Source organism: Sphingomonas sp. NIC1 (assembly GCF_001638925.1).
GTDB classification, from domain to species: Bacteria; Pseudomonadota; Alphaproteobacteria; order Sphingomonadales; family Sphingomonadaceae; genus Sphingomonas; species Sphingomonas aquatilis.
Genome location: NZ_CP015521.1, coordinates 851,107 through 966,449, shown reverse-complemented (window position 1 = coordinate 966,449; position 115,343 = coordinate 851,107). Strand labels below are relative to the sequence as shown.

Annotated in this window: 89 protein-coding genes, 4 pseudogenes and 1 riboswitch (2 of these 94 only partly in view); of the genes and pseudogenes, 51 read left to right on the top strand and 42 right to left on the bottom strand. The window is 66.5% G+C overall.

Features of this window, described 5'->3' with window-relative positions; translation table 11 throughout:
- On the top strand, positions 1-278 hold the 3' portion of the coding sequence (locus A7E77_RS17275; protein ID WP_318842604.1) for a thermonuclease family protein. It extends 271 nt beyond the left edge of the window; only the last 278 of its 549 coding nucleotides appear in the window; its start codon lies off the left edge, out of view; its stop codon occupies positions 276-278.
- On the opposite strand, the gene A7E77_RS18450 is transcribed toward A7E77_RS17275, so the two are convergent.
- Both A7E77_RS18450 and A7E77_RS04645 read right to left on the bottom strand, forming a co-directional pair.
- Positions 275-403, bottom strand: a complete 129-nt coding sequence (locus tag A7E77_RS18450) for a hypothetical protein (RefSeq protein ID WP_264177014.1) — start codon at positions 401-403, stop codon at positions 275-277. The genes A7E77_RS17275 and A7E77_RS18450 overlap by 4 nt on opposite strands.
- 2 nt (positions 404-405) lie before the next feature.
- Positions 406-597 (bottom strand): hypothetical protein, encoded by a 192-nt coding sequence (locus A7E77_RS04645; RefSeq protein WP_063686197.1) that lies wholly within the window; start codon positions 595-597, stop codon positions 406-408.
- 125 nt (positions 598-722) lie between these two features.
- On the opposite strand from A7E77_RS04645, the gene A7E77_RS04640 reads away from it, so the two are divergent.
- Together A7E77_RS04640 and A7E77_RS17640 are read left to right on the top strand one after the other, a co-directional pair.
- Positions 723-926 (top strand): hypothetical protein, encoded by a 204-nt coding sequence (locus A7E77_RS04640; protein WP_063686195.1) that lies wholly within the window; start codon positions 723-725, stop codon positions 924-926.
- Positions 927-1,476: 550 nt separating this feature from the next.
- A complete protein-coding gene (locus A7E77_RS17640) occupies positions 1,477-2,664 on the top strand; it encodes a PKD domain-containing protein (protein ID WP_192930019.1) in 1,188 nt (395 codons plus the stop codon).
- 535 nt (positions 2,665-3,199) lie between these two features.
- Here the strand turns inward: A7E77_RS17640 and A7E77_RS17630 are convergent.
- From A7E77_RS17630 to A7E77_RS04635, 3 genes are all read right to left on the bottom strand, one after another.
- Positions 3,200-3,751 carry a hypothetical protein gene (locus A7E77_RS17630; protein WP_151895448.1) on the bottom strand — a complete coding sequence of 184 codons (552 nt, stop codon included), beginning with the start codon at positions 3,749-3,751 and terminating at the stop codon, positions 3,200-3,202.
- Between the two features lie 1,428 nt (positions 3,752-5,179).
- Positions 5,180-5,368 (bottom strand): AlpA family phage regulatory protein, encoded by a 189-nt coding sequence (locus tag A7E77_RS18560; protein ID WP_078462226.1) that lies wholly within the window; start codon positions 5,366-5,368, stop codon positions 5,180-5,182.
- Between the two features lie 132 nt (positions 5,369-5,500).
- Positions 5,501-6,694 (bottom strand): tyrosine-type recombinase/integrase, encoded by a 1,194-nt coding sequence (locus A7E77_RS04635; protein WP_063686193.1) that lies wholly within the window; start codon positions 6,692-6,694, stop codon positions 5,501-5,503.
- A 313-nt stretch (positions 6,695-7,007) separates the two neighbouring features.
- Between A7E77_RS04635 and A7E77_RS04630 the strand changes: the two genes are divergently transcribed.
- Positions 7,008-8,357 (top strand): tyrosine-type recombinase/integrase, encoded by a 1,350-nt coding sequence (locus A7E77_RS04630; RefSeq protein WP_063686191.1) that lies wholly within the window; start codon positions 7,008-7,010, stop codon positions 8,355-8,357.
- A gap of 14 nt (positions 8,358-8,371) precedes the next feature.
- Here A7E77_RS04630 and A7E77_RS04625 read toward each other — a convergent pair whose 3' ends face one another.
- The 3 genes from A7E77_RS04625 to A7E77_RS04615 all read right to left on the bottom strand — a co-directional run bounded on the left by A7E77_RS04625 (position 8,372) and on the right by A7E77_RS04615 (position 12,338).
- Positions 8,372-9,739 carry a helix-turn-helix domain-containing protein gene (locus A7E77_RS04625; RefSeq protein WP_063686189.1) on the bottom strand — a complete coding sequence of 456 codons (1,368 nt, stop codon included), beginning with the start codon at positions 9,737-9,739 and terminating at the stop codon, positions 8,372-8,374.
- Between the two features lie 458 nt (positions 9,740-10,197).
- Positions 10,198-10,884: a helix-turn-helix transcriptional regulator gene (locus tag A7E77_RS18205; RefSeq protein WP_078462225.1), complete on the bottom strand. Its 687-nt coding sequence runs from the start codon at positions 10,882-10,884 to the stop codon at positions 10,198-10,200.
- Between the two features lie 410 nt (positions 10,885-11,294).
- On the bottom strand, positions 11,295-12,338 hold the full coding sequence (locus tag A7E77_RS04615) for a hypothetical protein (protein ID WP_063686186.1): 1,044 nt from the start codon (positions 12,336-12,338) through the stop codon (positions 11,295-11,297).
- A gap of 215 nt (positions 12,339-12,553) precedes the next feature.
- Between A7E77_RS04615 and A7E77_RS18200 the strand changes: the two genes are divergently transcribed.
- Positions 12,554-13,087, top strand: a complete 534-nt coding sequence (locus A7E77_RS18200; protein WP_226341885.1) for a helix-turn-helix domain-containing protein — start codon at positions 12,554-12,556, stop codon at positions 13,085-13,087.
- An 83-nt stretch (positions 13,088-13,170) separates the two neighbouring features.
- Here A7E77_RS18200 and A7E77_RS04605 read toward each other — a convergent pair whose 3' ends face one another.
- Positions 13,171-13,713: a helix-turn-helix domain-containing protein gene (locus A7E77_RS04605; RefSeq protein ID WP_078462223.1), complete on the bottom strand. Its 543-nt coding sequence runs from the start codon at positions 13,711-13,713 to the stop codon at positions 13,171-13,173.
- 78 nt (positions 13,714-13,791) lie between these two features.
- On the opposite strand from A7E77_RS04605, the gene A7E77_RS04600 reads away from it, so the two are divergent.
- From A7E77_RS04600 to A7E77_RS04585, 4 genes and pseudogenes are all read left to right on the top strand, one after another.
- Positions 13,792-14,433 (top strand): hypothetical protein, encoded by a 642-nt coding sequence (locus A7E77_RS04600; RefSeq protein ID WP_192930018.1) that lies wholly within the window; start codon positions 13,792-13,794, stop codon positions 14,431-14,433.
- Between the two features lie 13 nt (positions 14,434-14,446).
- Positions 14,447-15,922, top strand: a pseudogene (locus A7E77_RS04595) (TM0106 family RecB-like putative nuclease); the annotation flags it as partial.
- A 122-nt stretch (positions 15,923-16,044) separates the two neighbouring features.
- On the top strand, positions 16,045-16,731 hold the full coding sequence (locus A7E77_RS04590; RefSeq protein WP_053111689.1) for a hypothetical protein: 687 nt from the start codon (positions 16,045-16,047) through the stop codon (positions 16,729-16,731).
- Positions 16,728-17,219 carry a hypothetical protein gene (locus A7E77_RS04585; RefSeq protein ID WP_053111690.1) on the top strand — a complete coding sequence of 164 codons (492 nt, stop codon included), beginning with the start codon at positions 16,728-16,730 and terminating at the stop codon, positions 17,217-17,219. The genes A7E77_RS04590 and A7E77_RS04585 overlap by 4 nt, the downstream gene beginning before the upstream one ends.
- On the opposite strand, the gene A7E77_RS04580 is transcribed toward A7E77_RS04585, so the two are convergent.
- Entirely contained in the window at positions 17,197-17,760 is a 564-nt protein-coding gene (locus tag A7E77_RS04580; RefSeq protein WP_053111691.1) for a hypothetical protein, read from the bottom strand. The genes A7E77_RS04585 and A7E77_RS04580 overlap by 23 nt on opposite strands.
- 129 nt (positions 17,761-17,889) lie before the next feature.
- Between A7E77_RS04580 and A7E77_RS04575 the strand changes: the two genes are divergently transcribed.
- Positions 17,890-18,549, top strand: coding sequence for a hypothetical protein (locus A7E77_RS04575; RefSeq protein ID WP_053111692.1), 660 nt, complete (start codon positions 17,890-17,892; stop codon positions 18,547-18,549).
- 189 nt (positions 18,550-18,738) lie between these two features.
- Positions 18,739-20,769, top strand: a complete 2,031-nt coding sequence (ndpC, locus tag A7E77_RS04570) for a 6-hydroxypseudooxynicotine oxidase (protein ID WP_053111711.1) — start codon at positions 18,739-18,741, stop codon at positions 20,767-20,769.
- Between the two features lie 15 nt (positions 20,770-20,784).
- On the opposite strand, the gene A7E77_RS04565 is transcribed toward ndpC, so the two are convergent.
- From A7E77_RS04565 to ndpH, 7 genes are all read right to left on the bottom strand, one after another.
- Positions 20,785-21,510, bottom strand: a complete 726-nt coding sequence (locus A7E77_RS04565) for a TetR/AcrR family transcriptional regulator (protein WP_226341847.1) — start codon at positions 21,508-21,510, stop codon at positions 20,785-20,787.
- 34 nt (positions 21,511-21,544) lie between these two features.
- Positions 21,545-22,342 (bottom strand): alpha/beta fold hydrolase, encoded by a 798-nt coding sequence (locus A7E77_RS04560; protein WP_226341883.1) that lies wholly within the window; start codon positions 22,340-22,342, stop codon positions 21,545-21,547.
- Positions 22,343-22,491: 149 nt separating this feature from the next.
- Positions 22,492-23,655: a 6-hydroxy-3-succinoylpyridine 3-monooxygenase NdpD gene (gene ndpD / locus A7E77_RS04555; RefSeq protein ID WP_053111713.1), complete on the bottom strand. Its 1,164-nt coding sequence runs from the start codon at positions 23,653-23,655 to the stop codon at positions 22,492-22,494.
- Positions 23,656-23,705: 50 nt separating this feature from the next.
- The gene (gene ndpG, locus A7E77_RS04550; protein WP_053111694.1) at positions 23,706-24,326 is read right to left on the bottom strand and encodes a maleamate amidohydrolase; all 621 of its coding nucleotides are present in this window, start codon (positions 24,324-24,326) and stop codon (positions 23,706-23,708) included.
- Positions 24,313-25,365 carry a 2,5-dihydroxypyridine 5,6-dioxygenase gene (gene ndpE / locus A7E77_RS04545; RefSeq protein ID WP_053111695.1) on the bottom strand — a complete coding sequence of 351 codons (1,053 nt, stop codon included), beginning with the start codon at positions 25,363-25,365 and terminating at the stop codon, positions 24,313-24,315. Before ndpE ends, ndpG begins: the two co-directional genes overlap by 14 nt.
- Positions 25,358-26,179, bottom strand: coding sequence for an N-formylmaleamate deformylase (gene ndpF, locus A7E77_RS04540; protein ID WP_053111696.1), 822 nt, complete (start codon positions 26,177-26,179; stop codon positions 25,358-25,360). The genes ndpE and ndpF overlap by 8 nt, the downstream gene beginning before the upstream one ends.
- Positions 26,179-26,883: a maleate isomerase gene (ndpH, locus tag A7E77_RS04535; RefSeq protein ID WP_053111714.1), complete on the bottom strand. Its 705-nt coding sequence runs from the start codon at positions 26,881-26,883 to the stop codon at positions 26,179-26,181. The genes ndpF and ndpH overlap by 1 nt, the downstream gene beginning before the upstream one ends.
- A gap of 541 nt (positions 26,884-27,424) precedes the next feature.
- Here ndpH and A7E77_RS17260 point away from each other — a divergent pair.
- Positions 27,425-27,922 (top strand): helix-turn-helix domain-containing protein, encoded by a 498-nt coding sequence (locus A7E77_RS17260; RefSeq protein WP_053111697.1) that lies wholly within the window; start codon positions 27,425-27,427, stop codon positions 27,920-27,922.
- A gap of 83 nt (positions 27,923-28,005) precedes the next feature.
- Positions 28,006-28,389 (top strand): YybH family protein, encoded by a 384-nt coding sequence (locus A7E77_RS04525; RefSeq protein WP_053111698.1) that lies wholly within the window; start codon positions 28,006-28,008, stop codon positions 28,387-28,389.
- A 203-nt stretch (positions 28,390-28,592) separates the two neighbouring features.
- On the opposite strand, the gene A7E77_RS04520 is transcribed toward A7E77_RS04525, so the two are convergent.
- Both A7E77_RS04520 and A7E77_RS04515 read right to left on the bottom strand, forming a co-directional pair.
- Complete coding sequence (locus A7E77_RS04520; RefSeq protein ID WP_053111699.1) at positions 28,593-30,791, bottom strand: nicotine dehydrogenase subunit L; 2,199 nt, start codon at positions 30,789-30,791, stop codon at positions 28,593-28,595.
- A gap of 40 nt (positions 30,792-30,831) precedes the next feature.
- Positions 30,832-31,284, bottom strand: a complete 453-nt coding sequence (locus A7E77_RS04515) for a nicotine dehydrogenase subunit S (RefSeq protein ID WP_053111715.1) — start codon at positions 31,282-31,284, stop codon at positions 30,832-30,834.
- Positions 31,285-31,758: 474 nt separating this feature from the next.
- On the opposite strand from A7E77_RS04515, the gene A7E77_RS04510 reads away from it, so the two are divergent.
- Positions 31,759-32,127, top strand: a complete 369-nt coding sequence (locus A7E77_RS04510) for a hypothetical protein (protein ID WP_053111700.1) — start codon at positions 31,759-31,761, stop codon at positions 32,125-32,127.
- 213 nt (positions 32,128-32,340) lie between these two features.
- Here the strand turns inward: A7E77_RS04510 and A7E77_RS04505 are convergent, their stop codons facing one another.
- Both A7E77_RS04505 and A7E77_RS04500 read right to left on the bottom strand, forming a co-directional pair.
- Entirely contained in the window at positions 32,341-33,960 is a 1,620-nt protein-coding gene (locus tag A7E77_RS04505; RefSeq protein ID WP_062126827.1) for a TonB-dependent receptor, read from the bottom strand.
- Positions 33,909-34,664 (bottom strand): TonB-dependent receptor, encoded by a 756-nt coding sequence (locus tag A7E77_RS04500; protein ID WP_063686175.1) that lies wholly within the window; start codon positions 34,662-34,664, stop codon positions 33,909-33,911. Before A7E77_RS04500 ends, A7E77_RS04505 begins: the two co-directional genes overlap by 52 nt.
- 125 nt (positions 34,665-34,789) lie before the next feature.
- Here A7E77_RS04500 and A7E77_RS04495 point away from each other — a divergent pair, with 125 nt between their 5' ends.
- Positions 34,790-36,145 carry an IS1380-like element IS1247 family transposase gene (locus A7E77_RS04495; RefSeq protein WP_006473457.1) on the top strand — a complete coding sequence of 452 codons (1,356 nt, stop codon included), beginning with the start codon at positions 34,790-34,792 and terminating at the stop codon, positions 36,143-36,145.
- A 191-nt stretch (positions 36,146-36,336) separates the two neighbouring features.
- Here the strand turns inward: A7E77_RS04495 and A7E77_RS04490 are convergent, their stop codons facing one another.
- The gene (locus A7E77_RS04490) at positions 36,337-36,861 is read right to left on the bottom strand and encodes a S26 family signal peptidase (protein ID WP_226341709.1); all 525 of its coding nucleotides are present in this window, start codon (positions 36,859-36,861) and stop codon (positions 36,337-36,339) included.
- A 23-nt stretch (positions 36,862-36,884) separates the two neighbouring features.
- Here A7E77_RS04490 and A7E77_RS17890 point away from each other — a divergent pair, with 23 nt between their 5' ends.
- From A7E77_RS17890 to A7E77_RS04435, 11 genes and pseudogenes are all read left to right on the top strand, one after another.
- A complete protein-coding gene (locus tag A7E77_RS17890) occupies positions 36,885-37,139 on the top strand; it encodes a hypothetical protein (protein ID WP_063686173.1) in 255 nt (84 codons plus the stop codon).
- Between the two features lie 40 nt (positions 37,140-37,179).
- Positions 37,180-37,761, top strand: a pseudogene (locus tag A7E77_RS04480) (glycosidase); the annotation flags it as partial.
- Between the two features lie 305 nt (positions 37,762-38,066).
- Positions 38,067-38,363 (top strand): hypothetical protein, encoded by a 297-nt coding sequence (locus tag A7E77_RS04475; RefSeq protein ID WP_192930017.1) that lies wholly within the window; start codon positions 38,067-38,069, stop codon positions 38,361-38,363.
- 2 nt (positions 38,364-38,365) lie between these two features.
- Positions 38,366-39,595 carry an MFS transporter gene (locus A7E77_RS04470; protein ID WP_053111702.1) on the top strand — a complete coding sequence of 410 codons (1,230 nt, stop codon included), beginning with the start codon at positions 38,366-38,368 and terminating at the stop codon, positions 39,593-39,595.
- The gene (locus A7E77_RS04465) at positions 39,592-40,041 is read left to right on the top strand and encodes a RidA family protein (RefSeq protein ID WP_053111703.1); all 450 of its coding nucleotides are present in this window, start codon (positions 39,592-39,594) and stop codon (positions 40,039-40,041) included. The genes A7E77_RS04470 and A7E77_RS04465 overlap by 4 nt, the downstream gene beginning before the upstream one ends.
- Positions 40,038-41,438, top strand: a complete 1,401-nt coding sequence (locus A7E77_RS04460) for an aldehyde dehydrogenase family protein (RefSeq protein WP_053111704.1) — start codon at positions 40,038-40,040, stop codon at positions 41,436-41,438. The genes A7E77_RS04465 and A7E77_RS04460 overlap by 4 nt, the downstream gene beginning before the upstream one ends.
- A gap of 32 nt (positions 41,439-41,470) precedes the next feature.
- Positions 41,471-42,955 carry a (S)-6-hydroxynicotine oxidase NdpB gene (gene ndpB / locus A7E77_RS04455; protein ID WP_053111705.1) on the top strand — a complete coding sequence of 495 codons (1,485 nt, stop codon included), beginning with the start codon at positions 41,471-41,473 and terminating at the stop codon, positions 42,953-42,955.
- Positions 42,948-43,424 carry a c-type cytochrome gene (locus A7E77_RS04450; protein WP_053111706.1) on the top strand — a complete coding sequence of 159 codons (477 nt, stop codon included), beginning with the start codon at positions 42,948-42,950 and terminating at the stop codon, positions 43,422-43,424. Before ndpB ends, A7E77_RS04450 begins: the two co-directional genes overlap by 8 nt.
- A 99-nt stretch (positions 43,425-43,523) precedes the next feature.
- Positions 43,524-44,144 (top strand): flavin reductase family protein, encoded by a 621-nt coding sequence (locus A7E77_RS04445; protein ID WP_053111707.1) that lies wholly within the window; start codon positions 43,524-43,526, stop codon positions 44,142-44,144.
- 135 nt (positions 44,145-44,279) lie between these two features.
- Positions 44,280-45,029, top strand: a complete 750-nt coding sequence (locus tag A7E77_RS04440; RefSeq protein ID WP_053111708.1) for an electron transfer flavoprotein subunit beta/FixA family protein — start codon at positions 44,280-44,282, stop codon at positions 45,027-45,029.
- Positions 45,030-45,046: 17 nt separating this feature from the next.
- Positions 45,047-45,976: an electron transfer flavoprotein subunit alpha/FixB family protein gene (locus A7E77_RS04435; RefSeq protein ID WP_053111709.1), complete on the top strand. Its 930-nt coding sequence runs from the start codon at positions 45,047-45,049 to the stop codon at positions 45,974-45,976.
- Positions 45,977-45,999: 23 nt separating this feature from the next.
- Here the strand turns inward: A7E77_RS04435 and A7E77_RS18195 are convergent.
- The 3 genes and pseudogenes from A7E77_RS18195 to A7E77_RS04430 form a co-directional block, all read right to left on the bottom strand.
- Positions 46,000-46,182, bottom strand: a pseudogene (locus A7E77_RS18195) (hypothetical protein); the annotation flags it as partial.
- Positions 46,183-46,471: 289 nt separating this feature from the next.
- Positions 46,472-46,633 carry a hypothetical protein gene (locus A7E77_RS17885; protein WP_192930016.1) on the bottom strand — a complete coding sequence of 54 codons (162 nt, stop codon included), beginning with the start codon at positions 46,631-46,633 and terminating at the stop codon, positions 46,472-46,474.
- Between the two features lie 43 nt (positions 46,634-46,676).
- Positions 46,677-47,842, bottom strand: a protein-coding gene (locus A7E77_RS04430) for an IS3 family transposase (RefSeq protein WP_413243588.1) whose coding sequence is annotated in 2 segments (ribosomal slippage) — positions 46,677-47,590 and positions 47,590-47,842 — 1,167 coding nt in all. Because the reading frame shifts where the segments join, the coding sequence is not laid out codon by codon here.
- A gap of 96 nt (positions 47,843-47,938) precedes the next feature.
- Here A7E77_RS04430 and A7E77_RS04415 point away from each other — a divergent pair.
- The 3 genes and pseudogenes from A7E77_RS04415 (at position 47,939) to A7E77_RS04405 (ending at position 51,699) form a co-directional block, all read left to right on the top strand.
- Positions 47,939-49,068, top strand: a protein-coding gene (locus A7E77_RS04415; protein WP_413243585.1) for an IS3 family transposase whose coding sequence is annotated in 2 segments (ribosomal slippage) — positions 47,939-48,194 and positions 48,194-49,068 — 1,131 coding nt in all. Because the reading frame shifts where the segments join, the coding sequence is not laid out codon by codon here.
- Between the two features lie 70 nt (positions 49,069-49,138).
- Positions 49,139-50,659, top strand: a pseudogene (locus A7E77_RS04410) (TonB-dependent receptor); the annotation flags it as partial.
- Positions 50,660-50,709: 50 nt separating this feature from the next.
- Positions 50,710-51,699: an alpha/beta hydrolase gene (locus tag A7E77_RS04405; RefSeq protein WP_063689711.1), complete on the top strand. Its 990-nt coding sequence runs from the start codon at positions 50,710-50,712 to the stop codon at positions 51,697-51,699.
- Between the two features lie 28 nt (positions 51,700-51,727).
- Here the strand turns inward: A7E77_RS04405 and A7E77_RS04400 are convergent, their stop codons facing one another.
- The 3 genes from A7E77_RS04400 to A7E77_RS04390 form a co-directional block, all read right to left on the bottom strand.
- The gene (locus A7E77_RS04400) at positions 51,728-52,756 is read right to left on the bottom strand and encodes a methionine synthase (RefSeq protein ID WP_192930015.1); all 1,029 of its coding nucleotides are present in this window, start codon (positions 52,754-52,756) and stop codon (positions 51,728-51,730) included.
- A 28-nt stretch (positions 52,757-52,784) separates the two neighbouring features.
- Positions 52,785-53,771 (bottom strand): putative oxygenase MesX, encoded by a 987-nt coding sequence (locus A7E77_RS04395; protein WP_063686165.1) that lies wholly within the window; start codon positions 53,769-53,771, stop codon positions 52,785-52,787.
- A 123-nt stretch (positions 53,772-53,894) separates the two neighbouring features.
- A riboswitch (cobalamin riboswitch) is annotated at positions 53,895-54,119 on the bottom strand.
- A gap of 148 nt (positions 54,120-54,267) precedes the next feature.
- Positions 54,268-56,832: a TonB-dependent receptor gene (locus tag A7E77_RS04390; RefSeq protein ID WP_063686163.1), complete on the bottom strand. Its 2,565-nt coding sequence runs from the start codon at positions 56,830-56,832 to the stop codon at positions 54,268-54,270.
- A gap of 272 nt (positions 56,833-57,104) precedes the next feature.
- Here A7E77_RS04390 and A7E77_RS04385 point away from each other — a divergent pair, with 272 nt between their 5' ends.
- The 3 genes from A7E77_RS04385 (at position 57,105) to A7E77_RS04375 (ending at position 62,189) form a co-directional block, all read left to right on the top strand.
- Positions 57,105-59,519 (top strand): TonB-dependent receptor domain-containing protein, encoded by a 2,415-nt coding sequence (locus A7E77_RS04385; RefSeq protein ID WP_151895447.1) that lies wholly within the window; start codon positions 57,105-57,107, stop codon positions 59,517-59,519.
- On the top strand, positions 59,519-60,835 hold the full coding sequence (locus A7E77_RS04380) for an alkaline phosphatase family protein (RefSeq protein WP_063686159.1): 1,317 nt from the start codon (positions 59,519-59,521) through the stop codon (positions 60,833-60,835). The genes A7E77_RS04385 and A7E77_RS04380 overlap by 1 nt, the downstream gene beginning before the upstream one ends.
- Before the next feature lie 148 nt (positions 60,836-60,983).
- Complete coding sequence (locus A7E77_RS04375) at positions 60,984-62,189, top strand: DUF1624 domain-containing protein (protein ID WP_226341846.1); 1,206 nt, start codon at positions 60,984-60,986, stop codon at positions 62,187-62,189.
- 6 nt (positions 62,190-62,195) lie between these two features.
- Here A7E77_RS04375 and A7E77_RS04370 read toward each other — a convergent pair whose 3' ends face one another.
- Positions 62,196-63,050, bottom strand: coding sequence for an alpha/beta hydrolase family protein (locus A7E77_RS04370; protein WP_063686155.1), 855 nt, complete (start codon positions 63,048-63,050; stop codon positions 62,196-62,198).
- 161 nt (positions 63,051-63,211) lie between these two features.
- Here A7E77_RS04370 and A7E77_RS04365 point away from each other — a divergent pair, with 161 nt between their 5' ends.
- From A7E77_RS04365 to A7E77_RS04345, 5 genes are all read left to right on the top strand, one after another.
- Complete coding sequence (locus A7E77_RS04365; RefSeq protein WP_226341845.1) at positions 63,212-63,805, top strand: RNA polymerase sigma factor; 594 nt, start codon at positions 63,212-63,214, stop codon at positions 63,803-63,805.
- Positions 63,802-64,752, top strand: coding sequence for a FecR family protein (locus A7E77_RS04360; RefSeq protein ID WP_063686153.1), 951 nt, complete (start codon positions 63,802-63,804; stop codon positions 64,750-64,752). Before A7E77_RS04365 ends, A7E77_RS04360 begins: the two co-directional genes overlap by 4 nt.
- Before the next feature lie 90 nt (positions 64,753-64,842).
- Positions 64,843-67,716 (top strand): TonB-dependent receptor domain-containing protein, encoded by a 2,874-nt coding sequence (locus A7E77_RS04355; RefSeq protein WP_063686151.1) that lies wholly within the window; start codon positions 64,843-64,845, stop codon positions 67,714-67,716.
- Positions 67,713-69,758: a hypothetical protein gene (locus tag A7E77_RS04350; protein WP_063686149.1), complete on the top strand. Its 2,046-nt coding sequence runs from the start codon at positions 67,713-67,715 to the stop codon at positions 69,756-69,758. Before A7E77_RS04355 ends, A7E77_RS04350 begins: the two co-directional genes overlap by 4 nt.
- A 42-nt stretch (positions 69,759-69,800) precedes the next feature.
- Positions 69,801-71,279 (top strand): tryptophan halogenase family protein, encoded by a 1,479-nt coding sequence (locus tag A7E77_RS04345; RefSeq protein WP_063686147.1) that lies wholly within the window; start codon positions 69,801-69,803, stop codon positions 71,277-71,279.
- A gap of 172 nt (positions 71,280-71,451) precedes the next feature.
- Here A7E77_RS04345 and A7E77_RS04340 read toward each other — a convergent pair whose 3' ends face one another.
- From A7E77_RS04340 to A7E77_RS04330, 3 genes are read right to left on the bottom strand one after another with little or no spacing between them, the layout of a single operon-like run.
- A complete protein-coding gene (locus tag A7E77_RS04340; RefSeq protein ID WP_078462330.1) occupies positions 71,452-72,909 on the bottom strand; it encodes an amidohydrolase in 1,458 nt (485 codons plus the stop codon).
- A gap of 23 nt (positions 72,910-72,932) precedes the next feature.
- Entirely contained in the window at positions 72,933-74,669 is a 1,737-nt protein-coding gene (ggt, locus tag A7E77_RS04335) for a gamma-glutamyltransferase (protein ID WP_063686143.1), read from the bottom strand.
- A complete protein-coding gene (locus tag A7E77_RS04330) occupies positions 74,669-78,067 on the bottom strand; it encodes a TonB-dependent receptor (RefSeq protein ID WP_063686141.1) in 3,399 nt (1,132 codons plus the stop codon). The genes ggt and A7E77_RS04330 overlap by 1 nt, the downstream gene beginning before the upstream one ends.
- 81 nt (positions 78,068-78,148) lie before the next feature.
- Here A7E77_RS04330 and A7E77_RS04325 point away from each other — a divergent pair, with 81 nt between their 5' ends.
- Together A7E77_RS04325 and A7E77_RS04320 are read left to right on the top strand one after the other, a co-directional pair.
- A complete protein-coding gene (locus tag A7E77_RS04325; protein ID WP_226341844.1) occupies positions 78,149-78,781 on the top strand; it encodes an RNA polymerase sigma factor in 633 nt (210 codons plus the stop codon).
- Entirely contained in the window at positions 78,778-79,713 is a 936-nt protein-coding gene (locus tag A7E77_RS04320; RefSeq protein WP_063686140.1) for a FecR family protein, read from the top strand. The genes A7E77_RS04325 and A7E77_RS04320 overlap by 4 nt, the downstream gene beginning before the upstream one ends.
- Positions 79,714-79,719: 6 nt before the next feature.
- Here A7E77_RS04320 and A7E77_RS04315 read toward each other — a convergent pair whose 3' ends face one another.
- The 5 genes from A7E77_RS04315 to A7E77_RS04295 form a co-directional block, all read right to left on the bottom strand.
- Positions 79,720-80,769 (bottom strand): LacI family DNA-binding transcriptional regulator, encoded by a 1,050-nt coding sequence (locus A7E77_RS04315; protein WP_192930014.1) that lies wholly within the window; start codon positions 80,767-80,769, stop codon positions 79,720-79,722.
- Entirely contained in the window at positions 80,769-82,262 is a 1,494-nt protein-coding gene (locus tag A7E77_RS04310) for a tryptophan halogenase family protein (protein ID WP_063686136.1), read from the bottom strand. Before A7E77_RS04310 ends, A7E77_RS04315 begins: the two co-directional genes overlap by 1 nt.
- Positions 82,259-83,290, bottom strand: a complete 1,032-nt coding sequence (locus tag A7E77_RS04305) for a cupin-like domain-containing protein (protein ID WP_063686134.1) — start codon at positions 83,288-83,290, stop codon at positions 82,259-82,261. The genes A7E77_RS04310 and A7E77_RS04305 overlap by 4 nt, the downstream gene beginning before the upstream one ends.
- Positions 83,283-84,005, bottom strand: a complete 723-nt coding sequence (locus A7E77_RS04300; protein WP_063686132.1) for a SapC family protein — start codon at positions 84,003-84,005, stop codon at positions 83,283-83,285. The genes A7E77_RS04305 and A7E77_RS04300 overlap by 8 nt, the downstream gene beginning before the upstream one ends.
- 108 nt (positions 84,006-84,113) lie before the next feature.
- A complete protein-coding gene (locus A7E77_RS04295; RefSeq protein WP_063686130.1) occupies positions 84,114-87,140 on the bottom strand; it encodes a TonB-dependent receptor in 3,027 nt (1,008 codons plus the stop codon).
- A 201-nt stretch (positions 87,141-87,341) separates the two neighbouring features.
- On the opposite strand from A7E77_RS04295, the gene A7E77_RS04290 reads away from it, so the two are divergent.
- Both A7E77_RS04290 and A7E77_RS04285 read left to right on the top strand, forming a co-directional pair.
- A complete protein-coding gene (locus A7E77_RS04290) occupies positions 87,342-89,618 on the top strand; it encodes a beta-glucosidase (RefSeq protein WP_063686128.1) in 2,277 nt (758 codons plus the stop codon).
- Between the two features lie 55 nt (positions 89,619-89,673).
- Positions 89,674-90,867, top strand: a complete 1,194-nt coding sequence (locus tag A7E77_RS04285; RefSeq protein ID WP_063686126.1) for an MFS transporter — start codon at positions 89,674-89,676, stop codon at positions 90,865-90,867.
- A gap of 66 nt (positions 90,868-90,933) precedes the next feature.
- On the opposite strand, the gene A7E77_RS04280 is transcribed toward A7E77_RS04285, so the two are convergent.
- The gene (locus A7E77_RS04280; RefSeq protein WP_063686124.1) at positions 90,934-93,429 is read right to left on the bottom strand and encodes a TonB-dependent receptor domain-containing protein; all 2,496 of its coding nucleotides are present in this window, start codon (positions 93,427-93,429) and stop codon (positions 90,934-90,936) included.
- A 219-nt stretch (positions 93,430-93,648) separates the two neighbouring features.
- Here A7E77_RS04280 and A7E77_RS04275 point away from each other — a divergent pair, with 219 nt between their 5' ends.
- Positions 93,649-94,740: an SGNH/GDSL hydrolase family protein gene (locus A7E77_RS04275; protein WP_063689709.1), complete on the top strand. Its 1,092-nt coding sequence runs from the start codon at positions 93,649-93,651 to the stop codon at positions 94,738-94,740.
- A 90-nt stretch (positions 94,741-94,830) separates the two neighbouring features.
- Here the strand turns inward: A7E77_RS04275 and A7E77_RS04270 are convergent, their stop codons facing one another.
- On the bottom strand, positions 94,831-97,200 hold the full coding sequence (locus A7E77_RS04270) for a hypothetical protein (RefSeq protein WP_151895446.1): 2,370 nt from the start codon (positions 97,198-97,200) through the stop codon (positions 94,831-94,833).
- A gap of 141 nt (positions 97,201-97,341) precedes the next feature.
- Here A7E77_RS04270 and A7E77_RS04265 point away from each other — a divergent pair, with 141 nt between their 5' ends.
- Together A7E77_RS04265 and A7E77_RS04260 are read left to right on the top strand one after the other, a co-directional pair.
- Positions 97,342-98,334, top strand: coding sequence for an alpha/beta hydrolase (locus A7E77_RS04265; RefSeq protein WP_063686122.1), 993 nt, complete (start codon positions 97,342-97,344; stop codon positions 98,332-98,334).
- A 42-nt stretch (positions 98,335-98,376) separates the two neighbouring features.
- Complete coding sequence (locus tag A7E77_RS04260) at positions 98,377-99,702, top strand: MFS transporter (protein WP_063686120.1); 1,326 nt, start codon at positions 98,377-98,379, stop codon at positions 99,700-99,702.
- A 157-nt stretch (positions 99,703-99,859) separates the two neighbouring features.
- Here A7E77_RS04260 and A7E77_RS04255 read toward each other — a convergent pair whose 3' ends face one another.
- Complete coding sequence (locus tag A7E77_RS04255) at positions 99,860-102,136, bottom strand: glycoside hydrolase family 3 N-terminal domain-containing protein (RefSeq protein WP_063686118.1); 2,277 nt, start codon at positions 102,134-102,136, stop codon at positions 99,860-99,862.
- A 180-nt stretch (positions 102,137-102,316) separates the two neighbouring features.
- Between A7E77_RS04255 and A7E77_RS04250 the strand changes: the two genes are divergently transcribed.
- From A7E77_RS04250 to A7E77_RS04225, 6 genes are all read left to right on the top strand, one after another.
- Positions 102,317-103,318 carry a LacI family DNA-binding transcriptional regulator gene (locus A7E77_RS04250; RefSeq protein ID WP_063686116.1) on the top strand — a complete coding sequence of 334 codons (1,002 nt, stop codon included), beginning with the start codon at positions 102,317-102,319 and terminating at the stop codon, positions 103,316-103,318.
- Positions 103,315-104,736 carry a glucoamylase family protein gene (locus tag A7E77_RS04245; protein WP_063686114.1) on the top strand — a complete coding sequence of 474 codons (1,422 nt, stop codon included), beginning with the start codon at positions 103,315-103,317 and terminating at the stop codon, positions 104,734-104,736. The genes A7E77_RS04250 and A7E77_RS04245 overlap by 4 nt, the downstream gene beginning before the upstream one ends.
- Positions 104,737-104,791: 55 nt before the next feature.
- Complete coding sequence (locus tag A7E77_RS04240; protein WP_063686112.1) at positions 104,792-106,339, top strand: tryptophan halogenase family protein; 1,548 nt, start codon at positions 104,792-104,794, stop codon at positions 106,337-106,339.
- 213 nt (positions 106,340-106,552) lie between these two features.
- Positions 106,553-109,597 carry a TonB-dependent receptor domain-containing protein gene (locus A7E77_RS04235; protein ID WP_063686111.1) on the top strand — a complete coding sequence of 1,015 codons (3,045 nt, stop codon included), beginning with the start codon at positions 106,553-106,555 and terminating at the stop codon, positions 109,595-109,597.
- A gap of 60 nt (positions 109,598-109,657) precedes the next feature.
- Positions 109,658-110,338, top strand: a complete 681-nt coding sequence (locus A7E77_RS04230; protein ID WP_063686109.1) for a DUF6445 family protein — start codon at positions 109,658-109,660, stop codon at positions 110,336-110,338.
- A complete protein-coding gene (locus tag A7E77_RS04225; RefSeq protein WP_063686107.1) occupies positions 110,335-112,125 on the top strand; it encodes a discoidin domain-containing protein in 1,791 nt (596 codons plus the stop codon). The genes A7E77_RS04230 and A7E77_RS04225 overlap by 4 nt, the downstream gene beginning before the upstream one ends.
- On the opposite strand, the gene A7E77_RS04220 is transcribed toward A7E77_RS04225, so the two are convergent.
- Entirely contained in the window at positions 112,103-112,384 is a 282-nt protein-coding gene (locus A7E77_RS04220; protein WP_063686105.1) for a hypothetical protein, read from the bottom strand. The two genes, A7E77_RS04225 and A7E77_RS04220, sit on opposite strands and share 23 nt — an antisense overlap.
- Positions 112,385-112,418: 34 nt before the next feature.
- Positions 112,419-112,829 carry a hypothetical protein gene (locus tag A7E77_RS04215; protein WP_063686103.1) on the bottom strand — a complete coding sequence of 137 codons (411 nt, stop codon included), beginning with the start codon at positions 112,827-112,829 and terminating at the stop codon, positions 112,419-112,421.
- Positions 112,830-113,025: 196 nt separating this feature from the next.
- On the opposite strand from A7E77_RS04215, the gene A7E77_RS04210 reads away from it, so the two are divergent.
- Positions 113,026-115,343: the 5' portion of an ATP-binding protein gene (locus tag A7E77_RS04210; RefSeq protein WP_226341842.1), read on the top strand. It continues 247 nt past the right edge of the window; the window shows 2,318 of its 2,565 coding nt (coding positions 1-2,318); it begins with the start codon at positions 113,026-113,028; its stop codon lies beyond the right edge, outside the window.

The following is a 115,343-nucleotide window of genomic DNA, read 5'->3' as shown; positions in this document are numbered from 1 at the left end:
CACCCGAGTTACCGGGGCACTGCCGAACTGGTCGCAATTGCGCGCCCGGTGACGGCTACGCTTCAAAACGCTCCCTTGCCGATGCCTTGGTTGGTACGATCCGCATCAGCCGGGTGGGCGAGGATCATTACGGGCGAACGCTTGCGATCCTGTCGAGTGATCGCGGCGACTTGTCGTGCTGGCAGCTTGAACACGGACAGGCGATTTATAAGCCGCAATCGGATGACGGGAGACGTGTGGCCCGTATTTGTCCGAAAGCTGTGTTGCTCTCTAATTAGCGGGTAGCTCTGCCCGTAAGCTTGCGGCGTAGCCATCGATACACCGTGCCGCATTCGTAAACGAACACCGCCACCATCGTTGCGATCGTCATCGCGTTCATGATGGTGGCGATGATCCGCAGCATTGTCAGGCCGGTTTCGCGCCAGCGGTACCGCACTTGGCGAACTTGCCCTTGGCGTCTTTGCAGCGCGTCGGCTTGGCAGGTGTCTTGTCGGGGCATTTGACGAACTTACCCTTTGCATCCCGACAGGGGGCCGCCAGCGCGGGCGTGGCGACCATGGTCAGGGCTGCCGCAGCGAACATCAGATTACGAACCATCGCATCCTCCGGGCCGAATGAGTCGGCTTAGGCAGCGTATCGCGTTTCCGTCCGGGATCAACGCAGCTTGCGAATCGTTCTTCCTTTGTTCCACGCGGCTGATGTGAGGAACAGGAGTCGGATCGATGCACCACGACACGCAGCTACGAGCCGCCGCGAAGGCAATTTATGATGAGGTTTACCCTTCTGACGATTGGTCGCCGCTGCCGTTTGAGGATGCCGAACGATATGGCACGATCCACTACAGACAGGTCGTAGGAGCCGCACAGAGGGCCAAAGCCGTGCTGTCCGGGGATGAAGTGCAGTTGCTGCTACCTGCCGTCCTGTGATCCTTAAAGCTTAGTATGCCATCTACCGTCGAGCTTATCCGTGAGGAGCCGTGGGTCTGAACCGACAGTCCGACAATGGATTCGTATGTTGATAAGGATAAGAATGAGCTACTTGCCATTTTCCAGGCTAGTTTCGATAATGCGGCATTTAGTACCGAAACGGAACTTTGTGGTTGGCACAATTGTACGGATACCGATCGCCCATCCCCACCGTAGGTAAGTTGGATTATTGCCGATAACGATTGGCAAACGGTCCAGCATGGCAATCATGTTGCTGTTGCAATAGGCGATTGATCGGCGCTACTCCCCAAAATTCCAAAGGGGAGTACTATAATTGAAATTCAACAGAATTGGTTCAATTGGAACCATCACTCTAGCGATTCTGCTGGCAGGTTGCGGGGGCGATGGGAGTAGTGGCGGCGGCAACTCGCCGGTAATCGTAACGCCAACCCCCACTCCAACTCCGACGCCTACGCCTACACCGGCGCCAACCAATACAGCGCCGGTTGCTAATCCCGGCCCAAACCAAAACGTCTTAACGAAGACGTCGGTGACGCTGGACGCTAGTGGCAGTGTCGATGCCAATGGCGATACCCTCACATATAAGTGGGCATTCAAGTCGCGACCTACAGGCAGCGCTGCGACACTTTCGTCTACAACGGACGCAAAACCAACGTTTATGGCAGACGTTGCTGGCGCATACGTCGTCACGCTGATCGTCAATGACGGTAAAGTTGATAGTGCTCCGGTCGATGTTACGATCACCGCGACAGTTGCGAATGCCGCTCCGGTTGCTAACGCGGGACCGGACCAGAATGTCAAAAATGGTACCACTGTAACACTCGACGGTAGTGCAAGCAGCGACGCCAACGGTGACGCCCTGACTTACCAGTGGAGCATGGATGCTCGCCCAACAGGAAGCTCTGCTGCATTGTCGTCTACCACGGTCGTAAAGCCCACATTCGTTCCCGACGTGGCAGGTAATTACGTTCTGTCTCTAGTTGTGAGTGACGGATCGCTGAAAAGTGTCGCTGATAGCGTGACGATCACATCAACCCGCACGAATGCGGCGCCAGTCGCTAATGCTGGCAAAGATCAGAACGTTCCGACGCGGTCGACGGTCACATTGGATGGTCGGGGTAGTAGCGATGCCGACGGTGATGCTTTGAAATTTGATTGGACGCTAACGTCGAAGCCCGCGGGCAGCACGGCGGCGCTGTCCTCAAATAGCCAATCGACTACGACCTTCACGGCGGATATCGCTGGAACTTACGTCGCCACGCTTGTGGTCAACGACGGTACGGTCAATAGCTCTCCGTCAACCGTGGCAGTCACAGCAGTCGCACCTTCTCTGATGCTATACCACGTCGACGAGTTCACGGGTCAGCGGGAGCTTCTAAAACTTCCTTACACCACGTCAGCAGCAGTTCAAAAATCTGTGTCATGCACAGGCACGGGATGCGCGACAGGTGTAACAATCGATAAATTCAGCTTCACCGCAACCGGCGGTAGTTTCACAATTCAGAATGCCACGGCTGTCAATCTAACCACAGGTTCTAGTGTTGCAGCGTCGTTTACCGGCCTTAGCAACGGCACGGTTATCCAAAGTGGACAGACCGTTAACTTTAGTCTCTTGTCAGATTTTACTAGAGGGCAAAGCGTAAATCTGCGCTACGAATTCACCATCAAGGAAACGGGCGATAAGTTCTCTTACACTGTTGAACTTAGGACCAATTAACGTAATAATTTTCGAACGGATAAGGCGGGATCATTCCCGCCTTATTTGTGTGGTGTACCATTTAATATGACTGCATCAATTGTATAAGCAGTTTCTCACGCCTCTCCGTAATGCCTTATTGACGCTTCGCCTCGCCCCATCTTTGCCTTTCCCAAGCGTCTGGCGACTAACGGGCGATGCCGCCGCCTACGCCTTTCTAACAACCGGCTATGATGGCGATCCCTCAACGCATTTGGTCGGTGCGATCTACCCGAAGGCGATGCCCGTCATCCTTCATGACGATGACTACGACAGGTGATTACAGGCCCCGGTCGAGGACGCCTTGACGTTGGCTACGGCTTATCCGTCACAGTTGATGGCGGTAGCCTGACAAGCTGCCGCATGGGGTTTCTACAAGGTGACGGGGATCAGCGGCTTTGCTCCCTACCGGATCACTGGGGGCAATGATCCGGGCGATCACCCGTCAGAGGATACATAGCGGATGCGGGCGAAGAAGGCACGTCGTTATGCAGAATTCAACATGCACGGAGGAGATTTAGTTTTGCACCATATCGTCAAATGCCAAGTCGGTGCACAATTCCACACCCGCCTCCAATATCTTGCTCGCGTTAGAGGCGTAAGGGGCCTGTGCTGCGAGCTTTTCGTATGCGCGTTGAAATAGCCGAGTGGAATATTGAAAAGAAGCCATCTGAATATCGGCGGGACATCTTCCTGAAATTTCACTTTGAGCCGCACTGGCTAGTCCATTGGCCCTTGTATAATAGCCGTCCCGAACGCTATTATTCCGATACATTTGCGCTACACAGGAATTGGCTGCCGCTTGCTGGGCTAGCTGACCGCAGCCGACAGCCCCCATACCTGCGATAGTTTTGCGATACTGCTCGTCTAGAAAAGCCTCTGGATCGACTGTCTTGGGCGGGCTTTGTGTAGCTTCCGGCCTTGGACTTTCGCTGTGTATGGCAGTTGGTTGCGCCATAGGCCGCTCGGTCGGCGCTATGTCCTTTTCCCCAGACGCCGCCTTCGGCATCAGCAAGAACGACGCTAACGCGGATGCGGTGAAGATCAGGACGGCACCGACTGCGACCATTGCAACTCGAATTACTTTGCCACTCACAAGCCATGCCCCTCAGCAGTCTTACAAGGGGATAGCTGAAAGAGTGTGACCGATCCGTTTACAGGAACATCGGGTCCGCGAGATTGGGACACGCGATAGCGACATCGGTAATGGCTGAAATGAGGGCCGAAGTCCTAGGTGGAAACAGGGTCGATGATACCATTCGATTCACAGTGCCGACCCCAAATTTCCATTCTGTGAGGATAGAACAAGGCGCAGAAAACCGAATGTCGGATCGTAAGGCTTTGGACGCAGGGGCATCCCGGCAATCTCGCCCGGTCGAGTAAGGTCGTTGGCAGGGCTGGTTGGCGTGGGCCGCTGCCGAATTTCAGAATGGTCACACATAATAGGTCAAAAGCCCCGTTGAGAGCGTTTCGCACTGACCATTGCGGGGATTCCCTGCCCCGGATAGAAGCGGGTAGTGCTACCCAGGCGCGCGTGCGTACTGGGAGGCATTTAGATATATTTATGACAGCTATTCTTTCCTAAATTTAGCAACGTTAAGGAAAGTTTAGCCGCAGAGCAAAGTTAACAAGGCCGTCAAAGGTCCGATTGCTTGCACGGCCTTGTTCTGCTATAATGTTTTCAACAGACGACGATTGCCATCGGCTAGAACGTCTTTAAACAATCTAAGCTTTAGCGCCTTTCATGTGGGCCGGATCACATGGGCAACGAACATCGATAGCAATCTCGCTTGCGAAGGCATCCGCCGATATGCAGCAGACCTAGGCTGTTCACTGCCTTACACCGTAAAATCTTGGGAGCGGTGCCAAGTTGATTTCTTTGGGGAACTTTTAGGCCGCAAGGCTGACCTCCGACCCTCCGGCTGGACAGAGATAGTCCGATGGAAAAACCTAACGTATAATGGGCTGATATTATGCTCCTAGTGGCGTCACTAGGTATCACGCGGTGTGGCTCCCGCCTCCTTCCTTTCAAGGGATCGAGCAAGTAGCAGTTAGGCTATATTAGAAATTGTAGAAAGTATCTTGGGTGTAAGACTCCGCGTAAGCTATTAGTTAGCAACAGTGTAATCAATAAACTGATTATCGCTAACTGGTATCACCCTAGCGGAGGCGGAGGTATGCCAAAATAGATTCCACCACCCCCCCCCGCAGGGAACTCACAATCTCGATTATATTGACCTATTCTTATCCCTCTTCATTTCTACGTTAACCAGTGTGGATTTGATGCTAAGCGTTGTTAGCGTCGCATCATGTGCCTTCCGCTCCTGCTCGTAAAGATTTGTCATTAGTGTGGCTGCGTCACTGGGCCGGATGCCGTCATGGCTAAGGAACTCCACCGGCCTTGCGCGGTGGAAACCAGCAGTCACCATCACGTCGCGGATGGCCGACCGGAGGGCACCTTTGCCGTTGCCGCTAACACTGACTTTGACGATTGTACTCATTTCTGTCCTTCCATCTTGGCTTGTAGCCATGCTTCGATGTCGGATTGCAGAAAGCGAACAGCGCGCCGCCCAATTCGGATCGGTTTAGGGAATGAATTATTAGCTATCATTCCATAAATAGACGATCGCGATAGGCTGACGATAGACTCTACCTGCTTGCGAGTGAGTAGTCGCTCCAATGTCATCGCTCCTGCCATCCAACGAGGGGCGATCTAGGGTAAATTGAGATTGACAAACAGTCTTGTGGGGAACTATTTAGCCGTCATCGTTATAGGGTGGCAACGGGCTATTAAATTGGATTGGTGCAATAATTAACGTCATAATATTTGTTTGACGTTGATGTACGTCCCCCAATCATCCATTAGCGTCCGACGCTTATCGAACAGGTCGGATCGAGCGTAAGCCGCTTCCGCCTTATCCTTGATGACGTGCGCTAGAGCAAATTCGATGACCTCGCGCGGATGCGCAGTTGTCTCGCCAGCCCAATCACGAAAAGATGACCGAAAGCCATGGGGAACGGCAGCGATGCCCAAGTCCTTCATCAGCTTGGACAGCGTCATATCTGATAGGGGCTTCGTGTCCTTGGTGCCGGGGAACACAAGGTCGTCCGTATCGCGCTTTAGTGTATTCGCCTTTTCGAGGATCGCGAGGCAGCGAGCGGACAGCGGCACCCGATGATCCTTCTTTGCCTTCATACGGGCTGCGGGGATCGTCCAGACGGCTTTAGATAGGTCGAATTCGCTCCACACCGCTTCGCGCGTCTCTGCCGACCGCGTTGCGGTTAGAACAAGGAACTCGAACGCCAGCTTCGTGACCGTGCCAGCGTCGCTATCCTGGACCTTCCTAATCGCGCCGCCGACCTGATCGTAAGGGAGTGCCTTGCGATGCACCGTCTTAGATCGGTCGTGTCTTGGAAGCGCGGTCGCGATGGCATCGGCTGGATTATCCGTTCGCCAACCGTTCGCTATCACCCACTTGAAGACCGAACCAACGCGCTGCTTGATCCTTCGGGCTGTTTCTGGCTTCGTGTTCCATACAGCGGACAAGGCGGACAGAACGTCTGCACTGCTAACAACATCTACACGCTTCGATCCGATGACCGGAAACACATAGGTCGTCATCGTGTTGATCCATTGGTCGCCATGCTTGTCGTTACGCCATGTCGGCTTCGAAAGTTCGTGGACCTTCTTTGCGGCGTCTTCGAACGTCAGGATGCCCGCAGAGCGTCGTTTGGCCGCGATAGGGTCATCACCCGCCCTCGCTAGCTTTCGATGCTGTAGGGCGGCTTCACGGGCTTCTGCGAGGCTAACCAGACTGGCAGAGCCTAACCCAATGTCTCGCCGCTTGCCGTGGATGACGATACGTTGGACCCAACGCTTAGCGCCGGATGCGTCTACCTTAAGGTACAGGCCATGGCCGTCACCGTAAAAGCCGGGGTCCTTTATCGTCCGTACGAACACGGCGCTAAGCCGCTTCTCTTGGTGCCTTCCGGCTGGCTTGATACCGCTCATTTGACCCACATAGCGACCAACATAAAAGTTGGGAATGCACTGGATCGTATCGGCCCCCGTTGGACAAGCGCCGGTTGTAAGATGTTGATAATAATGAACTTATAGGATCGCCTTGGACATTGTCGGAATGCGGACGGGCGGACTCCCGCTCCGCCAATCTTGCATTTCAGCGTGTTCCAGGGCGTAGCGCATCCCTTGTCTCACGAGAGGGATGCCGCCACTGCGCGCGTCATGCCGTCTCATCCCGCCTCATCCAATCTCAACCTTCGCGGGGGCACTGTGGGGGCATGGTTCGAACCGATTGGGGGCACGGATGTCGGCTGAGACGGAGAGGAAGCAGCGCAAGGTCCTGGACGCCAAGGCGGTGGAGAACGCGAAGCCCGGTGGCAAGGACTACAAGCTCGCCGATTCCGGTGGCCTCTACCTGTTCGTCGCGACGAGCGGTCATCGCACCTGGCGGCTGAAGTATCGCTTCGGCGGCAAGGAGCGCCGGCTGCTGCTGGGCGCGTTCCCGGACATCGGCCTGAAGCGCGCGCGCGAGATGCGCGACGATGCGAAGGTCGCGCTCAGGAACGGAAAGGACCCTGGGCTTGAGCGGACACGCGCCCGCCACGCGCGGAAGGCCGGTCACCAGAACACCTTCGAGCAGTTCGCGCGGGAGTGGCACGCCAGCCAGGTCGCCCGCTGGAAGCCGGTGCACGCCGAAGACGTGATGGAGTCGATGGAGAGCAACCTCTTCACCGAGATCGGCGGCTTTCCGATAAATCAGATCGACGAGGGGCTCCTCCTGCACGCTCTGCGCAAGGTCGAGGCGCGCGGCGCGATCGAGACGGCGCACAGGCTGCGGCAGCGGGCCGAACGCGTCTTCCGATTCGCTGCGGGAGCCGGGGTGCCGAACAGGAATCCGGCGGTGAACGTCCGCGACGCGCTCAAGCCGGTACCTCCCAAGAAGCGCCGGCCGGCGCTGACCGATCTGAAGGTGCTCCGGACCTTCGTGCGCTCGATCGACCGGGCCGCCGCGTCTCCGGTGACCAAGCTGAGCTCGCGCCTGCTCGCCCTTACCGCGCAGCGCCCCGGGATGGTGCGGGAGATGCTGTGGAGCGAGATCGAGGGTGTGGACTGGGCGGATGCCGGGGCGCCCTCGCCGGACGCGACTTGGCGCGTGCCCGCGGCCAAGATGAAGCAGGAGCTCGATCTGCGTGAGGACGAGGCCTTCGAGCACAAGGTGCCGCTGGCCGCGGCGGCGGTCGCGGTGCTCCGCGCCGTGCGCCCCTTCTCCACTGGACACGGTCTCGTCTTCCCTGGTGGCAGGGACTCCGGTAAACCGCTGTCCGAGAATGCCGTCGGCTACCTCTACAACCGCGAGGGATGGAAGGGTCGCCACGTGCCGCACGGCTGGCGTAGCTCCTTCAGCACGATCATGAACGCCAAGGTGGAGCGATCGCATCCGGGTGCGGAACGCCTGATGATCGATCGACTGGTGATCGACCTGATGCTGGCGCACACGCCCAGCGGCATGTCGCACACCGAGCTCATCTACAATCGCAACGCTTACATGGAGCGTCGGCGCGAACTCGCCGAGGATTGGGCGGCGATCCTGCTCGAGGAGGCCGATCCGCTATCGATGGTTCTCGAAGGTCGCAGGCGGCGGGTCGAGAGGTAGATCCCAAGAGGCTGTCAGCCTCCCAAGTCGAGCTGGTGCCGTACGTAGTCGGCATCGACGTCGAAGCCGTCGAACAGGCGTAGTATCGGGGCTAGCAACGCTGCCGCGACGCTCGCCAAGTCGCCTGAGAGCAGTTCGATGGGAATGGACGTGGGCGATCGTCTCGCCCCCCTGCCAGCTCCATAAAAGCGCGCCACCTGACGGTCTGGTCCGGGCTCCTCGAGCTTGCGGGACGCGAGGCCCGCATAATCCACGACCAGTTCGCAATCGGTCGCATCTCGGAATGCGTTCGCCAACTCCCGCACGAAGACGAGGCGTTGGGCGACCTGCTGCACCTGGAAGAAGGGGGAGAGCTTGCTGCCGATCGGCCAACGTCCCGGGCGGTCTCTCTGTGCGTAGGCTTGCAGGTGCTTCGAATCCTCGCTGAACACGTTCACGTCGCCACCCCTGCCGTCCGTCGTGATCTGCCATAGCGCGGGCGTGTCGTCGGGCTTCGTTCCGGCCTCGGCGCAGGTGAAGCCCTCGGAACCGTCGAACACCTCAACCGTCGGCCGTCGCTTCAGATGTGAGCCCGATGCGAACGGGGGTAGGCCCAAGTCGATCTCGCCAGCCACTTTAATCGAGGCCTCCCGTATGGCCTTCTGTAGTTGCGGCAGAGTGATCTCGCCCACCGCTAAGCCATCCCCGCGAGTGAAGCGGAAACCGAAGGCGACACGGTTCGCCGTGTGGTTCGCAGGCCAGTGCGATGCATCTATCCCAGCCCAGTCCGCGAGCAGGCGGTCGAGCATCGCGTAGAGATCACGGGTCGGCGCGGTCTGGGTCGGTTGCTCGAACAATCGGCCGATCGAACTTAGCAGCGTGTCCCGTTCGGCCACGACGCAGCGATGGATCACCTCGCGCCAGCGCTCTGGCGTGTCAATGGGCACGGATTGGGGGCCGGGCACCCGCAGGTAGTGGACACCGCCCCGGATGCCCGGCTTCTCGCCCTTGTCGTGCGGTCCATCGCGCTTGGAGCAGATCGGCTGGGCTCCGTGGCTTGGTACGCGCACGACCGGGTAGGTCCGTCCCGAACCTGCCGTCACCGCGTGGACGGCCACGTGGAACACCGGGTCCAGATAGCGCTCGACGATCGAGTTGAGGCTGTCGTGTGAGTACCCGGAGAGATCTTCTGGATGTGGTTCGCTGGGCGTTCCGTCGTCGTCGAAGCCGAAGACGAGGTGTCCGCCCCCGGAATTCGCGAGCGCGCAGAGATGGCGTGCGATTTTAGCCCTCGCCTTCTGGTCGGCAAGGGACACCCAGCTCTTGTATTCGGCCGTCGGCGTCTCGAGCCGATGGTCGACGAGGTCCTGCAATATGGGATCGGAGCCGGATAGATCGCGCATGCCTGGAACATAGGCAACGACCCACAGGGAACGAACACTTTTGTCGATTGGACGAAAACCAGGGCGGTGAATGAAGAAGGCGCATCGACGTTAATTTACTGTTTTGGCCGATCCGGCAGCCTCCCTCGAGCTTTCGCTGTGGGGCATCGTCGGATGCCGCGAGTCCAGCGGGATGGGAGCCATGGGATCGACGGCGACGCCGATGCTTGTTTCGCCTCAATGAGCGAAATGGCGATCGACATCGACAGCGGGCCCACAATAAAGTCCTATGCTCGCCGCACCTTCAGCGGCCGGTGCGGAATCCAGCGGCTCAGCTGCTTCTGGCTTGGGGTGAACACAGGGCGTCGGCTATCTGGATGAAATGCATGCTGCCGTACCTGCGCCTCGCGAGTGGCTGATCGCACCCGGCTCCCTGGGTCGAGGAGGTGAGCCATTTCCCGGCGACACCGACCCGTCCCTCAGCGCGCATCCGCCAACCAGGCCGCGACCTCGCTCTCTCGCCACACGCTTATGTTGCCGTCGAGCGGAAGGCTCTGCGGGAAGCGGTCCTCGCTGATCCGCCTGTATATCGTGCTTCGGGACATGCCCGTACGTCGGACCAGTTCGGGGAGGCGAACGTGTCGGTCATCGGCGCCGGATGGCGGCGCCGTCGAGGCGGGCGCCGCACCAGTATGCCGCGCCGGGCCCACGTCCGACACTTCGTCCTCGGGAGGAAGGAACTCCTCGCAACTCTGCTCAGCGAGGCGGTTGAAGTCCTCCAGCGATACGAAGATCCAGTGCGTCGGGTCCGCGTCGCCGTCGAACGGGCGTTTCGGATCGAGTGCGCTGAGGGCCATGCGGGAGCGGAAGTCGTCGAGCTCCCAGTGGGAGGCCGGCAGCGTCTCCGGGCTGCCGCCTCCGAACGGCCGCGCGTACGTCCTCAGCTCGCCGCAGCCGATTAGCTCGCCAAGCAGCCTGGAGGCGAGGCCCACGTCCTTGCGCACCTCCGGGTCGCAAGCGGCGGCCGGGTCGAGGGCAGCGGCGATCTCCTCGGGGGAGTGGCCGAAGTGCAGGCCGCACCAGTGCGACACGGCGCGCGCGAGCAGCGCGCGTCCGGTGGAGGTGGGTGGCTCGGCCAGCAGGTAGGGCGAGGTGTTGCACGTCATGTTCACGATTTCCTCCCGTCGTCGCGGCGGATGCCCGGCGGTGCACTAAGGAGCCGATAACGGCGTGGGTCCGATCACCCGGCGGGCGGTGGGGCGGCGGACGAGGGCGGTGTTCGCTACGATTTGAGTCACCCCGCGGGTGGGCTGCGCGCGGACTGCAGCATGCCGGCGATTAACGACTGGTGCCGGGCCTGTGCCGCGGGTTCCCGCATGCAGCCCCCGTCCTCCCAGTGCGTCAACCGCACCGGCAGGTCCTGTCGGAAGGCCTCACTCCTGCGAGGCGGGTTGAACCACCGTCGCCACCATCACCGCCATCGTCACCGTCACTGTCGCCGCCACCGTCGACTGCGACGGCGTTGGCTAGGATGTGTCATCCCGCACGATGCGCCGTCGGATCCGCATCCGACGCGCTAGGTCTCATGATCGGCGAGCGCTTCGACGACCTTGAAGGGCTGCGGATCGACGGTTGCGCGCGCGGCGGAGAACAGCCGGTCGACGCTGGCGATCGCGACCTTCAGGGTGCCGGTGGATGCGCCGTCGACCGCCTCGTTCCAGGCGCGGGCGACGGTCATCTCGTCCTCCAGCAGCGGGTGGCCGCACATGTCCGTCACCGGCCTGCCGACCATCGCCGTGAGTGCGGTCTCCGGAAGCGTCTTGCCGGGAAACGAAAGGACGCGGCCGGACCAGGAGAGTCCCTGGAACCCGTTGCCATCCGACTGCACGCGCCCTTCGCTCCAGCGCAGATGCAGGCTGGCCTCCGGCCAGATGTCGTCGTGCCGGCCGAGTGCCCGCAACGTACCGCAGGGATCGGGCAGGCTCCGGACCGCCGATGCGGCCAGCTGGTCGATCACACCCGTGGAGCGTCGTCCGACGAAGAGGCGCCGCAGCCGCGACAGCATCGCCTGGTTGGTGACTAACCCCTCGTATTCACTCTCAAGACCAGCGCAGGCGCTCCAGTGCATCGTACGCGTCTCGCGTCGGAGACCGTCGCCCAGGACATCGATCTCCGGCGCAAGGCACGGCAGATCGAGATCGGGCCAGGTGTCCTCGGCGGCGAGACCCACCCGTCGCATCCGAATGTCGGTCAGGTCGGCCCCCGCTTCGTCGAGGCACGTCTCGAACGCCACCAGTTCCTCTTCGGCCCTGCGGACGATCGCATCGAGGTGCGGCCACAGCTTTTGCACCTGGTGGACGACGGTTCCGACGTTCAGACCGTGGGCGTCGCCTTCGACGAATACGGGCAGGATCAGTCTCGACGTCAGATGCACGTGGAAGACCGCGGACGTGCGCCCGTCATCGACCGGCTCGGGCACGACGTGCGAGATGCGCGGCGTGGCTCCCGGATACAGGTCGTACAGCCGCTCGGCGAGCTCTGCCGTCAGCTCCTCGATCTCCCCGGGTGCGAAGCCATCGGCGACGAGCTGGTCGAATTCCCGGTCCGCGTCGGTGATCACGACTGGGTGTCCAGGACGTTCACCCTTTCGGTCCGGAACCGCGCGGGGCGCCATCGAGATTCGCGGCGCGCGCATGTCTCGATCCCGGCCCGGACGGATCGGTCGGGCTTCACCATGTGGGTCATCGCGAAGGGTCCTTTCTCTTCGTTGTCGGAGCGCACTCTGCAGGCGTGGACATGGTCATGGCCTGCTTATAGGGACGGGCCGTCCCGTTCCTGAAAGGAAGTCACACGGTTTCCTTCACGCCTTCTAGATTTCCGGCCTCGGCCGTTCCGCCCGATTTTGGTGAGCGGCTCGCGGCCGAGCGCGAAGCCCGGCGCTGGTCGCACGGCCGGCTGGCCGAGGAAGCCGGCTTGAGGCGCGAGACCGTGCTCCGCCTCGAGGCCGGTCGCCGACCGGTCGCCGACACCGTCTTCAGACTGGAGGCGGCGCTGGACCTGCTTCCGGGAACGCTCGTGCCCGACTGGCCTGAATGGGCGCCCATCGGCTCGTCGTCTCTGGGCGCGTGTGCGCGCCGACGTCGCCGCCAGTTGGGGAGGACGCTTGCCGAGATCGCCGCGCTGGTCGGCGTGAGTCCCGCGACGCTATCCCGCTTCGAAAGGGAGGAGTGCGCGACGCCCGTCTTGGTCGTGGTCAGCCGCACGGAGATGGGCACGGAGTTCTCCTCGCTCACGGATGGCAGGCTGGCGTCGGCGCTCGGCTTCGACGACGCCGCGGCGTTCGAGGATTGGTGCTCGGCACCGGGTTGACGCCCGGCCGATCGGATGTCCACGATCTGGATGGCTATGCCCGCGATGAGCCGGACGCCCACCGACCGGCGGGCGACCACAGGTCAGGCGCCGCTCTTCTCGCCCAGTTCGCGCAGGAGAGGTCCGAGGCGGTAGCCCGAGCGTCCCGACGTGCTCAGCAGCCCCCGTTCGGCGAGCGCCGTCGCGATCCGGTGGCAGGTGGGCTTCGGGATGTTCACGCGCGCGACGAGGTCGGGCAGCGAGATGGGCCCGTCCCCGACGGCGACGAGGATGTCGATCGCGCGCATGACGGCCTGCGTCCCTGACGCCCGCTGAGTCTTGCCTGCTTCCTCGTCTTCCATCTCGCGCACGGCAATTTCAGGATGATCGCGTTCGCGCAAGCCCCCGTCGTGAAGACGAGTCGTGACGCCGCCCCGCTGCGGGGGTGGCATTTCGACCAGTATGACGGAGGACCATGTGATGCCGTGATTGGTGGGCATGTGCCGAGGTACGCCGATGGGGTCGGTGGCGGGCGCCTTCCCGCCGCCTTGGCGATGGAAATGGATCTCGGTCGTCATCGCCATGCCCGCGAGCAGCGGTGTCGCGACCGCACCGGCTGCCCGCATCAACAGGGAGTGTGCCAACATTTTTCTCCGTTAACCATCTTTACCGCTTTAAGTCTCGAATAGTGAGACTTACAGGAGTCATCGGACAAGCAGAGAGGTTTGATCATGACCAATGGCGGAGGAACGGTGACGGCGAGGAAGCAGCTCAAGCTGCTGATCGCGCGGGGCGAACTGGCGGAGGCGCGCGCGGAAAGGATGATGCGCAGCTGCGCCGCCGAGGCGGCTGAAGTGCGGCTCGCCGGCGGCGATCAGCTGATGCTCGACCGCCACGCCTGGCGCACGAGCACGCTCCTGGACGCCGAGCGCATGCTGCAGAAGGTCCTGCCGCCCGAGGTGGACCTCGGCGAGGTTTTCGAGGGGTACGCGACGCGCTTCCTGATCGGCTCGGACGTGATGACCGAGCTGCGCACGTCGACCGCCTGCGTCCTCGTCAGCGGCGAGGTCTGCCGCTGGCTGATGCTGGTCGCGGCCGAGATCCTGCACGCCGTCGAGGCCGCGGCGGATCCGAACTTCGGCTGCCAGGCCAGCATCTCCATCGACCACCGGGAAGACGGTCTCGTGATGCGCATCGTGTCGGTCGGCGGATACGACAGGCCGGTTCCGCGCGAGTCCGGCGCGGCGGCGCTCGCGCGCACGGGCAGACTGATGAAGCTGTTCGGTCGCTTCGACAAGCGCGTCGACGGGGCCGACGTGACCTACGAGGCGACGTTCCTCGGCGGGCGCGTCTGCGCGGCATCGTGAGCGGGAGCAGGGAATGCCGGCTGGTAGCGACCGCATGGTGGCGGATGGTCCCCGCGAACTAGATGGGGAGGAGCGCCCGCGGCGTGCTGGCGGGCGCCCCGCCGGCCGCGTGACGGCGACGATGCTGGCCGACCTCGTGCGGTGCGAGCAGCGGGTCCACCTCGATCTGCACGGGGATCCCGAGCGCAAGGGGGAGGTCAACGGCTTCGTGGAGATGCTCTGGGCTCAGGGTTGCCGCCACGAGGCGGATGTCCTCGACGGCCTCGGCGGCCTCGTCTCCGACCTGCGGGACCTGCCGCTGCCCGAGAGGTACGAGGCGACCGTGCTGGCGATGTCCTCCAACGCCGAGTGGATCCTCGGCGCCCGACTGGTGATCGACGATCTCGAGGGCCGTCCCGATCTCCTCCGCCGCGTCGACGGCGTCTGGTTCGGCGGCGACGTGAAGTCCGGCGGCGCGCTGGCCCCGAACGGCCGCGACCCGCGATTGGAATACGCTGTGCAGACCGGCTTCTACGCCGATGTGCTCGGCCGGCTCGGGCTCGGCGGTGAGCACCGCGCCTTCGTCATCGGCTCGGACGGGACGTCCACGTGGTACGACCTCGATGCGCCCATGGGTCGGGACGGACGAACCGTCCGGGGAATGGTCGCGTCGCTGACCGCTCGGGCCCGGGCTATTCGCGACCGGACCTCGGACACGAGGCCGGCCCTGTCGTCGATCTGCGGGCTGTGCGTCTGGAAGGCGGTGTGCAAGGAGCGTCTTCTCGCCGAGGGGGACCTCACGTTGATCCCCGGTCTGGGCCGGTCGGTCCGCTCCTCGATCGAGCAGGTGGCGGCGTCGCTTTCGGATCTGGCCGAGCTGGACATCGGCGGCGTGTCGGTTGGGGGCGGCCGCACCGTTGTTCCGGGCGTGGGCGCGTCTCGCCTGGCCACGTTCCGCGAGCGGGCGCGCATGCTCGTCTCGTCCGCGGCGCCCTTCGCCACCAGGGATCTCGGCCTCGCCCGGCGCGACGTCGAGCACCACCTCGACCTGGAGACCGATCCCACGGCGCACGGCGGTGACTTCACCTACCTTCATGGCATCTGGCGTCGGCGCCGCGTGGACGGTGTGGACGAGGGCGACTACGTCCACTTCCTGGCGGACCGACCGTCCGCCGAGCGGGACGTCTTCGCCGCCGCCATCGACTTCCTGACTGCCGACCCGTCCGCGCTGCTGACGACGTTCAGCGCCTTCGAGAGGTCGACCTACCGTCGCCTGGCCGCCCGCTATCCGGAGGTGATCGACGCCGAAGGCGTGGAGGCGATGTTCTCGGCCGGCAGGTGCGTCGACCTGTACTTCGACGTCGTCCTGCCCCTTACGCACTGGCCGACGCACTCGCTCGGCCTCAAGGCCGTCGCGCGACATCTCGGCTTCGATTGGAATGATCCCGACGCCGGCGGAGCGAGCAGCATCCAGTGGTTCGTGGAGTGGATGCGAAGCCGCGATCCCGGTCTCCTCGACCGCATCCTCACCTACAACCGCAACGACTGCCTGGCGAGCGCGGTGGTCTTCGACGGAGCGTTGGCGTTGCCCGTCATGCCGTCACTGCCGTGGCCTCGGACGGAGACCGGGCGATGAGCGCTGCATCCTCTGATCGCGAGCTCACGAAAAAGCGGCTCGAGGTGGGCATCGCGATTGGCCGCTTCCGACGCCAGATGAACGCCGAAAGGCTGGGATTGTATCGCCGCCACCTTCAGGTCGGCGTCGTGATGGCGTCGCCCCTCGTGGAGGCTGCGTGCCGCTCGGCCGGCGTCGACGTCGCGGCGCAGATGTGGCGCCTGCGTCCGCCGTTTGGCTGGCCGGAGGACCATCGCGCCAAGTTTCTCGGCAGCATCCTGGACCGTCTCTCCGACGCCCCCGGCATGAACGGTCGCTGGACCCGGCGGGCCGGCGCCTCGGTCGTCATCCCCCCGCTCGACTCGAGCCATGATCCGGTGACGCTCCGGATCTGCGCTGGAGCGGTCGAGCTCTCCACGGCGATCGGTGATGTGTACGTGCGGACGGACGGAGGGGTGGCCCGTCTGCGGCTTCCTTTTCGGCTGCCGGATCAAGTCGCCAACGCCGTCGTCGGCCAGCCGGTCGGGTTGCTGGTGGGGCATCCATGGTTCACGGCCCGCGAGTGGCCGATCCGCGGCGTGGTCGAGCGCCGTACCGGCCATGAACTGGTCGTCGCCACGGGGCAGGTCGGCTTCGAGATGCCCTGGCGCGTATCGGTAAAGGCCGGTGGCATGAAGCAGCCTCGCGCGGCTTCCAGACCGTGACCGCCACCGTCTACAGGGTCGACTGGTGGCTGCCGCTCGAGGACGAGCCGGGCGAGTGGACCGGTCGCTGGAAACGCGAGCCTGACGCGTGCGCGGCACGGACGACCGGCTTGGCAGCTATCGCCGGCGGCGCCGCCTGCGGTCTGGTGCTCGTGACCCTCCACCGGCCGCATGCCCCGATCGAGAGGGCGGCGCCGGACATGGCCGAGCTCCGAGTCTGGGACGTCGACCGCGACGCGATGCCGGCGAGCGCGCGCGATCCGGGCGACCTGCCGCCCCGTGGCCGCGAGGACATCGAGGGGAGCACTCTGTCGCACTGCAGGGAGGCCCTGATCGTCGCGAGCGACGCCGACCTCCTGCACCGCGCGACGGTCACCGCCATCCTGGACATCGTGCAGCAGGCCTTTCGAGGCCTGGGGCCTGCGGTGGAGGCGGCGGCGGCCTCGGGCGCGGACGTCGAGGCGCTCAGTCGCGCCCGAGCGACATGAAGAACCTCTCGGTGAACGGCTCGTCCGTCGCGCGCGCCGCGCGCGCCGCGCGCTCGACCAGGCGCCGGACGTCGATCGCGAGCACCGTCTCCTGCTTCGTCGCCTCCTCCGCCCCGGCCGCGACGATGATGGACATGTCGCCGTGCACCGGCCGCTTCGCGTCGTCGAGCAGCCCCTTCGAGGCGACGAGCAGCAAGGTGCGGGCATCCGCCGGCTTGGGCTTGGCGAGCGCTCTCGCCGCCGCGCCGAAGGCGGCCTCGACCTCCGTGGCGAATGCTGAGACGCAGTGCGCCGCGGCCGTCTGCGGGACCCGGAACGCCACCAGTTCGAAGGCCACCAGCACCTGCGCGACGTGCGCCGGCCAGTACTCCGCCCTGCTGCCCGTCCCGACCGAACGCACGGCCGGGAAGCCCATCTTGAGAAAGTTGCGGAAGCGCCCCTTGAGGGCGGGCAGCCGGTCGGCCGGCAGCTCGTGGATCGCTGAGACCACCTTGATGAGGGTGCCCAGCTGCACCGCGTTCACGGGCTCGATCGGATTCATGCGCGATCGGTGCCCCGCGTACGGTTTCGGATCAAGTGCGGTGATCCCGACTTTGCATCGGGACGCCACTGCGGAGATCCGCACGTGACCCGCTGCCTAGTCCTGGATGTTGAAACCCGCATCGACCGAATGGCGCTCGCCGCGTCCGGGCGCACGAGGGCGCCGCGCGACATGCCGCCCCCGCTGCAGGCGGTGACCGCGGTAGCGATACTCCGCTTCGATCTGGACGCAGACGGCAGCTTTTCGGCGTTCGGCCTGAACGCCGAAGCGGGATGCGAGCGGGATGTCGTCGCACTCGTCCGGCGTGCCCTTTCGGATCTCGGCGAAGGGGAACTGGTCACGTACAACGGCGCACACGATCTCAACGTACTCCGTTTCGCCTTCCTGAGATGCCGCGTGTTCGCAAATGGCGGCGTGACGTCCCGGCTCGGGGGAAACGCGGGACGACACCGGGATTTGATGCCGGAGATCGCGAGGGATGGCCGCTGGCCCCGCCTGGCGGACGTGGCCGCCGGATTGGGCTTCGCGCCGACGTCTCGCCTGCAGGTCGGACCGCTTCCGGATCTGTCCGGTCGTGCGAAGGCCGAGGTCGATGTCGCGCTGACCCTGCTCCTCCTGATGCACCTCGAGGCCGAGCGGCGCGGTGATCCGGCCGTGCTGAACCGCGGTGCGCTCGCATTCGGCCGCTACTTGGCAGGACTGGCGATGCGCAATCCGCATCTCTCCGCAATCCTGGACTCACATCTGTTCTCGGCTGCCTCTCTGGAGCGTATGAGCTTCGGAGAGTAACGGATAGGCGTCTCGATGGCGGGTGATCGGCTTGCGCGGCGCGAAGCTCGCTGCGCGGTGCCGAATGGCATTTTGGCCGCTTTCCATACCGGCTCTCGCTAGCGCTCAACTATGGTCCGGAGGCGTCATCCGATTTCGGCGGGGATGGCAGCGGCGCTCCGAGGGGCGTACTTCCGAAGCGTTCCGTCGATGGAGTTGTCCATGCGCGATCCCCGTTACGACATCCTGTTCGAACCCGTGCAGATCGGCCCCGTCACGACGAAGAACCGGTTCTATGTGGTCCCGCACGCAACCGCCATGGGGATGACCGCGCTCGAGGAGATGATCGCGTTCCGCAAAGCTCGAGCCGAGGGCGGATGGGGGGTCGTGTGCCTCGAGGAGACGATGATACACGAGACGTCGGATCACGCGCCGCTGCCGGATCCGCGCATGTACTCTGACAAGTACATCGAACCCCTCGCGCGCGTTGTGGCGGCCGTTAAGGAGCACGGTGCCCTCGCCGGGGTCGAGCTCGCCCATGCGGGTGCGTCCGGACCGGCCATCTACCATCGCGAGCACCCGCTCTCGCCGACGACGAAGTATCCCCACTACTTTATCAACCCGATCGCCGCGCGGACGATCGACCGGCAGGACATAGCCGACTTCCGCCGCTGGTACCGCGACGCCGCGCTCCGGGCGAAACGGGCCGGGTTTGACATCGTGTACGTCTATTGCGCGCACAACCTGTCGCTGCTGCAGGACTTCCTCGACACTCGCGTGAACAAGCGCACCGACGATTACGGCGGGATCTTTGAGAACCGCGTCAGGCTGCTTCGCGAGACGCTGTCGGACGTCAAGGACGCGGTGGGCGATACCTGCGCGGTGGCGGTTCGCTTCGCGGTTGAGGACCGGCGCAGGCAGACGAACCTGACAGCCCTCGAGGATGGTCGTCGCGTGGTCGAGGCGCTCGCCGACGTCCCCGACCTTTGGGACGTGAACGTCAGCGACTGGGCTTGGGACAGTGGCAGCAGCCGCTTCTTTGAAGAGGGTCAGCAGGAGCCATTCATTGACTTCGTCAAGAAGGTCACAAGCAAACCGGTGGTCGGTGTCGGCCGCTTCACCTCGCCAGACGCTATGGTGAGCCAGATCCGACGCGGCGTACTCGACCTGATCGGCGCCGCGCGTCCCTCTATCGCCGACCCGTTCCTGCCTAACAAGATCGACGCCGGCCTCCAGGATGACATCCGCGAGTGCATCGGCTGCAACGCCTGCACGGCGGAGGTCATGACCTCGTCGCGGATCCGTTGCACCCAGAACCCGTCCGCAGGCGAGGAGCACGTCAGCGGCTGGCATCCCGAGAAGGTGCCCCCGGCGCACAATTCGGACGCGTCGATCCTCGTCATCGGCGGCGGACCGGCCGGTCTGGAGGCCGCGCACACGCTGGCCAAACGCGGCTATCAGGTCTCGATCGCCGATGCCGGCAGCGAGTGGGGTGGCCGTCTCGTCCGCGAGCGGAGGCTGCCGCGGCTCAGCGCCTGGGGCCGCGTGGTCGACTACCGTGTCGGGCAGCTCCAGACGATGCCGAACGTCAGCATGTATCTCGACAGCCCGCTTGGAGCGGACGACGTCGCCGGTTTCGAAGCGGACCACGTGATCGTCGCGACGGGCGCCAAGTGGCGCGGGGAGGGTGTCGGCCGCAACCATGACGAGCCGATCCCAGGCTGCGACCTGCCGCACGTGCTCACGCCCGAGGACATCCTCGACGGCCGGCTTCCGGAAGGAGGCAGCGTCATCGTCTACGACGAGGATTACTACTACATGGCCGCCGTTGTCGCCGATCGCCTCGCTCGAGCCGGCTGCAAGGTGACCTACGTCACGACCGCAAGCGATCCCTCGCCGTGGACGCACAACACGCTGGAGATGGTCCACGTAGTCAACTCGATGAACGAGGCTGGAATCGAGATCGTGGTTGGCACCGCCATCGCGTCGATCGGCCCGTCGTCGGTAAAGGTCAGTCGACTGCTGGATGGAAGAGAGAACGAGATGGCCGCCGACGCCGTCGTCCTCGTGACAGGTCAGCTCTCCGAGGACGAACTCTACCACCAGCTCATCGCCAAACGCGACGGCGGACTCCTTCGGTCGGTGGAGCGGATCGGCGACTGCCTCGGTGCCGGACAGATCGCCCAGGCGACCTACGACGGACGGAAGGCAGGTATGCGCTACGGGACGTCCGTCGAGTGACGGCGTCCAGGTTTCTCAGGGATTCGGCGCCTGGATACCGGCCGCCAGGAACTCGACCATGTGGTCGAGCATCTCGTCCTTAGACAGCTGCAATATCCTGCCTTCTGTCAAATCCTCTATGCGGCCGAGGTCGTTCAGCATGAAGAGGTAGGTGCCGACGAGGAAAGCCATGCGGAGGCCGATTGTCCTCCGGGAGACGTCCGGCAGCACGCTGGCGAGCGTGTCGACGTAGCGCTTGACCGATGCGTCGTAGACCTCCCGCCGCAGGCGGAGCGCGTGCTCCTCTGGCTCGGCGTGCAGGCGGGCCTGAAGCCTGACGAAGGCCGCACCCGCCTCGCCGCTGTACTTCAGGTCCCACTGGGGCTGCAGGTACGCACGGATGATAGACTTGACCGTCAGCGGCTCTCCGCCCTCCAGCAGGCGGTCGAGCAGGACGTGCCTGTGTCCGGAAAGCAGTCCACCGCGGCGGCGGTAGACCTCGTCGAACAGCTGCTGCTTGCTCTCGAAATAGTAGCGGATCAGCCCCTGGTTGACGCCGGCGCGTTCCGAAATGTCGCGGATGCTGATGCCAGCGTAGCCACCCTCGGCAAACGCGATCTCGGCCTTGTTGAGGATCGACTCGCGGTGATTACCATCCTTCCGCGGGCGACCCGGTCGGCGCGCCTTCACTTTCTCGGGCTTCTCCTGCACCTCCTCGCCGTCTATCACTTCGGCTTCCATTCCCACCGCTTTCAACATCATGGTCTCTTGTCGGCAGTAGCGGGGAACGGTCGGTCTAGGAAGCTGTCTGTCCCGTTCTGGTGGCGACGTTTGCGTCCAGCCAGGCGATAACAAGGTCGGCGATCTCGTCGCTGTTCGCCTCGCTCATCAGCATGTGGCCGTTGCCCGTGATACCCCGTTCTTCCAGCAGGATGTGTTCGAAGGTGTCCGAACGAACTCGCACGAACTCCGCCGCGAGAACGTTCGATCGGCGCATCCAGGTCGCCTCCCCCGTTACAATCGCGACCGGGCGCGCGAACGGATCGTGGCGTCCCTGATACGATGCGGCGGCGAGGCCGTTGTCGAACGTGCCGAGCGGATGCACCATGCCGGGATGCCCGAACGGCTCCGCGGCGACTACGGCGGCCACCCTGTCACCGCCGATGGATGCGAGCGCCCATGCGCACGGCGCTCCCATCGAGTGGCTCACCACGATCGTCGGACCGGTGAGATCGAGGAGCTGCTCGGCGATCGCCTCAGTGTGTCGCTGGCTCGCGGCGAGCGAAGTGGCCATCGGTCCTTGGCTGGCCATGAAGCGGTCGCCGGCCAGGGGTTCGGCCGGCCAGCGGCTATGCCGCGCTGCCTCGCGCCACAGGCCGTGCTTTGCCGGTTCCACGAAACGCGGATACAGGGCGCGGTAGTCGCCGACGGGTGTGGATGGACCGAGGACCCGTTCGTTCCAATGCGACCTGCCGTGACCCGGCCGGTCGAGCACGTAGGTTGCGTATCCCGCACGCACGAACCTGTGCACCCAGCCCGGCCGCCCGTCTGGAGTTCTGATGAAGTCGGCGCCCTGGCCACCGCCGCCGTGCATCAGCAGCACGGAGACGGGACGCGCTCCGTTCGGGACGAACCATTGCACGTAGGCATTGACGCCCGGCCAGACCGCGTCGCCGTCAAGGACGCTCGCGGACGTCAGGAATACTCCGCCGAAGTCCTCCAGGTCGTAGGACGGTTCACCGCTCAGAAGTGCGTCTCCATCTGCTTGGTGAAGCTGAGTTCACGCTCGAGGAGGCGCTCGTCGCCAGCGACGGTGCGCAGGAAACGGATGCGGTCCTCCTTCTCCTGACCTTCCTTGAGGTGGTACAGGCTACGGAGGTTCCCCGACGCGCGCGGCGAGGTGACTTCGGCGAAGACACGGCGGCGGTCGCGTTCGTAGAATTCCAGCATGTCCTCCCCGGCGCCGTCGTGGAGTACCCGGTTCAGGGTGCCGATGAGGGCAAACGCGTCGAACATGCCTCCTGTCAGGCCGAGGCCTCCGGTCGGATTGGTGACATGTCCTGCGTCGCCGACGAGCAGGATGCGGCCGACCCTCATGCGGTCCGCGATCCGCTGGTGCATGCGATAGGGCGAGTAGGCAACGACCTCGTAGGGCAGGTCAGGGAGATGGTCGGCGAACATGTCGTCGATGCGCTGCTCGATACCCTCAATGGGCAGGTCAGGATCCTCGACGAAGGTGACGCGCCAGAGGTCGGGCTCCTCGATCTTGCAGATGATGGCGCCGTGCTTCTGGTCCAACTGCATGACCGACTTCGGGTAGCCGCGGGAGGTGAGATCGATCCTCGTGTTGGTCGCGACGTAACGCTCCGGCCAGGTGGTTCCGAGGAACTGCAGGTCGAGCACGTTCTTGCGTACCGTGCTGTTGGCGCCGTCCGCGCCGACGAGGTAGTCGCCCTCGATCACCGCAGGGCCGTGCGGTCCCTCGATCTCCGCGATCACGCCCGCGTCCGTCTGGCGGCAGGCGGTGAGCCTTGTGCGCAGCAGGATCTCCACGTTCGGCAGCTCCGAGGCCCGTCTCGCCAGGATCTGCGAGAGCAGGCCCTGGTGCAGGTGGAGCGCCTGTCCGCCCGCGTCCTCCGGCGCCCACTTCCACTCGATCATCTCGCCGGTGCTGTGAATGTGCCATCCGAAGCTCTGGCGCAGGAACCCTTCGGCGATGCAGTCCTGCAGGAGGCCAAGGCGTTCGAGGTGGGGCAGCACGGGGTAGTGGTAGACGAGGGCCCGCGGCTTGTCGTTGAAGCGCTCCTCCGCCTCGAGAATCGTAACCTGCGCGCCCTCCATGGCGAGCCCGTAGGCGGTGAGCAGGCCGATGGGCCCCGCTCCGACGACGATCACATGCTTGGCCATCATTCCCTCTCCGTCCTGGTCGACGCGTTCGCGCGTCCCGGTTGTCGCGTCTAGATCCGTCCGAGCCACCCGGTGACGTCCGCCGCATCGGTGACGTCGCCGTACTTCTGATCGATGTCGTACAAGCTCGCCTCGTGCGGACCGGTCGCCCTGTCGCCGCAGCAGTCCCGCGGGACGAGCACCGAGAAGCCCGACTGCACGGCGTCTACCGCGGTCGCTCGTACGCATCCCGACGTCGTCGCGCCCGTCACAACGACCGTGTCGACCCCCGCACCCGTCAGCAGCGAGGCGAGGTTCGTGCGGTGGAACGCGGATGCGCCGTGTTTGACCAGTACCGGGTCGCCGGCCGCGATACCGGTGGAAGCGTCGATCTCAACCAGCCTCGTGCCGACAAGGAGTGCCTTCATGCCCGTAGCCTTGCGTAGCCAGGGCAGCGTCTCGGCTTCCCAACGCTGGTAGGCGATCGTCGTAAAGATGACGGGGAAGCCCCGGTCTCGTGCCAGGTCCGTGATAGTGCGCGTCTTCGCGATCTGGTCGCGCATGTCGGCGGCGGTGGGGTAGCGAGTGTCAGTGAACCCGTAGCTGAAGTCCACGACGACCACGGCAGGACGCGTGCCGCGCGGTACGGTGCGACCGAAGCCTGCCCGGTCGTATACCTCATCCTGCGACATCGAACACCTTCCTGCCGTCGTCGAGAAGCTCCTTGGCGGCGATGCGCCCGTCCAGGACCACGGGCTCGCCGTCGAGGAACAGGGAGCACCCCCTCAACGGTATGTCGAGGTGGCAGCTGGTGTCGTTCGCGCCGCCCAGCTCGTTGTTCGGCCCAGTCGAGAACAGCACGTTGCCAAGAAAGCTGCGAGGCTCCATTCCCATTCCGCCGGGGAACTCGCCCGGCGTCATGCGGTGCCATCTCGCATCCGGGTTCATTCCCCAGCCGATGTGGCTCATCGCGAAGCCGCGGGGATCGTCGAAGTCGGCCATGTACGACCTGACGAGTTCGGCCTCGAAGCCTCCGCGGATCGATGTGACGAGGCCCTTTTCGATCGTGTAGGTGATCGGCTCGCGCACGTAGATGTTCTGTGGCAGCAGGACGTCGCCGGGTGCCACGACGATCTGCCCGTCGACGCCGTCGTCTTCACCGCCCGTGAAGACGAACCCCGAAGGCCAGTGGTCCCAGCGGCCTGGTTGGTCGGTGCACGCGTATTCAGTCACCGTGGGGTATCTGCCGAGCTTGTACGTGACGTCTGTCCCGTGCGGCGAGGTGATGTGCATCGTTCTCGCCCGCGCCAGGAGTTCCCCCGCCGCCTCGACGCTCTCGCGCAGCTTCCTTGAGGGAAGCATCCGGGCGAGGAGTTCCGGCGGCTCCACGACCGTCAGAATGCGCGTGCCCGCGGCCTGGATCGCCATCTGCTCGGGCGAGAAGAGCAGGAAGATGCAGTCGATCACCATGTCGACGCTCTTCAGCGCCTCGACCGCCTCGGGCATCCGTGCGAGCGGCGTCTGGCCGACGGCCCAGCTGCCAAGCGGTGGCGCGGCGGGGAGGCGCATGTGGTAGATGTTGGCCTTGAGCGCGCGTCCTGCAGTGAGAAACGCATCCGCGTAGTCCAGCCGCTCGTCACCCTGGGTGAGCACGACGAGCCTCTCGTCGGCGCGAACGCCCGACATCCTCAGCTGATGGAGGCAGATCTCCGCGAAGCTGGCGCTATCCATGTGCTGCGACCTTCCCGGTGTAAGTCTCGAATCCGGCTACGGCGCGAAGGAAGCCCTCTAGGTTGTCCCAAGGAATCATGTGTCCGGCACCCTCGACGTTGACGATCTCGATCCTCGGCGCCAGCCGGCGGATCTCCTCGACGTCCGCGTCCTCGATCACCGGCGAGTCGCCGGCTACGACGAGCCTCATCGGCAGGTCCAGGTGCTGCAGGTCAGCATGCACGTCGTCCTCGTGGAAGCCCCGGTACGCCGCGTCGATGGCTGCCAGTTCGCACGTGTGCAGCCACTCGGCGCGCAGCGCGCGCTGCTCCTCGGTCCATGTCGGGCAGAACGCCTTCATGTCATCGGCCGAGCAGCCCCGACGCGCGAGCATGATCGAGTCCTCGTACCACGACCAGGCGGAGGGGTAGGGCCGGCGTCCCGGACCGCTCACCGGAGGGTCCGCCAGGATGAGACCACCGAACGTGCCGGGCGCCTTGCGCGCGGCACGGATCGCGGTCCGGGCGCCCATCGAGTGGCCGAGAACGACCGGAAGGTCCAGACCCAACTCGCTGGTCAGGGCGACCACATCGTCCGCCATGGCGTCGAGCGAGTAGTCGAGATCGCCGGCCTCGCTCAGTCCACGCCCCCGCACGTCAAGGACGTGGACCTCGTGGGTCTCCGCCAGCCTGTTCGCCACGAAATCCCACGTGACGGCCGGGGACGTGATGCCGGGAACGAGGAGCATTTGCGGCATTCCGCGCTCACCGTGCCGCACCAGGTGATGCCGGATGCCGTTGGCGTGGACGTTGTACCCGTATCCACCGCCCATCATCAGTACGCCCCCGAGAGCAGCGTACCGCCGCCGGGCACTCGCGTGTCCAGGTCGAGGGCGCGAAGCATGGCCCACGTCGTCGCGATCGCCGCGGTCAACACCGGCTTCCCGATTTGGGCCTCAACGATGGAGACGGCTGGCAGCGACGGCATCTGCACGCAGGCGGACAGGACCACCGCGTCGACGTCGGCCAGATGCTCCATGGAGGCCACGATGCCAGGAAGACGGGCGGGGTCGTGCGCCGCTACCGCCAGGTTGTCCGAGATCTCGAGAGCGCGCCATTCGACGACGTCCACGCCCTCGGCCCGGATGTAGTCCACGACGAGTTCCGTCAGCGGCTTCATGTAAGGCGCGACGATGGCGACGCGCTTGGCGCCGATGGCTTTGATCCCATCGACGAGCGCGCCGGCCGACGATACGACCGGGGCCGGATTGCCGTTATCGACGGTGGCTTGGTGAAGGCGCGCCTGCGACTCGCGGTGGTAGCCATTGCCCATCGACATGATCGCCACCAGGCAGGCGTATCCCATGACGTTGACGGCTGCGTCGGACAGCTCGATCGCGCAGATGTCGCTGGCGCCGTCCATCTTGGACAGCTCCTCTTTCGTGACGTGTTTCATCCGCATTCGTGCGGAATGGAACGTGAAGCGTTCCGGCGAGATGGACTCGCGAGACCGGAGAAGTGCCGGGATCTCGGTCTCCATCGTCACGTTCGAACTCGGCACGATCTGCCCTATGCGATAGGCTTTCAACGCCCTCTCCTCTGCTACGCCTAGCACGTTAATTCTGCATCTGAATAAATACAAGGTGGTTTCGCAGTGATCGTACGACCAATCTGCGCAGAGGACATCGAGCATGGTAGGGAGAAGCCGTTGGCGGCTTGGCAGTGCCAACGTTCACATCCCACGCGCTCCTCGTTGACTTAATTTATACAAGCGGATAATTGATTGGAGAGTCGTTGGCGACGGTCCCCTCGTCCACGGTTCGCCGCGCGGTCTCGCGGCTGCCGCTGGTCGATTGCGCCCGGGCCTTTCGGCGGAGCGTGGCGAACGAGTCCATTCGGCGGCTGGATCAGTGTGGATGGGAGCAGAAGAGAGGAGCCGTTAGATGGCGTTGACAGCAGCGAGCAGGCCGCATGCGCCCGGTCCACGCGCTAGGGTCCTCCCGCACGAACGCCAGCGTGAGGGCGAACGGCCTCTGGCTGGAACTTGGAGGATCGTCCCCGACGGCTCCACGTGCTGGCCCATGTGGTCGCTTGCGCGGGCCGAGGCGGCCCCGCCGGTCAAGTCGCGTCCAGAGGTTCTCGAGGCGGTGGGTGTACGCGGCATTGGTGCTGCATGCCCTGCAGATGCGGTCGTACCGTCCGACATGCCGGTTATTGGCGACGACGCGTGCGATCCGCCGCTCGTGCGGAGACTCAAGAGGATCGTTTTGACGGGACCGCGCTTCGATGCGGCCGAGAGCGACATCGCGCGCGAGCTGGGTCTGTCCGGGCGCACTCTCCGGCGCAGGCTTCATGAGCTCGGGACGACGTACGCGGACACGCTCGCGCAGGTGAGGTTCGCGTTCGCCAGACACTGCCTGGCGGATCGCTCCCTGACCATCTGCGATGTCGCAGACAGGCTCGGCTATACCGAGGTCAGCAACTTCCGGAACGCCTTCAAGAGGTGGGCCAACTGCTCGCCTCGCGCATTCCGCGCCGGACTCGGTCTCGGTGACGACGGTGGCGGATTGGCATCCTGACCATCGCGCACCCTACCGCCCCCAGGGCACGCCTCGCCCGCCGAGGCTCGTGGCCGTTCACCATCAACGACGAGGAACCTACGATGTCCGAGCTTTCGAACAACACCGCCGCCTTCATGGGCACTTTCAACGACGGCGACTACGACCGGATGCTGGGTCTTCTGTCACCCGACGCTGTCTACGTCGACCCGAACGGCTTCGAACACGAGGGCGTCGACGCGATCGGGGCGTCGTTGAAGTCGATTTTCGATGGGACGCTTGGGCGGGTGAGCTACGACGTTTCGTCGACGATCCTGGATGAGACGGAGCAGCGCGCGCTGGTGACGTGGACGATGTCGATGCAAGCGTCGGATGGGTCGAGCTCGTCGATCGACGGTTTGGACATACTGCGGTTCAGGCAGGGTCTGCTGATTTCGAAGAATGCCTTCTGCAAGGCGGACACGCTCGCGGTCCGCACCGGGGGATAGGCTGCGGACGTCTACGCGATCCCCATAGCCCACGGGGCATGGGGGGCGTCGACGGTTCCGAGAGCCGGCACCCGGTCGGCCCAACGGACAATCGTGTCGTTGCACATGATCACCAAAGGGGGCGCACGTCGTTCGAGATCGGCCGAACCCGCAACGTGACGCCGCGCGGGGTTGCGTCTGACGGGCGCTCGACATCTCCGGCTTCAGGTGAACGAGAGGTCGTGGTCGGACAGGGGTAGCGAACGGACCCGCGGCCCGCCGGCGCGACGGATTGCGTTCAGCATTGCCGTCATCACAATCGGCACCGCGTCCTCGCCGACCCCGGCGGGATGTTCGTCGCTCTCGACGAGCTCGACGTGGATGTCGCGGCAGGCCGTCGCCAACCGCGCCACGTCATGGTCTTGGAAGTTACGCTGCACCACGCGTCCGTTCTTAAGCGTTATCCCGCCGTAAAGCGCCGTCGTGATCGCCCAGAAGACACTGCCCTCGACCTGGCCACGGACGACCTCGGGATTGAGGATGCGGCCGCAATTCAGGACCACGACGACGCGGTCCACCTGCATCCCGCCCCGGCCGTCCAGCGTCACGTCGACGACCGCCGAAGCGGTACCTGTCCTGTACGTCACCCAGTAGCTGAAATCGCTGACGGACACCCCTCGGCCTCTACCCTTCGGCAGCGGTTCGCTCCACCGCGCGATCCGGGCGGCCCGGGTCAGCACGTCCCGCATGTTGCGAATGCGGCCTACGGCGATGTCGCGGTCCTTCAGATCGAAGGGTACGGTCGTCTCGTCGAGCAGCTCCATGTAGAGCTCGACCGGGTCGCGCCCGGCGGCTTCGGCCAATTCGTCTTGGAAGCCCTGGTTCATCCACACATGCTGGGTGAACGCCACGCCGCGCATCCAGCCGAACGGCTGCGGCGTCTTCGTCCGCGCGTACTCGATGCGGAGATCGGGAATGTAGTGGGGTAGGCGGGCGGGACCGTAGCTCTGGTCCGGAGCGGTGCCGCTCACGACGCGGTTGAACCAGGCTATCACCTTGCCGTTCTCGTCTAGGCCGGCCTTGAACCGCGAGACGGTGATTGGGGGCGGATAGCCACGCGCCATCATCTCCTCGCGTGTCCAGACGAGCTTGACCGGTCTCCCGGGAACGGCTTTCGCGATCTGCACGCCCTGTGACACGTACTCGTTCTGGCAGCGCCGGCCGAAACCTCCCCCGACGTAGGGTAGGTTGAACTGGACCTTCTCCGGCGGCAGGCCCGCCGTGACGGCGGCCAGCCGGTGGGCGTCCTGCGCGAACTGCGTCGAGGCCCACACCTGCAGACCGTCAGGCCGCAGCCACGCGGTGCAGTTCAGTGGCTCCAACGGCATCGCGTCCATAAACGGGTACGAGTAGTCGGCCTCGAGCACCTGCGCCGCACGCCCGATCGCCTGCGTGAATTCACCCGCCTCACGCACCACCGGCTGCGCCTGCCCGACGCGTCGCTTCAGGTCCGCCATGATGCCTTCGCTGCTGGCGGTCGCGAATTCGCCCTCGTCCCACTGCACCGGTAGGGCGAGCAGAGCCTTGCGCGCCCGCCAGAAGCTGTCGGCGACAACGGCCACGGCATCGTCCATGCCATAGTCCTCGCCGCCGTCGGCGAGGGGACCGTTGAGTCCGCAGGGGCCTCCGGCGATCCGAACAACCTTGATAACGCCGGGAATGCCCGCGATCGCTGCCTCGTCCCACGAGACGAGCTTTCCGCCGTAGACTGGCGACTGCCGCACGGCGGCGTAGAGCATCCCCGGGAGCTCCACGTCGATGCCGTAGCGAAGCGCTCCGGTCGTCTTCGGGGTGAGGTCGAGGCGCCTGATCGGCTTGCCGATCAGGCGGTAGTCGGACGACTGCTTCAGTTTGATCTTCGAAGGCGGCGGCGGCCGGATCCGGGAGGCCGCGAGCGCGACCTCCGCGTAGCTCTGGCGCCCGCCGCCGGCGGAGATGATGCTGCTGCTCTCGGTCCTGAGCTCGTCGACCGGGACGCCCGACCTCCGCGACGCCGCGGTAAGCAGCATCTGCCTGATCTGTGCCCCTGCCATCCGCATGGGGTCGAACAGCCTGTCGGCGGACCAGCTGCTCTCCGTGCAGGTGTAGACGTAGACGTTGCCGCGACGCAGGTTGGTCAGCGGGTCGAAGAATTCCGGTCGGACCAGTGACCAGTCCAAGTCCATCTCCTCGGCCAGCACCTGCGACAGGGTCGTGATCACGCCCTGTCCTATGTCGCTCTGCGGGATCCGTATGCGCACGGTGTTATTGGGCTCGATGACCACCCAGGAGATGAGCTCCACCGGTCCGGCCGGACCGAAGTCGTCCACCCGGCACCCCGACATCGCCACCGGGAACACCACGCCGGCCGACACAGCGGCCATCGACTTCAGAAGGGAACGACGATCGGTTCGCATCTGGGCGTCAGGCCCGACTGTTCGCGGCGGCGTGGATCGCCGCACGGATGCGGTCATAGGTGCCGCAGCGGCAGATGTTGGTGATCTCCCGATCGATCTCGTCGTCCGTCGGAAATGCCTTCTTGGACAGGAGGGATGTGACGGCCATGATCATGCCGGATTGGCAGTAGCCGCATTGCGGGACCCGCAGATCCTGCCACGCCTTTTGCACGTACTGGTCGCCGGTTTGCGACAGGCCCTCGATTGTGGTGATGTCGAGGCCCGCCGCCGCGGTCGCCGCCAGGGAGCAGGAACGCGTGGCCTGCCCGTCGGCAATGACCGTGCAGGCGCCGCACTGCCCGATGCCGCAGCCGAACTTCGTTCCCTTCATCCGGAGCTTGTCGCGCAGAACCCAGAGCAACGGCTCGTCGTCGTCGACGTCGACATTCACGGAGGCCCCGTTAATCTTCAGCAAGACCATCATCGCGGCGACGCCATTCCTCGCGTCGGTTCGGCGATTGCGGTGCCGACGCCGCGGCGGGGCGTTCGCGATGGTGCGTGAATTATCGTCATCCTACCCTCTCCCGTAGCAGTCCTTATCGCATGGCCGCTGCAACCGCCGCACCCTCGAGGTTGCTGGCCAAAAGCGGGGCGTACGTCGTCGCCGATCCAACCGGTCCGAACGGCGGTTTCGCTTCGATCGGAGTTTCCTTGGAGCACGCGCCTTCGGCAACGTCAACTTTATTATTCGAGTGAATAATTTAGCTAAGTGGTACATCGTAACGTTGCGATGCCGATCTCTGCCCGCGCTATGGCGGCTTCGGGCATTCGAACTCCGCCAGTCGGGAAGGGGCGCCGCGCTTGGGTGACGAAATAAATCCTTGGCGGCGGAATTTCCCATGACCCCCTGCGATCCCCCGTGCGTTGTCGTCTGAGGGGAAAGGAGCGCTTTCTTATGGTTCATCTTCTCGACTGGTCTGGGCGCCGGCCGGCGCTCGGAATCGCGCTCTGGGTCATGGCGGAGACGGTAGCGACCGCCAACGGTCCGGCGTCCCGGAAGCCCGTCGAACCGCACAGGCTGATTGCCAAGGTGGACGCCGACCGGGATGGTCGCGTCTCACGCACCGAGTGGCGGATGCAGGGCATGCCGGTCGCGAATTTCCGGAGGCTCGACCGCGATCGGAACGGGTTCCTGACGCTGCGGGAGCTGAAGGCCCGTCCGCCGGCGGCCCTCGATGCCACACGCGACGGGAGGCTGTCCCCACGGGAGATGACCTTCGGCAGGGCGGCTACGAGGATCGCGCCGGGATCGAAGATGGAATGACGTCGGCCGACGCGACCTGCGTCTCTTTCGGACTGGCGGCGTCAGACCGGCGGTGTGGCGGCGAGGTCCGATCTGACGGTGCCCTGCTCGTGATCTCGCGTGACGCGGCTGTCGAGAGGAGCGTTCGCGTCGTCGCCGGATGCGCTCGGGACGGTGTCGCGACCGCGGCGCTTGCGCCTCCGGCCGTGACACCGTCCCGAACGCCTTCGTCCATCAGAAGCGGAAGGTCACGTCGGCGCTGTACATGCGGGGAACGCCGCGCTGCAGGAAGTCGAAGCCGAGCGCGCGCAGCTGCAGGCCATAGGAGACGTACTTCTCGTTGAAGAGGTTCTTCACGCCCGCGCCGACGGAGAAGCGCTCCGCGTTGTAGGCGACGCGGGCGTTCGCCAGCCAGTAGCCTTCCTGCGAGAGGACTTCGCCGATGTCGTAGAAGACGCGTGATGTGTATACCCCGTCGGCGTTGAATTCGACCGTGGCGTCGTCGAGCTTCGCCAGCACGAGGTTGGTGTTCAGGTTTAGGCTGAACCTCGCCGAGTTCGCGATCTGGTTGCCCGCGACGTCTATGCCGCTCGTGCCCGTGACCACGGCTTCGGCGCCGTACTTCGGATCGAGGACGCCAACGCCGACACCCAGTGTCACGCGATCGGTCGGCTTGGCGGTCACTTCGCCCTCGAAGCCGCGGACCCGAGCCTCGCTGATCGAGCGCAGTGGCAGGAGCAGGCCCTCGGGTACGATCACCTGCTGGTTCTTGTAGTCGGTCTGGAACAGCGACCCGTTGATAGTGAGAGCTCGATCAAGAAGGGTCGACTTGAAGCCGGCCTCGAAGGTTCGCGCCGTCTCGGGAGGCGCGAAGTTCACCTCCGAGGGATCGCTGAACGCCTGGGCGTTCACCGCGCCAGTGCGGTATCCCTCGCGCATGGAGGCGTAGAGGAGCACCTCCTTCACGGGCTTCCAGTTGACCCCGGCCTCGAAGCTCGTGTTGTTGAAGGTTCGCCGATCCGAGACGTTGGATATCGTCGTGACCGCGAACTGGTCCGCTGTATCGCCCAGGAACGCGTTGTAGTTCCGAACCGCAACTTTGTCGCGACTGAAGCGAACGCCGCCGGTGACCGTCAGGTCCGTCGCGATCTCGAGCTCCCCGCGTAGGTAGGCCGAGTAGCTGTCGCGCTTCTGGAGAAAGTCGTTCGTTTGGGTCAGTCCGCGGCCGGTCGGCGTCAGACCCGTGCTGCAGGCGGCGCCGCAGCCTGGATCGGTGAATAGGCGGAAGTCGAACCCCGCGTCGGCGCTGTCGTTGGTGTACATGGCGCCGGCCTGGAGGTTGAATGGGCCGGCGAAGGAGGTGGCGAGGCGGAACTCCTGAACGAACTGCTTCAGGTTCTTGCCACGCGTCACGAACGGGCTCTCGACGGCGATCTCGAGCCCGTCGGAGTCCACGACGTCGATCCACCGTCCCCAATCGTAGGTAGTCACGGAGTTGAAGGTGAGCGTCTCGGAGGCGTTCCACTTCATGACCAGATTGACGCCGTCGATCCGAATATCGCGCTTCGGGGTTCTGGAGAGAGAGCTTTCGAAGAAGCCGAGGCCGTTCCTGTTCGAGCCGGGCAGGCTGGCGAGATTGTTGCCGGGGAAAAGGATGGCGGGATCGTTGAAGTCGATGTTGGCGGCGATCGGGGCGTAGTTGCGTCCGCCGCTGCTCACGTGATTGTAGCGCAGAGTCGCCTCGAAGTCTGGCGAGGGCTCGAACTGCAGAGCGCCGCGGATCGCGAACAGGTCTGTCTGGTTCAGGTCACCGGCCCCCGGCGCGAGATTCCGGAAGACTCCATCGTCGTGCACGTACAGTCCCGCCACCCGCATGGACAGGCGCCGTCTACCAGTGGCGCCTGGACCGCGCCCTGCAGCCTGACGCGGTTGAAGTTGCCGTAGCTCGCGGTGACATAGCCTTCCGGGGTGAAGCCCGGCTTGATCGACACGATGTTGACGGCGCCGCCGGTCGCGTTCTTGCCGTACAACGTCCCCTGCGGACCGCGCAGCACCTCGACGCGCTCGACGTCGAAGACGGGCATCGACTCGAATGCCTGCAGGTTGCGGATGCCTTCGTCGACGTAGATGGCGATCGGCTTGCTCTGGTTCGGCGAGTAGTCGGTCGACGAGATGCCGCGAATGACGAAGTTGGGAGGGCCACCCTCTCCATAGGGGTAGCTGACCTGCGAGTTCGGGGAGAGCTTGATGATGTCGGAGACCTGCGTGACCTGACGCTCCTGGATCGCCTCGGCTCCGATGGCTGAGATGGCGATCGGCACGTCCTGAATTCGCTGCTCGCGCCTTGTCGCCGTCACGACGATCTCGCCGGTGTCGACCGGATCGGCCTTGGCGGCTTCTTCCGGTGGCCGGGCTGGGGTCGGCACGACCTGCCCCGCCGCGGCGGACGGCGTTCCGGGGGAGGCGACCTCCTGGGCATACGCGGCGAGCGGCGAGGCCGTGCCGAGCGCGGTCGCGAGGACCGTCAGCGGAAGGCGCGAAGCGTATGGAACTTGCATGAAAAGCTCTCCCCTAAATTGATCTTCTAAGCCCACATTTCCCAAGTAAGGCGCTGATTTCGCTGTCCTGACCATTATATTTCCTATATAAAACATGGTGTTGAAGGCTGCGAGGGGCGCGTTTCATGGATCACCCAGAGGGTGCGGGCTTGCAACGGGCAGATCGGGTGGATTTCGACCCTCGCGTGCGGCTGGAATTTCGCGGCACGCAGCTCAGTTCCGACGGCGGCCTTCTGGTGATGCGCGAGCTTGATGACGCGCTCGGGTTGTCCGATTTGGCGTCAGCGGCGCTGCGCGATACTCGCTCTGGCAAGAACACGGTCCATCGGCTCGACGGCCTGTTCCGGCAATCAGTCTTTGGGCGGCTGGCCGGATACGAGGATGTCAACGACGCCAACCGTCTCGCCTGCGATCCGGTCATGCGCCAAGTTGTCGGCGGCAGAGCGGTCGATGCACAAGCGGCCTCGGCATCGCAGATGGGACGGTTCGAGACCGAGACGCTGGCTCTGGCCGGGAACCGTGCCGCGCTGGCCGACCTGAACGGGCAATGGATCGACCGGTTCCATGACCGTAACGGGCTGAAGTACATCGTTCTGGACATGGACAGCTCGGTCAGCCCGACCCATGGCGACCAGGAAGGGTCCGCCTGGAATGGCCATTTCGACTGTAGCTGCTATCACCCCAACTTTCTGTTCAACCAGTTCGGGATGCTGGAACGCTGCGCCCTGCGCCATGGCAACGTCCACAGCGCCGATGGCTGGCGTGATGTTCTCGACCCCGTCATTGCGCGCTACGCGGAGCGCGACCTTGGTGGCAGGTTCTTCCGGGCCGATGCTGCCTACGCGATCCCGGCGATCTATGAGCGATTGGAAGAAGCGCGGTTCTTCTACGCCATCCGGCTGCCCGCAAACGCGGTCCTCAAGGACAAGATCGCGCATCGGCTAACGCGCCCTGTCGGGCGGCCGTCACTGACCAAGGTCAAGCGGTTCTTCGAGGAATTCGAGTATCAGGCGGCGTCCTGGGACAAGGAACGCCGGGTGATCGCCAAGATCGAATGGCATCCGGGCGAACTGTTCCCGCGTGTCGGCTTCATCGTCACCAACCTGCCGATGGAGCCGGACTGGGTGGTGCGGTTCTACAACCAGCGCGGCACCGCCGAGCAGCACATCAAAGAGGGCAAATACGCCTTTCGCTGGACGCGGCTGTCGTGCCGGAAGTTCCGCGACAATGAGGTGCGGCTGCAACTGCACGCCCTGGCGTACAACCTGGCCACCTTCTTGCGCTGCATCGAGCTGCCCGAGGCCATGGCCGACTGGTCGTTGACCAGCCTGCAACTGAAGCTGATCAAGATCGGGGCACGTGTGGTCCGTCACGCCCGCACCATCACCTTCCAGCTGGCCGAGGTCGCTGTCACCGGCACGATGGTACGCGCCATCCTCGCCGCTATCCGCCGATTGCGAGCGCCACCGCTATGCGCATGATCGCGATCCACGCTCAAACTGAACGAAAGCGGCTGGACAGATCTGTCCGCTGCGCTGAAAAACGCCGCCCCTGGGCAAGGAAACAGCGGCTTCGCGGTCTGATCCGTCCAGATCCAGCAGTCTGCGCGACCGCAGGTGCCGCTTGCGGCAGAAAATCCTTGTCTAGCGCTCGGATACAGGCGATCTTCACCTCAAACGCCACGCCACTTGGGGAATGCAGGATAATAGCAGCCCTCGGGAACGCGCCCGACCGGTCCCGGCGTCAGCACCTCGCCGAAGCGCGAGCGCGGCTTCATGTGCGCGACGCGGACGCCGTCGACATAGACCCATTTCCCGCGATGCTCGACCAGCGCCCCGGCCTCGCCGATCACGCGCTTGCCGAACGGTCCCGAATCCGGTCCGAAGTGGCGGCGCACCAGCTCGCCCTCGGGCGGCGCGAAGAACACATAGTCGCCCTTGGCGGGCACGCGGCCGCGCTGGATGAAGAACGCCCAGTTGGGGAGACTCTCGCTCGCGTTTATCATGAAGGCGTGCGTCTCGCGCCACGCGGCGATCGAGTTGTAGCCGCCCCACACGATCCCGAGCAGCGCGACCGCGCTCCACTGGCGGACCCGCTTGACGATCAGCGCCTTGCGGGCCGCGCGGTCCCCGGCGACGTCAACCGCCGTGGGAGCCGCATGACCGACCCGCGCCAGCGCCTCAGTTGCCGCTGCCATCGACCCCTCCCGGCGCGGACTGGGTGACCGTCGCCTCGACCGGCGAGACCGGCGCAGGCCCGAACGGCGAAGCGGTCGGGACCGCCGCCCCTGGCGCGGCCGGCGCGACGTTCCCGGAGACTTGGGGAAGCATCGCACCGACCGCGGGACCGGCCGGGGTGTTCGGCGCGGCCGCGGGGAGCGGCACGCGCGCGAAGACCGCGCGGCGGATCTGGTTTCAAAGGCGACCCAAGGCGTGGCAGGGACATCGCGCGCCGTCGCCTGATACGATCGGGTGACGACGTCATAACGACCGGTCGACGAGGGTTCTGAAGCGCGATGGATCTGTTCAATCACGGGTTGCGGCTGCATGCCGATCCGTCCCGCGTCGTCGTCCGCCCGTTCCACATCGCGTGGGGCGGCAAGGGCGGCGCACCCAACCGGACCGAACGCCTGGTCGGCGAAGTGCTTGCCATGTCGACGGAAGAAGCACGCGACCAGCTCGAGGCCGTGCTGAAGGATTTTGAGGCGCGCCACTGGCAGACGCGGCGTGTTTTCATGACGCGCTACGACGAAATCGAGGAGCTGCTCGGCCTCGACGGCACCGAGATCAGCGATGAAAAGCGCCAGCTGATCGGCGCCTATTTCTGCCACGAATACAGCTATGCCGCCGCGGCGCTGATGAACCCCAGTGCGGTGCCGCATTTCGACCAGTCAGGCATGCCCGAAGGATCGATGCGCATCCTGATGAGCTTGCGCTCGGTCGGCGAGGGGCACATCTCCTCGGTCGCGTTCCGCGAAGGCATCATCTCGAACGGCCACGAACTGGAACTGGCCCCGGAGCCGCCCTTTGCCACCGCCACCGACGTGATCGGCGGCGAGGAAGAAATGCCGCTAAGGTCCTCCCGCCTCCCGGAAGGCACGCGCATGCACGTGCTTCTGCGACGGCTCCACGATCTTTCGTTCAGCACCGTCCGGGCCGGATGGGATCCGGGCGGATGGTCATTGCTATGGGCTGATCGGAGCTAGGTCAATAAATTATTGGACCGTATAATTATGAACGATGAACACGGCCGTCTTGATTGCGCCACCGGCTGACCGGTCTCTAGCGGGCTGACTCCCTCGACTCGAAAATGCCGCTGCATAACCACGGTCGCCGCCGTTCTGACGAAGGGCGCGGCGCTGGGCGTCCGGAGGCGCAGAACTCGATCTGCAATAATGTGCAGTTGAAGAAATACATTGCCGAGGTCGCTGGGTTGGGTATTGTCACGGCAGCAGTTCGCGACTCAATCGCGGCCTTCCCCTTCGGGGTCGGCCGCTCGCGCGCGGACGGCTCAAGCGACGGAAGAATTTCGCATCTTGGGACGGGGAACGGCATGATCGTGGAAGGATGCGCTTCGGGGTACCAGCCTGACCTGTCGGCGGCGACCGACCAGCGCCCGTTCGCCGGCTGCGACCCGTTCTCCGGCCGTCTGCCGCTCCTCTTCGTCTGGCGCCCTGCGCGCGTCGCACGCGACCGTTGAGCATGGTCGCCACCCTCTCGTCCTCGGCTGAAGGCGGCGTCGCACCGGCGAGGGTCGGTGGCCGCGCTCTCGCTTTGGCATGCGTCCTCTACGCCTTCTCGCTGATCCTGATCGACATAGCGCCCTTCTTCATCGGGCTCTACGTCGACCATCTCGGGCTGACCCTGAGCCAGGCGGGCTTGGTGCAGTCGGTCGATCAGGCCGGGGGCGTTCTGGGAGCGGTTGCCGGGTTCTTCCTCATGCCGCGCGCGGCTTGGAGGACGATCATCGTCGCGGCCTCGCTCGTTGCGACGCTCGGCAACGCCCTAACCGCCGTCGCGGACGGCTATGTCGTCCTTTGTGCCGTTCGCTTCGTATCCGGATTCGGCGTGGTGCTCATCACCACCGTCACGGCCTGCGTCCTGGCCCAGGCCGTCGTCCCGGTACGAGCCTATGGGGCCGGGCTCGCGCTCGGCATGTCGCTGTCCGCCGTCGCGATCTGGTTGCTGGAGGGCCTGCGTTCCCATTTCGGCGACGCGGCTGCGCTTGCTTCGGGGGCTCTGTGGCTGGGCCTCGGCGCCGTCATGGCCCTGCTTCTGCCACGCGATCTTGACGGTCCGTCGGAGCCGGTCCTGCCGGAGGACGTGCCGCCGATGCGCGGCGGCGCTCGAGACGCGGGTCGCATCGCGCTGCTGGGGCTTCTTCTCTTCGGCGTCAGCGTCAACGTGATCTACGCCTTCATCGAGCGGATCGGGCTCTCGAACGGGCTGGACCAGACCTCGGTCGCCAACGCGATGGCGTTTGGTTACATCTTCTCCGCCGTAGGAAGCCTGATCCCCATCGTCTTCGGCGAGAGCGGGCGCCATCTGCGCTGGATCGCCGTCACCACGGCGGTCTTCCTAGCCTCGCTGCTTGGAATCTACGGCGCGCACTCCACCATTCTCTTCACCGTTGCGTTCGCAGTCTACGCATCGGCGTGGTGCATGGGACTGGCATTCTACATGTCCATGACCGCGGAGAACGATCCGGGACACCGCTATACGCGGATGATCTACATCGTGAACGTGGCCGCGCAGTCCGTGGGCCCGGCGATCGGTACCCTGGTTCTGGCGCGCGCCTCGCTTTCCGCGGTGTTCCTCGTCACGCCCGTGCCGGCGCTGGTCGCGGCACTCCTCGTGTCCTCCACCCGTCAGGCGCGCGTGGCGGCCCGGGCGCCGGGGACTACGTCGTCAATCGGAGCCGGACGCATATGAGCCTCACGCCCTTCCACCTCGCTCCCGAAATGGAGCGCGCCTACTGCATGTCCATCGGCGTGCGGGCCGGCGATTTCATCTTCGTCGGCGGGTTGACCGCTGTCGACGACGACGGAAACGAGCTCCACCAGGGTGATGCCGCGGCGCAGTTCGAGGTCGTCTACCGACAGATGGGGCGGGTGCTCGCGGCGCACGGGGGTTCGGCGGCCGACGTCGTCAGCGAGACGATCTACTACGCTTGCACGGGGCAGGAGTACTCCGAGCGCCTCTTTCCGCACCGACGAGCCTTCTACCAGGGATGCGATGGCCCGTCGGTCGCCGGCGTGCAGGTCGCCGGCTTCATCAGCCCGGGCATCCAGGTGGAGGTCACGTGCGTGGCCCACATCCCGGCGGCGAGGGCCTCCGCCGCAACGAACCAGTACGCACTAGGACAGGATCAGTCATGACCGCTTACAGGATGCTCATCGACGGTGAGCTCGTCGAGGGTTGCCGCACGATCCCCGTGATCGACCCCGCCACTGGTGAGCCGTTCGCGAAGGCGCACGTCGCAGATGCGGCGCAGCTCGACCGCGCGGTAGCCGCCGCGGCCCTCGCCTTCCCGGGATGGGCGGCCACGTCGTGGGCGGTCCGGCGAGACCGGCTCCTGGAGTTCGCTCGTCGGCTGGACGAGGAGGCGGACGGCTTCGCCCGACTGCTCGTCCGCGAGCAGGGCAAGCCGTGGGGCGAGGCGCGCTACGAGGTCGATGCCACGATCAGAGGTATCAGGTTCTACGCCGATGTGGAGCTGAAGGCCGAGGTCCGGGATCATCCGACGGGCGCCTACGAGGTCGAGCGCCGCCCCTTGGGCGTCGTGGCGGGCATCACGCCCTGGAACTTCCCAATGATCCTTGCGAGCAACAAGTACGCACCCGCGCTGATCACCGGCAACACGGTCGTCCTGAAACCGGCGCCGACGACCCCGCTGACGACGCTCGAGCTTGGGCGACTGGCTGCGGACGTGTTCCCGCGGGGCGTCTTCAACATCGTCGCCGACGACAACGACCTCGGTGGGCGCCTGACGTCCCATCCGGACGTGGCGAAGGTGTCGTTCACCGGCTCGACCGAGACCGGCAAGTCCGTGATGCGGAGCGCCGCCGAGGACATGAAGCGGGTGACCCTTGAGCTCGGCGGCAACGATCCCGCCATCGTGCTGGCGGATGCCGATCTGGAAGCGGCGGCGCGGGGACTGGCCGGGACCGTCTTCCTGAACGCCGGTCAGGTGTGCGCGGCGCCCAAGCGGCTCTACGTCGCCGAAGCCGTCTACGAGGAGTTCCGGGATCGCTTCGTGGCGGCCACGCGGGAGATCAGGATCGGCGCTGGCGACGAGGAGGGTGTGACGCTCGGCCCGGTTCAGAATCGGGCGCAGTTCGAAAAGGTCCGCGGCATGATCGAGGAGGCCGCCGCCGCCGGCACCGTGCTCACCGGCGGCCACGTCGCCAACCGCCCCGGCTACTTCATCGAACCGACCGTCGTCGCCGACCTGGACGACGCCGCGCCACTGGTGACGGACGAGCAGTTCGGGCCCGTCGTCCCGCTGCTCCGCTTCGACGACGAGGCTGAAGCGGTCGCTCGCGCCAATCAGGGGGCATACGGGCTCGGCGCGTCGATCTGGACGCGCGATCTCGACCGCGCGCGACGGCTCGCCCGCGGCATCGCCGCGGGAAGCGTCTGGATAAATCAGCATACCGCCATCCATCCGGACATCCCCTTCGGCGGGGTCAAGCAGTCGGGTCTTGGGACCGAGGGCGGCTTGGAGGGTGTGCACGAGTACACTCGTGTTCAGGTGATCAACGCCGCCGCCTGAACCCCGCTGGAGGTTCGGAAGGGAGGCAGGAGATGGGCAGCATGACGATGAGTGAGGAAGAAGAACGGACTTCCGCGGGCGGAAGGCTCGACCGGCGATCGCTGCTGGGGTTCGGCGCCGCCGCCGTCGGCGCGGTGGCGCTGGCGAGCTGCGCCAAGGAGAACCCCGGCCGCGAGGCGCGGGACGGTAAGGACGCGGGACCGTACGACGTCGCGGTGGTCGGGGCAGGCTACGCCGGCGTCACCGCTGCTCGCGAGCTCGCCGCTAAGGGCTGGCGCGTGGTCGTGCTCGAGGCGAGGCCGCGCATCGGCGGTCGCACCTTCACCAGCAGGTTCCTAGGCCGCCAAATCGAGCTGGGCGGCTCCTCGGTGCACTGGATCCAGCCCCACGTCTTCGCCGAGATGCAGCGCTACGGCTTCGGATTCGAGGAGGTTCCGCTCCGCGACCTCGACAAGGCCTACGTCATGACGGCGGACGGCAAGGTGCACGACGTGCCGCCGGCGCGTTTCGACCAAGGCTACAACGACGCGTTCGCGAAGTTCTGCGCGGACGCGAGGACGCTCTTCCCGCGTCCCTTCACGCCGTTCGTCAACCCCGAGGTGGCGAAGCTCGACGCCGTCTCCGCGGCGGACCGCCTGGCCAAGCTCGATCTGGACCCGATCCAGCGCGCGTCGCTGAACGCCGAACTGGTGCTCTACGCGGGCTCGCCCACGAATACGTTCAGTTACATGAGCTACGTGAAGATGTTCGCGCTCGCCGCCTGGGATCCCTACACCTTCACCGATTCCGAGAAGCACTGGCACATCGCGAACGGCGGCACCGCGGCGCTGGCCAAAGCGATTCTCGACGACAGCAAGGCCGACCTTCGGCTCGGGACTGTGGTGAAGCAGGTCGAGACGACGGCAGCCGGGGTCACACTCCGCACGGCGGACGGGCAGGTGGTGGAGGCGAAGGCCGCCCTCTTCACCCTTCCGACGCAGGTCTACCCCGACATCGAGTTCAAGCCGGGTCTCTCCGCCGAGAAGCAGGCGTTCATTAGGAACGGCGACCTATGCGACGGCGCGACGATGTACATGCGCATCAAGCAGAACATCGGCAACACCTTCACATTCTGCGACGATCCCAATCCGCTCAGCGCGATCCAGACCGAGGAGTCCGACGCCGAAGTGGGGACGATCCTCAAGGCGACCCTCGGTCGCCAATCGCTCATCGACATCAACGACCAGGACGCCGTCGGCGCCGAACTGCGCAAGATCCATCCCGGCGTCGAACTCACCGACATCGCGCCTTACAACTGGGTGAAGGATCCGTTCTCCAAGCAGGCGTGGCCGGCGTACCGCGCCGGCTGGTTCGCGAAGTACAAGGACATGGCGAAGCCCGAGGGAAGGCTCTTCTTCGCGGGCTCCGCCACGGCCGACGGCTGGCACGCGTATATCGACGGCGCGGTGGAAAGTGGCATCCGTGCCTGCCGCGAGATGACCGCCATGCTCGAGAAGGAGAAGAGCAGCAATGGATGACCGCTCGCCCAGCCCCCGCGCGCTGACGATCGCCGCCGCTATGGGCCTGATCGCCCTTGCCGCCTGCTCGGGTCGTTCCGAGACCGGCAACGACCAGGGCTCCACCGCGGCCGCCGGCAAGGCTTCCACTGATTATTCCGCGCTGGCGCGCAACCAGATGCAGGTGCAGGCCGGAAAGAAGGTGTTCAGCAATTGCGCGGTCTGCCACTCGGCCGAGCCGGGCGTTCCATCCCCGGCCGGACCCTCTCTCGCGGGCGTGGTCGGTCGCAAAATCGGCGGCGTGTCGGGCTATCCTTATTCCCAGGCGCTTTCGAAGGCGGATGGAGAGTGGACGCCGGAGAAGCTGGACGCTTTCCTAGAGAACCCGATGGCCGCCTATCCCGGCACCGCCATGGCGTTCGGCGGCCTCTCCAAGGAGTCCGAGCGCAAGGCGGTCATCGCCTATCTGGCGGGAACGACCTCCAAATAGGTGCGTGCCCGATCGGGCACGTACCTACCGGCATGCGACGGGCGCGGCCCCTTGCCGGACTTCGGCCGTCACCGGCCACGCGCAATGGCGGGACGCGGCATGCACGACCGGCACTTCTACGAACCGCGCAACGGCCATGGGCTCGCCCGCGACCCGCTGAGGGCGATCCTCGGTCCCCGTCCCATTGGATGGATATCGAGCGGCTCATCCGCAGGCATCGCCAACTTGGCGCCCTACAGTTTCTTCTCGATGCTGTGCGACGAGCCGCCGCTCGTCGGCTTCTCGAGCGTGGGCGAGAAGGACACGCTCTCAAACGTGCGCGAGACGGGCGTCTTCGTCTGCAACCTCGCGACGCGGCGCCATGCGGATGCCATGAACGAGACCTCGCGTCCATCGAACCCGATGGCGGACGAGTTCAGCGCCGCGGGATTGGACCGGGCGGAGTGCGTGGTCATCCAGTGTCCCCGGGTCGCGGACGCCCCGGTGTCGCTCGAATGCCGCTTGGCGGACGCTCGCCAGCTGACGGATTGTCGGGGTGAGCTTGCGGGCGCATGGCTGGTGGTCGGCGAGATCGTCGGCGTCCACATAGACCGCGCCCTGCTGGACGGCGGACTGTTCGCTACCGCCGAGGCCGGCATCGTGCTGCGGGCAGGCTACGCCGCCGACTACTTCGAGATCCGGCCGGAAGCTGCTTTCTCGATGAGGCGGCCTAGGGATTGAGAATGCCGCCGCATCGCCAGTGCAGTCTAACCGGTTCCGGGACAAGCCGCGTGCATTATTCTTCTTGTGTATAATTAACAGAAACCGTACCTCGCCGGTACACTCCGACGTGAGCTTACAAGGGGCTGGATGACGATGAAGGTCTTGGTGCCGGTCAAGCGCGTGCTTGACTATAACGTGAAGCCCCGCGTGAAGGCGGACGGGTCGGGCGTCGACCTCGCCAACGTCAAGATGAGCATGAACCCCTTCGACGAGATCGCGGTCGAGGAAGCGATCCGGCTCAAGGAGAAGGGCGCGGTCACGGAGATCGTCGTCGTCTCGATCGGCGAACCCAAGGCGCAGGACACGCTGCGCACCGCACTGGCGATGGGCGCCGACCGCGCGATCCTCGTGACGTCGGACACCAAGGTGGAGCCGCTGGGCGTCGCCAAGCTGCTCGCTAAGATCGTCGAGGAGGAGCAGCCGCAGCTGGTGATCCTGGGCAAGCAGGCGATCGACGACGACAACAACCAGACCGGGCAGATGCTGGCCGGGCTGCTCGGCTCTGGCCAGGGCACGTTCGCGTCGAAGGTCGAGCTTGCGGGCGACGCCGTCACCGTCACGCGCGAGGTCGACGGCGGGCTGGAGACGGACACGTTCAAGCTGCCCGCGATCGTCACCACCGATCTGCGCCTCAACGAGCCGCGCTACGCCTCGTTGCCCAACATCATGAAGGCCAAGTCCAAGCCCCTTGCGACCAAGACCGCCGCCGATCTGGGCGTCGACGTCACCCCACGGCTGACCACGGTCAGCGTCGCCGAGCCGGCCAAGCGCCAGGCAGGCGTCAAGGTGGCGGACGTGGACGCGCTGGTCGACAAGCTGAAGTCGATGGGCATCGCGAAGTAAGCGGCGGGAGAACGGACATGACGACTCTGGTTTGGGTCGAACACGATGGTTCGACCGTCAAGGACGCCACGCTCTCCGCGGTCACCGCTGCGGCGAAGCTGGGCGAGGTGCACCTGCTCGTCGCCGGGCAGGGGGTCGGCGCCATCGCCGACGCGGCGGCCAAGATCGCGGGCGTCGGCAAGGTCCATGTGGCGGACGACGCGGCCTATGCGCATGCGCTGGCCGAGAACGTCGCGCCGCTGGTCGTCGAGCTGATGAGCCGTCACGACGCGTTCGTCGTGCCCGCCACTACCACCGGCAAGGCGGTGGCCCCGCGCGTCGCCGCGCTGCTCGACGTCATGCAGATCAGCGACATCCTGTCCGTGGAGGGCAAGGACACGTTCACGCGCCCGATCTACGCCGGCAACGCGATCGCAACCGTCCGGACGTCGGATGCCAAGAAGGTCATCACGGTCCGCGGCACCGCCTTCGAGAAGGCGGCGCCCGAGGGTGGCGCCGGAACCGTCGAGCCGGTCGCCACGACCGGCGACACCGGCCTCGCCACCTTCGTCAGCCAGGAAATCGCCGCCTCGACGCGTCCGGAGCTGACCAGCGCGAAGATCATCGTATCCGGCGGACGCGCGCTCGGCTCGGGCGAGAAGTTCCACGAGCTGATCGAGCCGCTCGCCGACAAGCTGGGTGCCGGCGTCGGCGCCAGCCGCGCCGCGGTCGACGCGGGCTATGTCCCCAACGACTATCAGGTCGGTCAGACCGGCAAGATCGTCGCGCCGGAAGTCTACGTCGCGGTCGGCATCTCGGGCGCGATCCAGCATCTGGCGGGCATGAAGGATTCAAAGACGATCATCGCGATCAACAAGGACGAGGACGCGCCGATCTTCCAGGTCGCCGACCTCGGCCTCGTGGGCGACCTGTTCGAGATCGTGCCGGAGCTGACCGGAAGGCTGTGAACCAGGCCCCCACCACCACGGCCGGTAGCTTCACAGGTGACCGCCTCGGCACCGTTCTCGCAGAATTTGAGTGACGAGCTGTGCCTCGGATCCGGCCATGTGCAGCCCGGGCAGTCGAAGCCGTCGGATTGGTTTACGGACAGCAGCGCGCGAGCGTCCGCCATCTGCGTGCGGACCGCTCTGGCGACCGACCGCAGGGTGCCCAAGCCATCACCATGCGGGCGTTGTTCACGATCTTTGGGTGCGACAGGTCGCGGCCTTGGGGGGGAGCCGGTCGTCCCGCTGGTGAACTGGATGTTGATCGGCTCTAAATGGTCGAGGTCCGCCGACATGGGTGCGTGCGCGCCATGAGCGACATCCTCGAAGTTCGTCACGCCTGGTCCGGTCGCAGATGAGAACCTGCCATCAACTCCTCCCCCTCGTGGCTGCGAACGACCTTATCGGTCGCCCGACGGTTCTCGCGCCGCCGCCCCTCATCGGCGTCCGTCGTCGAACTCACGGCCTGCCGAACATCATCCGCCGGTATCGGGTGGTGGCGAACGGTGCCGCCTCGATCCGGCCGCCGTCGAGGAGGTCGAGACGGACCGCCTCGTACGCCTTCTCCACGTCCATCCCGGCCCGATCGAGGACGATCGTGCCGTGACCCGGCAGCAGCACGTCCCAGCGGACGGGCTCGCCCAGGTGACGTGACCCCCGGCTTTCATCCAGCCGGGACCAGAGACCGGCGTTTGTTGTGGTGCACGAGCGCACACGAAGCAACGGCCTGGACGCGTCCAGGCCGTTGCTTCTCGATCTCGGCGGCGAAGGCCGCCGGGGTGGCGTAGCCGAGCGAGGAGTGCGGCCGCTCGGTGTTGTAGTCGTCGACCCATTCCCGGACCACGGCGCGGGCGTGCGCGAGGCTGAGGAACAGCGTCTCGTTGAGCAGCTCGTCGCGCATACGGCCGTTGAAGCTCTCGACATAGCCGTTCTGCATGGGGCGGCCCGGCGCGATGTAGTGCCACTCGACCTTTGACTCGTCCGACCAGACCAGCACCGCATTTGAGGTCAGCTCGGTGCCGTTATCGCTGACAATCATGCCTGGCCGACCACGCTCGGCGACCAGGTCGACCAGCTCGCGTACGACCCGCTTGCCGGAGATCGAGGTGTCCACCACCGCACGCAGGCATTCGCGCGTGACGTCGTCGACGATGTTGAGCACGCGAAACCGCCGGCCGGTGGCAAGCTGGTCATGCACGAAGTCCAGGCTCCAGCGCTGGTTGGGGAGCGCCAGCACCGGCCCAGGTGCCCGCGCGCCCACGGCGCGCCTTCGTCCCTTCCTGCGCCTCACCGTCAGGCCCTCCTCTCGGTAGAGCCGCTGCGTCTTCTTGCGGTTGATGGTGACGCCGTCGCGCCGCAGCAGGATGTGCAGCCGTCGATAGCCGAAACGGCGACGCTGGCCTGCCAACTCGCGCAGCCGTGCCCGCAGATCCTCGTCGCCCCCGCGACATGAGCGGTAGCGCATGCTCGTCCGGTCGGCCCCGATCACGGCGCAGGCGCGCCGCTCGCTCATCCCGAATCCAGCCTGCAACCGCGCGACCGCCTCCCGTTTGGCGGCCGCGCTCACCACTTTTTTGCCAGCAGGTCTTTCAACCCCGCATTGTCCAGCATGGCGTCGGCCAGCAGCCGCTTGAGCCTGCCATTCTCGTCTTCCAGCGCCCGCAGTCGCTTCGCCTCGGACACCTCCAGGCCGCCATACTTGGCCTTCCAGGCGTAGTAGGTCGCGCTCGACATGCCGTGCTTGCGGCAAAGCTCCGTCACCACCGCGCCGGCCTCGGCCTCCTTCAGAATGCCGATGATCTGCTCTTCCGAAAACTGCTTCCGCTTCATTCCGTCCGTCCCTTCCATGACGTCCTCCCTATTTTTTCATCCAAGCTGAGTGAGAGTTTTCCGGCCCTTTGAAGCCTGCGGGCAAGGAGCTGGGACATGAAGAAGTCGAGATACACGGAAGAGCAGATTGCGTTTGCGCTGAAGCAGGCGGAGACGGGCACGCCGGTGGCGGAGGTCATCCGCCGTATGGGCGTATCGGAGCAGACCTTTTATCGCTGGAAGAAGGTGTATGGCGGGCTGGGCGTCGGCGAGCTGCGGCGGGTCAAGCAACTCGAGGACGAGAACCGCAAGCTGAAGCAGCTCGTCGCGGATCTGAGCCTGGACAAGCATATCCTGCAGGATGTCCTAGCAAAAAAGCTCTGACGCCTGGGCGACGGCGCGAGATCGTCGCGTACGTCCAGGCGTCCCACGGCGTCAGCGAGCGGCGCAGTTGCCTCGCGCTCGGCGTCGACCGCTCATCGGTGCGCTACGTGTCGCACAAGCCGGACCAGGCGCCGCTGCGGCTGCGCATCCACGATCTGGCGGCAGCACGGGTGCGCTATGGCTATTTTCGGATCTACATCCTGCTGCGCAGGGAGGGCTGGCTGGTGAATCACAAGCGGGTTTACCGGCTATATCGGGAGGATGGATTGAGCCTTCGGCTCAAGCGTCCCCGTCGCAACGTCAGCGCGGCGAACCGCGAACGCCAGCCTGCGGCCTCGGCGCCCAACGAGATGTGGTCGATGGACTTTGTCTCGGATGCCTTGTTCGATGGCCGGCGGCTGCGGGCACTGACGGTGGTCGATGCGTTCACCCGCGAGGCGCTGGCGATCGACGTCGATCAGGGCATCAAGGGCGAGCAGGTTGTCGCGGCGGTGACGCGGATCGCGTCAGTACGTGGTGCACCGAAGACCATTCGGGTGGACAATGGCCCGGAGTTCATCTCGAAGGCGCTCGACCGATGGGCGTATGAGAACGGCGTCACGCTCGATTTCTCGCGGCCGGGCAAACCGACCGACAACGCCTTCGTCGAGAGCTTCAACGGCCGGCTTCGCGACGAGTGCCTGAACAGCCACTGGTTCCTGTCGCTGGCGGACGCTCGTGCCAAGATCGAGGCCTGGCGGCGGGACTATAACGAGAGCCGTCCTCACACGGCGCTTGGCTGGCTCACGCCAGCCGAATATGCTGCATCCGTCGGGGTTAACCCCGACGGATGCAAACCGGAAACTCGCATCATGCCCGGATGAGAAACCGGGGGACCGTCATCCATGGGCCGGTCTCTAGTTCCAGGTGGATGAAGAAACGGGGGTCACGTCACTCGCCGAAATCCGCGATCGCCCGTCCACCGTCACCAATAAGTTCCGCACCGCGCAGCTCCGGACCGAATGGGACGTCGCTGAAGGCTATACGCTGAAGCTCGGCGGCATGTACCGTCGTTTCGATTTCGACAGCGTCTCGTTCCAGCGCGATACGGCGATCTGCGGCAATGGCGGAACGGACCTGGTGCTGGGCACCATCACCTGTTCGCCGACCAGCGCGTTCGGTCCTAACGCCGTCTACGGCTATCAGGTGACGCCCGCGCTCAGCGAGCTGTTCACGCTCGGCAATGCGGGCCAGCCGTCGGGCACGACGGCGCAATGGCTGGTTCCCAACCTCGATGCCGCCACCGCCTACACCAAGCTGTACAGCCGTACGCCGACGCTGGTCGTAGGCGACAACCGCAGCGTGACCGAAGAGGTAAGCGGGGGCTATTTTCAGGTCGATGCGAAGGGCGAACTCGCCGGCCTCCGCTACGCGCTCAACGCGGGCATGCGCTACGCGCACACCGCCCAGGGATCGACGGGCATCAACTCGGGTGCGGTCGTGACGGTGAAGCGCGACTATGACGACTGGCTGCCGGCGGTGAACCTCGCGCTGTTCCCGACCGAGAAGCTGATCCTGCGCGCCTCCGCCGCCAAGGTGATGACGCGCCCGACGCTCGGCAACCTGACGCCCGGCGGTTCGGCCGACGGCTTCAACTATCGCGTGTCGTTCGGCAATCCGCAGCTCAATCCGTTCCGTGCCGCCGCCTACGACCTCGCAGCGGAATGGTATTTCGCGCCGCAGTCGATCCTGTCGGTGGCGCTGTTCAAGAAGAACGTCGAAAGCTTCCCGGTCTCGCAGTCGATCACCAACGCGACCTTCACCTCGACCGGCCTGCCAACCTCGGTGCTCGCGGCGTCTTCGCCCGCGGCGCTCAACCCGGCGCAGCAGGCACAGCCGATCTGGACGATCACCACCACGGTGAACGGCACGGGCGCTTCGCTGAAGGGCGCGGAGATCGCGCTGCAGGCGACGTTCAAGTTCCTGCCGGGCTTCCTCAAGAATTTCGGCGTGCTCGCCAACGCGACCTTCGTCGATTCGAACGCGAACTATCTGGTACAGGGTCCGGCGGTGTCGGCTTGCGTGCCGGGAGCCACGCCAGCGGCGGCCTGCTCGTTCGGGCCGCTCGTCAGCTCGACGCGCAACGCGACCTTGTTCGGTCTGTCGAAGCGGCAGTATAACGGCACGCTCTACTATGAGGACGCCAAGTTCTCGGCGCGCGGGTCGATCAGCTATCGTGGGCCGTATATCGATGCCAACAGCGGCACCGGCAACATCTTCGAAGGTTATAATTCGACGATCAACGTCGATGCCTCCGTCCGCTACAAGCTGACGCCGAATGTCGAACTGTCGCTCGAGGGCACCAACCTGACCGACGAGTATCGCGATCGCTACACCGATCTCGATGCCAACCGGAACTACGAATACAATCACTTCGGTCGAACGGTGCTGATCGGCGCGCGCTTCAAGATGTGAGGGGGTGGGTGCGCCGGTCATCAACGCCGGCGCACGCGTTGATGGAGGATATGCGGGTGGCTGGCATCGATCGCCGTCAGGCATTGCTCGGAACGCTTGCGGCGGCTGGTATGGCGGCATCGGCGCGCGCGCGCAGCCCCGCGGCCGGGGCGGTCCCCGCCGATCCGTCCGAAACCATCCTGCTATGGCCGGGCGGCGCCCCCGGTATGCCCGCGACGCCGCCCAAAGAGGTGATCGACGAGCGCAGCACGGATCCGGCGGTCCGCGACCGTGCGGTCCATGGCATCACCCGGCCGCGGCTCGTCGTCTTCCGGCCCCGGGTGCCGAATGGCAGCGCGGTGCTGGTGATGCCCGGCGGCGGCTATCGCTGGGTCGTCGTCGACAAGGAAGGCTATGAGATCGGCCGCTGGCTGGCGGAGCGAGGCTATACGGTCTTCGTCCTGTTCTATCGCCTGCCGGGCGAGGGGTGGGCCGCAGGACCCGATGTCGCGCTGTCCGATGCGCAGCGCGCGATGCGCCTGATCCGCGCGCGGGCCGATTCCTATGGCATCCGCCCGGATCGCGTCGCGGCGATGGGCTTTTCGGCGGGCGGTCACGTGTGCGGCGACCTGGCGACGCGCTTCGCCCGATCGACCTACGCGCCGGTCGATGCGGCCGACCGGCTGTCCGCACGGCCCGACCTCGCCGCGCTCCTTTACGCTGTCCAGTCGATGACGCCGCCGCTCGCGCATGCGGGGTCGCGGGCGCGCCTGCTCGGGCCCGATCCCTCGCCCGCACTGGAGGCGGCGCACAGTCCGGCCGCGAACGTCCGTCGCGATACGCCGCCCTGTTTCCTGGTCCATGCCGAAGACGACGACGCGGTGGCCGTCGACAACACGCTGGCGATGCGCGCGGCGCTGAAGGCGGCGGGCGTCTCCGTGGAAACCCATTTGTTTGCGAAAGGCGGCCACGGCTTCGGCCTTCGCCGCGCGGCCGGCAAGCCGGCGGCGGCGTGGCCGGAGCTGTTCCGGCAATGGGCGATGTCGCAGGGACTGGGCTGACGGACGCCGTCAGCCCGGTGCCGGAGGATCAGGCCGACACTTCCGCGCGGACGATCGCGGCGCCTGCCGCCAGCGCGTGCAGCTTGCCCTGGGCGACGCTGCGCGAGAGGGGGGCCATGCCGCAATTGGTGGCGGGGTAGAGCTTGTCCGCATCGACGAAGCGCAGCGCGTTGCGCAGCGTGTCCGCGACCTCTTCGGGTGTTTCCACGCGATCCGTCGCGACATCGATCGCGCCGACCATCACCGTCTTGCCGCGGATGAGCTCGATCAGGTCCATGGGCACGCGCGAATTCTGGCATTCCAATGAGACGATATCGATCGTCGAGGCCTGCAGATTGGGGAAGGTCTGCTCATATTGCCGCCATTCGGACCCGAGCGTCTTCTTCCAATCGGTGTTCGCCTTGATGCCGTAGCCATAGCAGATGTGGACGGCGGTTTTCGCCTTCAGCCCCTGTGCGGCGCGTTCCAGCGTGGCGATGCCCCAGTCGTTCGCTTCGTCGAAGAAGACGTTGAACGCAGGCTCGTCGAACTGGATGATATCGACGCCGACCGCTTCCAGCTCGCGGGCTTCCTCATTGAGGATGCAGGCGAATTCCCACGCCAGCTTTTCGCGGCTGCGATAATGGGCGTCGTAGAGCGTGTCGATCATCGTCATCGGCCCGGGCAGCGTCCATTTGATCGGCTGGCAGGTCTGCGCGCGCAGGAAGCGCGCATCGTCGACGAAGACCGGCGCGGGGCGCGACACCGCACCGACGACGGTCGGTACGCTGGCGTCATAGCGGTTGCGGATGCGCACCGTCTCGCGCTGTTCGAAATCGACGCCGTCCAAGTGTTCGATGAACGTGGTGACGAAATGCTGGCGCGTCTGTTCGCCGTCGCCGACGATGTCGATCCCCGCCTGCCGCTGGTCGTCGACCGCGAGGCGCAGCGCGTCCTGCTTGCCCGTGATCAGGTCGTCGCCCTCCAGCCGCCACGGCGACCAGAGCGTTTCGGGTTGGGCGAGCCAGGCGGGTTTGGGCAGGCTGCCCGCGGTGGTCGTCGGCAAGAGTGTCGTCATGATCAGGATACCTTCGCGTTCGGGGCGATCACAGGCCGCAGGTCGCGGACCAGCGCTGCAGCGCGGGGCCATGCGGTTTGATGAGATGGGCTTCGGCAAATCGGCCCTGCTCGACGGCGAGGCGGCTGCGCTCTTCGCGATCGTAGACGATGCGGGTCAGCGAATAATCCTGTTCGTCCAGGCTGGGCTGATAGCGGGCCGCGGCCGCCGAATTGGCGTTGTAGATTTCGGGGCGATAGATTTTCTGGAAGGTCTCCATCACGCTGATCGTGCTGGCGAGTTCGAGGTTGGTATAGCCGTCGACCAGATCGCCGATATGGTAGAAGGCGAGCGGCGCGACGCTGTGTGGCGGCATGAAGTAGCGCGCCGTCATCCCCATCTTTGCAAAGTACAGATCGGTGGGCGAACGCCTGTCGGCCGCATATTCCACCCCCAGGATGGGGTGGACGTTGGTCGTCCGGTGATAGACCTGCTTGCTGGACACGCTGAGGCAGATGACGGGCGGCTTGTCGAATTGCTCGCGATAGGCGTCCGACGACAGGAAATGCTTGAACAGATTGCCGTGCAGGTCGCCGAACTGGGCGGGCGCACCCTTATTTCCCGACTGGCGCAGGTGATCGGGCAGCACGACGCTGAAGTCGTAATCGCGGATGTAGGACGAGAAATTGTTGCCGACCATGCCGGCGATGCACGCGCCGCTACGCGTGTCGGTGACGCGGGTGTGCAGGATTTCGATCAGCGGAAACGCCTCATCCTGCGCGTCGGGGCCGATGCGCAGCGCGGCCGACACGATGTCGAGCGCCACGGTGTAGCGGTCACCCGTCGGATTGTCCCAATGCATCAGCGAATTGAAGCGCCGGTCGATCATCACCAGCGTGTTGCGCAGATTGTCCCGGCGGCTTTCCCCGCGTGCCAGATTGGCGAAATTGGTGGTGATGCGCGTGGTGTCGGCGGGGCGATAGTCCTCGTCGAACGGGATGCTGCTTATGGTGAACGTAAAGCCGCTATTCGTCATGACTCACCTGCTGTTGACGAACAGGGGCATGGAAGAGCGCGCATGGCGTGAGCGAGGCCCGGATGGCGTGCGCCGTGGACCGTCCGCGTCAAGCGCGATCCACCGGAGGAACCCCCGTCCGAGGAACGTTATGGCGTCGGAGGCAGGTCTCCTGGCTCACGGGTCAATGCGGTGGTTCCGGCCTTCCCGGGCGCGGGTGCAGCGCCCAGTGACACGAAATGGAACCGCCGCTCGCCGCTTACAGTTGCGGGGGCAGCGCCGGATTTTGCCCGCAGGGGGCATCACCGGCTTCCCGTCTTAGCCCCACCGCCATGCCTGGGATGGGGAACCTCGACAGGCGTCTTAGGCAGGATCCCGCGGCATTTGTCAAGCACGATATAAAGATATCTTTATATCGTTATGTCGGGTTGATGAGGCATGCCACCCATACAAAAGCAGCGCCGATGGGGTGCATCGGCGCTGCTGAGGACGGCGTGTTTTTGGCTGGGGGGTCGCCTCAATAGGCGGCCGACAGCGTCAGGAACCACTGGCGCGGCGGGATCGGAAAGCCCGAGTAATTATTCGTCGCCGATCCGACGCCGAGGGTCGAAATGCCCTTCTTGTCGAACAGGTTGGTGACGTTGAGCGCCAGCTCCGCCTTGCGCAGCGGGATGACGCCCTCCGGCACCCGCGCCGCGACGCGCAGCGAGGTAAGGAAGTAGGAGGGCACCTTCGCATCGTTGCTGAACGTCGCGTAGCGCGCGCCGACATAATCGCCGATCACCTGTACCTCGACCGGATCGAGCGAGAGGGTGGCGACCGACTTGTTCATCCATTTGGGGATGCCGGGCAGCTGCTTGCCGCAGGTCGGCACGATGCCGCCGGCGACCAGATAGCCGCCGATGCAGGTGTCCGTTGCCGCGCCGATGCCGCTGGCGGTCGAAGTGTAGTCGCGCTTGTACTTCGACAGATTGTACGACGTGGCATTGTACAGCGACAGGACGCGGCCGAAGCGCAGCGTGAAGGCGGCGTCGACACCGTCGGTCTTCACGTTGCCGACGTTGACCAGGATCGAGGTGCCGCCGGTGATCGCACCGCCCGCGATGCCGCCGGGGTTGGTCGAGATCGCCAGCAGCCGGTCCTGGAAGTCGACGTGATAATAATTGACCTGCGCGCTGAAGCCGATGCCGCCGCCGAAGCTGCGGTTGCTGCGCAGGCCGGCTTCATAGGTCCAGCTGCTTTCGGGCCGGCCGCTCTGCGCGAAGGCGTTGAACGCCGCCTGGCTGCCCGTGAACCACGGGCCGCCGCCGCCCGCCAGATAGGCCTGATATTGCCGCAGGTTTTTCTGCGCGTTGGCATAGAGCTGTTCGTGGCCGTTGACGTCATAGGTCGCGCCGACCGCGGGCAGGAACCAGCGCAGCGTGTCGATCCGCCCCTGCGGCAGGTTGCCGGTCAGGCCGGACAGCGAGCCGACCACCGGCTGCACCGGGAAGCGGCCGGTCGCCCATTGCGCGCTGGTCTTGAAGCCTGCCTGGATCAGCAGCCGGTCGAATGCCTGCCAGCTGTCCTGCAGGTGCAGCTGGAGTTGTTCGATCTTCGCATCGCCCTGATATTGCGTGAACAACGGCTGCGCGACCGAGAGCGGGCGGATGTAAGGCGTGCTGTTGCCCGGCGTGTTGACGTCGACGCCATACCAGCGACGCCACTGCGTCGTGCTGTTGTGTTCGAACCAGCCGCCCAGTTCGATCTTGTGTGCGCCGAGATCGAGGTCGAGCGCGGAGATGACGCCCCAGCGATCGATGCGATATTCGGTGGTGCGGGTGATCAGGCCCGACCCGCCCGTCGCGGCGACCAGCGCGGCCCCGGCCGCCGCCGCCTGCGCATCGGTGCGCGCAGTGCAGGTCGTCGGGAGGATGCCGTTGGTATTGGCGGTAAAGCGGCAGTTGCTGGGCAAGGTCGCGTACGCCGGATCGAGATAGGCCTGCGCGGTGGTGATCGACTGGCCGAGCGGCCCCGCGACGACGCCGACGCCGTCATTGTGGTGGTAATAGGCCGTGTTGGTCAGCGTGATGCTTTTGGCGAGGCGGGCCTCGTACCGGCCATAGGCAAGATAATCGGTGCGCTGCGCATCCGAGTAATAATTGCGGTAATTGCCGCCTTCCGCCGCGGGCGAGTTGCCGAGCGCGCTGAGGTAATTGGTGCGATAGCCGTTGAAGTCCGGGTAGAAGAACGGCTTCGTGTACGGCGTGTAGAGCTGCGTCGCGCTGGCGGTTTTGCCGGCGGAGGGCTTGAAGAAGACCGTCGAATCCTCGTTCGGCTGCGTCATGTCGTTATAGTCGAAGTACAGCGTCAGCTTGCCGAGGCTGTCATCGTGGACGAACTTGGCGTTCGCCTGCCAGCCGCCCTGAATGCCGTTGAAGTCCCAGGCGCGGGCCCGCTGGCGGACGCCCGACACATAGGCGCTGTTGGTGCCGCCGCCGAAGGTGCCGGTGTCGATCCGCACGAAGGTGCGCGACGTGTCATAGCTGCCGACGGTCTGTGCGGCCTGAATGCCGAGCGTCGGCAGTGGGCTGGATGAATAGGTTTCGACCGTGCCGCCCAGATTGCTGTTCGACGCGGTGGCAAGATCGCCCGCGCCGGTCGCGACGACGACGCGGCCGACGTTTTCCGAAATCACCGCGCGCTGCGGCGACAGGCCGTTGTAATTGCCGTAGCTCTGGTCGCCGAGCGGGATGCCGTCCATCGTATAGCCGAGCTGGTTGCCGGCAAAGCCATGGATGAAGATCTGCGCGTTCTGTTCGTTGTTCCCCCACGGATCGGCGGTGACGTACAGCACGCCGGGCAGCGTCTGGATCGCTTTGAGCGGGCTGACGCCGGGCAGGATCTTCTGCATCTCGGTGCCGGGCAGCTCCACCGCGGTGCGCGTGCGGCCACCGGTGACGACGATGGCGGCGGGCTCCCCGGCGGCATCCGCCGTGTCGTCCGCAGGGGCGGGGGCCGTCTGCGCCTGCTGCGCACGGACGGCGACGGGACTGACGGATGCGACGGCTACGGCCAGTAGCGACACGGACGGACGGATCATATTCGGTTTTTCCCCCACGACCGCAAAGACGTATGCGGCTGAGCGGCGCGGTAGAGCGCTTTCGCGGCAGTTTTGCTGCACCGCGACAACAGATCGGTGACATGTCTGCGGCCGTTCGATGACGCCGTGGCACGGGGCCCGAACAGGGGCGGGGGGTGTCACGGAACTGTCTTTGATGCGTCATGACGGGCGTGCCAAATTGTAGCACGGCCGTAACGATCGCCGCCCAATGCCGCCCCGACAGGCCGAATGGGCCAAAGGGGACCTACATCATGATCGCTTGCAAATGGCTTCTGTGTGCCGCGCCGATGGCGCTCGTCGCGGGCAATGCCGCGGCGCAGACCGTGTCGGCGGATGCCGCCGCGACGGCGCAGGTCGAAACGCCCGCCGCCACGGATGCCGCCGACGCCCCGTCGGGCGACATCGTCGTGCTCGGCTTCGGCCGGACGCGTCAGGTGCAGACCGTGTCGGCGATCGAGATGGAGCGCCTGACCCCCGGCACGTCGCCGCTGAAGGCGATCGCCAAGCTGCCCGGCGTGAACTTCCAGTCGGCCGATGCCTTCGGGGCCTATGAATGGTCGACGCGCATATCGCTGCGCGGCTTCAACCAGAACCAGCTGGGCTTCACGCTCGACGGCGTGCCGCTGGGCGACATGAGCTACGGCAACGTCAACGGCCTGCACATCAGCCGCGCGGTGATTTCGGAAAACCTCGCCAGCACCACCGTGGCACAGGGCGCGGGTGCGCTCGGCACCGCCTCGACCAGCAACCTCGGCGGCACGATCGAATTCGTCAGCCGCAAGCCGTCGGACACGTTCGACCTAGTGGGTTCCGGCACCTATGGCAGCAACAACACGTGGCGCGGCTTTGCGCGGCTCGACACGGGTGATCTCGGCGGCGGGCTGAAGGGCTATATCAGCTACGGCTATCTCACCACCGACAAGTGGAAGGGCTTCGGCTCGCAGCGCCAGCATCAGGTCAATGCGAAGCTGATGGAGGATCTGGGATCGCGTGGCAGCATCACCGCCTTCGTCGATTATTCGGATCGTCGCGAAAACGACTATCAGGACCTTAGCCTCGACATCATCCGTCGCCGCGGGCTGAACAACGACAATATCTCGGACAACTACCCGCTCGCGCTGCAAATCGCGCGCGTCTACCAGAATCAGGCGACGCTGGCGGCCTATCAGGCGGCGAACAATGGATCGTCGGTGGGGTATGTCGCGCCCTGGACCGGCGCGGGCTTCACCCTGCCGAGCGGGTTCGGCACGGCCGACGATGCCTATTATGACGCGGCGGGCCTGCGGCGCGACTGGCTGGCGGGCGTCACGTTCGACGGCAAGCTGACCGACGCGCTGTCGATCGTGTCGACGACCTATTACCACCACAACAAGGGGCAGGGATCGTGGATCACGCCCTATTCGCCGACGCCGGCCGGCGCGCTCGGCGGCAATGGCCAGCCGCTGCCGCTCGCATCGACCGCGGCCTATAACCTTGCCTCGCCGCTCGGCTTCCGCACCACCGAATATGGCATCGATCGGGGCGGCAACATTACCCGCCTGACGCTGGAAACGGGCGCGAACCGGCTGGAGTTCGGCGGCTGGTACGAAAGCAACAGCTTCACCCAGGCGCGCCGCTTCTATGGGATGAGCAACACGACGCCCGATCGGAACGCCCGCGATTTCCAGTCGAACGCCTATCGCACGCAGTGGAACGGTAAGTACGACACCGAGACGCTGCAATATTTCGTGGCGGACACGCTGACGCTCGGCGACCTGACGCTGAACGGCGGCTGGAAGGGCATGCGCGTCAAGAACCAGGCGAACCTGCTGGTCGGCACGCTGGTCAACGGCAAGATCAAGGCGGAGGACTGGTTCCTGCCGCAGGTCGGCGCGGTCTATCGCCTGGGCGGCGGCGCGGAACTGTTCGCGAGCTATACCGAGAATATGCGCGCCTTCGTCTCGTCGGCGACGACCGGTCCGTTCGCGACGACGCAGGATGGCTTCAACGGCATCCGCAACACGCTGAAGCCCGAAACCTCGAAGACGGTCGAGGGCGGCGCGCGTGTGCGCAGCGGCGGCTTGCAGCTGTCGGCGGCGGGCTATTTCATCGACTTCTCGAACCGCCTGCTCACCTTCTCGAACGGCGCGGGTATCATCGGCAACCCGCCGACGCTGAACAATGCGGGCAGCGTCCACAGCTATGGCGCCGAAGTGTCGGCCTATTACCGCGTCGTCCAGCCGCTCTCGCTGTTCGCCAGCTATTCGTACAACCACGCGACCTATCAGAACGACGTGCGCAATGCCGCGGGCACCGTGCTGACCGCGACCGCGGGCAAGACGGTGGTGGATACGCCGGAGCATATGGTGAAGGGCGAGATCGTCTATGACGACGGCAGCGTTTTCGCCCGCGCCGGCGCGGACTATATGTCGAAGCGCTACTTCACCTATCTGAACGACCAGTCGGTGCCCGGCCGCGTGTTGGTGGATGCCAGCATCGGCTATCGCTTCGGCGAAGGCACGGGTATGTTCCATGGCTTCGCGATCGAGGGCAGCGTGACCAACCTGACCGACAAGAATTACATCTCGACGATCGGGACGAACGGCTTCACCGCGAGCGGGGACAATCAGACGCTGCTGGCGGGCGCGCCGCGTCAGTTCTTCGTCACGCTGCGTCGGGGCTTCTGATGCGGCGGCTTGCGACCCTCATCGCGCTGTTGCTGGCAAGCCCGGCAGCGGCATCGCCGGTGCTGCTGATCTCGCTCGACGGCCTGCGCCCCGGCGATATCAGCGACGCAAAGGCACGGGGCATGAACCTCCCCGTATTGAGCGGCCTGCGGGCGGAGGGCGCGAGCGCACAAGGGGTGGTGGGCGTGCTGCCGACGCTCACCTACCCCAGCCACACCACGCTGGTGACGGGCGTGTCGCCCGGCCGGCATGGCGTGGTGAACAACCTGACGTTCGATCCCGAACAGAAGAACCAGGGCGGCTGGTATTGGTATACGTCGGACGTGAAGGTGCCGACCCTGTGGCAGGCGGCGCATGCCGCGGGCCTGTCGACCGCCAACGTCCACTGGCCGGTGACGGTCGGCGCGACGGGGATCGACGAAAACCTGCCGCAGATCTGGCGGGCCGGCACCGAGGACGATCGCAAGCTGCTGACCGCGCTGGCGACGCCCGGCCTCGTCGCGCGGCTGGAACGCCGCGTTGGCGCCCGCTATCCGCAGGGGATCGACGAGACGGTGGAGGGCGATGCGCAGCGCGTCGCCTTTGCCGAGGCGCTGCTGGCCGACAAGCCGCAGTTCATGACGGTGTACCTGGCCGGCATCGACCACACCGAGCATCACGACGGCCCGGATTCGGCGGCGGCGAAGGCGGCGATTGAAGCGACCGATGCGCTGGTCGGGCGGCTGGTGCGCGCGGCCCGCGCGGCGATGCCGGACGTGACGGTGGTCGTCGTGTCCGACCATGGCTTCCTGCCGGTGAGCACGGACATCAACCTGTTCAAACCGTTCATCGATGCGGGGCTCATCACGCTCGATGCCAAGGGGCAGGTGACGGGCTGGCAGGCGATGCCGTGGATTGCGGGCGGCACGGCGGCGATCCGCCTCGCCCGGCCTGACGATGCCGCGCTGCTCGCCAAGGTGCGCGGCGTGCTCGCGGCGATGGCCGCGAATCCGGCGTATAAGATCGCCAGCGTCCTCGATCGCAGCGCGATCGCCAAGGCGGGCGGGGATGGCGAGGCGAGCTTCCTCGTCGCGATGCAGCCGGGCACGGAGACGGGGCGCGATCCGGCGGCGCCGATCGCGAAGCCGTCCGTCTATAAGGGCATGCACGGCTACGTCCCCTGGGACCCCGCGATGCGATCGACGCTGATCGTCGCCGGGCCGGGGGTCGCCAAAGGCAAGGACCTGGGCGTCGTCGACATGCGCGCGATCGCGCCGTCGATCGCGCGGCGGCTGGGCGCGAGCCTGCCGTCGGCGGAGATGCCGGCGGTCTTCTGACGATCCGGGGCACCGTTCGACCGTATTGGCGCTGATATAGTGTAACATTCGGCTTGTGCCGGATGCCGCGATCGACCAAAGGGCATCGGTCGTTGCGCCGCATCGTCGTGGTCGTGCGCACCGAGCGAACCCACGGAGACTGGCGACGATGACGGCTGCTTTGCCCGCCACGGCGACGATGGTGGCGGACACGGGGGAGCGGCGCGCCGCTCGTCCCGCGGCGCGCCTGCGATTGCAGGGGATCGACGCGCTGCGCGGCTTCGTCATGCTGGTGATGCTGCTCGATCACTTACGCGAAACATGGTTCCTGCACGTTCCCGTGCCCGATCCGGTCGATGCGCGGGTGATCTTGCCCGCTTTGTATCTGGGTCGGCTGGCGGCGAGTCTGTGTGCGCCGGTGTTCGTCGTGCTGACCGGCCTGTCGGCCTATCTGTTCGCCACCCGGCATACGTTGGCGGAGACGCGGGCGTTTCTGGTGAAGCGCGGGCTGGTGCTGATGGCGCTCGACGTCTTCTATCTATCCGAATTGTATTGGGGCGTCGCGAGTCCGACGATCTGGCTGCAGGTGATGTGGTGTATCGGCGTGTGCATGATCGTGCTCGCGGCGCTGATCGGTGTGCCGCGCCGGGTGTTGCTGGCGGTGGGGCTGGTAATTGTGTGCGGGCACAATCTGCTCGATTCCATCCATCTGCGTGCCGGCGATCCGCTGTTCCCGCTGTGGGCGATGCTGCACCAGCGTGACGTGATCGCGCTGCCGTTCGGACTGATCGCCAAGACGACCTATCCGGTGCTGCCGTGGATCGGCGTCATCCTGCTCGGCTGGTCGATCGGGTCGTGGTTCGGCGGCGACGTACCCGCGGCCGCCCGTCGCCGGCGGCTGGTCATGACCGGCGGCGCCATGCTGCTGCTGTTCGCGGCGCTGCGGCTGGCGAACGTCTATGGCGATGCGCCGTGGTTCGTCGTCGCGGGCGATGCGATGCGGACATGGATGAGCGTCTTCGCGCTCACCAAATATCCACCCTCGCTGCTGTTCCTGCTGCTGACGCTCGGCTGCGGCGCGCTGCTGCTCGCGGCGTTCGACCGGCTGGACGGCACCAGGCTGGTTGCGGCACTCGCGGTGTTCGGGGCGGCGCCGATGTTCTTCTACCTGCTGCACCTCACCGTCCTGCGCCTGCTCTATCACAGCGCGTTTGCGATCTGGGGGGCGACGCATGGCGCGACGTTCGGCGTCGATGACTACGGCTGGGTGCTGTTGTGGTATGTCGCGCTGATCGTGCCGCTCTACCTGCCGACGGCCTGGTTCGCGCGGTTCAAGGCGCGGCGGCGGGACATCGCCTGGCTGAAATATCTGTAGCGGCCGCTATCGCCCCGCCGGCATCACGCGCTTCAGGAACGCGGAGACCGGCCGTTCCCACACCGACGGATCGGCCTTGGCGAAGGTCTTGTGGCCGTCGTCGCCGAAGGACGGCAGGCCGACGAAGGTGACTGGCGGCGTCGAAGCTCCGGCATAGGCCGCATACATGCGATGGGCGAGATCGCGGCGGAAGAAATGGTCGTTGGCGGCGTAGAGCCACACTTGCGGCACGCGATTGCCCGCGCCGAAATGCCCCTCGGCGGCGATCAGCCGGTCTTCGCTGCCGCAGATATGCTCCTTGCCGTCGCCGCCACGCCCGCCGGCAAAGCTGATGACGCCGACGACGCCCGGCGGCGGCGCATCGGCGAGCGCGACCGCGCCGAAGCCGCCGGCGGACTGGCCGACCACGACGATCCGGCTGGGATCGGCACCCGGCAGCGTTGCGGCGGCGGAGACGATGGCACGCTCGACCGCGGCGGTCTTCTCTCCCGCCGCAACGTAATTCTCGTCCTGGCATCGCCCGGCGGCCTCGAGATACGAACCGCTCGACGTACCGAAGCCGGGGCGGAGCGCGGTGACGACCATATAGCCATGGTCGACGAACCAGGCGGCGGCGCGGACGAAGCCGAGTTCGACGCCGGGGAACTTGCTCTTGTCGGGCGGCGTGCCGTGGTTGATCACGACCAGCGGGAAGGGTCCCGACCCCGCCGGTCGGTACACGCGCGCGGCAAGCTGATAGCCGGTGCCGTCGATCGTGATGGGCAGCGTGCCGTCGGCCACCGTTGCGCGGGGCGCCGCCATCGCGGGCGAAGCGATGGCCACGCCGCATGTCGTCAGTACCGCGATCAGGACCTTGCGCATTCGAACTGCCCTCCAGCGTCGTATGCGGCGCAGGATGCGGCGCGGCGCGGGGCCGAGGCAAGTGAACTCGACGACAGGTTTCCGACATGTCCGGTGGCAATTGCGACAGGCCATCGACGGAAAGTGCGCGCTGCTGCATCTAGGGGTGTCGGGGAGAAGCCGTGCATTCAGATCAGCTAGTTGCCTGGGTCGGTCGTCACATCCTGCCGCATGAGCGGCGGTTGCGCGTCTGGCTGCGTGCGGCCTTCCCGACGGTGGACGTGGACGACGTGGTGCAGGAAACCTATTGCCGGATCAGCGGGCTGGACCGGTTCGATCATATCGACGATCCGCTGCGCTACGTCTTCCGCACCGCGCGCAACGTGGTGCTGGAACAGATCCGGCGCGAACGCGTCGTGAGCATCGAGGCGGCGAGCGGGCTGGCCGAGCTGGAACTGGTGCCCGAACCCGCCGGATCGCCCGAGGAGATCGTCGCCGGCCGTCATGCGCTGGCGCGGATCGAGCGGCTAATCGACGCGCTGCCCGATCGCGCGCGCACCATCTTTCGGCTGCGCAAGATCGAAGGCATCGGCCAGCGCGATATCGCCGCACGGCTGCGGATATCGGAAACGGTGGTTGAGAATGACGTGGCGCGGGGCTTGCGCCGCATCCTCGAACAGCTGACCGAGGAAGAGAAAGCGGAGCTGCCGATCCGTCGCCGCCGACCGGCGGCCGTGCCGCGGGCGCGCGGCCGCGACGGGGAGACGCGGCGATGATTGCGGAAGCCGCCAGCCGCTGGGCGGCCGCGCTCGATCGCGGGCTCGATGCGTCGGAGCAGGCCGAATTGTCCGCATGGTTGCAGGACGATCCGCGCCACCGCGGCGCGCTGCTTCGTGCGCAGGCTGCGCTGAGTCTGCTCGACCGTGGTCGCGCTCTGTCTGGCATCGAGCAGGGGGCGCAGGACGAGGCCCCACTGCCATCGCGCCGGCGATGGTGGCGTCTGGGCGGTGCGGCGGTCGCGGCAGCGCTGGTCGCCGGGGTCGGCATCGGCCTGTGGCCCGATCGGGCGGCGCGGATCGACACGGCGCTCGGCGAGATCCGGCGCATGCCGCTGGCCGACGGATCGGTCGCGGTGGTCAACAGCGGTACGGCGCTGCGCGTCGCTTTCACGCCCGCGCGCCGCAATGTCGAACTGGCGAGCGGCGAAGCGTGGTTCCAGGTCGCGCACAATCCGAAGCGGCCGTTCGTGGTGGCGAGCGGCCCGGTGCGCGTGCAGGCGGTGGGCACCGCCTTCGACGTCCGGCGGCAGGGGGATGCGGCGCGGGTCGTAGTGACCAAGGGCGTCGTGCGCATCTGGACGGAGGGAAGCGGCGTCGCGCCGATCGACGTCAGCGCCGGCCATGCCGCGACGATCGACGCCAGCGAGCGGATCGCGGTGCGCACGGTATCCGCCCAGACGTCGGACCAGCAGCTGGCGTGGCGCGACGGGCGCATCGTGCTCGACGACATGACGCTGCGCGACGCCGTCGCGGAGTTCAACCGCTACAATAGCGATCGGCTGGAGGTGGCGCCGGCGCTGGCCGGGCGGCGCTTGGTCGGCTGGTTCCGCACCTACGACATGGAAGGGTTCGCCAACGCCAGCGCGGCGATGGTCGGCGGCCGCGTCGAACGGCACACCCTGTCCGGCGGGGGCGAGGTGACGCGGATCGTCCCCGCAAAATAATTCGTCCACCACTGACGGAAATAGGGCCGCAATACATCCTTGAGGGCACGCGCCATGTGAAGCGCGGACACAGTTTCAGGGAGGGGTTCCATGCGCACCGGTCATATCTTCAGTCTGCCTCTGGTTTCGGTCGCGGCGATCGCCGCAGGGATCGCGACGCCCGCCGTCGCCGCCCAGCCCGCGGTCCGCACCTTCAACGTGCCGCGCCAGCCCGCCGCCACGGGCCTTGTCCGCTTCGCGCAGCAGGCCGGCATCCAGATCCTCGCGCCCAGTGACGTCACCCGCGGCCAGACGGTCGAGGCGGTGAAGGGCCAGCTGAGCATCCAGGAAGGCCTGCGTCGCCTGATCGCGACCAGCCGCCTGCGCCTCGTCTCGTTCGACGGCCGTACCGCGGTGATCGCTGCGGGCGCGCAGGGGGGCGCCCCGCGCACCGTCAGCTATGGCGCGCCGCAGGACACGACCGCCGCGCCGACCGGCACGGACCCCACGCAGGTCGCCGACACCGCCGCCGCGGACGACAACCCGCAGAACGACATCATCGTCACCGGCAACACCTCCGACAAGCGGACGCTGTTCAACTCGTCGTCGAACGTGACGCTGGTCAACGCCGCAGACCTGCTGCGCAAGGCGCCGCGCTCCACCGCCGACACGCTTGAATTGGTGCCGGGCGTGTTCGTCGAAGGCACGGCGGGCCCAATCTCGAACAATTATTCGGTGCGCGGCCTGCGTGGCGGCGGCCAGAGCTTCATCACGCTGGAAGAGGACGGCATGCCGATCCTGTACGGCGGTGGCGGTGCGGACTTCTATTTCCAGAACGACATCACGATCGCCCGCATGGAAGCGGTGCAGGGCGGCACGTCGGGCGTGCTGGCGCCGAACGGCGCGGGTGCGACGATCAACTTCATCTCGATGAAGCCCGATCACGACAAGGCGACCGCGATGGTCCGCTACACCGGCACCACCTATGGCGACCTGCGCGCCGACGGCTATTTCTCCGCGCCGATCGCGGATGGCTGGGCATTCAACGTCGGCGGCTATGTCACGTCGCAGCGCGGCGTGCGGCGCACGCCCTTCACCTTCAACGCCTATGACGTGAAGGCGATGCTGGAGAAGCAGTTCGCCGGTGGCGGCTTCGTGCGCTTCACCGTCAAGCATGGCGACAAGCATTTCCCCTATTACGCCGACATGCCGTTCCGCGTCGCGACCGACGGTACGATCAGCAGCGTGCCCAGCCTGGACCTGAAGCGCGACGACGTCGGCGGGCGCGGCTTCACCCAGTTCCTCGTGCCCAATGCGCCCGCGACGGGCCAGAGCCTGCGCCGCTTCAGCTCGGCGGATGGCGTCCACGTCAAGTCGACGACCTATCGCATGGATGTCGAGGTGCCGGTCACCCCCAGCCTGCGCCTGTTCGGCCGTGCGCGCTATCTGGATGGATCGTACGACTTCAACGGCATCTTCCCGGGCAGCGGATCGGGCACGGCGGGCCTGACTTCGGCGGTCAACTACCTCAATCCGGCCGTCTCGCCGCTCGCCGGGCTGACGCCGCTGAACGGATCGACGCTCACCTATTTCCAGGTGGCGGCGGCGCGCTTCCCCAACACTGCGCAATATGGCCTGCGTAACATCCGCACCGGCCAGGTGATCGCCGCGTCGGATACGGCGACGCTGAACGCGCTGAACGGCAACGGCCTGCTCCAGCAGACGGTGCTCAACCACCAGACGCTCGCGACCAAGGACTTCGGCAGCGACTTCGGCGTGAAGTGGGATGCGGGCGGCAGCAACATCGACAATTCGCTGACCGTTGGCGGCATGGTGTACAACGTACGCCGTCGCAATAACCAGTCGGCGGTCGCGACGGTGCTGAACGACGTGCGCAACGATTCCAACGTCTATGACATGGTGGCGCTGAACGCCGGGGGCGGCGTGATCGGGTCGCTGACCAACAACGGCATGGTCAATTACGGCAATTGGGGTCAGGGCCTGTTCAGCGACGAGGTCACGTCGCTGTCGGCCTATTTCAACGACGAACTGACGATTGGCGAGAAGCTGCACATCGACTTCGGTGCGCGCTATGAGCACCAGCACGTCCGCGTCGATATCGGCAATACCGCCGGGACTAACGCGCTCGTTCCGGCCGGCACGCCCGGGATTTACGACAACGTCGGCAGCACGTTCAACGGCCGCTACACGCGCCAGACGGCGAATTACTCCGACTGGGCCTACACCGCGGGCATCAACTACGAGCTGACCGACCACGTCGCGCTGTACGTGCGCGGTGCGCACGGCTTCCAGACCAATGGCGGCGACACCGGCGGCACGCGCAAGCCGACGGGCCTGACGCTGTATGAAGGCGGCGTGCGGTTCAACGCGCGCGGCTTCAACGCCTCGGTCATCGGCTTCCGCACCGAATTCCGCGACCAGAGCTATCAGTTCATCAACCCGGCCAACCCGGCGCAGGCGAGCAACGCGCTGGCGGACAATTTCACCAACGGCGTCCAGCTCAATGCAACGCTGCGCCCGGTGCAGTTCTTCAGCGTCGACGTGCAGGGCGTCTATCAGGACCCCAAGCTCAGCAACTTGCGCTTCGACGGCGTCGCGCAGCCGCAATATAACGGCAACACGCCGGAGCGGACGCCCAAGAAGCTGCTGACGGTGACGCCGTCGTTCATCCTGCCGGGCGGGCTGGGCGAAATCTATGGTCGCTGGAAGTATATCGGCAAGATCTTCGCCGACAGCGGCAACGGCATTGCGCTGCCCGACTATAGCGTCTTCTCGGTCGGTGCGAGCATCGACGCGACGCCGCGGCTCAACCTGTCGGTCAGCGTCGACAATCTGACCGATACGAAGGGCTTCACCGAAGGCAACCCGCGGCAGGGCCAGACGCAGACGATCGTCAACGGCTATTTCTACGGTCGTGCGATCGTCGGTCGCAACGCGCTGTTCAGCGCGACGCTGAAGCTGTGAGGGTGAAGGCGGGGTTGCGGCTGTCGCTCGGTCTGGCGATGGCTTTGGTGCTGACCGGGGCGGGCGCCGCGCCTGCCCAGGTCGAGCATTATGCGGTGCGCGAGGGGCTGAACGTCAACAGCTTCACGCGCGCCGGCCCGGTCGCGGCGCATGTCGTGCTGCGATCGGGCAAGCAACCCCGCCTGCTCGTCGCCTTTCCGGCGGGCAATAGCGGCACCGCTCTCTGGTTCGAGCCGCTGGCCAAGGACGCCGAATGGCGGCTGGAGGGCGAACCGCAACCGGTGACGGTGCGCGACGCCAAGGGGCGCCCGCTGCATGGCGTGCGCTTCGTGGCGACGATCGCGGCGGACCGGCTGGTGCCGCGCCAGGCCGTGCTCTCCAGCATCCGCGTGCTGCGCGACTATCAGGCGCTGGGCAAGGCGCCCGCCGAAGTGCTGACGCCGGCACGGATGACCGGCGACACCATCCGCTGGTCGCGCGATCGGCTCGACGGGGCGGCGGGGTACGACCTCGCGATGCGGGTGACCGGCGGTGCGATCAAGGATGGCGCTATCCTTGCCGGCAAGGACGGAACGATCCGTTTTGCCGTCACCGCGCTGACGGGCGAGACGCCGCTGACCCCGCGCGGCGGCGCGGACCTGCTCAATACCAAGGCCCAGCCCGATCCGGGGGCGCGCAACGCGCTGACTTTCCTCAGCTATGCCGAAAAATATCTGGCGGGGTCGTGGCGCTTCGACACCTATTTCGGGCGCGACACGCTGATGTCCGTCCGGCTGCTAATGCCCGCGCTGCAACCCGCGGCGGTGGAAACGGGGCTGGCCTCGGTTCTCGCCCGTCTGTCGCCGCAGGGCGAGGTGGCGCATGAGGAGGATATCGGCGAGTTCGCCATTCTCGATCATCAGAAGGCGGACGGCAGCCTGTCCGACGTGCCGGTCTATAATTACAACATGGTCGACAGCGACTATATGCTCGCCCCGGTCGCGCGGGCGTGGCTGCTCGACGATCCGCGTGGGCGGACGCGGGCGGCGGCGTTCCTGGCGCAGCGCGTCGGGGCTGAGACGATGGGCGCGCGGATGGTGCGCAACCTGCGCTTCGTGCTGCAGCAGGCGGCACCCTTCGCCAGCGACCCGGTCGCCGCCAAACTGATCGCGCTGAAGCCCGGCATGGATGCCGGCGAATGGCGTGACAGCAACGACGGGCTGGCGGGCGGGCGCATCCCCTATGACGTCAACGCGGTGCTGGTGCCCGCCGCGCTGGATTCCGCCGCGGCGTTGCAGGCGAGTGGGCTGCTCCGTCCCTATCTGGCTGCCAGCGACGCGCGGGCGTTCGCGGGCGCTCGCGCGGTCGCCGATGTGTGGCGTGCCAAGGCCCCGCCGCTGTTCGACGTGACGCTGCCCGCCGCCACGGCACGGCAGGCGGTGAGCCGCTACGCTGGCACGATCGGCGTGCCCGCCGCGCCCGCGCTCGCGGCAATCGGCACTGCGCCGGTCCGCTTCCCGGCGATCGCGCTCGACGCGCAGGGGCGTCCGATCCCGGTGCAGAACAGCGATCCGGGCTTTGCCCTGCTGTTCGAGACGCCGTCGGCCGACGCGCTTCGCGTGATGGCGAGCGGCTTCATTGATGCGTTCCCGGCGGGGCTGCGTACCGGAGCGGGCATGCTCGTCGCCAATCCCGCCTTTGCCGATGCGGCGATCCAGCGGAAATTCTCGCCCAACGCCTATCACGGCACAGTGGTGTGGAGCTGGCAGCAGGCGCTGGTCGCGGCCGGGCTGGCGCGGCAGCTCGAACGGCGCGACCTACCGGCCGACGTCCGCGCGCAACTGACCCGCGCACAATCCTGCCTGTGGGACGGGATCGATGCGACGAAGAGCGTCCAGAGTTCGGAGCTGTGGTCCTGGCGCTATGCCGATGGCCGCTACAGTGTCGTGCCGTTCGGCGCGGCGGGCGCGGATGTCGACGAATCCAACGCGGCGCAATTGTGGAGCACGGTCTATCTCGCGCTGCGCCGACCGACCGGGACAGCGGTGGCCTGCACGGGGTGATGACGCTCGCCGGCACAATCCCGATCGGATAGGCTCGGCGGTATGAGCGACACACGTATTCGCCGCATCGTGATCCTGGGCGGGGGAACGGCGGGCTGGATGACCGCCGCGGCTTTATCGCGCGCGCTGGCGGGGCAGGGGGTCGCCATCACTTTGGTCGAATCCGACGCGATCGGCACGATCGGGGTCGGCGAGGCGACGATCCCAACGATCCACTGGTTCAATCAGATCATCGGCCTGGACGAGCGCCAGTTCATGGCCGAGACTAAGGCGACGGTGAAGCTCGGCATCGAGTTCGTCGGCTGGAACGGCGAGGGCAGCCGCTACTTCCACCCCTTCGGCACGTTCGGGCCGCCGGGCGACGGCGCGATGTTCCTCCACCGCCTGATCCGCGCGCGCGCCGATGGCGATACCGCGTCCACCGAAGCCTATTCGTTGACCGCACAGGCCGCGCGCGCCGGCCGCTTTACGCGACCGGTGCCCGATCGGCGCTCGCTGCTGTCGACGCTGGGCTATGCCTATCACTTCGATGCCGGGCTCTATGCGCGCTACCTGCGCGGGCTCGCCGAACGCGCGGGCGTTACGCGGATCGAGGGTATGGTCGCGTCGGTCGAACGGCATGACGACAGCGGATACGTCCGATCGCTGACGCTGGCGGACGGGCAGGTCGTCGCCGGCGACCTCTTCATCGACTGTTCGGGGCTGCGCGGCCTGCTGATCGGCGAGACGTTGGGCGTGGGCTATGACGACTGGTCGCACTGGCTGCCCTGCGATCGCGCCTGGGCGGCGCCGAGCGCGGCGGAGGTCGGCCGCACGCCCTTCACCCGTGCGACCGCGGCGGAGGCGGGCTGGCGCTGGCGCATCCCACTCCAGCACCGGGTCGGCAACGGCTATGTCTTCGCGAGCCGCTTTCAGGACGAAGAGGCGGCGCGTGCGTCGCTGATTGCCGGGATGGATGGGCCGCCGCTCGCCGATCCGCGACTGATCCGCTTCACGCCCGGCATGCGACGCGAGGCGTGGCGCGCCAATGTCGTCGCGATCGGTCTGTCGAGCGGCTTTCTGGAACCGCTGGAATCGACCAGTATCCACCTGATCCAGAGCGGCATTGCCAAGCTGCTGTCGCTCTTCCCCGCGGCCGATTGCTCGCCGCTGCTGGCGCGACAGTTCAACCGCGTGTTTGGGCAGGAAATGCTCGACGTGCGCGACTTCCTGATCCTGCACTATCACGTGACGATGGGCCGTACCGAGCCGATGTGGCAGGAGCGGCAGGCCATGGCGATCCCGGATACGCTCGCTGAGAAGATCGCGCACTTCCGTGCCTCGGGCCGGATCGTGCTGTCGAGCGACGAACTGTTTCGCGACGCGAGCTGGTTCGCGGTGCTCGACGGGCAGGGGGTGCGGCCGCGCGATCATAACCCGCTGATCGAAGCGGTGGGGCGCGACGACAATCTGCGCCAGCTGGCGGCGTTGCGCGCCGACATTGCGAAGGTGACGGCCACGTTGCCACCTTTGCCGGCGTGATACGCCGCTGATGTTGCGCCTCGTCCTGCGTCGGAACCGTATCCGCGAGCGGCGAGGCCACCCCGTTCCGTGTTGACGGTGTGGCGAACGCGGCGGGCAACGCCGCGCTCGCCACGCGGCTTCTCGGGCGGCTGGCGGATGCGCTCCCCGACCTGCTGGCGCGCTAGGCCGGTCAGCTCGCCGGCGTCGCGGTCTTGCGATAGTCGAGCGGGGGTTTGCGGTCGCCGAGCATCGCCTTGTAGGTGAAGCCGGGGCCGCGGCGGCGGTTGAGCTCGGCCTTGGCCTCGGCGAGGGTCTGCGGGCTGCGCATCAAATCGGCGGCAGTGAGCGCGATCGTCTTCGCGGCGACCGTACCGCCCTTCGCGCCGATCGACATGCCCGATGCGGCGACCGCCTGCCAACTGTGGGCGGGCGTGCCCGGCACCCAGGTCGCCGCACCGAGGCCGATGGTCGGCACCACCCACGACACGTCGGCGACGTCGGTCGATCCGCCGCCATCGCCGTCGGAGATCGGAGCGACGGTGGAGACGCTGTCCAGCGCCCGCTGCGTCGGCAGCGTTGGCTGCAGGCGGCCGGCCCAGGCGGTTTCCTCCGCCGTCCAGCGGGGACCGCCGACGGCGTGCAGGTTCGCATCCATCACCTTGGCCAGTGTCTCGCTCGCCAGCATCGAATAGACGCCGCCGGTCGCCTCGAATTCGGATGTCGTGCCGGTCGCCAGCGCCGCGCCCTCGGCCGCCTTCTGGACGCGCGCCATGACGTCGCGGACGACCTGCGGGTCGGTGTGGCGGACATAATAATAGCTTTCGGCGAAATCGGGGACGACGTTGGGCGCCTCGCCACCATTGGTGATGACATAATGGATGCGCGTCTTCATCGGGATGTGTTCGCGCAGGTAATTGACCGCGACGTTCATCACCTCGACGCCGTCGAGCGCGGAGCGGCCCTTGTCGGGCGCGGCGGAGGCGTGTGCCGACACGCCGTGGAAGCGGAACTTGCCCGAGATATTGGCCTGGCTGGCGCCGGTGCTGACGCCGTTCGAATCGCTGGGATGCCAGTGAAGGACGGCGTCGACATCGTTGAACAGCCCGGCGCGAACCAGATAGACTTTGCCCGATCCGCCTTCTTCTGCCGGCGAACCATAGACGCGGACCTCGCCATCGATCGCGTTCGCAACCATCCAGTCCTTGACCGCGATCGCCGCGGTGACCGACGCCGCGCCGAAGATATTATGGCCGCAGCCGTGGCCGGCGGCCTGGCCGGGAATGGGATCGCGCTTGGTATCGGCGCGCTGGGCGAGGCCGGGGAGGGCGTCATATTCGGCGAGGATGCCGATCACCGGCCCCTTGCCGCCGCGTTTGAAGCTGGCGACGAAGGCAGTCGGCATGCCGGCGACGCCCGGCGTGACGGTGAAGCCGGCGCGCTTCAGTTCGGCCTGGAGCAGCGCGCTGCTCTTCGTTTCCTGATAGCCGACCTCCGCCGCATTCCAGATCGCGAGGGCGGTCTTGGCGAGATCGGGCGAGCGGGCGTCGACGTCGGCAAGGATCGCCTGTCGCTCCGGGGCGGCAATCTGCGCGGTGGCCGGGGTCGCGATGAAAAGGGCGATGATGGGGGCGATGGCGGGGCGGTGCATGGCGGGCATCCTGCTTCGGTGCGTCACTTGACGGGAATGGCGGCGGCGTCGGGGCGGCGGGTGTCGGCGGCGCCGAGGAAGCGGTCGCCCTCGACCATGATCGACTGGATCGAGCCCATCGTGTTCGAGCGACGGACCTTATGGCCCTTCGCCTCGAGCAGCGGCACGATGTCGGGCGAGAAGCCTTCCTCCAGCTCCAGCGCGGCATCGCCGCCGCCCTGATTGATGCGGGGCCGTTCGGCGGCCTCGCTGACGTTGAGGCCATGATCGATGACGTTGGAGAGCAATTGCACCATCGTCGCGATGATATAGCCGCCACCCGGCGTGCCGGTGACCAGCCAGGGGCGGTCGTTGTCGAAGACGATGATCGGTGTGATCGTCGATCCGACGCGCTTGCCCGGCACCGGCAGCGTGGCGCGGCGCTCGGCTGCGGCGCCGCGGCGACCCCAGGCGAGATTGCCGAGCGAGTTATTGAGCAGAATACCGGTGCCCGGTGCGACGACGTGCGCACCATAAGAGGCGGACAGCGTATAGGTGTTGCTGACCGCGTTGCCCGCCGCGTCGGCGACCGAAAAGTGCGTCGTGTCGCGGCTTTCGCACGGATAGGGGTTGCCGTCGGGCACGTCGTCCTTGCCGAGGGCGCGGTCGGGGCGGATCAGCTTGGCGCGCTGCGTCGCATAGCCCTTGCTGGCGAGGCCGATCGCCGGTGTCCGCCAGTCGGGACCGCCGCCCACCAGCCGGCGGTCGGCGGACACGATCTTCATCGTTTCGGACAGCAGGTGCAGATTGGCGACACTGCCCCATTTCTGCGCGCCGACGGGGAAGGTTTCGAGGATGTTCATCGCCTCCGCGACGCTGACGCCCGAAGCGGTCGGCGGCATGTAGGCGATGCGCTTGCCGCGATAGCTCGACCAGATCGGCGTCGAGACAATCGCGCGATAGCCGGCAAGGTCGGCAGCATCGATGACGCCGCCGCCGGCGCGAATGCCCGCCGCGATACGGGTCCCGAGCGGACCGGTGTAGAAGCCGTCGCGACCCTTGGCGGCGATCGTCTTCAGCGTCGCAGCAAGGTCAGGCTGGCGGAACGTCTCGCCAGCGGCATAGGCGGCCCCGTCGGGCTTGAAGAACATCGCCATCGCCGCCGGGTCGTCCGCCATCAGCTTGCGCTGTGCCGACTGGGCCTGCGCCTCGTCATCGGAGAGAATGACGCCCTGTTCGGCCATCGCGATCGCGGGTGCGATGAGCGTGCCCCAGGGTAGCGAGCCGAAGCGGCGGTGCGCCTCCCACAGTCCGGCGACGGTGCCGGGGATGGCGACGCCTTTCATCGACATGACCTTCGTGGCGTCGACCTTGCCGTCCGCGCCGAGCAACAGATCGTCGGTGATGTGGCGCGACGCCTGACTGTAATAGTCGATCGCGATGTCCTGCGCGGGTTTGCCGTCCTTCGCCGCCATGTGGACGAGCATATAGCCGCCGCCGCCGACATTGCCCGCGCGCGGCAGCGTCACCGCCAGTGCGAAGCCGACCGCCACCGCGGCGTCGACCGCATTGCCGCCCTTGCGCAGGATGTCGGCGCCCACGGCGGCGGCGAGCTTGTTCTGGCTGACGACCATGCCGCCGCGGCCGACGATCGGCTTGTGGATCTGGTCGTAGGCGACGATGTCGCCGCCCGATGGCGAGCGGGCCTGCGGCTCTTCCTCCTGGGCGATGGCGAGCGACGGGACGAGCAACAGGGCGAGGGCGAGGTGCCGCACGCGCATCAGAACGACGCCCGGATGTTGGCATACCAATAGCGGCCGTACGGATTGTACAGCGACCCGAGGAAGCCGTTCGACGACAGCGGCGGGGCCGCGTTGGTGAGGTTCCGGACACCGATTCGCATGCGATACTGGCCTTCGCGTCTGTTGCCGACACTGACTTGGCCGTAGAGATTGTACGTCATCTGGTCCTTGATCAACCAAGCTGCGCCGGTCGAATCGATGAGGCCCGTGTCGTCGACGTCACTGGTATATTGGGTGAAGCCGCCGAGCTGGAACCAGCGGTAATTCCACGTCGCGGTCCCCGTCACGCGCCAGCGCGGCTTGCCGTTCTGGCGGACGAGGTCGCCCGCATCGGCGATCGCGGTGCCGGCATTGATCGTGCCCGCCGCGCGCGCGTCGATCAGCTGCTGGATCGGCTGCGAGGGTTCGAGGAAGAAGCGGCCGAGGTAGGCGGCGTTGGCCGACAGCGTCAGGCGCCCCGCGCCAAAGTCCGGCAGTCGCCAGTTGAGACCGAGGTCGAGGCCCGACGCCTCCTGCGGCAGCAGGTTGACGTAGCGGTCGTTGACGAACAGCACGCGGCCCGCCGGTTGCAGGCCGGAGCCGGCAAACAGCGCGATATCGTCCGCGGTCGGCGCGGCGCGCACGACATTGGCGTTGGTTGTGCCCTGTACGCGCGCCAGATAGTCGGCGATCAGCGCATTGCCTTCGCCGAAGATTCCGACGATCCCCTTCTGCTTCACGTTCCAATAATCGGCGGTCAGCGTGATCCGGCCGATCGCGGAATCGAGGAAGTGCGGCTCGAGCACGACGCCCGCGCTCCAGGTCGTGGAGGTTTCGGGCTTCAGGTCCGGGTTGCCGGCGCGCTGCGCGCTGATCGCGAAGGATTGGGCGCAATTGGCGAAGGAGCTGATCGCCCCGGTGCGCAGCTGCGCCTCGCAGCGGACATAGTCGACGCGGGTGTTCGAGCGGGTGACGACGCGCGCGTTGATCTGTTCGAGGTTGGGCGCCTTGAATCCTTCCGCATAGCTGCCGCGTAAGCGGATGCCGCTGACCACGTCCCATGCGCCCGCGATCTTGGGCTTCGCGACCGAGCCGACGTCGCTGTAATGTTCGAACCGTCCCGCCAGCTGGAATTCGAGATTGCGCACCAGCGGCACGTTCATCGACGGGCTGATGACCGGGACGGCCAGTTCGGCGTAGGCGGCGAAGACGGTGCGGCGGCCGCTGGTGTCGGGCGACGGGCTGGTGCCGACGAGGTCCGAGCCATAGGTGATGCCGCTGACGCTGTCGGTGAAGGTCGTCGTGCCGTCGACGCGCGGATCGCGGTCGTCGAGCTGCGTTTCGCGGCGGATTTCGGCACCGAGCGCCAGGCCGAGATTGCCGCCGGGCAGCGACAGCAGACGGGCGTTGGATAGCTTGACGTCCGCCAGCGCCAGCGTTGCCTTGCTGAAGCGCGTCGTCTTGATGCGGATCGCCCGAAGCGCCGCGTCGTTGCTGGGCGTCGCATCGCGGCCCGAGGGCGTGGTGAGGTCGCTGCCGTTGAAGGGGTTGTAGGCATCCGGCGTCGACAGTGCCAATTGGCGCTGGAGCAGCGTCGCGCTGATCCCGTCCGACGTGTCGCGCACGCGCGCTTCCGAATAGAGCGCGGCGCTTTCCCACTGGAAGCCAAGCCAGTCCCAGCGCAGCCCGGCCAGCACGCGATACTGGTCGTTCTCGACGTGGACGAGGTTCGGGCCGGCGTCGGCGACATTGTAGCTCGACAGCGTGACGGCGAGGCCGCTGGCTGGTGCGTTGATGCCGGGCAGGCGGTTGGGGTTGGCCGCACCGTTCAGCGTCGTCGGACCGAAGGGATTATAGTAATTGGTCGCCGGCACGATGATCGGCAGCGAGCTGAGCGTGCCTGACGACGACTGAACGCTGTCGGTCGTCGCCTTGTAATAGCCGGCCTCGCCGAACAGCTCGAGGCCGGGCGTCAGCTCGTAATGGCCGTTGGCGAACAGGTTGATCCGCTCGACCGAGGGGATGATGTACGTGTCGTAGGCCGCGCGCGGATCGAAGCGCAGATTGCGGTCGGCGGCGGCGGTGTTGGTGCCGTCGTCGATGCACAGGCCGTTCTTGAGGCCCGTCGTCGCATTGGTCTGGCAGCCGGTGTTGGTGAGCGGCTGGATGTGGAACTGGCCCGAGGCGTTGGTCAGCACGGTCGTGCCCTGCCGCACCTGGACGTTGCCGACCGTCTGGAACGAGCCCCAGGGCGTGATCGAGGATCGACCGTCGAGCGCGGTCGCCCCGTCGAAGCGCGTGCCGGCAAACAGCGGGCGCTTGTCGTCGGAGGCGGTGTAATCCTGTTCCGAACTGCGCAGCGGCGTGCGGTTGGTGTAATTGGCGAACAGCGTGATGTTGCCGCGGCCCTTGCCGATGTCGGTGCCCACCAGCAGGTTGACGGTGCTTTCGGTCTGGCTGGTGCGCTCGGGGTAGCCGACCTGCCCTTCGATCTGGACGCCGGTGAAGTCGGTGCGCAGCACGGTGTTGACGACGCCCGCCACCGCGTCCGAGCCGTAGATGGCGGCGGCGCCGTCGCGCAGCACCTCCAGCCGTTCCAGCCCGAAGACGGGGATGGCATTGGTGTTGTACGTTAGCACGGGGACGAGATTGTCGTCGGCGCGGCTGGTCGGGTGGTTCACCACGCGGCGGCCGTTGAGCAGAACCAGCGTGTTGCCGACGCCGAGGTTGCGCAGATTGACCGAGCCGACGTCGCCGCGCGCCGCGTTCGAGCTGTTGGGCAAATACGAACTGTTGAACGTGACGTCGCCCAGCTGCGGGATCGAGCGGAACAGCTCGTCGCCGCTGACCGCGGCGGTGGCGGCGATCTGCTGTTCGTCGACGATCGTGACGGGCAGAGCGGCGGTGTTCTTCGCGCCCTTGATCTGCGATCCGACGACGACGATGTCCGATGCGGGTGCAGAGGCGCCGGGGTCGGCGTTGACCGCCGCTTCGACCGCGGCATTCGAGGGAGCGAGGCGTTCGTCGCCCACCTGTTGCGGGGCCGGCGCCGCCTGGACGAAGTTGACGGGCGCGAGCGACGCCGTGTCGACCGGCATCACACGCACGGTGCGCGGTCCGGTGTAGCGCCAGCCGAAGCCGCTGCGTGCGAGCAGCATGTTCAGCGCGGCGTCGGGCGTGTAGCGGCCGGCGATCCGCGGCGCCTGGCGATCGGCGACGGCGGGATCGGTGAAGACGAGCTGCAGCCCGGCCTGCCGCGCCACGCGCATCAATGCCTCGTCCAGACGGCCGGCGGGCACGTCGATCGCAACGATCCGCTGTTCTTTCGCCGCCGCCGCGCTCGGCAACATCATCGCCGTCGCGCATGCGGACAGCAGCAGTCGATAGGCCCTGGTCATGTCGTGTCCCCCCGGATCGGTATCGCAGCTTTCCGCTGCCCCCGATCCTATCGACGCAACGCGGCCACCAATGCGAACCCCATGCACGACATTTCTTTACATTTTCACGTCGCGGGGTTCGCGATCCGCCTGATCCCGCGTCATAGAGGACAGGGGGGACGCACAGACGTGCAGCAGGACGCGAACAACCGGATGGCGCCAGCCGGCGAGGGGGAGGGCGCGACGATCGTGGCCGACTCGCTTGGCGCCTATCGTGCTGCGCTGCGGGCGTTCGTCGCGCGGCGCATCGCCGATCCGCATGAGGCCGAGGATCTGGTGCAGGAAGCATGCGCGCGGCTGATCGCCACCGCACAGCAGCGGTCGCTCGAAGAGCCGCAGGCCTATCTGTTCCGCATCGCCGCCAATCTGATCGCCGATCGCGGCCGCCGCGGGCTCGTGGTGGTGCCGCTGACCGACGAGATGCATCCATCGATCGCACCGCGACAGGAAGAGCGCCGCCGCGTCGTCGACCTGCAACAGGCCTTGGAAGCGGCACTCGCCGAACTCAGTCCGCGGGCACGCACGATCTTCGTGATGCGCCGCTTCGACGAGATGGGGACGGGCGATATCGCCCGCGCGCTGGGGATCAGCCCGCGCATGGTGCAGAAGCATCTGACGCATGCGGTCAGCCACCTCTACGCCCGGCTGGGGCATCTGCGCGAGGTGACGCCGTGAGCGATCGTCACGATCTGGGCCGGCGCCGCGATGCGGTGTTCGATGCGCTGCTCGGCGAGCGGGCCGACGATCTCCACCCCGACGATCGCGCCGAGGCCGCCGCCTTCTGGGACTGGCTGGGCGAACAGCCTCGCCCCGCGCCGCTGCGCGACGTGCCGCGCCGGCCGGCGTGGATCGGGTGGGCGACGGCGGCGGCGCTGGTGCTGACGGTCGGCGCCAGCACGCAGCCGTGGCTGGCGGATGGCGACACGCATGCGCCGCTGACCCGCTATGTCGCCGGGCGGGCGGAGCGTAAGGTCATCCGTCTGGACGATGGCTCCACCGTGATCCTGGGCGCCCAAAGCGCGCTGACGGTCAGCTTCACGGCAGACCGGCGTCGCTTGGCGCTGGAGGGGGGCGAGGCCCTGTTCCAGGTGGCGCACGACACCAGCCGGCCGTTCGTCGTGCAGACGCCGTTCGGCGCGGTGACCGCGGTCGGCACCGCCTTCGACGTGACAATCGGTCGCCGGGCGGCCGATGTCGCGGTGACCGACGGCACGGTCCGCGTGACGGTCGCGGTCGATGCGCGTGATGAGGGCACGCCGGTCGCCAAACTGGCGCGCAAGGGCGAACGCGTGGCGTTCGGGACGATGGAACAGGGCGGCGCGCGCATGGGCTTCATCAGCCAGGCCGAACCGGTCGGCGTCGCCGATGCCGACGCCTGGACGCGCGGCCAGCTCGTCTTCCACGGCGAGCCGCTGGAGGAGGTGATCGACGCGGTCAATCGCTATGCCGTCCGTCCCGCCGACGAACTGTCGCTGACCGATCGCAGCGCCGCGCGCACGCCGGTCTTTGGCATCGTCGATCAGGGCGATCCCGCCGCGATCCGCGATCTGATCGATCGTCCGGAGGCCGTCGCACCGCGTCGCGACGGAGCGATGGCGCCGCGGTGATGCCCGCTAACGCGGTGCGCCGGTGGAGGCGCGGATCGCGAGCGTTGCGGGAACGATGAGCGGTTCGGTCGAGGGTTCGCGACCCGCCTTGTCGGCGATGACGCGCTCGACGGCGTTGGCTGTGACCTCGGCGATCGGCTGGACGATCGCGGTGAGCGGCGGGTGAACGAAGCGGACGATCGGCGTGTCGTCGAAGCTGACGATCGACAGGTCGGCGGGAACGTCGAGGCCGCGTTCGCGCGCCAGTTCCAGCGTGGCGAGCGCCATCTGGTCGCTGCTCGCGACGATCGCGGTCGGCGGGGTCGCACCGTCCAGCAAAAAGGTGGCGGCGGTGCGACCGGATGCGAAGCCGAAATCGCCTTGGGCGAGCAGGTTATCGGTCGAAAGCCGCGCATCGGCCATCGCCTGGCGCCAGCCATCGACGCGCCAGCCGCTCAACGCATAATCGTCGGGGCCGGCGATGAAGCCGATCCGTTCGTGGCCGAGGCCGATCAGATGCTCCGTCGCGAGCCGGGCGGCGCCATCCTCGTCCATCGCCACCGCAAAGCCGCTGCCGGGCTGGCGCGAGCCGATGCGCGCGAAGCTGATGCCCTGCGCCTCGAGTAACTGCGTGATCAGCGGGTTTTCCGAATGCGGCGGGGTCAGGATGACGCCGTCAGGTTGCAGCGCGGCGATGGCGCCGAGGAGCTCGCGCGCGATATGGTCGCTATGCGTGTCGATCAACTCGACCATCAGGCGATAGCCGTGTTCGGCACAGGTCAGCATGCCGCCGAGCAGCATCTGGTCGACCCAGTCGGTGCCTTCGCGATTGCGCCAGCCGGCGATGGTGCGTTCGCGATCGTTGAGCGCGACGATCAGATAGGATCGCGACCCCGCCATGCGCTGCGCCGCGATCGAGGGGACGTAGCCGAGCTTGGCGATCGACGCCTGTACGCGCTCCATCATCTCGGGCCGGACGTTCGGCTCCTTGTTGATGACGCGGCTGACGGTCTGGAGCGATACGCCCGCGTCGGCGGCGACGTGGCGGATCGTCACCGCCTGACGACGGCGGACCATCAGGCGGGTGCCGCGCCGCAATAGCGCGCGACATAATCGGCATGGGCGGGCAGGCCGCGCACCGTCGTCGCGACGCCTTGGCGCAATCCGCCGAGGAAGCGGGCGAGTTCGTCGTCGGGCAGCTTGGCGGCGATCGGGTGATGGGTCTGCGGCACGATGCCCTGGCCCAGCATCACCTGGATCCAGCTGTTTTCCGCGAACAGTTCGTCGTTGCGGCGGAAGACGCGGCCGGTCTCGCGGAACAGGCCGATCTTCTGGGCGAGGCTGTCGGGGATGTCCATCGCGGCGCACTGACGCCAGAACGGGGAATCGCGGCGTTCGGTGACCTTGTAATGCAGGATCAGGAAGTCGCGGATCTGATCCATGTCGGTCAGCTGCTGGTCGTTGAATTCGGCGATGTCGTGCGCCGAGATCGCCCCGGCCGGCGGCAGCAGGCGAATGAGCCGCAGGATCGCGCGCTGGATCAAGTGGATGCTGGTCGACTCCAGCGGCTCCATGAACCCGCCCGCCAGACCGATCGCAATGCAGTTGCGGTGCCATTGCTTTCGCCGCGCACCGGTGACGAAGCGCAGGCGATTGGGTTCGGTCAGCACCGCGCCCTCGACATTGCCGAGCAGGCGATCGAGCGCGGCGTCCTGCGACAGATAGCGGCTGCAATAGACGATGCCGTTGCCGACGCGATGCTGCAGCGGGATGCGCCACTGCCAGCCGGCGTCATGCGCCATCGCGCGGGTGAAGGGGACGGGGGGGCGCACGCTTTCGGTTTGCACGGCGATCGCCGCGTCGCACGGCAGCCAATGCGTCCAATCGTCATAGCCGACGTGCAGCGCCTGTTCGATCAGCAGCGCGCGAAAGCCGGTGCAGTCGAGGAACAGGTCACCCTCCACCCGCGTGCCGTCGTCCAGCACCAGCGCGGCGATGTCGCCGCTCTCGCCGTCCAGGTCGACACGGGCGATCTTGCCCTCGATCCGCGTCGCGCCGTCGCCTTCCGCCATGCGGCGCAGGAAGCGGCCGTACAGTGTCGAATCGAGCTGGTAGGCGTAGCTCATCCGGTCGTCGGGTAGATGCGCGAACTTGCCCTCGCGCGCCGCGACCAGTTCGAGGCAATGGTCGTCGTAGGACTCGGTATGGCCGCGTGCCTGGCCGTCGAGCCAGAAATGCTGGAAGCCGGCGGCCCAATGGTCCTTCCCCGTCAGGCCGAAGGCGTGGAAGTAGCTGTCGCCGGGGCCCTTCCAGCCGTCGAACTGGATGCCCAGTTTGAAGGTCGCCTGCGTCGCCGCCATGAACTCGGCCTCGTTGATGCCGAGCAGCCGGTTGAAGGTGATGAGCGGCGGGATCGTCGATTCCCCCACGCCGACGGTGCCGATCGCATCGGATTCGACGAGCGTGACGGTCGCGGTGCGGCCGAGCGTGCGGGTGAGGGCGGCGGCCGCCATCCAGCCGGCGGTGCCGCCGCCGGCGATGACGATACGGCGCGGAGTGACGGCGTTCATCGGCTGAGCGCCCGCAACAGATAGGCGCGCAGTCGCGCGGCGAGCTCGGGGGTCATCGGGTCGAGCACGCCGCGGCCCCCTTCGGGGATATGCGCCGTCACGGCGTCGTCATTGTCGAAGACGTAATAGTCGAACATGTCGCGCCAATGGGCCTTCTGGTCAGCGGGAAGGTCACGGATCGCCATCAGCGCGTGGTTGAGCGCCTCCTGCGGCTGGCCCATCCAGCGCGGCGTCTGGCGCCACCAATAGTTCACCAGCACGTTGAAATCGTCCAGCCCCTCGACATGGTGCCACCATAAAGCCGGGATGTAGAGCGCGTCGCCGGGCGCCATCTCCACCATTTGCCCATGCGCCATCGCCTCGGCGAAGCGCGGATGGCGGGCGAGATCGGGGTTGTGGAGATCGACCATGCTCACCGCGCGGCCGGCGGGGGTGTTGTCGACGGGGCCGAGATGGAGGTTGCGGAACTGGTCGCGCGGGAACAGCGTGAAGCGCCGATGCCCGACGGCGACGACCGCAAGATTGTCCGGCACGTCATTGTGTGCGGCGATGCGCGTGCGCGTGCCCATCCAGATGCTGGCGAGCGGTTCGCGCGTCCCCAGATCGATATGGTTGGCGGCATGCAGCCCGTCGAAAAACTGGTGCATGTCGATCGAGGCGAGATAGACGGCGGGCGCCTCCGCCTGTCCGGCGAAGGAGGCGATGCGCGCGAAAATCTCGGGCAGTTTCGCATCGAACGTGCGGAAGTTCATCGCCATCGCGGCGTCGTAGAACAGGCGCCCGCCGCTGCCCGGCTGGCCGACCGCGACGGTGAAGGGGCGGTCGCGATGATGGCGCAACAGATAGTCGCGCGCGGCCTCCGCCGATTGCAGGCCGGCGCGGACCAGCGGCCAGTCGCGCGCCAGCCCGCGCACGACGAAGGGCGTGTCGGCCGTGCGCAGCCGCGCGTCGAGATCGGCGGCGTCGGCAACCGTGACTTCGGGCACGGCGGCAAGGCCGGCCAGCGGCCCCGGATCCGCCTCAGCCATGGGAGAGGCGGCGGTTGCGGCGCTCCACCAGATCGCCGAGGTGCGCCAGCGAGGCGATCGCCATATACATGGGCTCCAGATGGCCGCCGGCGTGCAGGTCGGCGAGTGCCGCTGCGTCGAGCCCGGCGAGCCGATCCTCATCGATGATGTGGAAGCCGACCAGTCGGTTGCGGGCGCCGTCGTCCAGCGTCACGTCGAGCGTGAAGGGTTCGAGCAGGTCGTAGCGTTGGAGCGCGGCGAAGAAGGCGGGGGCGGCGCGATAGCCTTCGTCGAGCATACCCAGCTGACCGGCGATGCGATCCAGATAGGGGGTGGGCTGGCCCAGCTCGTCGAACAGCCGCGTGCCCTCTCCCGTGGCGCTGATCCGGGGGGAGGAGAGGTCGATGTGGACCTGCCCCGGTCCCTCATGCGTGGCACTGCCGCCGATCAGGAACGGCTGTATCTCCATCGCCAGCGGGCGATAGCGCGCATCCCAGCGATCGCCGTCGAGGAACAGGTTCTCGCCGTTTTCGAAGCCAAACATGGCGAGCGCGGTGAAACGGTCCCGCGTGTCGCTGAGCCGGAACAGGATGGGGTAGGTGCCCTGTACCGAACGAAATTCGGTGGGGACGGTGATGCAGCACATCTGCGCGTCGCCGAGGGCCGCATCCCGCTCGGTACGGATGGCGAGATCGCGGTGCGCCTCCGCGGTCAGGATCGCGTGCTGGCTGGTCATCGAACGCACCACTCTTGGTCAAAATCTGGTCGTAGGCAGGGGTGCCGTCCCTGCACGAAAAAAGCCAGCCTTCTCTGGAGGGAGAAGGCTGGCAGGCCCGTGGGGGACTTAGAAGGTGAAGCGGGCGCCCGCCGAGTAGCGCGCATCCTGCTTGGTCACGAAATTGATGTTGCGGTCCGAGCGAAGGTGGCCGCCGCGATTCTCGCCGAGGATGTTGATCCCTTCGGCAAAGATCGTGACGCGTGGCGTGATCGCATAGCTGATCGTGCCGTCGAGCTGACCATAGGTGTTGACGTAGACCGGGTTGGTGCCCGCCGCGGCCAAGAACCCCTTGCGCCAATTGTAGGCCGCACGCGCGTTGATGCCGTATTTGTCGAAGAACAGCACGGCATTGGCGCTGTCCGACAGACCCAGCACCGCAAATTGCGCAACGCTCGAGGGTTTGGTGTTGTCGTACTTCTGGTTGCTGTTGACGATCGTGTAGTTGAGGATCGTGCCGAAGCCGGTGTTCCAGAAATTGTGCTGGATCGCGAATTCGAAGCCATCGATCGCGGCGGTCTGGCTGCTGTTGAACGGCGTCGAGACGATGAAATTCACCAGCGGATCGTTCGCCTGCGCGATGATCGTGCCGTTGACCACCGAGCCCGGATAGTTGGTGCCGATGTAATCGCGGATGTTGGCGAAGGTCAGATCCTGGCCACGCGCGGTAAGAGCGGCGACCGCCGCCTGATAACGGGGGCCGTTGTAGGGCGTGGTGATGCCCGGGATCGTCGTGTTGACCTGCGTCGTGCTGATGTAGTTCGACACGTCCTTGTGGAAGTAGCCGACCGAGATGTAGCTGTCGCGGGTGTAATACCATTCCGCCGACAGATCGATGTTCTTCGACTTGTAGGGCACGAGGTTGGGGTTGCCGACCGCACCGGTGCCGCCACCGACGCGGAACAGCTGGTCGATCCGGCGACCGCCCTGCAGGCTGCCGTAATCCGCACGGGCGATCGTATGGCTATACGACGCACGCAGCTTGACGTTCTCCAGCGGCTGGAAGTCGAAATCGACCGAGGGCAGCCAGTTCTCGTAATTGCCCTTGAACGTCGTGAAGCCGCTACCCTGGAACAGCACGTTGAATTCGTTCTGCGAATTCTGCCGCGCGCCGACCGGCGTGGGCACGAGCGCAGACGCGGAAACGTCGGTATGTTCGTAGCGCAGCCCGGCGATCAGGTGCGCGGTGCGCGAGAACAGGTCGAACTTGCCGTTGAACTGAGCATAGGCCGACATCGTCTTTTCATGGACGCGCGAATCGGTGTTGTACGGGATCAGACACTGGCCGTTGCCACCGCAGATCTTGTACGCCTGGTCGAGCAGCTTGACGACGCTCGGCAGGTCGAAGCTGTAGAACGACTTGATGATGTTAGGGTCGTTCGCGCCGCTGATCCCGGAGAACTTATCGGGGATGCTGGTCAGCTTGAACAGATTGTCGGGCAGTAATGCCGCCGCCGCGGCGCGCTGCGCCGGGCTGTCGCCGCCGGTGCCGCCCCAGGTGTCGTTCTGCAGGACGCTGTAGGCCGAGCGCACCTTGTTGTCGGTATATTCGGTGCCCCAGTCCAGGCTGTCCATGAAGCCGTGGCCGTGGTCGTAATGGCCGCGCACCATGATCTGGTTGATCTCGTCGCGGAAATAGGAATTGCGGAACGCGTTGCCGGTGGGAACGATATTGGCCGCATTCAGCGGATCGATGCCCGAATACATGTTGTACGAGATCACGGGCAGTTCGTGATCGAAGTTCAGCGTCTGGTTCTGGACGCCGAAGACGGCGGTGCCGACCGAGTTGCTGTTGCCGTACGGGCTGTTCGGCTTCGATTCGGCAGTGGAGTGATGCGCATCGAGCGTCATCGTCACGCCACCCGGGGCGTTCCACGTCAAATTGCCGCCAAGCGACTTGTTTTCGTTGCGCACCGACGTCTGCGACGCCGAATAGGCCAGATCCTTGGTTTCGCCCGAGCCGAAGCGTTCGGTGTAAAAGATCGGGCCGGCGACCGGGCCGTTGGTCCACGCACTCAGCGTGTCGTTGTGGTTGTACCAGATGCCGACGCTATTGTCGCGAATGTCGATCGTGTTGCGTGCATAGGTGTAATCGATCGTCGCGGTCAGATCGTCGGTCGGGCGGAATTGCAGCACCGCCTGGCCGTTGATGCGCTCGCGCCGGCCATTGATGACGTCGTAGCCGCCGTTCTGCGGCACCTGATACACGTCGGTGGCCTTGGGCCGGTTGGTGATGTTCGCGTAGCGCGGGTCGCCCGGCATCGCCAGCGACGCCCAGTTGTTCTCGTTACCCAGATAGCCGTCGCGCCAGCCGATGTTGGCGCTGTTCGAACTGAAGTTACGGCGCTGGTAGGTGCCGTTGATCAGGATCCCGATCCGGTCGTCGGCGAACGTATCGGAAATGATGCCCGAGATTTCGGGGGTGACGTCCTTGCGGCCGTTCTGCGAGGTGTCGACGACGCCGCGCGCCGCGATCGACCCGCGCAGGCCGGGCTTGTCGAGCGGACGGGGGGTGCGGACGTTGACCGTCGCGCCGATGCCGCCGGTCGGAATGCTGGCGCGACCGGACTTGTAGACCTCCAGCGCGGCCACGCCTTCGGACGCGAGCGTGGCGAAGTCGAACGCGCGCGAACCCGGCGCGCTGTTGCCGTCGCCGATGAACGACGTCGGCATCTGACGGCCATTGAGGGTGACGAGGTTATAGTCGGCGCCGAAGCCGCGGACGGTGACGAACTGGCCTTCGCCGTTCGACCGGTCGATCGACACGCCGGTGATGCGCTGCAGCGATTCGGCGAGGTTCGTGTCGGGGAACTTGCCCATGTCTTCGGCGCTGATCGCGTCGACGATGCCCTGGGCGTTGCGCTTGATGTTGACCGAATCGCGCAGAGACGCGCGGATGCCGGTGACGACGATGTCGCCGTCCGCCTGGCCCGCGGTGCCGTCGGCGGTGGCGGGCTGCGGATCGGTCTGCGCCGGGCCGGTCTGGCCGACGGTGGCGGCAGCATCCTGCGCCGCGGCGGCAGCCGGCAGCATCAGGGCGGCGGTCGAGACGCCGATAGCGAAGTGCGAAAGCAGGCGAGCATGGACGCTGCGCATGGAAATCCTCCCCAATAACAAAAGGGCGCGGTTGTCGCCGCACTTCTTGGGAACGTTCACTCGTGCAAAGGCCCGAATGTGTCAAGACGTGTCCGGGGTGGGCGATCCGCAATTGTGAACGTTCTCTGGACAGGCTGGCAGAAATGCAACACAAGCGGCCAAAATCGGATATTCGGGAGGATGACGGTGACGAAGGCAAGGATGGCCGGCGGGCTGGCGACGATCGCGCTGGTCGCAGCGGGCATGACCGCACAGGCGCAGGCGCAAACGGCACAGGCGGCTTCGGCAAGACCGCAAACTGCGGGGAACGACGAAACACGCGGGCCGTCGTCGCCCCGTGCCCGCGCCGACCGGATCGTCGCGCGGATGACGCAGGCGGAGAAGCTCGCGCTGGTCCACGGCCTGTTCCCGCCGATGGCGGCGGGCAAGACGCCGAACGAACTCATCCCCTCCGCCGGCCATATCGACGGCATTCCGCGTCTTGGTGTGCCGCTGGTGCGCGAAAGCGATGCATCGCTCGGCGTCGCCAATCAGGTGGAACAGCGCAAGGGCGACGTCGCCACCGCGCTGCCCTCCAGCCTCGCCACGGCGGCGAGCTTCGATCCCGCGATCGCACAGGCGGGCGGCGCGATGATCGGGTCGGAGGCGCGCGATAAGCGGTTCAACGTGCTGCTGGCGGGCGGCGTCAATTTGACGCGCGATCCGTGGAACGGCCGCAACTTCGAATATCTGGGCGAGGATCCGCTGCTCGCAGGCACGCTGGGCGGCGCGCATATCGCGGGGGTCCAGTCGAACAACATCGTCTCGACGATCAAGCATTTCGCGCTCAACTCGCAGGAGACTGGCCGCATGGTGGTCGATGCGCGGATCGGCGAGGCGGCACTGCGCATGAGCGATCTGCTCGCCTTCCAGATCGCGATCGAGAAGGGGCATCCCGGATCGGTCATGTGCGCCTACAATAAGGTCAACGGCGACTGGGCGTGCGAGAACAAGCATCTGCTGACCGATGTGCTGAAGCGCGACTGGAACTATCCCGGTTGGGTGATGAGCGATTGGGGCGCGGTGCATTCGACCGTGAAGGCGGCCAATGCCGGGCTCGACCAGGAATCGGGCCAGGAACTCGACAAGGCGATCTATTTCGGCGCGCCGCTGGCCGAGGCGGTGGCAAAGGGCAGCGTGTCCGAGGCGCGGCTGGACGACATGGTCGCGCGCTATCTGACCGGCCTGATCGAGACGGGCGCGTTCGACCGGGCGGTGCCCGCACGCGCCGTGACCCCCGATTACGCCGCGCATGCGCTGGTCGCGCAGCGTACCGCCGAGGCGGGCATCGTGCTGCTGAAGAATCAGGGTGACCTGTTGCCGATCGCGCGCACCGCCAAGCGGATCGTCGTGATCGGGGGCAATGCCGATGTCGGCGTGCTGTCGGGCGGCGGGTCCAGCCAGGTCCGGTCGGTCGGCGGGGCGCCGGTGGAGATTCCGCTGTCGACCGGCGGATCGGCGTCGTTCGCGCGGATCACCTATCACGCCTCCTCGCCGCTCGACGCATTGCGCAAGGCGCTGCCGGGGGTGAAGGTCGATTGGGTCGACGGGCGCAATTTCAACGCGACCCTGGACGCCGCGCGCTCGGCGGACCTCGCCATCGTGTTTGCGACGCAATGGACGACCGAGGCGGACGACGTGCCCGACCTGCATCTGCCCAACCAGCAGGACGCGCTGATCGCGGCGATCGCGGACGCTCAGCCCAAGACGATCGCGGTGATGGAAACGGGCGGCCCGGTGCTGATGCCCTGGATCGCTAAGGTCCCCGCGGTGGTGCAGGCCTGGTATCCGGGGCAGCGTGGCGGCGAGGCGCTGGCTGCGATCCTGACGGGCAAGGTCGCGCCGTCCGGACGCCTGCCGATCACCTTCCCGGCCGACTCCTCGCAGCCGCCGCGCCCGCGGCCGGTGGGCCTCGACACAATGACCGACCTGCAGGCGGCGGCAGCGGCGAACCCGGCGGCGGCCTCCAATTATCAGCTGCAAAGCTTCCCGGTCGAGTATGTCGAGGGCGCCGATGTCGGCTATCGCTGGTATGAGAAGAAGGGGCTGAAACCCCTGTTCCCGTTCGGCCATGGCCTCACCTACACGCGCTTCGCCTATAGCAACCCGGTGGTGACCGGCGGCAAGACGCTGAGCGTGACGTTCACCGTGACCAACGTCGGACGGCGCGAGGGCGTGGACGTGCCGCAGATGTACGTCGCGCGCGACGATGGTGCGACGCCGATGCGGCTCGGTGCCTTCACCCGCCTCGCCCTGAAGCCGGGCGAGACGCGGCGCGTGACGCTGACCGCCGAACCGCGCATCGTCGCCGATTACGACACCGGACTGCCCGGCTGGCGGATCGCAGGCGGGCGCTATCGGGTCGCGCTGGCGCAGGATGCGGCGGATCGCACGATGGTGTCGACCGCGACGCTCGAAGCGCAGACGATGAAGCCATAGGGCACGGCCGCTGACGTGGATTGCCGGGCGGCGCAAAGGAGCGCAGGGGAGGGCGATGGCGTCCCGATTTCCCTTCCGCTCGCCCGGCTTCCTCGGGGCGGTGGCGCTGGCCAATGCCGGTGGCGTCATCGCCTATCTGCCGCTGCTGACGCTGCTGCTGCCGCTCAAGGTCGAGGGGCTGAGCGGTGAGGCGCGGATCGGCGTCTTTACCGCCACGGTGTTCGCCGGTGCCATCGCCGCCAGCCTATCGAACGTGCTGTTCGGCTGGCTCAGCGACCGATCGGTGGCGCGCGGCGGCGGGCGACGGGCGTGGATGGCGAGCGGCGTGGCGGCGACCGCGGCGAGCTATGGCGGGCTGATCGTCGCCGCGACGCCGCTCGCACTGGTGGCGGCGCTCGTCGCGTTTCAAATCGCGGTGAATGCGCTGCTCGCGCCGATGATGGCGATCATGGCGGAAGAGGTGCCGGACGGGCAGAAAGGCGTCGCGGGCGGCCTGTTCGCGCTGGGCGGACCGCTCGCGTCGATCGTTTCGACCGTGCTGGTCGGGCAGGCGACGCTGACGGAGGCGGCACGGTTCGCGATCCTGCCGGCGGCGGTTGCCGCCTGTATCGCGCCGCTCCTGCTGGCCCGCGCCCGCATCGCGGTGGCGGATCGCGATCCGCGTGGCGACGTGCGCGCGTCGCGTCGCGACCTGATCGTCGCGGGCGTGGCGCGCCTGTTCGTCCAGATCGCCGGGGTCGTGACGCAGACCTATCTGCTCTATTATTTCGAAAGCATCGTGCCGGCCGGGGAGCGGGCGGGCTTGCCCGGCCGGATCGGGCACCTGCTGACGATCGCGTTCATCGTCCCATTGCCCGCGGCACTGATCCTGGGCCGTCTGTCCGACCTGACGCGGCGTAGGAAGCCAGCGATCCTGCTGGCCGCGCTGATCGCGGCGGCGGGGCTCGCCGGCATGGCGCTGGCGCGGGGATGGCCGGCCGGGGCGGCGGCATTCGTCGTCTATACGCTGGGGTCGTCAGTGTTCGTCGCGCTCAACGCGGGTGTCGCGATGCAATTGCTGCCCAATCCACGCCATCGCGGGCGCGACCTGGGCCTGCTCAACCTCGCCAATACCTTGCCCTCCTTGCTGGGGCCGCCGCTCGCCTGGGTCTTTGCGACGCCGCATGATTTCGTCGGCGTGATGCTGGCGCTGGCCGTCCTGGCGGTGGGCGGCGGGCTGACGATGCTGTGCGTCCGAACGGAGCGATAGCGGATCGGCGGTGACGGCACAGGCGGAGACCGGGATGCCGGTCTCCGCCTGCCGCTTTCGCGCGCGTCAGAAGTCGAAGCGGATCGCGGCGCCGATCGTGCGGCCGTTGATCGAGCGCGCGCGGACCAGGCCGTTGGCCGGGATCGCGGCGTCTTCCGCTTCGGTGATGCCCTTTACGTTGAAGATGTTGTTGGCGTTGACGTTGATGCTGACATTGTCCGCCGGGCGGATCACGATGAAGCCGTTGACCTGCGTATAGGCGGGCATCTTCAGCTGGTTGACCGGCTGCGTGTAGCTGGACGTCGTGCCGATGACGTTGGCGCCGACGCTGATCAGGCCGAAATCCACCTGCGGCGTCGCCTGATAGACGAAGGACGCCTGCCGCTGCGGGCGCTTGCCGTTCAGCGTCGCGTCGGTCGCATCGCGGGTGATCTTCGAGTCGGTATAGGTGCCCGCGGCGGTCAGCGAGAACGGCCCGCGGCGGAAGCGGCCTTCCAGCTCGACGCCGGTCGCTTCGTAATCGCGGCTGGTGAATTGCTGCTGCGAGAGCAGGTAGTTCGTCTCCTGCGTCCGCGCGTTGAACACGGTCGCATAGAGGCCGATCGGGCCGGAGTTGAACTTCACGCCGCCTTCGGCCTGCTTGACGAAGTCGTAGGGCTTGGCGCCGTTCACGAGCGCGCCGGTGGTGGTGTTGACCAGCGGACCGAACAGCAGGCGATCGGCGTTGACGCGGCCGCCCCGGCTGTAGCGGGCGAAGACCGCCAGCGTGTCGCTGAGGCGATAGTTCGCGCCGGCCGAATAGGACAGATAGTTGTAATCGTAGTTCACCGGCGCGCGGTTGGCGGGCAGGAACGCCACAGTCTGTTCGGCGGGCGAGATCACGCCGTTGCCGTCCATGTCCTGCGCCCGCGTGGTGACCGCGCCCGGCAGATCGCCGCGGATGCCGCCCTTGGCCGAGCCGAAGTCGTAGCGGACGCTGGCGTCGACGTTTAGCCGCCCGACCTCGAAGCCCAGCTGCGCGAACGGCGCGTTGGTGGTGTAGCGCACGTCATAGCTGCGGCGGCAGCAATTGCCGAAGAAGGCCGCCGAATAGAGCGTGCCGCCCGCGGTCTGCGATACGCCCGCCGCGTTGCGGATGTCGACCAGCACCGATCGGCCATCGCCCTGCACCGTCTGGAAGAAGGACGTCCACAGCCAGTCGGTCTTCACGTCCTGCCGCGAATTGTACATGCCGGCCGCGATCGACAGCGCGCCGCCGCCCAGATCGACCTTGCCGTTGATGCGCAGGTCGTTGGTGATGTTGTCGAGGCTGTTGAGCTTCACGTCGAACAGCACGACGCTGGCGAGCAGGCCGTTGCCGCCGAGCGCCGACGGGTTGGTGATCCGCTGCCCGGCGAGCGGCCCGCTGGCGTAGAAGAGTTGCGCATTGGCACCGGCAAAGCCGTTGGCGGTCGTCTGCGCGTCACCCACCGCAGCGGGGAAGGGCGAGACGAAGTCGCCCGAGATCGCCGAATAGCGGAAGCGTTCGGTGATGTTCCAGCCGTCGGCGATGCGGAACTGCCCTTCGAACCCGACCGACTTCACGTCCGGATGCATGCCGTCGCCGATCTGCCGGCGGACCGGATTGTTGTTGCCGTCCAGCGTCAACACCGACTGGATGTAGCGGCTGTGCAGCGTATCCTCGTTGATCGAGAAGCCGGGGACGTTCTGGTAGTTCGGGTCGCCGTTGCTGCCCGTCACGCGCACCGGATTGGGGAGGAAGGCGATGCTGCGGTCGTCGAGATACTTGCCGTATAGGCGGATATAGCCGCCGTCGAATTCGCGGGTGATGTTCGCCTTGATCTGGCCGCCGCGCATGGCGTCATAGCCGACATGGCGCGGGCCGTCGCCGATCCGGTAGAAGCCGCTCAATTCGTAGCGGGTGTTGGCGTCGATATGGCCACCATACGCGAAGTCGGCGCGATATTCGCGATAGTCGAGGCCGCTCGACAGCTGGAACGAGCCCCCGTCCTTCTCGCCCGTCTTCGAAATGAAGTTGATGATGCCGCCCGGCGAGTTGCTGGCGAAGGTCGAGGCCGAGCCGCCGCGAACCGATTCGATGCGCGCGAGCGACAGGTCGTTGCGGATGAAGATGTCGGCATTGCCGAAGATGATGTCGCCGAATTCCAGCACCGGCAGGCCGTCTTCCTGCAGCTGCAGGAACTTCGAACCGCCCGATGCGACCGGCAGGCCGCGGACCGAGATATTGGCATTGCCTTCGCCGCCCGATGCCTCGACGCGAACGCCGGGCAAGTTGCGCAGGATTTCGGCGGTGTTGCGCGGCGGGATCTTCGAGGTGAGATCGGCGTCGAGCGAGCTGACCGAGATCGACGTGTCGAGGCGGTTGCGCCCTTGGGCGACGCCGGTGACGACGATGTCCTGACCCTGATCGGGCGCCGGCGCGGCATCGGCCTGCGCGGTATCGTTCGCCGCCATATCGGCGGGAGCGGGCGCGACCTGCGCATGGGCGGTGCCGGCGATCAGCAGCGCGGCAGTGGTCAACAGATAATGGCGAGCCTTCATGCGATCCTCCCTGACACCGACTCTCTTTCGAAGTCTGCGAGACTGCCAATAGCACGACGGCAATCGATTGCAATGATCATTTTCAATCGATTGCGATTGCAGTGGACATGTGGCCGTTAAGAGACACGGTGGCGCGGCGCAGGCGCCCTTGGCGTTGCCGGGCTTCCTCTGCCATGACGAGTCCCCACGGCGGAGAGGATGATGGCGATGCGACGGGCGATGACGGGATGGCTGGCCGGCGTGGTCTTGATCGCGGTCGCGCCCGCCGCGAGCCTGGCCCAACGCGTCACGCGCGTATCGACCACACCGCCGCGCCTCGCCGCGCTGCCGATGGCGGTCCATGGGCGCGCGGTGCGGGACGGAGGAGGAATCGTCCGCCAGTGGCCGGGCGGCTATATGGAAACGGCGGTGCGCGGCGGCGGCGTGCTGTTCCGGGTGGGCGCGGGGGAGGTGGCGCTCCATGTTCTCGTCGATGGGCAGGCGGTGGACACGCTCGTCAAGCCCGCGCCGGGGCTCTACCGGATCGGCGGGCTGTCGGACGCGCGCCATGTCGTACGGGTCGAGGTCGCGTCCGAAAGCCAGGCGGCGCCGACGGGCTTCGGTCCATTCTACGCGGAGCCCGGCACCGTGGCGGCGCCGCTGCCCCGCCGTGCGCGGCAGATCGAGTTCGTCGGCGACTCCCACACCGTCGGCTATGGCGTCACATCGCCCACACGCACCTGCTCGGAGGCGGATGTATGGGCGACGACCGATACGTCCCGCGGCTTCGGTGCGATGCTGGCCCGGCGTTATGGGGCGGACTATCAGGTGAACGCGATCTCCGGCCGCGGCGTCGTGCGCAACTATAATGGCTTCGCCGCACCGAAACTGCCCGAGGCCTATCCCTACGTCCTGTTCGATCGCGCGACGCAGGCGTCGGAGCCGGAGTGGCACCCGCAGGTGATCGTCGCGGCGCTCGGCACCAACGACTTCAGCACGCCGCTGCATGCCGGTGAGCGATGGGCGACGCGTGCGGCGCTGCACGCCGATTATGAGGCGACCTATCTGCGCTTCCTGCGGACGCTGCGGGCGCGCGATCCGGATGCGCTGATCGTTCTATGGGCGACCGACCTCGCCGATGGCGAGATTGCGGCGGAGGAAGGCAAGGTGGTCGCCGCGATGCGCGCGGCGGGGGATCGCCGCATCGTCTTCGTGCCGGTGACGGGCCTCGCCTTCGGGGGCTGCAACGCGCACCCCTCGCTCGGCGATCAGCGCATCATCGCCGATCGGATCGGCGCGGCGATCGCCGCCAACCTGCCCGGCTGGCGTTAGCGGGCACGCTTAGGCGGTCATCCCGGTGAAGGCTGGCATCTTCCGGTGGGAGCACGCCGAATGTCCCGCGCGCGGCGCCGTCCTGTACGGCTATGGCGCCAGACGCACCGTCACCACCGGTTGCGGCGTGTCGCGCAACGTCAGCCTCAGCGTCCCGTCCGCCGGGGCCGGCACGGGAATCGAGGCGCCGGTAAATCCGTCCGGCACCGGCACGCTCTGTCCGCCGCTGGCGATGCTGCGGATCAGGAACAGGGCGTCGCCGGTCAGCGTGCAGGACCCGCTCTTCGGGCAGTGCCAGGCGGTCAGCGTCGGCAGGCGCACCAGCGTCGCCAGCGGCTGCCACGGACCCGCAACGCCGCTTTGCACCAGCCGGAAGCGCAGCGCCCCATGCGCCGATGCGCCGAGCGCCGTGGCGGGGATGAGCGAGGCGATCCCCACCTCCGCATCCTGGAGCTGGAGCGGCACCGTCACCGATCGCGAGGCGTCGCTTGCCGTCACCTCCACCGCATCGCCGGGCGACAGGCGCGCGTCGCCCCCGACCCGCAGCGAGAAGGTCAGCCGCGCATCCTGCGGCACCAGATCGTCCCCCGTCAGCGCGATCGGCAAGGCAGGGGCGGGGCCGACGCGTTCGATGGATTTCGCGACCAGCGTCGCCTGCGGGCGGGGGGCGCCGATCGTCACCTTCAGCGCGATCTGTCGGCCGTCGCGCAGCGTCACCTTCGCCTCGCGTGCCTGTTTGGGCTGGAAGGCGCCGACATCGGCCATGTCCGTCACCATCGGCAGCCGGTCACCCGTGCCGGAGCGCTCGAGCGCGCCAGGGCGGAAGAGCACGCCCGCCATGTCCAAGCTGGCGACCTGATCTAGCCGCGTGCCGGTCAGCACACCCTGTCGGTCGCCGGCGTGTAGGTCGAACCCGGCGATCCGGCTCGATTCGGCGAAGGTGCGCAACGCCAGCCGTTGCGGCTGGTCCGATCCATAGCCGTACAGCGCCAGCGTCACCGGCCCCGGCGTCGCATCGGCGAGCGGCACCTTCAGCGACAGGCTGTCCGCATCCGCTGCCGTCCAGGCGACCGGGCGGGCGGCACCGTCCGCCTGTTCCAGCACGACGCGGGTGACGCAGGGCGCCGCGCCGCCGACCAGCCGCAGCGGCGTTTCGCGCCCGACGATCAGCGTGGCGTCGTCGGCCACCCGCCACGTGCGACCCGCGGTCGCCACCAGTCGGAACGTCGGCCCCTCGAACGGCTGATAGCCCCACAGGCCGTGGACCGTCGCATCCGCGCTGGGTCCGAAGGCACCGTCGGTCTTGCCGAGGACGAAGCCGCCGCCGACCGGATCGATCGTCAGCGGCACCTCGCGCGTCTGTCCGTCCGCGCCCTTGACGCGCAGCGACAGGTCGCGGGCATAGCGGGTCGCGAATACCAAAGGCGCGCCCGCGACGGGCAGCAACAATCCGGGCCGGCTGGCGCACAGCGCGCTCTCGACCCGCGCCGACAGCGGCGGCAGGATCGGTGCGGCGACGCCGGGCAGGGCCGCGACCAGCACCGATTGCGGCTTGCGGAACGAAGGCACGGTGTTGAGCAGCAGCGCAGTGCTCGCGTCATGCTGTACGCCGAGCGCCGGAATGAACTGGAGCTGCGCCGACTGGAACGCGCCGAACAGGCGTACGACGTCGCGGATGACGCCGATATAGGGGCTGTAATAGCCATAGCCCGCCTGGGGCGTCGAACTGAGCTGCAAGGCGATGTCGGCAGGCGTCCCGGCCAGGGTCTGCGCGATCGAGCTGGTCTGCGCATCGGCGAGCACGGCGGCGTTGCTCGATTGCGTCAGGCAGGCGGCGCGCGCATCGGGCTGGCGCAGCAGGCAGTCGGTATCGAGCTTTACCGCAAGGCTGCGCGCGAGCTGCGGCGAGACGTCGGCCAGCTCTGCCGGATCGCGATGGGTGACGTTGGCGATGAACGTCTCCAGTCGCGCCCGGTCGAGCATCGCCTGATTCAGCTCCTGCGATGCGCGCACGAACGCACCGGGTCGCCCCCGGATCGCCGACGACACGGCGTCCAGCGCGCCGCCGGTATCGGGGACCAGCAGCACGATCGCCTGCTCCGCGCCCGCGGGGACGGCCGCGTCGATCGTCGCCTTCTTGGCCTTCCACGGTTCGGCGTCGAACAGCCAGTCCTTGGGCGGCGGATTGGTCGCGCCGCGCAGGAAGGCGAGCACCAGCCGGTAGCGCGCACCCTGCGCACGCGGCAGATCGACCGCGACGCGAATGCGGTCACCCACCGCCAGATTGGGCACCTGCGACAAGGGGAGCGTGACGCCGCTGTGCGTGACGCTGACCGTCAGCGACGGGCCCGCCAGATCGAACCCCGTCGATTGCGCCCCGGCGTTGCCGACACCCATCGCGGCGAGCGCACAGGCGGCGAACAGGACGCGGGTCCGGCGGGCGAGGGCGGTAGCGGTCACGGCCTCGCCTCTTACTCCCGCGGCGCACCAAGGCAATCGCCACTGGTCGCATTCCGGCATCGTGGCCCGGGCAGCGACGGCCTATGCACCGGGACTCCGCTATGGCATCCGTCCGGACCAGAGTGACGAGGAAGGGGCCGCATGGACGACGCCACGGGACGGATCGATCGGCGCGCGCTGCTGCTGGGCGCGGGCGCGGCCGCGATGGTGGCCGGCGCGGCATCCGCGGCGCGCGAGCCGTTGCACACGCCGCCCGGCGGCGGCGAACTGCCGCCGGCCTGGGAAGCGGCGGAGCGGATACCCTTGTGGGATGGAGCGCCGCCGGGCGGTCCGTTCGTGGCGCGCAAGGACCTGGACCGGCGCGGCCCCACGTTCGTCACCGGCGTGACGATGCCCGACCTGCACGTCTTCCAGCCCGCCAAGGCGAATGGCCGGGCGCTGCTCGTCATGCCGGGCGGCGCCTACAGCTTCGTATCGATCCGCAACGAGGGGGTCGGCGTGGCGAACGTGTTCGCCAAACTGGGCTATACCGTGTTCGTGCTGACCTATCGCCTGCCCGGCGAGGGCTGGACGCCGCGCGCCGACGTGCCGTTGCAGGATGCCCAGCGCGCGATGCGCCTCATCCGCGCGCGGGCAGCGCGATATGGCGTCGATCCCGCCAAGGTCGCGGTGCTGGGCTTTTCGGCGGGCGGGCACCTCGCCGCCTCGCTGCTGACGGGGTATGACGAGCGCGTCTATGCCCCGCGCGACGCCGCGGACCGGGGCAGCGCGCGACCGGATGCCGGTGGGCTGCTCTATCCGGTGATCGCCGCCGCGCCGCCGCTTACCCATCCGCTGTCCGCGCAACTGCTGCTGGGGCCGAACCCGGATGCGGCGCTGGTGACACGCCGCTCGCCCGCCCAGCATGTCACCGCGACCACTCCGCCGACCTTCCTCGCCCATTCGATGGATGACGGCGCGGTGCCGTGGCAGAATAGCGAGCTGTTCCTCACCGCGCTGAGGGCCGCGAAGGTGAAGGCGGAGGCGCATTTCTTCGAAGAGGGCGGCCACGGCTATGGCATCGGCCCCGACAATGCGCCCGCCGGCCTGTGGCCGCAGCTGTTCGCGCGCTGGCTCGACCGGACGCTGGGCTAACGCCCTCTCGACATCGCCGCCCGCGCAGTCGATGGGGCGGGGATGGAGCAGGATCAGCGTGAGCCGGGCCGCGTCGGCCGATGGCGCCTTGCGGGCTTCGCCGCCGGCGATTTCGCCTTCAATCTCTATTGGCAGAGCGCCATGCTCTACCTGCTGTTCTATTACACCGACGCGCTCGGCCTCGGGGTGGAGACGGCGGCGGCGATCTATTTCGCCGCATCGGTGTGGGACGGGATCGTCAGTTTCGCGGTCGGCGCGCTGGTCGATCGGCACGCTGCACCCGGCCGCTATCGACTGGCGCTGGTCGGGGGCGCGGTGCCGCTGGGGCTCGCCTTCGTCGCCGCCTATGCGCCACCGCCGGTGACGGGCGTGGCGGCGACGGTGTTCGTCGTCGTCGGCCATCTGCTGTTCCGCACCGCCTACGCCTGCGTAAACATCCCCTATCTCGCCATGTCGGCGCGGGTGAGCGGGGACGATCGCGACCGATCGTTCGTCGCGGGGTTGCGCATGTTGGCGGGCACGCTTGCCGCGGTGGTGGTGGCGATCGGCACGGTGCCGCTGGGCGGCGCGTTGATGCAGGTGGGGGAGGGGCCACGCGCCTTCCTGGGGGCGGCGTGGCTGTTCGCCGGGATCGCCAGCCTCGTGCTGGTCGGCGTCGGCTGGACGTTCCGCGATGCGATCGCCGCGCAGGACGGGCCGGTAGGGCCGGTGCCCTCGATCGGCACTTCGCTGCTGCTGGCGGCGCGCAACCGGGCGTTCGTAACGCTGGCGGGGGCGATGATGGCGATGATCGTCGCGACCACCGTGCTCAACAAATCGGTGCTCTATTATTTCAAATATGCGGTCGGCGATGAGGGCGCGGGGCAGCTGGCGCTGGCATCGATGATGGCGGTGAGCGCGGTGGCGGTGCCGGCGTGGATGGCGGTGGCGCGCGGCATCGGCGTGCGGCGGCTGTGGTTCGTCGCGGTCGGCTTGTGCGCCGCCGGCCTGATCGTCTTCGCGCTGGCCGATGTCACCCGAGCGGGCACGGCGCAGCTGTTCCTGATCGCGATGCAGGCAGCGACGGTCGGCCTGCACTTCGCCTTCTGGGCAATGCTGCCCGATGCGGTCGACCACGGCCAGCGCACCACCGGCGTGCGGGTCGAGGGCACGCTGTTCGGCCTCGCCGCGCTGTTGCAGCGGGTTGCGATCGGCCTGGCGACGGTGGTGATCGGCCAGGCGTTCGGACAGGCGGGCTATGTCGCCAATGTCGCGCAGACGCCCGAGATGCTGGCGACCATGCGGACGACGATTGCGCTGATTCCATTGGGCTGCTTCGCGCTGTCCGCACTGGTGATGGCGTTCAACCCGATCCGCGCGCGTCGGTAGGCATAGAGCCGGACGGCAAGACGGCGAACCGTTCGTGCTGAGCCTGTCGAAGCACAGGCGCCCGCAAGGACGACCTTGCAAGGGGCGCCCCGCCCTTCGACAGGCTCAGGGCGAACGGTGCGGTGGGATCAACGCCCTGTCATCACGCTATGGGCATTCAGCGGACCAGATCGAAGGTCCCGTGGACGCCGTCGGCCTGGGCGGACGGCGCGATCCATATGTCGAACGTACCCGGCTCGACCGTTGGCGCCAGATCCTTGCCCAGGAATTCCAGCTGCGCGCGGGTCAGCGTGAACGTCACCGTCTCGCTCTGGCCGGGCTTCAGCGCGACCTTGCGGAACGCCTTCATCTCGCGCACCGGCCGCGTGATGCTGGCGACGCGGTCGTGGATGTAAAGCTGTACCAGTTCCTCGCACGCGCGCTTGCCCGTGTTGGTTACCGTGGCGGACACAGTGATCTTGCCATCCCAGGGCAGCGTCGCGGGCACCACGGGCGCGTCGTAGCTGACCGCGCCATAGGTCAGGCCATGGCCGAACGGGTACAACGCGGCATTGGGCGCGGTGCGCCATTGCGCCTTGTACGGCTGGCGCGGGCCGGCGGGGGCGGGGCGGCCGGTCGCCTTGTGCGCGTAATAATAGGGCTCCTGCCCGCTTTCATACGGGAAGCTCAGCGGTAGGCGGCCCGACGGCCCGACCTTGCCGAACAGCACGTCGGCGATGGCGTTGCCGGTTTCGGAACCGAGGAACCAGGTGACGAGGATCGCAGCTGCGTCCTTCACCGCGCCTTCCAGCGCGAGGCCGCGACCGTTCTTCAGCAGTACGACGATCGGCTTCCCCGTTTTCGCCACCGCTTCGGCGAGTGCCATCTGCGGCGCGGGCACGGTGATCGACGTGCGCGACTGCGCCTCGCCCGACATATTCTCGCTCTCACCGATCGCGAGCACGACGACATCCGCGGCCTGCGCCGCCGCGACCGCCGCGTCGATACCGCCGGCCAGCGGCTCCTCGACGTTCGACCCCTGCGTCACCGTGACGTTGGCAGCGCCCGCATTGCGCAGGCCGGTGGCAAGGTCGATCGCCTGCTTGTTGTCGCCATAGACGACCCACGGCCCGTTGAGGTCGTGCTGGCCACTGGCGAAGGGGCCGATCAGCGCGATCTTGCGGCCCGTGTCGAGCGGCAGCAGGTCGCCGTCGTTCTTCAGCAGCACCATCGATTTCTGTGCGGCCTCGCGCGACAGCGCGATCGCCGCCTTGGTCCGCGACCGCGCCACTTCGCGCTTGCGGTCGATGCGACGGAAGGGGTCGTCGAACAGGCCGAGCATCTGCTTCACCGCGAGCACGCGCCGCACCGACCGGTCGAGCACCTCCTGCGGCACCACGCCTTCACGCACCAGACTGGGGAGGTATTGTGCGTAATAGTTCGACTGCATGCTCATATCGACGCCCGCCAGGAAGGCGATTCGCGTGGCGTCCTTGCCGTCCTTGGCGAAGCCCGCGGCGATCATCTCTTCGTCGCCGGTGTAATCGGACACGATGATGCCCGGGAACTTCCACTCGTCGCGCAGCACCTGCTTCATCAGCCAGGGGTTGCCGGTGGACGGAATACCGTCGATCTCGTTGAACGAGGCCATGCCGCTCATCGCGCCGGCATCGAAGCCGGCCTTGTATGGCGGCAGGTACACTTCGCGCAGCGTCCGTTCGGACAGGTCGACGATATTATAGTCGAGGCCACTTTCCGCCGCGCCGTAAGCGGCGAAATGCTTGACGCAGGCCATGACGGCATCGTTCGCGTCGAGGCTCTTGCCCTGGAAGCCCTTCACGCGCGCAGCGGCGAACAGGTTGCCGAGCAACACGTCCTCGCCCGCGCCCTCCATCGTGCGGCCCCAGCGCTGGTCGCGCGCGATGTCGACCATCGGGAAGAAGGTCCAGTCGATGCCGGCCGCCGCCGCCTCGAATGCCGCCATGCGCGCGGTGCGCATCGCCAGATCGGGGTCGAAGCTGGCGGCTTCGGCGACCGGCACGGGGAAGATGGTGCGGTGGCCGTGGATGACATCGGCGGCGAAGATCAGCGGGACCTTGAGGCGCGAATCGCGCATCACCGCGGCCTGCATCCGCCGCGCCATCTCCGCGCCATTGCCGTTGAACACGCCGGTCAGCTTGCCCGCGACCGCGTCGGCGACCTGGCCGTCGAAGCTGGGGCCGTTCGACGGCGGGTTGAGCCCGGTGGCGACGCCACCGCTCCATGCCGCGGCGTTGAGCTGCAGCTGACCCGCTTTCTCCTCCAGCGTCATCGCGGCGAGGATCGCCTCGACCCGCGGCGGCAGTGCGACGCCGTCCGCCTGCGCCAGCAGCGCGCGCGCCGGGCTGGCCGCCCAGGCGGCGACCGCGCCCGCGCCGAGCAGCGCCGCGCGGCGCGAAATGGTGTGATCCGTCATGTTCCAGCCTCTCCCCTGATCTGCTATCGTCCAGCGTCCGCGCTTGCACGGATGCTTCCGGCTTTTCGCGTTGACCGTTGCCTGTAACCGGTTACACAGGCCGGGCGTGCGGTACAAGACGTGTCGGTTCACGCACGGATGATCGTTCGCGACCAGTGGACGGCAGGGGGAGGACAAGGGTTGAAGTCGGCATCGGCCACGATCCGCGACGTCGCGCAAGTCGCTGAAGTCTCGGTCGCTTCTGTCTCACGTGCGTTGAACGGTCATAGCAGTGTCCATCCCGATACGCGCGCCCGCGTGCTCGCGGCGGCCAAGGCGCTGGGTTATGTGCCGCACGCCGGCGCGCGCAGCCTGTCGCTGGCGCGGAGCCATGCGATCGGCGTGGTGCTGCCCGACCTGCACGGCGAGTTCTTTTCCGAAATCGTGCGCGGCATGGATCGCGAGGTCGGCGCGCGCGGCTATCATCTGCTGCTGTCCAACATGCATGCCGATGCCGAGCTGGCCGCGCAGGCAATGCGATCGATGCGCGGGCGCGTCGACGGGCTGATCGTCATGGCGCCGCAGCTGGATGCGGAGGGCTTGCGCGAGGCGCTGCCGGGCGGCGTGCCGGCGGTACTGGTCAATTCGCTCGACGGGGCAGGGCGCGCCGGCTTCCGCATCGCCAATGCCGAAGGGATCGCGACGGTCGTCGCGCACCTCGCCGCGACCGGGCGGCGGCGGCTGGTCCATGTCGGCGGGCCTGCGGGCAATATCGACGCGCGCGAACGCTGCGAGGGGTTCCTCACCGCAATGGCGCGCCACGCGCCCGACATCGAGCCGGTGGTGATCGAGGGCGACTTCCGCGAGGATTCGGGCGCCGCCGCCGTAGCGATGCTGCGTGCGCGCGGCGTTGCGTTCGATGGCATCGTCGCGGCCAACGACATGATGGCGCTGGGCGTGCTCGCGGCCTTGCGCGAACAAGGGCTGTCGGTGCCGGGCGACGTCGCGGTCACCGGCTTCGACGACATTCCGCTCGCGCGGTATCTCGGCCTCACCACCATGCGCGTGCCGCTCGCCGAAATGGGCGCGCGGGCCGTCGCCCGTCTGATCGACGCGCTGGATGGCGGCACGCTGACCCCCGACACGCAGGTCGTCGCCACCGATCTCGTCATCCGCACCACCACGGAAGCCCTTACGTCATGACCCTGTCTCTCGATCGCCGTGCGCTGCTGCGCCATGCGCCGCTTGCCGCCGCCGCGAGTGCGCTGCCCCGCCACGCGCTGGCCGCCCCTGCCGCAACCACGCTGCCGGCATGGTTCGGCGACCTCGAACAGCGCACCTTCCGCTATTTCTGGGACCTCGCCAATCGCAGGAACGGGCTGGTGCCCGATCGCTGGCCGACGCCGTCCTTCGCCAGCATCGCCGCGGTCGGCTTCGCGCTGACCGCCTATCCGATCGGGGTGGAGCGCGGCTGGATCACGCGCAAAGAAGCCCGCGACCTGACGCTGACGACGCTGCGCTTCTTCGCGACCGCGCCGCAGGGCGATGCGCCGACCGGCATGACCGGGAACAAGGGCTTCTTCTACCACTTCCTCGATATGGAAACCGGGCAGCGCTATCGCGATACCGAGCTGTCCAGCGTCGATACCACCTTGCTGTTCCTCGGCATCCTGTTCGCTGGTGCCTGGTACGATCAAGCCGATCCGGTGGAGGCGGAGATCCGCCGGCTCGCCGAAACGATCACCGATCGGGCCGACTGGCCGTGGTTCACCAACGCGCGCGGCACCGTGTCCATGGGCTGGCATCCCGGCAAGGGCTTCATCGAGCGCGCGTGGGATGGGTATAACGAGGGGATGATGGTCTATGTCGTCGGCCTCGGCAGCCGCGGCCGGTCGCTCGCCGACGGGGCGTGGGACGCCTGGGCGCAGACCTATCCCGCCTTCTGGCGTGGGCAGGGGGATACGCGGCACCTCGCCTTCGCGCCGCTGTTCGGCCATCAGTATAGCCAGATGTGGATCGACTTCCGCGGCATTCGCGATGCGACGATGCGGGCCGCCGGCTTCGATTATTTCGAGAACAGCCGCCGCGCCACCTACGCCAATCGCGCCTATTGCATCGCCAATCCGATGCACTGGGACGGCTATTCGCGCGACATTTGGGGCCTGACCGCCTGTGACGGCCCCGGCAATTTCCAGCTGCCGTTCAAGGGGCGGACCGCGGAATTCTTCGGCTATGCCGCCCGAGGCCCGCTGGGCCAGCCCGACGAGCGCGACGACGGTACGATCGCGCCGACCGCGGCGCTGGGCAGTCTCGCCTTCGCGCCCGAGATTTGCGTACCCGCGGCGAACGCGATGCAGCGCTGGCCGCACCTATATGGCAAGTACGGCTTCCTCGACAGCTTCAACCCCTCGTTCCGCTATACCGACGTCAAGCTGGAGACGGGGTCGGTCGACCCCAAGAGCGGCTGGGTGGCGCGCGATTACCTCGGCATCGACCAGGGCGCGATCGCCGGCGCTATCGCGAACACCCGCGACGAGGGTGTGTGGCGCGTCATGCGCCGATCGCCCGCGATCCGCCGCGGCTTGCAGCGCGCGGGCTTCACCGGGGGATGGCTGGGGTGAGATAAGCCCGCCTGTCATCCCCGCCTGCGCGGGAATGACGCTATTGGGACGTAACATGTTGAGCGAGCCTTCGATGACCGACGCCCATCCCAATCCCCCGCTCAAGACGATCACGATCGTCGGCGGCGGCACCGCCGGCTGGATGGCTGCGGCCCTGCTGTCACGCCTGACGCTCGGCGCCTACACGATCCGGCTGATCGAATCGGAAGAGATCGGCACGATCGGCGTCGGCGAAGCGACCATTCCGGCGATCCGCACCTTCAACGGCCTTGCCGGGATCGACGAGTTCGAAATGGTCCGCGCGACGCAGGCGACGTTCAAGCTCGGCATCGAATTCCGCAACTGGGGGGCGCCCGGCGACAGCTACATCCACGGCTTTGGCAAGATCGGGCAGGACCTGTACTGGCTGCACTGCCACCAATTCTGGCTGAAGGAGCGCGCGGGCGGCCGGGCGAAGCACCTCGATCATTATGCGCTCAACACGCTGGCGGCGCGGATGAACCGCTTCGCGATGCCCGATCCCAGCAATCCGCAGTCGCCGATCGCCGACATCGATTACGCCTATCATTTCGATGCCTCGCTGTTCGCGCGCTTCCTGCGCGGCCGGGCAGAGGCGTCGGGCGTCGAGCGGATCGAAGGGCGCATCGTCGCCGCCAACCGGCGTGGCAGTGACGGCTTCCTCGACCATGTCGTGCTCGCCGATGGCCGCTCGGTGGATGGCGACCTGTTCGTCGACTGCTCCGGCATGCGTGGTCTGCTGATCGGCGACGCGATGGGTGTGGGCTATGAGGATTGGAGCGAGTGGTTGCTGTGCGACCGTGCGCTTGCGGTGCCGAGCGCGCGCGGGACGGGGCCGCTGACGCCGTACACGCGCGCGACTGCGCACGGGGCGGGCTGGCAGTGGCGCATCCCATTGCAGCATCGCACCGGCAACGGCCATGTCTATGCCAGCCGCTTCGTGTCGGACGAGGCGGCGGCAACGACGCTGCTGGAACATCTCGACACGCCCGCGCTCGGCGATCCGCGCCCCGTCCGCTTCCGCCCCGGCAAGCGCCACCGCGCGTGGGAGAAGAATGTCGTCGCGCTGGGTCTGGCCGGCGGCTTCCTCGAGCCGCTCGAGTCGACCAGCATCCATCTGATCCAGACCGGCATCCTGCGGCTGATCGCGCTGTTCCCGGGACGCGGCTTCAACACCGCCGACACCGACGAATATAATCGCCAGACCGATTTCGAATATCGCGACGTGCGCGACTTCATCATCGCGCACTACAAGGTGACGAGCCGCGAGGATACGGAGTTCTGGCGCTATCTGAAGCACATGCCCGTGCCCGACAGCCTGACCGAGCGGTTGGAACTGTTTCGCTCCTCGGGCCGGTTCTTCATGCATGCCAAGGCCGAACTATTTCGCGAGGAGAGCTGGGTGCAGGTGCTGCTGGGGCAGGGGTTGCAGGCGCATCACGACCCGATGGTCGACATGATTCCCGCCGACCAAACCACCGCTTTCCTGAAGGATGTCGAGGACGTGGTCGCCGATGTCGCCGCCGGCCTGCCGACGCACGAAGCCTTCATCGCGCGCCACTGCCAGGCGCCCAAAGTCGGCTGAGCGGGCTCCGCCCGCCACCGACTGTGACACGCAAGCAACAATCCGGCGGATAATGAACCGATCCTGACCGGCGCGTCAGACAGGCGGTTGTAACCGGTTACGCGGGCGAGTAACCGGTTCCATACGCCCTCCGCGATCCGCGGAGCCGCCGCGCGTCGGCGGTTTCCACGGGAGCAAAAACGGGGCGATGGGACCGACGTGGAGGGGTTTGAAATGGCATCCAGGATTCATCGTGCGCGCTTCGGGCGCGGCATTTCGGCAGCGGCCCTCGCCGCAACGCTGGTCATCAGCGCGCCGGCGATGGCGCAGATCAACTCGACGCTGCGCGGCCGCGTGACCGGTGCGCAGGCAGGCGCGACCGTTACTGCGACCGACGTGAATACCGGCCAGCGCATCAGCGGCCGCGTCAATGCCGACGGCAGCTACACCATCGCGGGCTTGCGACCGGGCACCTATCGCGTCGAGGCGACCGGTCTGCCCGCCGAGCAGCTGGTCATTCCGGTCGGTCAGGTCGTAACCTTCGACATCGGTGCGGCGGCGCCTGTGGCAGATACCGCCGGCACGAGCGCAGGCACGGGCGCCGACATCGTCGTCACGGGTCGCCGTGGGCAGGAAGTCCGCTCGGCGATCGTGTCGACCAACGTGTCGACGCAGCAGATCGACAGCCTGCCGCAGAACGATCGCAACTTCCTGAACTTCGCCGCGCTCGCGCCGGGCGTCGCGATCTCGACCTCGCCGGGCAGCCGCCAGGTGCAGGCCGGTGCGGTCAGCGCCGACAACATCAACGTCTTCATCGACGGCCTCAGCCAGAAGAACGCCGTCAATCACGGCGGCGTCGCGGGCCAGAACTTCAGTCGCGGCAACCCCTTCCCGCAGCTTGCCGTGCAGGAATTCCGCGTCGATACGCAGAACTTCAAGGCGGAATACGAACAGGCCGGCTCCGCCATCATTAGCGCGGTGACGAAGACCGGCGGCACCAGCTTCCACGGCGACATCTTCGGCGAATGGCAGCCCAAGGCGTTCATCGGCATTCCGTATTTCGATCGGCCCGGCAAGACGAACAACCGCGAGGGCCGCCCGAAGGCGGATTACGATCGCAAGCAGTACGGCGCCGATCTGGGCGGTCCGATCATCAAGGACGTGCTGCACTTCTACGGCGCGTTCGAGGCGACCGATCAGAAGCTGCCGTCGAATGCGATCAACCTGCTGACGACCCGCAACGTCGACGGCGTCGCGGTGCCCAACGTGCCGCAGGCGATCGCGAGCCAGTTCAACGGCAGTTATCCGCAGAGCTTCAAGCAGCGCCTGTATTTCGGCAAGCTGACGCTGTTCGCGGGCGAAAAGGACACGATCAACGCTAGTGCGTTCCTGCGTCGCGAGAGCAATCTGGCTGACTTCCAGGGAACGTCGGTCCCGTCGCATGGCCGGTTCCTGACCAGCAATAACGACACGTACCAGCTGGAATGGACCCACCGCAGCGAGGGCTTCCTCAACGAGTTCACCGGCGCGTACCAGAAGGTGTTCAACGGCACCCCGCGCGTCAGCAACGGGCCTGAGATCATTCTGTCGCAGGGACCGGCATCGGGTCCGGTCGGCGTCGGTGCGTCGCTCGATACGCAGGCGGAACTGGGCGCCGCCTCGTTCCAACAGTTCGACGATCAGAAGAGCTGGACGATCAAGGACAACGTCACCTTCTTCGGTGAGAAGCACATCGTTAAGGCAGGCGTGCGCCTGTCGTTCAACAAGTACGGCCGCTCGGAGGACTTCCGCAGCAACGGCACCTTCTTCTTCGCTGCGCCGTCCTACACCACGTTCGACGCATCGACCCCGATCGCGGGTTCGGTGACGACGGTGCCCGTGCGTGCGGCAACGGCGAACAACACGCAGGTGGGCCTGTTCCTGCAGGACGATTGGTCGCCCGACGAGCATTGGACGATCAATGCCGGTATCCGCTGGGATTACGAGAGCAACGCGAAGAACGAGAATTTCGTAACCCCCGCGCGTATCGCGACTGCGCTGCGTAACTATCAGGGCTGGAAGGCCGCGGGGATTAACCCCGAGGACTATATCTCGACCGGCAACAACCGTAAGCCCTACTGGAAGGCATTCCAGCCGCGTCTCGGCGTGTCGTACGACGTGTACGGCGATCGCGACACGATCCTGTTTGCCGGTGCCGGTCGCTATTACGACCGTCCGCTGTTCATCACGGCGGGCATCGAGACGGTGAAGGCGATCTACCAGTCGGCGCCGACGGTGTATTTCTGCGATGGCGCCGGCCAGCCGACCTGTGCGCAGGCGCGCGCATCCAACGGCGGCGTGCTGCCGAACAACTACCTCGCCTACAATGCGTCGCTGAAGACGGTCGATGGCCTGCGCTCGGCGGTGACCGCATCGGGGTTGGGTGGTGACGTCTGGCTGCTCAACAACGACACCAAGCTGCCCTATTCGGACCAGTTCAACTTCGGCGTGCGCAAGCGCTTCGGCGGCATCCAAACGGCGGTGACGTTCAGCCACGTCCGCAGCCACAACATCTTCAAGTTCGTGCGCGGCAACCGCCTGCCCAACGGTCAATACACCACGCAGGGCGACCAGTGGATCGAGGACAACTTCCCAGAGTCGGGCCAGTTGCCGGGCTATTCGGGCAAGCTGAACATCGGCTCGAACGACGGCAAGGCCTATTACACTGCGATCTACTTCACTGCGGAAAAGCCGTTCGTGACCGGGTCGAGGTGGGGCTTCACCTCGACGCTGACGCTGCAGCGCGCACGCTCGAACGTGCCGCAGGAACTGCAGGGCGACGAGCTGTACAACGCACCGCGCTTCGGTGCCTATGGCATGAACTATGTCGCAGGCGTCGAAAAGTGGCGCTTCGTCGGCACCGGCATCGCGCGTGGTCCGTGGGATACGAAGGTGTCGCTGACCGGCACGTTCAGCTCGGGCCCGTCGTTCGGCAATGTCATCTTCCGCTCTAACCCGCCCGAAAACGCCTGCTGCTACGGCAATTTCGGTGGCGTGTTCTGGCCAGGTGAAGTCGTCGGTTACGGCAGTGTCGATGCGCGCATCTCGAAGACGTTCAACCTGCCCTGGGGTCGCGGGCTGGAGGTCAGCTTCGCCGCCTTCAACCTGTTCGACTCGATCAACCGCAACTATTCGGCCTGGGGCGCCGGATCGGGCACCAACCCGATCAAGAAGAATGACGGCGACGGCACGACGGGTGTTCCGCGGTCGTTCCAGGTCGGTGCGAAGTTCAGCTTCTGATCTGGTGGGGGCGGGGGGCGTGACGATCCCCGCGCCTGCCCGCGTGGCCGCGGCGGTCGCATGACGCCGCGGCTGATCCGGGTCGGGGCCAGCGACAGTCCCGTCGTCGTGGTCGACGGTGTCGTCGGCGATGTCGGCCGGATCGTTGATCTGGCCGCGGCGCTGGCGCCGTTTCCAGCGGTGGCGGGGAGCTATTACCCCGGCGTGCGGCGGGTGCTGACGCCGGCGGACGGCGCGGCGCATGACTATGCGACCGCGCTGCTCCAGACGCTGGCGCCCTTCATCGGCGGGGCGTTCGACGTCGAGGGCTTCGACTGGATCGAGGGTAGCTTCTCGATGGTCACGGCGCCACCCGCGACGCTGTCACCGGCGCAGCGCGCGCCGCATTTCGATGCGGTCGATCCGGGTTATCTCGCCGTGCTCCACTATCTGTCCGATACGCCCGGCAGCGGCACCGCCTTCTACCGCCAGCGCAGCACGGGCATCGAACGGGTCGATGCCAGCAACCGCGATGCCTTCATCGCCGCCGCCCGGCGCGATAGCGCTCTGCTATCGGGCTATACCAATGCCAGCAACGCCGCGTTCGATCAGATCGGCGCGGTGGCGGCGAAGCGGGACCGCGTCGTTCTCTATCAGGGTTGCCTGCTCCATTCGGGTATCATCCCCGCCGACATGCCGCTGTCCGCCGACCCGCGCGTCGGTCGGCTGACCACCAACCTCTTCGTACAGGCGCACCGATGACCCTGCTGCTCTCGATCCTGGCGGCCGCGACGCCGCAGACCTACGCCAATCCGGTCGATATCGACTATCGCTACAATTTCGAGCAGGTGAACGAGGGGGTGTCGTACCGCACCGGTGCCGATCCCGTCATCGTGCCGTTCAAGGGTGCCTATTATCTGTTCCTGACGCTCGCCGACGGATATTGGCGATCGACCGACCTCCTCACGTGGCAGTTCATCACGCCGAGCCGCTGGCCGGCCGAGGGGATCGTCGCGCCCGCCGTCACGTCGGACGGCAAACGCCTGCTCATCATGCCGTCGATGACCACACAGGGGACGATCTACAGTACCGAAGACCCGGCGAGCGGTAAGATCGACTATTTCGTCCGCCGCATGCCGCCGCTGCCCGACGCGGTGAAATCGGGGTTGGAGGATACGATCAAGCCGGGGCAGGTGCCGCCGGGCCCGTGGGACCCCGACCTGTTCCAGGACGACGACAAGCGCTGGTATCTCTATTGGAACTCGTCGAACGTCTTTCCGATCTATGGTGCGCCGGTCAGTTTCGCCGATGGCAAGATGACCTATGGCACGCCTCGTACATCGTTCATCCTGCTCGATCCCGACCATCATGGCTGGGAACGCTTCGGTCAGGATCATAGCGGCACATTGCCGAATGGCACGCCGATCAAGCCCTTCATGGAGGGGGCTTGGATGACCAAGGTCGGCGCCCGCTACTATCTGCAATATGGCGCGCCCGGCACCGAATATAATGCCTATGCCACGGGTACCTATGTCGGCACGTCGCCGATGGGGCCGTTCACCTACGCCGCCTACAACCCCGTCGGGTACAAGCCCGGCGGGTTCGTGCAGGGGGCAGGGCACGGCAATACGTTCCAGGATTTGAACGGCAATTGGTGGAATACCGGTACGCCGTGGATCGGCTACAATTGGACGTTCGAGCGGCGGATCGGGATGTGGCCGACGGTGTTCGACGCGGACGGGCAGATGCGCGTGTCGACGCGCTTCGGCGACTTTCCGCAGCGCATGCCGACGCGCCGCTTCAGCGATCCGGATTCGCTGTTCACCGGCTGGATGCTGCTGTCCTATCGCAAGCCCGCGATGGCGAGCGCCAGCGTTCCCGGTTTCGCGCCGGACCAGGCGACCGACGAAAACCCGCGCACCTTCTGGCTGTCGCCCAGCAAGGCGCCGGGTGCGACGCTGACGATCGATCTGGGCGCCGCGAAGACGGTGCGTGCGCTGCAGGTCAACTTCGCCGATTACAAAGCGGCCCGCTTTGGCGATGCGCCGGATATCTATACCGAGTTCCGACTGGAACAGTCGCTCGACGGCCGGACATGGCGGCCGCTCGCCGCGACCGAGGGGCCGCGTCGCGATCGGCCCAACGCCTATATCGAACTGCCACAGCCAGCACGCACCCGCTACGTCCGCTACGTTCACGGCCATATCGGGGGCGCGCACCTCGCGATCAGTGACCTGCGCGTGTTCGGCAATGCCGATGGCCCGCCGCCGGGCGCGCCGGACCTGCTTGCGGCGACGCGCGCGACGGACACGCGTGATGCGACGATCCGCTGGCGGCGCGTGCAGGGCGCCGTCGGCTATAACGTGCGCTGGGGAATCCGGCCCGATCGTCTGGCGCTGACCTATCAAGTGTTCGCCGACCGGGTCGCGGGTGGCGACGCAGCAACGCTGCCGCTGCGCGCGCTGACCGTCGGCCAGCGCTATTACGTCGCGGTGGAGGCGTTCGACGAGCGCGGCGTGTCGCGGCTCAGTCGCGTGGTGGCGATGTAGCCGCGTCCGCGAGCCGCTCGGTCAATTCCATCCAGTTGCGCGCGGCATCGCGTTCGGCGGCGTCGGGAAAGACGATGTCGAGGGCCGGCGCCGCGCCCAGCATGTGCAGCAACGTCCACAAGGCGAACCGTCGCGCGCGATCGGTTTCGAGGCCGAGATCGACCTGCATCCGCTCGATCCCGGCGTCATAGGCGGCAGGCGGCACGGCACCTAGTTCGGCGGTGCCGAAATAGCGGCGCATCTGGTCATCGAGGTCCATCCCGCCCCCTAACGCGGGATGCCCCTCGATGCCATCAGCGCAGGTTGTCCTTGGCGGGCATCGTATAGGGGACGAAATCGCCCAGCGAGACGAAGCCGCGCGGGAATTGCGAGGCACGGTCGACCAGGCGGACCGTGTCGATGCTGCACAATTGCGATCCGATGGTGTTGGTCACCAGAATGTCGTCGTCGCGCAGCGACGGCGCACCCGATCGCGGTTCGTTGAGGTAGAGGCGTCCGCCGACGCGATACAGGATCGCCTTGCCGTCGATGATGCGGGTCGAGGTGACGCTGGCGAGGTTGATGCAGCTCGTCGGTTTGCCGGCGACGCGTCCGGCAAGCGCGGTCTGCAATTGCTGGTCCGGCGTGGGTTGCGGCTTGGCGGCGGTGGCCGCGGCGGTGGTCAGCGCGAGGGCGACGCCGACGAGGAGCAGGGGCTTTTTCATGCTTCAGACCCTATCACGAACAGGCTGAACCGAGCCTGACCGGTGACGAGTCGTGGGGGATCAGGTAATGGGCGGTCCGGCGTCGATGGGCGTTCACAGGGCGCCCACTTTGCAGTGTGTCGATATTGGTCTAGGGAAAAAAGAAGGCGGCGACGCAATGACCCGACATTCGGGGTGGTGCGTTACCCCATGTAGAATGAGCTACTACTCCATGGCGGACGTCGATCAGGCCCCTAACCGCGCGACCGGACAGGATTTCCTGACCGGCGGAGGGGCATGCGGCGTGCTGATTGGGGAGCGTGACTGGTCGGCGACGCCGCTGGGACCGATTGGCGACTGGCCGCAAAGCCTGCGCACGGCGACGGCATTGCTGCTCCGCTCGCCGGTGCCGATCGTGATGCTGTGGGGCGAAGACGGCGTCATGCTGTACAATGACGCCTATTCGGTTTTTGCCGGCGGCCGGCATCCGCAGCTGCTGGGGTCGAAGGTCCGCGAGGGCTGGCCGGAGGTCGCCGACTTCAACGACAATGTCATGCGCGTCTGCCTGTCGGGCGGAACGCTGCATTATCATGACCAGAAGCTGACGCTCTATCGTCACGGTTCGCCCGAGCGCGTGTGGATGGACCTCGATTATTCGCCGGTGCTCGACGAAAGCGGCGCGCCGGGCGGCGTCATCTGCGTCCTGGCGGAAACGACCGAACGCGTTGCGGCCCAGCGGCGTACCGCCTTTCTGCTGTCGTTGTCCGATGCGCTGCGCGGGCTGAGCACGCGGGAAGCGATCAACGCGCTCGCCTCCGAACGGCTGGCCGAATGGCTGGACGCCGATCGCACCTTCTACGCCGAAATCGCCGATAGCGGCTGGATGACGGTGCCCCGCGATTATTGTCGGGGCGTGCCCTCGATCGCCGGCCTTCATTCGCTCGAATCCTTCGGGCCGGACTTGCTCAAGGCCTATCGTTCGGGGCAGCCGATCGTCGCCTGCGACATTCCCGGCGACGAGCGGCTGAGCCTGGATGCGCGCGCCGGACTGGCGGAGCGCCGGGTCGCCGCCTTCATCGACGTCGTGGTGTTCGACGAGACCGAATATGTCGGCGTGCTGGCCGCGCAGTCGGCGACGCCGCGGGTCTGGACGGCAGCGGAGATCGCGCTGGTCCAGGACGTTGCCGAACGCGTCAAGACCGCGATCGAGCGGGCCCGCGCCGAGGAGGGGCTGCGCCAGCTCAACGAAACGCTGGAGGAACAGGTCGCCGCGCGCGTCGCCGAGCGTGACCGGTTGTGGACGCTATCGCAGGACATGCTGGCGCGCGCCGATTATGTGGGGATGATGTCCGCCGTCAGCCCGGCCTGGACGCAGGTGCTGGGCTGGAGCGAAGCGGAGCTGCTCAGCCGCAGCTACATCAGCATCATGAACCCCGAGGACGTGGCGCACACGACGGCCGCGATCGCCGACATGGAGCAAACGCGTCGCCCGGCCCGGTTCGAAAATCGGATCGCCACGCGCGACGGGGGTTGGAAGCATATCGAGTGGACCGTCTCGCCCGAAGCGGACGGTGTCAATTTCGTCGCGATCGGCCGTGATCTCAGCGATGCCAAGGCGCGCGAGGCGGATCTGGAAACCGCGCGCGAGGCGTTGCGGCAAAGCCAGAAGATGGAGGCGATGGGCAGCCTGACCGGCGGCGTCGCCCACGATTTCAACAATCTGCTTACCCCGATCATCGGTTCGCTTGACCTGCTGGTGCGCAAGGGCGTCGGCACCGAGCGCGAACAACGGCTGATCGAGGGCGCGCTGCAATCGGCAGAGCGCGCCAAAACGCTCGTGCAGCGCCTGCTCGCCTTCGCGCGGCGCCAGCCGTTGCAGGTGACCGCGATCGATGTCGAGCGCGTGGTCGAGAATATGGCGGGTCTGATGGCGGCAACGCTGGGCCCGATGATCGACGTGCGGGTCGACCTGTCCGATCTGCCGCCCGCCCGCGCCGATCTCAACCAGCTGGAAATGGCGCTGCTCAACCTGGCGGTCAACGCGCGCGACGCCATGCCCGACGGCGGCGAACTCAGGATCAGCGCACGGCGCGAAAGCGTGGCGGCGCTCGACGATCGTGCGCTGCCGCGCGGCCATTACGTGCGGCTGAGCGTCAGCGATACCGGCGTCGGCATGGATGCCGACACGCTGCGCCGCGCGATCGAGCCGTTCTTTTCCACCAAGGGCGTCGGCAAGGGCACCGGGCTGGGATTGTCGATGGTGCATGGCCTGGCCGCGCAACTCGGTGGCGGCCTGACGATCGAGAGTGCGCCGGGCGCGGGCACGACGATCAGCCTGTGGCTGCCGATCAGCGCCACCGCAGCGCTCGACGAAGAGCCGCCGATTGAGGTGACGCACGTCGTCAAGCGCCTCGGCATCGCGCTGCTGATCGACGACGAGGACTTGGTGCGGATGAGCACCGCCGACATGCTCGCCGATCTCGGTTACGACGTGGTCGAGGCGTCGTCGGCGGAAGAGGGGCTGCGGCTGATCCT

Coding starts and splice junctions, on each gene's coding strand:
- A7E77_RS18450 (WP_264177014.1), bottom strand. CDS start 403: ATGCTGCGGATCATCGCCACCATCATGAACGCGATGACGATCGCAACG.
- A7E77_RS04645 (WP_063686197.1), bottom strand. CDS start 597: ATGGTTCGTAATCTGATGTTCGCTGCGGCAGCCCTGACCATGGTCGCC.
- A7E77_RS04640 (WP_063686195.1), top strand. CDS start 723: ATGCACCACGACACGCAGCTACGAGCCGCCGCGAAGGCAATTTATGAT.
- A7E77_RS17630 (WP_151895448.1), bottom strand. CDS start 3,751: ATGGTCGCAGTCGGTGCCGTCCTGATCTTCACCGCATCCGCGTTAGCG.
- A7E77_RS18560 (WP_078462226.1), bottom strand. CDS start 5,368: ATGACATTGGAGCGACTACTCACTCGCAAGCAGGTAGAGTCTATCGTC.
- A7E77_RS04635 (WP_063686193.1), bottom strand. CDS start 6,694: ATGAGCGGTATCAAGCCAGCCGGAAGGCACCAAGAGAAGCGGCTTAGC.
- A7E77_RS04630 (WP_063686191.1), top strand. CDS start 7,008: ATGTCGGCTGAGACGGAGAGGAAGCAGCGCAAGGTCCTGGACGCCAAG.
- A7E77_RS04625 (WP_063686189.1), bottom strand. CDS start 9,739: ATGCGCGATCTATCCGGCTCCGATCCCATATTGCAGGACCTCGTCGAC.
- A7E77_RS18205 (WP_078462225.1), bottom strand. CDS start 10,884: ATGACGTGCAACACCTCGCCCTACCTGCTGGCCGAGCCACCCACCTCC.
- A7E77_RS04605 (WP_078462223.1), bottom strand. CDS start 13,713: ATGTTGGCACACTCCCTGTTGATGCGGGCAGCCGGTGCGGTCGCGACA.
- A7E77_RS04590 (WP_053111689.1), top strand. CDS start 16,045: ATGAGCGCTGCATCCTCTGATCGCGAGCTCACGAAAAAGCGGCTCGAG.
- A7E77_RS04580 (WP_053111691.1), bottom strand. CDS start 17,760: ATGAATCCGATCGAGCCCGTGAACGCGGTGCAGCTGGGCACCCTCATC.
- A7E77_RS04575 (WP_053111692.1), top strand. CDS start 17,890: ATGGCGCTCGCCGCGTCCGGGCGCACGAGGGCGCCGCGCGACATGCCG.
- ndpC (WP_053111711.1), top strand. CDS start 18,739: ATGGAGTTGTCCATGCGCGATCCCCGTTACGACATCCTGTTCGAACCC.
- A7E77_RS04565 (WP_226341847.1), bottom strand. CDS start 21,510: ATGATGTTGAAAGCGGTGGGAATGGAAGCCGAAGTGATAGACGGCGAG.
- A7E77_RS04560 (WP_226341883.1), bottom strand. CDS start 22,342: ATGCACGGCGGCGGTGGCCAGGGCGCCGACTTCATCAGAACTCCAGAC.
- ndpD (WP_053111713.1), bottom strand. CDS start 23,655: ATGGCCAAGCATGTGATCGTCGTCGGAGCGGGGCCCATCGGCCTGCTC.
- ndpG (WP_053111694.1), bottom strand. CDS start 24,326: ATGTCGCAGGATGAGGTATACGACCGGGCAGGCTTCGGTCGCACCGTA.
- ndpE (WP_053111695.1), bottom strand. CDS start 25,365: ATGGATAGCGCCAGCTTCGCGGAGATCTGCCTCCATCAGCTGAGGATG.
- ndpF (WP_053111696.1), bottom strand. CDS start 26,179: ATGATGGGCGGTGGATACGGGTACAACGTCCACGCCAACGGCATCCGG.
- ndpH (WP_053111714.1), bottom strand. CDS start 26,883: ATGGAGACCGAGATCCCGGCACTTCTCCGGTCTCGCGAGTCCATCTCG.
- A7E77_RS17260 (WP_053111697.1), top strand. CDS start 27,425: ATGTGGTCGCTTGCGCGGGCCGAGGCGGCCCCGCCGGTCAAGTCGCGT.
- A7E77_RS04525 (WP_053111698.1), top strand. CDS start 28,006: ATGTCCGAGCTTTCGAACAACACCGCCGCCTTCATGGGCACTTTCAAC.
- A7E77_RS04520 (WP_053111699.1), bottom strand. CDS start 30,791: ATGGCCGCTGTGTCGGCCGGCGTGGTGTTCCCGGTGGCGATGTCGGGG.
- A7E77_RS04515 (WP_053111715.1), bottom strand. CDS start 31,284: ATGGTCTTGCTGAAGATTAACGGGGCCTCCGTGAATGTCGACGTCGAC.
- A7E77_RS04510 (WP_053111700.1), top strand. CDS start 31,759: ATGGTTCATCTTCTCGACTGGTCTGGGCGCCGGCCGGCGCTCGGAATC.
- A7E77_RS04500 (WP_063686175.1), bottom strand. CDS start 34,664: ATGCAAGTTCCATACGCTTCGCGCCTTCCGCTGACGGTCCTCGCGACC.
- A7E77_RS04495 (WP_006473457.1), top strand. CDS start 34,790: ATGGATCACCCAGAGGGTGCGGGCTTGCAACGGGCAGATCGGGTGGAT.
- A7E77_RS04490 (WP_226341709.1), bottom strand. CDS start 36,861: ATGGCAGCGGCAACTGAGGCGCTGGCGCGGGTCGGTCATGCGGCTCCC.
- A7E77_RS04470 (WP_053111702.1), top strand. CDS start 38,366: ATGGTCGCCACCCTCTCGTCCTCGGCTGAAGGCGGCGTCGCACCGGCG.
- A7E77_RS04465 (WP_053111703.1), top strand. CDS start 39,592: ATGAGCCTCACGCCCTTCCACCTCGCTCCCGAAATGGAGCGCGCCTAC.
- A7E77_RS04460 (WP_053111704.1), top strand. CDS start 40,038: ATGACCGCTTACAGGATGCTCATCGACGGTGAGCTCGTCGAGGGTTGC.
- ndpB (WP_053111705.1), top strand. CDS start 41,471: ATGGGCAGCATGACGATGAGTGAGGAAGAAGAACGGACTTCCGCGGGC.
- A7E77_RS04450 (WP_053111706.1), top strand. CDS start 42,948: ATGGATGACCGCTCGCCCAGCCCCCGCGCGCTGACGATCGCCGCCGCT.
- A7E77_RS04445 (WP_053111707.1), top strand. CDS start 43,524: ATGCACGACCGGCACTTCTACGAACCGCGCAACGGCCATGGGCTCGCC.
- A7E77_RS04440 (WP_053111708.1), top strand. CDS start 44,280: ATGAAGGTCTTGGTGCCGGTCAAGCGCGTGCTTGACTATAACGTGAAG.
- A7E77_RS04435 (WP_053111709.1), top strand. CDS start 45,047: ATGACGACTCTGGTTTGGGTCGAACACGATGGTTCGACCGTCAAGGAC.
- A7E77_RS04405 (WP_063689711.1), top strand. CDS start 50,710: ATGCGGGTGGCTGGCATCGATCGCCGTCAGGCATTGCTCGGAACGCTT.
- A7E77_RS04400 (WP_192930015.1), bottom strand. CDS start 52,756: ATGACGACACTCTTGCCGACGACCACCGCGGGCAGCCTGCCCAAACCC.
- A7E77_RS04395 (WP_063686165.1), bottom strand. CDS start 53,771: ATGACGAATAGCGGCTTTACGTTCACCATAAGCAGCATCCCGTTCGAC.
- A7E77_RS04390 (WP_063686163.1), bottom strand. CDS start 56,832: ATGATCCGTCCGTCCGTGTCGCTACTGGCCGTAGCCGTCGCATCCGTC.
- A7E77_RS04385 (WP_151895447.1), top strand. CDS start 57,105: ATGATCGCTTGCAAATGGCTTCTGTGTGCCGCGCCGATGGCGCTCGTC.
- A7E77_RS04380 (WP_063686159.1), top strand. CDS start 59,519: ATGCGGCGGCTTGCGACCCTCATCGCGCTGTTGCTGGCAAGCCCGGCA.
- A7E77_RS04375 (WP_226341846.1), top strand. CDS start 60,984: ATGACGGCTGCTTTGCCCGCCACGGCGACGATGGTGGCGGACACGGGG.
- A7E77_RS04370 (WP_063686155.1), bottom strand. CDS start 63,050: ATGCGCAAGGTCCTGATCGCGGTACTGACGACATGCGGCGTGGCCATC.
- A7E77_RS04360 (WP_063686153.1), top strand. CDS start 63,802: ATGATTGCGGAAGCCGCCAGCCGCTGGGCGGCCGCGCTCGATCGCGGG.
- A7E77_RS04355 (WP_063686151.1), top strand. CDS start 64,843: ATGCGCACCGGTCATATCTTCAGTCTGCCTCTGGTTTCGGTCGCGGCG.
- A7E77_RS04345 (WP_063686147.1), top strand. CDS start 69,801: ATGAGCGACACACGTATTCGCCGCATCGTGATCCTGGGCGGGGGAACG.
- A7E77_RS04340 (WP_078462330.1), bottom strand. CDS start 72,909: ATGCACCGCCCCGCCATCGCCCCCATCATCGCCCTTTTCATCGCGACC.
- ggt (WP_063686143.1), bottom strand. CDS start 74,669: ATGCGCGTGCGGCACCTCGCCCTCGCCCTGTTGCTCGTCCCGTCGCTC.
- A7E77_RS04330 (WP_063686141.1), bottom strand. CDS start 78,067: ATGACCAGGGCCTATCGACTGCTGCTGTCCGCATGCGCGACGGCGATG.
- A7E77_RS04325 (WP_226341844.1), top strand. CDS start 78,149: ATGCACGACATTTCTTTACATTTTCACGTCGCGGGGTTCGCGATCCGC.
- A7E77_RS04315 (WP_192930014.1), bottom strand. CDS start 80,769: ATGGTCCGCCGTCGTCAGGCGGTGACGATCCGCCACGTCGCCGCCGAC.
- A7E77_RS04310 (WP_063686136.1), bottom strand. CDS start 82,262: ATGAACGCCGTCACTCCGCGCCGTATCGTCATCGCCGGCGGCGGCACC.
- A7E77_RS04305 (WP_063686134.1), bottom strand. CDS start 83,290: ATGGCTGAGGCGGATCCGGGGCCGCTGGCCGGCCTTGCCGCCGTGCCC.
- A7E77_RS04300 (WP_063686132.1), bottom strand. CDS start 84,005: ATGACCAGCCAGCACGCGATCCTGACCGCGGAGGCGCACCGCGATCTC.
- A7E77_RS04295 (WP_063686130.1), bottom strand. CDS start 87,140: ATGCGCAGCGTCCATGCTCGCCTGCTTTCGCACTTCGCTATCGGCGTC.
- A7E77_RS04290 (WP_063686128.1), top strand. CDS start 87,342: ATGGCCGGCGGGCTGGCGACGATCGCGCTGGTCGCAGCGGGCATGACC.
- A7E77_RS04285 (WP_063686126.1), top strand. CDS start 89,674: ATGGCGTCCCGATTTCCCTTCCGCTCGCCCGGCTTCCTCGGGGCGGTG.
- A7E77_RS04280 (WP_063686124.1), bottom strand. CDS start 93,429: ATGAAGGCTCGCCATTATCTGTTGACCACTGCCGCGCTGCTGATCGCC.
- A7E77_RS04275 (WP_063689709.1), top strand. CDS start 93,649: ATGACGGGATGGCTGGCCGGCGTGGTCTTGATCGCGGTCGCGCCCGCC.
- A7E77_RS04265 (WP_063686122.1), top strand. CDS start 97,342: ATGGACGACGCCACGGGACGGATCGATCGGCGCGCGCTGCTGCTGGGC.
- A7E77_RS04260 (WP_063686120.1), top strand. CDS start 98,377: ATGGAGCAGGATCAGCGTGAGCCGGGCCGCGTCGGCCGATGGCGCCTT.
- A7E77_RS04255 (WP_063686118.1), bottom strand. CDS start 102,136: ATGACGGATCACACCATTTCGCGCCGCGCGGCGCTGCTCGGCGCGGGC.
- A7E77_RS04245 (WP_063686114.1), top strand. CDS start 103,315: ATGACCCTGTCTCTCGATCGCCGTGCGCTGCTGCGCCATGCGCCGCTT.
- A7E77_RS04240 (WP_063686112.1), top strand. CDS start 104,792: ATGTTGAGCGAGCCTTCGATGACCGACGCCCATCCCAATCCCCCGCTC.
- A7E77_RS04235 (WP_063686111.1), top strand. CDS start 106,553: ATGGCATCCAGGATTCATCGTGCGCGCTTCGGGCGCGGCATTTCGGCA.
- A7E77_RS04230 (WP_063686109.1), top strand. CDS start 109,658: ATGACGCCGCGGCTGATCCGGGTCGGGGCCAGCGACAGTCCCGTCGTC.
- A7E77_RS04225 (WP_063686107.1), top strand. CDS start 110,335: ATGACCCTGCTGCTCTCGATCCTGGCGGCCGCGACGCCGCAGACCTAC.
- A7E77_RS04220 (WP_063686105.1), bottom strand. CDS start 112,384: ATGGACCTCGATGACCAGATGCGCCGCTATTTCGGCACCGCCGAACTA.
- A7E77_RS04215 (WP_063686103.1), bottom strand. CDS start 112,829: ATGAAAAAGCCCCTGCTCCTCGTCGGCGTCGCCCTCGCGCTGACCACC.